The sequence below is a fragment of the Paenarthrobacter sp. MSM-2-10-13 genome, from assembly GCF_011605365.1.
In the GTDB taxonomy this organism is placed as follows: Bacteria; Actinomycetota; Actinomycetes; order Actinomycetales; family Micrococcaceae; genus Arthrobacter.
Genome location: NZ_JAAOXO010000001.1, coordinates 57069 through 172411, shown reverse-complemented (window position 1 = coordinate 172411; position 115343 = coordinate 57069). Strand labels below are relative to the sequence as shown.

Genomic DNA, 115343 nt, shown 5'->3' with positions numbered 1-115343 from the left:
CCCAGCTCGCGCTCACGGAGAACGGTGTAGATGCGTGCGATGTCCTTCTTTACCGCACGCAGGCGACCGTGGTTCTCCAGCTGTCCGGTGGCGGACTGGAAACGCAGGTTGAACAGCTCTTCCTTGGACTTGCGGAGTTCTTCAACGAGACGCTCGTTGTCGAAACCGTCCAGCTGTGCGGGTGCGAGATCCTTCGACCCTACTGCCATTTCTATTCACCACCTTCGCGACGCACAATGCGTGCCTTCAACGGCAGCTTGTGGATTGCCAGGCGCAGTGCCTCGCGAGCTACCTCTTCATTGACACCGGAGAGTTCGAAGAGAACCCGGCCCGGCTTGACGTTTGCGACCCACCACTCAGGAGAACCCTTACCGGAACCCATGCGGGTTTCAGCAGGCTTCTTCGTCAGCGGACGGTCCGGGTAGATGTTGATCCAGACCTTACCGCCACGCTTGATGTGGCGGGTCATCGCGATACGAGCGGACTCGATCTGACGGTTGGTTACGTATGCCGGGCTGAGAGCCTGGATACCGTACTCACCGAAGCTGACCTTGGTGCCGCCCGTTGCAGCGCCGGAACGACCCGGGTGGTGCTGCTTACGGTGCTTGACTCGACGTGGGATAAGCATTTAAGCCTGTCCTCCTTCTGCTGCAGGTGCAGCAGCTTCAGCGGCCGGTGCTTCAACGGCAGCAGGTGCTGCCTCAGCTGCCGGACGGTCGTTACGACGACGGCGGTCGCCACCCGGGCGGCCCGGACGGTCTCCTGCACGGCCACGGGAAGGAGCAGCAGCTGCCTGCTGAGCCAGTTCCTTGGCAGTGACGTCGCCCTTGTAGATCCAGACCTTCACGCCGATGCGGCCGAAGGTGGTCTTGGCTTCGTAGAAGCCGTAGTCGATGTTCGCACGGAGGGTGTGCAGGGGCACACGGCCTTCGCGGTAGAACTCCGAGCGGGACATTTCTGCGCCGCCCAGACGACCCGAGCAAGCAACACGGATACCCTTGGCACCCGCACGCTGTGCGGACTGCATGGCCTTCTTCATCGCACGGCGGAAAGCCACGCGGGAAGTCAGCTGCTCAGCGATGCCCTGGGCAACAAGCTGTGCTTCCATCTCGGGGTTCTTGACCTCGAGGATGTTCAGCTGAACCTGCTTGCCGGTGAGCTTTTCGAGCTCGCCGCGAATGCGGTCTGCTTCAGCGCCGCGGCGGCCGATAACGATACCCGGGCGTGCCGTGTGGATATCCACGCGGACACGGTCACGGGTGCGCTCGATCTCGACCTTGGCGATGCCGGCGCGCTCCATGCCCGTGGACATGAGCTGACGGATCTTGATGTCCTCGCGGACGAAATCCTTATAGCGCTGTCCGGGCTTGGTGCTGTCAGCGAACCAGTGCGAAACGTGGTCGGTGGTGATGCCGAGTCGGAACCCGTGCGGGTTAACTTTCTGTCCCACTTAGCGAGCCTCCTCTTTCTCCGGGGTTGCGACAACCAGCGTGATGTGGCTGGTCCGCTTCCTAATGCGGTAGGCGCGGCCCTGGGCACGCGGCTGGAACCGCTTCATGGTCGGGCCTTCATCAACAAATGCTTCGGTGATGAAGAGGTCGCTGTCGTCGAATGCAACGCCGTCACGGTCCGCGAGGACACGTGCGTTGGCCATTGCCGACTGAAGTACCTTGAATACCGGCTCCGAAGCTGCCTGGGGGGCAAACTTCAGAATTGCCAGAGCCTCATTCGCTTGCTTACCACGAACAAGGTTGACGACGCGCCGGGCCTTCATAGGCGTTACGCGGATGTGACGCGCAATAGCCTTGGCTTCCATTGCTTTCCTTCTCTCGTCTAAGACGTAAAGTCAGGCGCCTAGCGGCGCTTGCCCTTACGGTCGTCCTTAACATGGCCGCGGAATGTCCGCGTGGGAGCGAATTCGCCGAGCTTGTGCCCGACCATCGACTCTGTGACAAACACCGGAATGTGCTTGCGTCCGTCGTGTACGGCGATCGTGTGCCCGAGCATGTCGGGGATGATCATCGAACGGCGGGACCAGGTCTTGATGACGTTCTTGGTGCCCTTATCGTTTTCCCGTGCGACCTTCACAAAGAGGTGCTGGTCAACGAAAGGACCTTTTTTCAGGCTGCGTGGCATGTGTCCAGGCTCCTATCGCTTGTTCTTGCCAGTACGGCGGCGACGAACAATAAGCTTGTCGCTCTCTTTGTTCGGACGGCGGGTACGGCCCTCGGGCTTGCCGTTCGGGTTAACCGGGTGACGTCCACCGGAAGTCTTACCTTCACCACCACCGTGCGGGTGGTCAACCGGGTTCATGGCTACACCACGGACGGTCGGGCGAACGCCCTTCCAGCGCATACGGCCGGCCTTGCCCCAGTTGATGTTCGACTGCTCGGCGTTGCCGACCTCGCCGACGGTTGCGCGGCAGCGCACGTCAACGTTGCGGATTTCGCCGGAGGGCAGACGCAACTGAGCGAAGCGGCCTTCCTTGGCAACGAGCTGTACCGAAGCACCTGCGGAACGTGCCATCTTGGCGCCGCCACCCGGACGCAGTTCAACTGCGTGGATTACGGTACCAACCGGGATGTTGCGCAGCGGCAGGTTGTTGCCCGGCTTGATGTCAGCGTCAGGACCAGCCTCGACGAAGTCACCCTGGGACAGCTTGTTAGGAGCGATGATGTAACGCTTGGTGCCATCAACGTAGTGCAGGAGTGCGATGCGAGCCGTACGGTTCGGGTCGTACTCAATTTCGGCAACGCGGGCGTTGATGCCGTCTTTGTCGTGACGACGGAAGTCGATCAGACGGTACTGGCGCTTGTGCCCACCACCCTTGTGACGGGTGGTGATCTTACCGGAGTTGTTACGGCCGCCTGTTTTGTGCAGCGGACGCAGCAACGACTTTTCCGGAGTCGATCGCGTGATTTCAGCGAAGTCGGCTACGCTCGAGCCACGACGGCCCGGGGTAGTCGGCTTGTATTTACGGATTCCCATAATTTATTTCCTCGTTAAAGTGGTCTCCGCTACGCGAGCGGACCGCCGAAGATGTCGATTGTGCCTTCTTTGAGGGTGACAATTGCACGCTTGGTGCTCTTGCGCGTACCCCAGCCGAATTTGGTGCGCTTGCGCTTACCGGCACGGTTGATGGTGTTGATCGAGTCAACCTTGACCGAGAAGATCTTCTCAACGGCCAATTTGATCTCGGTCTTGTTCGAACGAGGGTCCACCAGGAAGGTGTACTTGCCTTCGTCGATCAGACCGTAGCTCTTTTCCGACACGACGGGTGCAAGCACGACGTCGCGCGGGTCCTTGATGGTGGTTACGCTCACTTGGAGGCCTCCTCGTTCTTTGCCTTGTCAGCGACGAACGCCTCGAAAGCAGCCTTGGTGAAGACCACGTCGTCGGAGATGAGCACGTCGTAGGTGTTCAGCTGATCTGCGTACAGAACGTGAATACCTTCGAGGTTGCGCACGGAGAGTGCTGCAACATCATTGGCGCGCTCGATAACGACGAGCAGGTTCTTGCGCTCGGAGACTGCGCGCAGCGACGCCAGTGCTTCTTTGGCGGACGGCTTGGTGCCGGCTACCAGTTCAGCGATGACGTGGATACGGCCGTTACGGGCGCGGTCAGACAGGGCACCGCGGAGTGCAGCGGCCTTCATCTTCTTGGGGGTGCGCTGGCTGTAGTCACGAGGGGTCGGACCGTGGACAACGCCACCGCCGGTCATGTGAGGAGCACGGATTGAACCCTGACGGGCGCGGCCGGTGCCCTTCTGCTTGAACGGCTTGCGACCTGCACCGGAAACCTCGGCGCGGGTCTTCGTCTTGTGGGTACCCTGGCGTGCAGCAGCGAGCTGTGCGACGACGACCTGGTGCAGCAGCGGCACGTTGGTCTGGACGTCGAAGATCTCTGCGGGCAGGTCTACCTTGACAGTGCTAGTCATTTAACTAGGCTCCCTTCACGGCGGTGCGTACGAGTACGACCTGGCCGCGGGCACCGGGGACGGCACCCTTGATAAGGAGCAGCGACTTCTCAGCGTCAATGGCGTGAACCGTGAGGTTCAGCGTGGTGTGACGCTCGGCGCCCATGCGGCCGGCCATTTTCAGGCCCTTGAAGACGCGGCTCGGGGTGGATGCGCCACCGATGGAGCCAGGCTTACGGTGGTTCTTGTGGGCACCGTGGGAAGCGCCAACGCCGTGGAAGCCGTGACGCTTCATAACACCGGCGAAGCCCTTACCTTTGGAGGTGCCGACGACGTCGATCTTCTGGCCGGCTTCGAAGATCTCAACAGAGAGCTCCTGGCCCAGCTCGTAGGATGCGGCGTCTGCGGTACGCAGTTCGACGACGTGGCGGCGAGGAGTTACGCCAGCCTTTTCAAAGTGACCAGCCAGCGGCTTGGTGACCTTGCGGGGGTCGATCTGGCCGTAGCCGATCTGTACGGCGACGTAGCCATCTACCTCTGCGTTACGCAGCTGGGTGATGACGTTGGAGTCAGCCTGGACAACAGTTACCGGGATGAGCTTGTTGTTCTCGTCCCAGACCTGGGTCATGCCGAGCTTCGTGCCCAGCAGGCCCTTTACGTTACGGGTTGCGGTCATAGTCTCTCAGCACCTCCCTAGAGCTTGATTTCGATGTTCACGTCTGCGGGCAGGTCGAGACGCATAAGCGAGTCAACAGCCTTCGGCGTGGGGTCGATGATGTCGATCAGACGCTTGTGAGTACGCATTTCGAAGTGCTCACGGCTGTCCTTGTACTTGTGAGGAGAGCGAATAACGCAGTAAACGTTCTTCTCCGTGGGCAGCGGCACCGGGCCGACTACCGTTGCGCCTGCGCGCGTGACCGTCTCAACGATCTTCCGCGCTGAAACATCAATGACCTCGTGGTCATATGACTTCAGCCGGATGCGGATTTTTTGTCCCGCCATGTCGCCTGACTCTCTTTCAGCTAGTGCTGCTCTAGTTAGGGCTGCTCTGTTTACTTACCTGTTGATGTGGCCGCCGAAGCGTTTGAGGCAGTGCCACCACACGCCGCACAAGCTGAATCCGGAAAAATCCGGGTTCCTCACCTTGCCGGCGCACCGACCCCCGTGGTCGGGCGTGTCGCGATTTCCACGCAAACTCGACCGCAATCATGGGGTTCAGGGTTATGTTTGGGCTTCAGCCTGGACCCTGACACCCGGCATTATCCGGATCGGGACACGAAGAAGCGCTTGAACAACTCATCCAGTATGGCGGAAATATGGTGTAAAGGCTAATCGGCCCTGAAGAGCCATTGCCCGCCACTCGTCCCGTGAGGATGATAGGGGCATGAACGCCCAGGATTCAGGCTCCGTGGAAGATCTCGCCGCCCGCCTGCCTCCCGGGTTCACGTTGGGTGTGGCCGCTGCAGCTTTCCAGATTGAGGGCTCGCTGACCGCTGACGGCCGCGGGCCGTCGGGATGGGATGCTTTCTCCGAAAAGCCCGGGGCAATAGTCGACGGCGGCTCCCCCGCCATGGCCTGCGATCACTACAACCGCTCCGACGAAGATATTGCCTTGATGCAGGAGCTTGGTGTCGATTCCTACCGCTTTTCGCTCTCGTGGCCGCGTATCCAACCTGGCGGCAAAGGTGCAGTCAACCAGCGCGGCCTGGACTTCTATGATCGCCTGATCGACAAACTCCTGGCCGCAGGCATTTCCCCCATGGCAACGCTGTACCACTGGGATACCCCGCTGGAGTTGGAGCATGCCGGGGGGTGGATGAACCGGGACACTGCTGAACGCTTCGGAGTGTACTGCGAAGCCGCCGCCGAACGGTTCGGTGACCGCGTTGAGCACTGGGTCACCATGAACGAGCCTGTGTCCGTCACAGTTCAGGGATACGCGCTGGGTGTGCACGCCCCTGGCCGGCAACTGCTGTTCGACTCACTGCCTGCCGCGCATCATCAATTGCTGGGTCATGGGATGGCCGTGCGGGCTCTCCGGAACGCTGGCGTCAAGGGGCAGATCGGGGTGTCAAACATGCATTGCCCCGTGGAGCCGGCCAGCAACAGTCTTGGCGACAGGCTGATGACGCAGGCGCTGGACCTGATCCTCAACCGCATCTACGCCGATGCGATCCTGCTTGGCCAATACCCCAAGCCACCGTGGCCCATGAAACCGTGGTTCCGCTCGCTGGGTACCGTCCACGACGGTGATCTTGAACTGATCAGCCAACCTCTGGACTTTTACGGGCTCAACTACTACTACCCCGTGAAGGTGGCAGTGGGCCCTGGACCGGCGGAGATCCCTACCGGAAGTTCTCCCGAGATGACCAATGTTCCTTTCCATTTGGCCGCCTACCAGGAGTATGAGACCACAGGGTTCGGCTGGCCTGTTGCGCCGGAATACCTGGCGTTGCTGCTCCGCGACATGAAGGACCGGTATGGAGCGGCACTTCCCCCCGTCTACATCACGGAAGGTGGAGCAAGCTTCCCCGAGCCTGCCCACGTTGACGGACCCATCCAAGACACTAACCGCATTACCTACCTGGCTGAGCATCTTGGCCATGCCTTGACGGCAACGGGGCCTGGTGGCCTCGCCGCAGATGTGGACCTCCGGGGATATTACGTCTGGACCTTACTGGATAACTTCGAGTGGGCAGCAGGCTACTCACAACGGTTCGGCCTGACCCACGTGGACTTCGAGACCATGGAGCGGACTCCCAAGGACTCGTTCTACTGGTATCGATCCCTGGTCCGCGCACGCCACCATCACTCGTAGCATGTGTGAGTTAAATCGATCAGGCTTGGAGTCCGAACCCTACTTGCTCTTGTTGGCGCGACGTATCCGCTTGGCGCGTTCGATCTCGCTCTTGAAGTTCTTTCGACCCCACAGCACCCCGCCACCGATAGCGGCAATGACTGCCAGGAAAATCAGAAATTCCATGGTGCTCTCCTCTTCGTAGACTGCAACATTATCGGATTCCGTCACGGGTCCGCTCCGGCGGAACATCGCTCGGATCCCCGCCCTTGACCGGCCCGCCGGTATTGCTGGGCGGCTTCCGATTCAAACGCCATACCGCCAGCACGATCAGACCCAAGGCGACCAACGCGAGCATGGCAAAGGCGTAGGACCGCAGCGCCCACATAATGCTCAGCGCTACGGCGACGGCTCCCCACCACACCAGTACGCGTTCAGCCAGGAGCAGGCCCGCTGCCAGAAGCACGACGTGTGCCACCAGTACGTAGAGCTGTTGCGAAGACGTACCGCCGACGACGGTCCCCAGGGACATGAGAGACAGCAAGCCAGCGGCAAGGCAAAGCCGAAGGAGGGCCTCCGCGCGCTGCCCCTTTGCATAGCGCAGCCCTGCTATAACGGCCCCCGCCACCACGTACCATTGCGCGGTCCAGAACAAATCCGGACTGGATCCGTCCACGAAAAGCACCGCCCGTTGCAGAGCCGCGACGGAGACAATCCCCGCAAGCTCCGCTGCCAGCCACTTCCCGTTCGGTACCTCAATCACAACCAGTACCCCGGTAACCACCACCAGGACAAATCCCAGCATGGATGTTTGATCGCGCCCCAACCCCACGGCCGCAGATGTTGCAACCGCCACGGCCGCAATGGCAGCCAAGGAGTTACGTCGCCAGTCACTGCCTTTGATGGCCGCTCCGCCAAATACTCTCAGGGAATAGAGGAGCACCGCGGTCCCCACTCCGCCAATAAGCCAGGCAGCGTAGTCGCTCCAGACACCTTCAGGCAGCTCCACCAACAAACCGTCGACGGCGGGCACCGCCCCTACCAGCACGGCCGGGGCAGCTGCGGTGTAAAGGACCGGCATCCGTTCAAAGTGCGAGGCAGCGAACAAGACACCAGCCAGGACCAGTACCGACAGTCCTGTCAGGGAGTGTGAGATGCCCAAGGTCAAAGTGCCGCCAACCAACGTAAATGCCATTGCCGAGATGAGCCAGAACCAGCGCTCCGCGCCGCCGGCAGCAGAACCCTCGTACGACTTCTGCGGGCGGGATATCCCCCGCGCAGCAACCGTGGCAACAGCCAGGGCGAGCAGGACAACAGGGACTTGAGACTTGTCCAGAAGCGGCTGATACAGCCACGTTGAAGCTGGGAACACGAGGGCCGGCCCAGCAGCGATGACGCCAGCCACAACGACCGCGGTACCGAAGTACTGGGATCCTCGGGCTCGGAGAATCCGCCATGCAATAGCGGCCGAAGCCGCGGCCACAGCCAATTCAAGCATCGCTACCCAGCGGCCTCCGCCGTCGTAATCCCCTGCGAGCAGGTATGAGAACGGCAGCAATAGCTGGGCACCCAAGGTGGCGTGGACTGTTGCCTGCTGGAATGCGACATCAATGCCTCGCCCTCGCAGGACCATGGTCAACGCATGCTGCAAGGCAAGAACCAGAGCGAGGCTAATGGACAGAGCCGTCGCCGAGTCCGTGACATCAGCCACTGTCACCGCGACGAAGGCGCCGGTAAGCACCCGGACCGCCAGCAGGTAGTAACCGCGGATCAATCGGTGGCGAACCGCGCCCATCATGAACCCGCTGTAGGCGGCAAAGATGCCCAACAGAATTTCGACGTCCCGGACGTTCCCTCCTCGGAGTGCCAGGAGGAGGACAAAAGCAGCGGGCGCAAAGATCCAGCCAGCGGAGTGGCGTCGCAGAATCGCACTGACGAGGACGGCCGCCAAGGCAGTCGATACCGCTGCAACTCCAGGCTGCCAGCTATCCCTAACGGTCCCCCCGGAAAACGCTCCAGTGACAGTAAGGAACGTGGTTGCCGCCGCCATGACGGCAACCACAACACCGGCATCTGCTACGGAAGCTCGAGGGTAACGGCGTCGGCTGCCGACAAGGAGGGGAAGGACCAGCTGGACCGCGGCCGCCACCACCAGTACAAATCCTGTGGTGGGAACTTCACCGGCGACCCGAATGCTCCAGCCATCGCGCATCGCGTCCCCGTAAGCCGAGAACGCCAACAGCGTGCCAGCCGCCCGGGACAGCCACCAGTAGCACTGCCTGTGGAAGGACGGGGAGATTCTTAGGGCAGTGACCACGAAGTAGGCAAGCAATGCCAAAAGGACGCCATTTCCCAACGTCAACGACACGAATGCAGTTGTCATTGCGCCCGCGATGACTGCGGTTGCGGGCGCAATGACTTCGGCCACTGTTGCACGCCATCCAACCTTGCCAGCGGATTCCGTACGAACTGGCGGAAACATCAGAAGTCCCGTTACCAAACCTGCCAGCACAACAAGGAGTACAGCTACTGCAACAACCGGACGCCCGGAAGTGTCGTCAAATATCGGCAGTACAAGAAGGCCCGCGACGGCGGCGGCGCCAAAGCCGGCTACCGAAGCCTGCGGCGCCAACAGCCGGACTCCCCCACGTGCCAACCCGGCGCTCAGTAGTTGCTGCACGGCGGCCGCGGCCACGAGCGCAATCAAGGAGTACGACGTTCGTTCCGGATTTCCCGTCATCACACCGGCTACCCCCAAAGGCACAGCCAAGGTGAGCGCGATCCTCCCCGCGAGAATCAAGTATTGGCGGGAAGTGGTTGCTGCGGTCAGTGCCAGCAGGAACCAGTAAAGCGCTGCTGACCCCAGGAATATCGAGACGGGCCATGCCCCGAGCAACGCACCGAGGGCTCCGCCCACTCCCAGCACAGCGGCCGGGGCAAACTCCAGGCCTTGGCGCAACTTCCAACCCATCACCATGGCAGTCAGCATCGTCACAGCGAGAGGAACATAGTTTGGGGGGTCGAACGGCCTGAACTCCAGCACCACGGTGAGGATAGTTGAAGTTATCAGTTGCAGCGCCAAACATGACACGGCGTCAGCCCACCAGGAGCGGGGCAGCAACTTCCTTCCTCCGAAGGCAACCCCCAAGGCCTGGACTCCGAGGCAGATGACGGCGGCCAACAACACTGTGCTCACGTTCGCGGTGACATCCCACACCACCCCGAGCAGGGCGAGGGTCAGCGCGGCCCGCGCCGCATAGAGGTGCTGCACCCTATAGCGAGCCCGCGGAACGAAGAACATCACGGCGAAGTAGATGCCGCACATCAACATGACCCAGGCGTACTCCCCCTTGGACAAAAGGTGAGGGGTGAGCGTAACAGCAACGGCTACAAGGGGAACCAACGCCGGGTGCAGCATCATCAGAGGACGGACGTAAAGAGGCGGAAGCCACTTAGGACGCAGCAAGGACACTACTGTCAGGAGAACTGCCACCCCAATGAGCGCCGTGAAGTACCAGACCAGCGCGCCGCCAAGGACCGATACGCCGGACCACGCCGTTGAGACGATGAAGCTGAGGGACAGGAAGGCCAGGACTTTGTTGTCCAACTTCACTGCGGTGTAAGCGTAGACTGCGGTGCCCAGCAACGAAGTGACCAACCATGCCGCCGGGCCGTTGTGAAGCACAAAGTTGTACATGGCCAACCCGGTGACCGGAACCAGCGCAAGTCCTGTTCCAACAAAGGCCACAGCAGCAGGCCGAAGCCGCGGTACGCGCGAGTGGATGACCATGCCTGCACCATAGAACAGCGCAGTGATGAACCAGATCCCCACGAACCGCAAGAGGGCCGGAAGGCTCGTGCCCAGGAACAAAGCTCCGGCTGCAACCAAGAGGAGGCTGGCGACGTAGAGCGTGATGTTGATGTTCTGCTGATCGCGCTTTTCCTTGCGCGCAGCGGCGGCCTCAGGAGTCTCTCGAACTACCGGGGGTTGGTTGACGTAGAAACCAGGTTGCTGTTGTGCCACAGGTGGCACGGCCCGTTGTGTCGCCTGTTCCCGGGGAGCAGTCCATTGCCGAACGGGCTGCTGTGGATTCGACGGCTGTGGGTTCGGCTGGTGCGGGTTCGGCTGCCGCCGGACGGGCTGCTGCGGAAGGGGCTGCTGTGGGATGGGCTGCTGCGCGGCCGCGGCCTGTTGTTGTGCAGGTGGCTGAGGCGTAGGCGGGTGGAAAGCGGGCGCCGGCGGCGGCACTGGGCGGTACGGGGCAGACGGAGCCGGCGGGCTAACAGAGGCAGGAGCAGGACTCCCGGCCGCGGACCCGCCCAATGCCTGCCCCTTGGCCTCAGCATCCCGCCAACCAGCCAGGTGCCCGGCGAGAAAACCTGCCTGGTAGGAGGCTGCGTGGTGAGGCTCCGCAGTAGGGGCATGAGCAGTCCCGCGGCGTCCCTTCGCAAGCCCGACTGCAAAGCCAATCCCGCCGACAATGACGACGAGCAGCAGGATGAGAAATGCAGTCATGGTAGCTCCTTGGTTGCGCCGGACGCAGCAAGTGCACGGCCTTTATCCATTCGATAGAGTAACTGTAGCAAAAAGAACCCCACCGCCGTAGCGGTGGGGTTCTCTTAGCTAACTACCGGCTGGGCCGGAGTGTCACCGATCTACAAGTAGAGACTACTTGATGATGCTGGTAACACGTCCCGAACCAACGGTGCGGCCGCCTTCGCGGATAGCGAAGCCGAGGCCCTCTTCCATAGCGATCGGCTGGATGAGCGCAACGGTCATCTCAGTGTTGTCGCCAGGCATAACCATTTCCGTGCCTTCCGGCAGGGTGATAACGCCGGTTACGTCCGTGGTACGGAAGTAGAACTGCGGGCGGTAGTTGGAGTAGAACGGGTTGTGACGTCCGCCTTCGTCCTTGGAAAGGATGTAGACGTTAGCCTCGAAGTCGGTGTGCGGGGTGATGGAACCCGGCTTGACGACAACCTGGCCACGCTCGACATCGTCGCGCTTCAGACCGCGGAGCAGGAGGCCACAGTTCTCGCCGGCCCATGCTTCGTCGAGCTGCTTGTGGAACATCTCGATACCGGTAACCGTGGTCTTCTGGATCGGGCGGATGCCAACGATCTCAACCTCGGAGTTGATGGCGAGGGTTCCACGCTCGGCGCGGCCCGTAACAACGGTTCCACGACCGGTGATCGTGAAGACGTCTTCGATCGGCATCAGGAACGGCTTGTCGCGGTCACGTACGGGGTCCGGAACGGACTCGTCGACTGCTGCCATCAGGTCCTGGACGGACTTGACCCAAACCGGGTCGCCTTCCAGAGCCTTGAGACCGGAAACGCGAACAACCGGAGCCTCATCGCCATCGAAGCCCTGCGAGCTCAGGAGCTCACGAACTTCCATTTCGACGAGGTCGAGGAGTTCTTCGTCATCAACCATGTCGGACTTGTTCAGTGCAACCAGCAGGTAGGGAACACCAACCTGGCGGGCGAGCAGAACGTGCTCACGGGTCTGAGCCATCGGACCATCGGTTGCAGCAACCACGAGGATTGCGCCGTCCATCTGGGCAGCACCGGTGATCATGTTCTTGATGTAGTCAGCGTGACCCGGGGCGTCTACGTGTGCGTAGTGGCGCTTCTCGGTCTGGTACTCCACGTGGGAGATGTTGATGGTAATACCGCGCTGGCGCTCTTCCGGAGCAGAGTCGATCGACGCGAAGTCGCGCTGCTCGTTGAGATCCGGGTACTGGTCGTACAGCACCTTGGAAATGGCGGCAGTCAGCGTCGTCTTACCGTGGTCAACGTGACCAATGGTGCCGATGTTGACGTGCGGCTTAGTCCGCTCGAACTTTGCCTTTGCCACAGGTTCCTCCTAGAACGATTTCAAGTGAAGTGCTCCTCGGCCGCGCTTTTCGCGGCAGAAACTTTAGCAAGTCTACTTGGGGGCTTGGTTTTGGTGAAATTGCAGATTCAGGAACCAATGGTAGTTCCTCGAGCCTGTTTGCGCAGGGGCCAGGCTGCAGCTCTCGCCGCAGCCCCGCCTCAAGCGCTCAGATGCCTTCCCGATACCGGAATTGCATCCGTTACCGGGAGATTACTCGCCGCGGGTTTTCTGGATGATCTCGTCGGCTACTGCCTTGGGGACCTCCGCGTAGCTGTTGAACGTCATGGAGTACACAGCGCGACCCTGGGTCTTGGACCGGAGGTCACCGATGTAGCCGAACATGCCGGACAGCGGAACGTGTGCACGGATAACCTTCACACCTGCTGCGTCTTCCATGGACTGCATCTGGCCACGACGGGCGTTAAGGTCACCGATAACATCACCCATGTATTCCTCAGGTGTGCGGACCTCAACATCCATCAGCGGTTCAAGCAGAACAGGGTTCGCCTTGCGTGCAGCTTCCTTGAAAGCCATACGTCCGGCGATCTTGAACGCCATTTCCGAGGAGTCAACATCGTGGGACGCGCCATCAATCAGCGTGGCCTTGATGCCGACAACCGGGTAACCGGCCAGGACGCCGTCGTTCAGTGCATCCTGGATACCAGCGTCAACGGACGGGATGTATTCGCGCGGAACACGGCCACCAGTGACCTTGTTTTCGAACGCGTACAGCTCGCCGGAAGCGGTGTCCATGGGCTCGATCGCAATCTGGATCTTTGCGAACTGACCCGAACCACCGGTCTGCTTCTTGTGCGTGTAGTCAAGGCGCTCAACGGCGCGCTTGATGGTTTCGCGGTAAGCAACCTGCGGCTTGCCAACGTTTGCCTCGACCTTGAATTCGCGGCGCATGCGGTCCACCAGGATGTCCAGGTGGAGCTCGCCCATGCCGGCGATGATGGTCTGGCCCGTGTCTTCGTTGAGGGAGACCTGGAAGGTCGGGTCCTCAGCGGAGAGCTTCTGGATGGCCGTGGAGAGCTTCTCCTGGTCACCCTTGGTGTTGGGCTCGATCGCAACAGAGATCACGGGCTCCGGGAAGCTCATGGACTCGAGGACGATCTGGTTGTTGGCATCACACAGGGTGTCGCCCGTGGTGGTGTCCTTCAGACCGATAGCCGCGTAGATGTGGCCGGCGGTAGCGCCCTCAACAGGCATTTCCTTGTTGGCGTGCATCTGGAACAGCTTGCCGATGCGTTCCTTCTTGCCCTTGGTGGAGTTAACCACCTGGGCGCCAGCCTCGACGTGACCGGAGTACACGCGAACGAAGGTCAGCTGACCGAAGAACGGGTGCGCAGCAATCTTGAAGGCGAGGGCCGAGAACGGCTCGTCAGCAGAGGGCTTGCGGGTGAGTTCCTTCTCTTCGTCGCGAGGATCGTGACCGATCATCGGCGGGACGTCGAGCGGGTTCGGCAGGAAGTCAACAACAGCGTCAAGCATCGGCTGGACACCGCGGTTCTTGAAGGCAGAACCACAGAAGACCGGGTAGAGCTCAGAGTTGATGGTCATCTTGCGGATGCCGGCTTTGATCTCTTCGAGGGTGAGTTCTTCACCTTCGAGGTACTTCTCCATAAGTTCTTCGGAAGCCTCGGCCACAGTCTCAACGAGCTGTGCACGGTACTCTTCGGCCTTGGCCTGGAGATCCGCCGGGATTTCCTGCACTTCGTAGGAAGCGCCCATGGTGACGTCACCCTTTGCGTCGCCAGGCCAAACCAGGGCGCGCATTTCGAGGAGGTCAACAACACCGATGAAGTCGTTCTCAGCGCCAATGGGCAGCTGCATAACCAGCGGCTTGGCACCAAGGCGGGAGATGATGGTATCTACGGTGAAGTAGAAGTCAGCACCCAGCTTGTCCATCTTGTTGACAAAGCAGATACGCGGAACGTTGTACTTGTCGGCCTGGCGCCAAACAGTCTCGGACTGCGGCTCCACGCCTTCCTTGCCATCGAACACTGCGACTGCACCGTCGAGGACGCGCAGGGAGCGCTCAACCTCAACCGTGAAGTCAACGTGGCCCGGGGTGTCAATGATGTTGATCTGGTTCTTGTCCCAGAAGCAAGTCACGGCGGCAGACGTGATGGTGATGCCGCGTTCCTTTTCCTGTTCCATCCAGTCAGTCGTCGAAGCGCCGTCGTGCGTCTCGCCGATCTTGTGGTTCACACCCGTGTAGAACAGGATGCGCTCGGTAGTGGTGGTCTTGCCGGCATCGATGTGGGCCATGATGCCGATGTTGCGGACCTTATTAAGGTCGGTAAGCACGTCCTGTGCCACGGGGTCTCCCTTTCGGATGGACTACACGTTCGCCGCCGGCTCAGTGAGCCGGCGGCGTCCGGAAAGTTTTTACCAGCGGTAGTGTGCGAAGGCCTTGTTGGACTCGGCCATCTTGTGGGTGTCTTCGCGACGCTTCACAGCGGCACCAAGACCATTTGAGGCATCCAGGATTTCGTTCTGGAGGCGCTCGGTCATGGTCTTCTCGCGGCGGGCCTTGGAGTAGCCCACGAGCCAACGCAGAGCGAGAGCGGTGGAGCGACCCGGCTTGACCTCAACCGGAACCTGGTAGGTAGCGCCACCAACACGGCGTGAACGCACCTCGAGAGAAGGCTTGACGTTGTCCATGGCCTTCTTGAGAGCGGCAACGGGGTCGCCGCCGGACTTGGCACGTGCACCTTCGAGTGCACCGTAAACGATGCGCTCTGCGGTGGACTTCTTGCCGTCGACAAGAACCTTGTTGATCAGCTGCGTGACCAACGGGGAGCCGTAAACGGGATCGGAAACTAGCGGCCGCTTCGGGGCCGGACCCTTGCGAGGCATATTACTTCTTCTCCATCTTTGCGCCGTAACGGCTGCGAGCCTGCTTGCGGTTCTTGACACCCTGGGTGTCGAGTGCGCCGCGGACGATCTTGTAGCGGACACCCGGAAGGTCCTTAACACGACCACCACGGACGAGCACGATGGAGTGCTCCTGGAGGTTGTGGCCAACACCGGGGATGTAGGCGGTAACTTCTACGCCACCGTTGAGGCGCACACGTGCCACCTTACGGAGAGCCGAGTTCGGCTTCTTGGGGGTGGTGGTGTAAACGCGGGTGCAAACACCGCGGCGCATCGGGCTGCCCTTCAGCGCGGGAGCCTTGGTCTTGGAGACCTTCGGCGTGCGGCCCTTGCGGACCAGCTGGTTAATCGTAGGCACTTTCGTGTTCTCCGTTGTTTGATCTCTGCCCCCACACACAGGCGCCAGCCTGTGTAAACGTGGGAACTTTGGCGTTGCTCGTGCAGCCGGCCGAAACTCCGGTAGGCGTGCAAAAGTGCGGCATTCGTTGCGCATGTTGCCCGCAACCCGGAAACAGGCTCCACCCAGCACCATGAGAACAAAACCAAAATGATGCTGCGGCGGCCTTCATCCACTGCCACACAGAACAATTACCAAAAGTCTAGCACGGCTTGATCTAGCGCCTTAATCGGGTGTATGGAGGACGACGGCGGAAGCCGGGCGCCGCCGTCGTCCTCCACTCCCCCGGGTTCCCGCCCGAAAAGGCGGCGTTAACGGGCCAGGCCCCGCACTCGAAAGTGCGGGGCCTGGCCTTTTGGCGTCAACTCACGCGTCAGCGGAAATCGTTACCGAGATCGTAGTCATCCAGCGGGATGGCGTGGAACTCAGGCGCACCGTCGCCACCCAGGGCGTCATAGGAGAAGTCGGTGAAAGCGCTGGGGCCCGTGAACAGGCTTGCCTTTGCTTCTTCCGTCGGCTCCACGGTGACCTCTGTGTAGCGGGGCAGACCCGTACCAGCCGGGATGAGCTTACCGATGATGACGTTTTCCTTGAGGCCGAGCAGAGGATCGCTCTTGCCTTCCATGGCCGCCTGCGTCAGGACGCGGGTGGTTTCCTGGAAGGAAGCAGCCGACAGCCAGGACTCGGTAGCCAAGGAAGCCTTGGTGATACCCATGAGTTCCGGACGACCGGATGCCGGTGCCTTGCCCTCAGACACGACGCGGCGGTTCTCGTCCTCGAAGCGGGCGCGCTCTGCAAGCTCACCGGGGAGCAGGTCGGAGTCGCCGGATTCGATGACGGTCACGCGGCGCAGCATCTGGCGGACTATAACCTCGACGTGCTTGTCGTGGATACCAATACCCTGGCTGCGGTACACGCCCTGAACTTCGTCCACAAGGAACTTCTGTGCAGCACGCGGACCCATGATGCGCAGAACCTGCTTCGGGTCCACAGGACCGTTGATCAGCTTCTGGCCGACGCTTACGTGATCGCCATCTTCGATGAGCAAACGTGAACGGCGGAGCACCGGGTAGGCAATCTCTTCGGAACCATCGTCCGGAGTGATGACCAGGCGCATCTGACGCTCGGACTCTTCGATGGTGATGCGGCCGGCTGCTTCTGCAATCGGTGCCACACCCTTCGGAGTACGGGCTTCGAAGAGCTCCTGGATACGGGGCAGACCCTGGGTGATGTCGTCGCCGCCACCGGCGGAAACAGCACCACCGGTGTGGAACGTACGCATGGTCAGCTGTGTACCGGGCTCACCGATGGACTGTGCGGCAATGATGCCCACGGCCTCGCCGATGTCCACGGTCTTACCGGTAGCCAGCGAACGGCCGTAGCAGAGTGCACACGTGCCCACCTTGGACTCACACGTGAGTACGGAGCGGACCTTGACCTCGGTGATGCCTGCAGCCAGCAGCTGGTCGATAACGACGTCGCCGCAGTCGGTGCCGCCAGCAGCCAGGACGTTGCCCTGGGCATCGACGACGTCGACAGCCAGCGTACGTGCGTAGGCGCTGTTCTCGACGTTCTCGTCCAGGACGAGCTCACCGTTGGAATCCGGCACGGCGATCGGGGTGACCAGACCGCGTTCGGTACCACAGTCCTCTTCGCGGACGATGACATCCTGCGAGACGTCCACCAGACGACGGGTCAGGTAACCCGAGTTGGCAGTACGCAGAGCGGTATCGGCCAGACCCTTACGGGCACCGTGCGTGGCGATGAAGTATTCCAGAACCGACAGGCCCTCGCGGTAGGAGGACTTGATCGGGCGAGGAATGATCTCACCCTTCGGGTTGGCCACAAGACCACGGATACCCGCGATCTGGCGGACCTGCATCCAGTTACCACGTGCACCGGAGGACACCATGCGGTTGATGGTGTTCATCGGGGACAGGCTGTCACGCATCGCCTGGGCGATTTCGTTGGTTGCCTTGTTCCAGATTTCGATCAGTTCCTGGCGACGCTCGTCGTCGTCGATCAGGCCCTTGTCGTACTGGCCCTGGATCTTGGCGGCCATGTTCTCGTAACCGGCCAGGATGGCAGGCTTGGAAGTAGGCACCTCGATGTCAGAGATGGCAACCGTGACACCCGAACGGGTGGCCCAGTAGAAACCGGCGTCCTTCAGGTTGTCCAGCGTTGCCGCGGTAACAACCTTCGGGTAGCGCTCGGCGAGGTCGTTGACGATACGGGACAGTTCGCCCTTATCTGCAACAGCCTCAACCCACGGGTAATCCTCAGGCAGCGTCTGGTTGAAGATGACCTGGCCCAGGGAGGTTTCAACGAGAGCCGGCTGACCGGGCTCCCAACCTTCCGGAGCTTCCCATCCTGCGTAAGGCACGAAGTCGTCCAAGCGGATCTTGACCTGGGAGTTCAGGTGCAGATCACGGGCATCGTAGGCCATGATGGCTTCCGAAACCGAGGAGAAGATGCGGCCTTCGCCGGCGGAGCCGACGCGCTTGGTGGTCAGGTGGTACAGGCCGATGATCATATCCTGCGAAGGAAGGGTCACCGGACGGCCATCAGAGGGCTTCAGGATGTTGTTCGAGGACAGCATCAGGATGCGTGCTTCGGCCTGGGCTTCCGGGCTCAGCGGCAGGTGGACTGCCATCTGGTCGCCGTCGAAGTCAGCGTTGAAGGCGCCACAAACCAACGGGTGAAGCTGGATTGCCTTGCCTTCCACAAGCTGGGGTTCGAAGGCCTGGATGCCGAGGCGGTGAAGGGTAGGTGCACGGTTGAGCAGCACCGGGTGTTCGGTGATGATCTCTTCCAGCACGTCCCAAACCTGCGGACGGTAACGCTCAACCATGCGCTTGGCCGACTTGATGTTCTGTGCGTGGTTGAGGTCAACCAGGCGCTTCATCACGAACGGCTTGAAGAGCTCCAAGGCCATCTGCTTGGGCAGACCACACTGGTGCAGCTTCAGCTGCGGGCCGACGACGATAACCGAACGACCCGAGTAGTCAACGCGCTTGCCGAGGAGGTTCTGGCGGAAACGACCCTGCTTGCCCTTGAGCATGTCGCTCAGGGACTTCAAGGGACGGTTACCCGGACCCGTAACGGGGCGGCCACGACGACCGTTGTCGAAGAGGCTGTCAACAGCTTCCTGAAGCATGCGCTTCTCGTTGTTGACGATGATCTCCGGAGCACCGAGGTCAAGCAGTCGCTTGAGGCGGTTGTTGCGGTTGATCACGCGACGGTAGAGGTCGTTGAGGTCGGAGGTCGCGAAGCGGCCACCGTCCAGCTGGACCATCGGGCGCAGTTCCGGCGGGATCACCGGGACGGCGTCGAGAACCATGCCGAGCGGGCTGTTGTTGGTGGTCAGGAACGCGTTGACAACCTTCAGGCGCTTCAGGGCACGCGTCTTGCGCTGGCCCTTGCCGTTCTGGATGGTGTCGCGCAGTGACTCGGCTTCAGCCTGCATGTCAAAGGTCTCGAGGCGCTTCTTGATCGCCTCGGCACCCATGGAGCCCTCGAAGTACAGTCCGTAACGGTCGCGCAGTTCGCGGTACAGGCCTTCGTCACCTTCAAGGTCAGCAACCTTGAGGTTCTTGAAGCGGTCCCAAACCTGCTCAAGGCGCTCGATGTCGGCGTCGGCACGCTTACGGACGTTCGCCATCTGGCGGTCAGCAGAGTCGCGGGCCTTCTTCTTGTCGGCAGCCTTGGCGCCTTCGCCTTCAAGACGGGCAAGCTCGTCTTCAAGGTCGCGGGCGATCGTGGCGATGTCGCTGTCGCGGTTGTCCACCATCTGCTTCTTCTCGAGGTCGTGCTCAACCTGGAGGTTCGGCAGTTCTGCGTGACGGCTCTCGGTGTCAACGCTGGTGATCATGTAGGCAGCGAAGTAGATGACCTTCTCAAGGTCCTTCGGTGCCAGGTCCAAAAGGTAACCCAAGCGCGAGGGGACGCCCTTGAAGTACCAGATGTGGGTTACAGGCGCGGCCAGCTCGATGTGGCCCATGCGCTCACGGCGCACCTTGGCACGGGTGACTTCAACGCCACAACGCTCGCAAATGATGCCCTTGAAGCGGACGCGCTTGTACTTACCGCAGTAGCATTCCCAGTCGCGGGACGGGCCAAAGATCTTCTCGCAGAAGAGGCCGTCCTTCTCAGGCTTGAGCGTGCGGTAGTTGATGGTTTCCGGCTTCTTGACCTCACCGTAAGACCATCCGCGGATGTCTTCCGCGGTGGCGAGGCCGATCTGCATGAGGCCGAAGGAGGATTCGCTGGACATATGGTCCCTGTTCTCTCTTGTTCTCTAAATTCTGAAGTCTTGGTTACGGGAAGAGGGAGTTGTTCCGACGGACAGTTGTTGAAGCTGTCCGCCGGAACAGCTGCTAAACCTCTTCTACGGAACTGGGCTCTGCACGAGACAGATCGATGCCCAGTTCTTCCGCAGCCGTGAAGACTGCGTCATCAGAGTCACGCATTTCGATCGTGGTTCCGTCCGTGGAAAGAACTTCCACGTTCAGGCACAACGACTGCATTTCCTTGATCAAGACCTTGAAGGACTCGGGAACGCCAGGCTCAGGGATGTTCTCGCCCTTGACGATGGCTTCGTAGACCTTCACACGACCATGGATGTCATCGGACTTGATCGTGAGGAGTTCCTGAAGGGTGTAAGCAGCGCCGTAAGCTTCGAGCGCCCACACTTCCATTTCACCGAAGCGCTGGCCACCGAACTGAGCCTTACCACCCAGCGGCTGCTGCGTGATCATGGAGTACGGGCCGGTGGAGCGCGCGTGGATCTTGTCGTCCACCAAGTGGTGGAGCTTCAGGATGTACATGTAACCGACGGAGATCGGGTCCGGGAACGGCTCGCCGGAGCGGCCGTCGAACAGACGGGTCTTGCCAGAGGAATCGATCAGGCGATCGCCATCGCGGGTCACGTTGGTGGAGTCAAGCAGGCCCGTGATTTCTTCTTCGCGGGCGCCATCGAACACCGGTGTGGCAACGGTGGTCTGGCCGGTTTCACGGGGCAGGTTCGGGAGGTTCTTGACCCACTCCGGCTCGCCTTCGATCTTCCAACCGGTCTTGGCAACCCAACCGAGGTGGGTTTCCAGGACCTGTCCAACGTTCATTCGACCCGGAACACCAAGGGGGTTCAGGACGATGTCCACCGGGGTACCGTCTGCAAGGAAGGGCATGTCCTCGATCGGGAGGATCTTGGAGATAACACCCTTGTTGCCGTGACGGCCGGCGAGCTTGTCGCCGTCGGTGATCTTACGCTTGGCTGCAACGTAGACGCGGACCAGCTGGTTCACGCCCGGGGGCAGTTCGTCGTCGTTGTCGCGGTCGAAGACGCGCACGCCGATGACCGTACCGGACTCGCCGTGGGGCACCTTCAGGGAGGTGTCTCGGACTTCGCGGGACTTCTCACCGAAGATTGCACGGAGGAGGCGCTCTTCCGGGGTCAGTTCGGTTTCACCCTTAGGGGTGACCTTTCCGACCAGGATGTCGCCGGCTTCAACCTCGGCACCGATGTGGATGATGCCGCGCTCGTCCAGTCCTGCAAGGACTTCCTCGGACACGTTGGGGATATCACGGGTGATTTCCTCGGCACCAAGCTTGGTGTCGCGGGCATCAATTTCGTGCTCCTCAATGTGGATGGAGGAAAGAACATCCTCAGCAACAATGCGCTGGGACAGGATGATGGCGTCCTCGAAGTTGTGGCCTTCCCATGACATGAATGCCACAAGCAGGTTCTTACCGAGGGCAAGCTCACCCTGGTCCGTTGCGGGACCGTCGGCGATGATGCCGCCAACTTCCAGACGCTGGCCTTCGTTGACCAACACGCGGTGGTTGTAGCAGTTGCCCTGGTTGGAACGGGCGAACTTATTGATGCGGTAGTTGGTCTCGGTACCGTCATCGTTGATCATCACAACGAGCTCGGCGGAAACCTCGGTAACCACACCTGCCTTCTTCGCGATGACAACGTCACCGGCGTCGACTGCTGCTGCGCGTTCCATGCCGGTGCCCACGAAAGGAGCCTCGGAACGGACCAGGGGCACGGCCTGACGCTGCATGTTGGCACCCATGAGTGCACGGTTGGCATCGTCATGCTCGAGGAACGGAATCAGGGCGGTTGCCACGGAAACCATCTGGCGCGGGGAAACGTCCATGAACTGAACGTCTGCAGCGGGAACCAGAACGGGCTCGCCTCCACCACCACGGGCACGGACAAGCACGGTCTCTTCCGCGAACTTCTTGTCAGCGTCCAGCGGAGCGTTGGCCTGTGCGATCAGGACCTCTGCTTCGTCGTCAGCCGTGAGGTACTGGACCTCATCGGAAACGACGCCTTCGGAAACCAGACGGTACGGCGTCTCAATGAAGCCGAACGGGTTGATGCGGCCGTAGGAAGCCAGCGAGCCGATCAGACCAATGTTCGGGCCTTCAGGGGTTTCGATGGGGCACATACGTCCGTAGTGGGACGGGTGAACGTCTCGAACTTCCATGCCTGCACGGTCACGGGACAGACCACCCGGGCCAAGTGCCGACAGGCGGCGCTTGTGGGTCAGACCCGAAAGCGGGTTGTTCTGGTCCATGAACTGCGACAGCTGGGAGGTTCCGAAGAACTCCTTGATGGCTGCCACAACGGGACGGATGTTGATCAGTGTCTGCGGCGTGATGGCCTCGACGTCCTGCGTGGTCATGCGTTCGCGAACGACGCGTTCCATGCGGGAGAGGCCGGTGCGGACCTGGTTCTCGATCAGTTCGCCCACGGCGCGGATGCGACGGTTGCCGAAGTGGTCGATGTCGTCGACGTCGACGCGAAGTTCGTGGTCTTCGCCGTCGCGCTTGCCCATGAGGGTCTTCTCGCCGGCGTGAAGCGCGACGAGGAACTTGATCATGGCGACGATGTCTTCAACGTGCAGGACCGAAGCTTCCTTGTCACCAAGGGAACGGTCGATGCCGAGCTTGCGGTTGATCTTGTAACGGCCAACCTTGGCAAGATCGTAGCGCTTGGCGTTGAAGTACAGGTTGTCCAGCAGGGACTGGGCAGCCTCAACTGTGGGCGGCTCGCCCGGACGCAGCTTGCGGTAGATGTCCAGAAGCGCATCTTCGCGGGTTTCGGTGGCGTCCTTCTCCAGCGTTGCACGCATGGAGTCGTACTGGCCGAACTCTTCCAGGATCTGGCCTTCGGTCCAGCCGAGGGCCTTCAGGAGAACCGTAACCGACTGCTTACGCTTACGGTCGAGGCGAACGCCGACCTGATCGCGCTTGTCGATTTCGAGTTCAAACCATGCACCACGGGACGGGATGATCTTCGCAGTGAAGATGTCCTTGTCACTGGTCTTGTCAGCCGTGCGCTCAAAGTAGGCGCCCGGTGAACGGACCAACTGGGAGACAACAACGCGCTCGGTGCCGTTGACGACGAACGTACCCTTCTCAGTCATGAGGGGGAAGTCGCCCATGAACACGGTCTGCTGCTTGATTTCGCCCGTGTTGTTGTTCATGAACTCGGCCTTGACATACAGCGGTGCCGAGTAAGTGGCGTCACGGTCTTTGCATTCGGCCATGGTGTACTTCGGGTCAGCGAACTCCGGCTCCGAGAAGCTCAGGGACATGGTGCCCTGGAAATCCTCGATGGGGGAGATCTCTTCGAAGATGTCGGCAAGTCCGGAGCTGGTGGCGACGCTGAGGTCGCCCTCCTCGACAGCCTTCGCTACCCGCGCCTGCCAGCGTTCGTTTCCGACCAGCCAGTCAAAGCTGTCTGTCTGCAGGGCGAGAAGATTCGGAACGTCAAGCGGTTCGTGAATCTTTGCGAATGAGAGGCGGCGGGTGGCACCATCGGTGCTTGCCGTGTTAGCGGTTTCGTTATTAGAGGTGCTCGAGGCGACCAAGAGGGATCCTTCCACAGACCTTCAGGCGTTTTCAGATCTCCCCCGTTTGCATCCTGCAGAGTGCTCCGCAGAATACTTGTTCCGGTTCCGCTATATGACCCGGACCCAGTCCGCTTATGACAGTGCACGTTTCGGAACGGCACGTCAATGACGCAGCTGAGAGGTAAAGCCCACCGCTATATGAAGGCTGAAGGTTAACAGGGAAGACGCAAATATCTACGATACGGCAAAGTAGCCTTTCTGTCTACCCCAGATCGTCCGTGATTGCAAGCACGGTTGCTGCGGGCACCAATGCCAGCAAAAATTCGCCGAACCGTGAAGGCCGAACTGTCAGAGGAGAGCAGGCAAGGAATGGGATGATCAACGCAGTTGTTGAAGAAGTGGGCTCGAGCGCACTCCGCGATAGCCTTGCTACACCACTCCCGGATCGGAAGAGAGACCATGACCAACTCCGCTGACGACAATGACGTTGTCATCCTTGCTGCTTCCCGTACCCCACAGGGTCGGCTCAACGGACAATTGGCGGGCTTCACCGCCGTCGACCTCGGCGCTCATGCCATTACCGCCGCTTTGGCCGCCAGCGGGGTCAAAGCAGAACAGGTGGACGCCGTCATCATGGGCCAGGTGCTTCAAGCCGGTGCGGGTCAGAATCCAGCCCGGCAAAGCGCCATCGCGGCCGGCGTCGGCTGGAACATCCCTGCGGTCACCATCAACAAGGTCTGCCTCTCCGGACTCACCGCCGTCATTGATGCCGCGCGCATGATCCGCAGCGGCGATGCCACGGTCGTCGTCGCCGGAGGCCAGGAATCCATGACCCGGGCACCCCACCTCCTGCCTGGCTCGCGGCAGGGCTGGACCTATGGCGCCATTCAGGCCCTGGACGTTGCTGCCCATGACGGCCTCACGGACGCGTTCGACGGGCAGTCCATGGGCCTGTCCACAGAAACCAAGAACGTGACACTCGGCATTGACCGCAAATCCCAGGATGAAGTAGCGGCTGCTTCCCACCAGCGCGCCGCTGCCGCTATCGCGGACGGAATCTTCGACGTCGAAATCGCCCCGGTAAGCGTCAAGCAGCGCAAGGGAGATCCAGTGGTACTCACCACGGATGAAGGCGTTCGACCCAACACTTCCTTGGAAACCTTGGCGCCGCTCAAGGCCGCTTTCGCCACCGACGGCACCATCACGGCCGGCAACTCCTCTCCCCTGTCCGACGGCGCCTCCGCGTTGGTGCTGACCAGCCGCCGCTTCGCCACGGACAACGGGTTGGACTTCCTGGCCGTCGTGGGGAAGCCCGGCCAAGTAGCCGGCCCCGACAATTCACTGCACTCCCAACCATCCAACGCTATTGCCCAAGCTCTGAAGCGAGCTGGCTGGACGGCGGAGGATCTGGATTTCATCGAAATCAACGAGGCATTCGGCTCGGTGGCCGTCCAGTCCCTCAAAGACCTCCGCTACCCACTGGAGAAGTGCAACATCCACGGCGGCGCCATCGCATTGGGCCACCCCATTGGAGCATCAGGAGCGCGGTTGGCACTGCACGCCGCGCACGAGCTCAAACGCAGGGGAACCGGGAAAGCCGCTGTCTCCCTCTGCGGAGGCGGAGGCCAGGGTGAAGCCCTCCTCCTGTACCGCGACTGATGGCTGAGGGAGTGGCTGCACCCGGGATGGCAGGTGCGGAACGATTCCTGTCCGACGCCGCGGCGCGCGGACTTGACGTCGACGTCGTCGAGCGCCCGGCTGCCCGCAGCCTCGAAGAGGCCGCCGCAATCCTGGGCATAAGCCCCGCAGACATCGTGAAGTCGCTGGTGGTCAAGCACAAGGATGGCAGCTTCTTGTTCGCGCTGATACCCGGGGATCGGCAAATCTCCTGGCCCAAGCTGCGTGCCCTGCTGGGCGTCAATAAGCTCTCGCTCCCCCACGCCGACGTCGCCCTGGCCGCCACCGGCTATGAACGCGGCACCATCACCCCGTTGGGCAGCACCACCCCGTGGCCGGTGTATGCCGACGCCACCATCACCGGGCGTCGGATCTCCATGGGTGCCGGCGCGCACGGCCGGAGTGCGTTTGTGGACGCGGACGCACTCACGGCAGCTCTGGGAGCGGTAGTAGCGGACATCAGCGAACCCAACTAAGTCGCAGTTAAGCGCGTTTCGCCCCCTCAAAACGCGCACAAATGCGACTCAGTTGGGTGCTGTGGAACGCAGGAAGCCCCGCCCGGCGAACCGGACGGGGCTTCCACAAAGCAAAACGAGTTACTTGAGGGTAACCGTTGCGCCAGCTTCTTCGAGCTGAGCCTTAGCCTTCTCGGCAGCTTCCTTGGTGGCGCCTTCGAGAACAGCCTTCGGTGCGCTGTCAACCAGGTCCTTGGCTTCCTTGAGGCCGAGGGAGGTGATGGCGCGAACTTCCTTGATCACTGCGATCTTCTTGTCGCCAGCAGCTTCGAGAACGACGTCGAATTCGGTTTTCTCTTCAGCAGCTTCAGCAGCACCGCCGGCAGCGGGGCCAGCAACTGCAACAGCAGCAGCCGTAACTTCGAAGGTCTCTTCGAAGAGCTTGACGAACTCGGAGAGCTCGATGATGGTCAGTTCCTTGAAAGCTTCAATGAGCTCTTCGTTGCTGAGCTTCGCCATGGTGGCGTCCTTCCATTAGTTGGTGCAGGCCCGGACAAATCCGTTCCGTGCACCGGAGTTTGATTGAGGGGAGAACTTAGTTCTCTTCGGTTGCAGCTTCGGCAGCTGCCGGTGCTTCTTCAGCAGCCGGAGCTTCCTCGGATGCAGCCTCTTCAGCCGGAGCTTCTTCAGCGGCCGGTGCAGAAGCGCCGCCCTCTTCTTCAAGCTTGAGGCGCAGAGCGTCGATGATGCGTGCAGCAGCGGATGCGGGAGCCTTGAGGACACCAGCAACACGTGCAAGCTGCAGCTCGCGGGACTCGAGGGCTGCCAGTGCGGCAACTCCTGCTGCGTCCAATGCCTTGCCTTCGAAGACGCCGGTCTTGATAACCAGCTGCTTGTTGGCCTTGGCAAAGTCCGTCAGGCTCTTGGCAGCAGCAACAGCGTCACCCTTGATGAAGGCGATTGCAGTAGGGCCGGCAAGCTGATCGTTGAATGCTTCAACTCCAGCTTCCTTGGCTGCAATGGCACTCAGGGTGTTCTTGACGACCGAGAACTTGGTGTCCTGGCCGAGCGCAACACGCAGTTCCTTGAGCTGTGCAACAGTGAGCCCGCGGTATTCGGTCAGGACAGCCGCGTTCGATTCCTTGAAATCGTTGGTGATCTCTGCAACTGCGGAGATCTTGCTAGGCGTTGTCATAACCCTCCTTCCGGGGAATAAAGCCGGTCTTCCGGGTCCCCGCTCACGAGAGCTAAAACTAAAAACGCCCCGCGCAGATGCACGGGGCTTGGCTCAACACGGTTTTGACCCGTGGAGACTTGCTTCGTTCACCTGCGCCGGCCGCCCTATGTTCAGGGTCCTTCGTCAAGGAATTCACTTTCATCTCACGGGCGCAACTACAGAATTGAGCTGTGCTCGTAAGAGTGGATTCCCATCAACCGACGGTCTTTGGTACTTCAAGGTTACGGGAGAGCGTTCGGCAAACCAAATCGGCCCTGCCTAGTCTGACAACGTTGCTCCCGACAGCCTGCCTGGCAGTTCCTTCTGCCACAGTCCCGTGATGCCAGCAGTGGTGAATCCCAGCTGCTTATTCACGGTCAGGAGGTACCTGTTCTCAGGCGCATTCCAGGTGTAGATAACGCGGGCATCCGGGAACTGCTCGCTCAGCCGTTCCATATTGGCAACCTTAATCAACAAGCCGAGCTTATTGCCACGGTGCTCCTGCAGCACCAAGGTGTCGTCTTGGAAAACCACATCCTGGCGGTGGGCAAGGACGCTGATGGTGGTCAGGCCCACCAAGCGTCCGGTCTCGATATGCTCGACGGCGGTCACCACCGTGCGTCGGCCCTGCGCCAAAGCGGCGTCCTCGGTTTCGCGCAGGACCGCTGCATCGAAAACCATCCCGCTCGCCTCAACTTCAGGTGCGTCTTCGTCCCCTTCGTCACGAACCACCTCACCGGCGGCGTTCTCCAGCGCGGCCACGGCTTCCAACCAGGGTTCGGGGCACCGGTCCGTCCAGTGGTGCACGGTGTACCGGCCACCGTTGGCTTCTTCGGCTTCAAGCTGCAGATCCCCCACAAGCTTGGAATCCAGGGGCAGCAGGCAGGAACTGAACTGCTCAATATGCTGAAGGGTGTACCCGGCCCGTTTGGCGAAGTCCACTTCCCTGCTGCTCACAGGGACAAATCCAGCGCCGCTGCCCGGGATCAGCTGGTCCTCAGGTATCTCGGTGAGAGACGTTGCCGGATGATTGGTATCCACCAAGGCCATGATGCGGCCCTCAGCCCGGGCGAGCTGCTCCGCGGCCTCCAGCAATTGACGTCCGACGCCCTGGCCCTGGAACTCGGGAAGGATGTCCAAGGTGAACTCTGCCAGATCAAGGTTGTCCGCCAACGGCAAGGCGATATCCACGGTTCCCACAATGACGCCATCTACTTTTGCCACCAGGATGACTTGGCGCTCATAGGGGTCGGACAACTCCAGCAGCTTTTCCATGGGCGTGTAGGCGAGGTCGTCGCTCCCCCAGGTTTCCATGCGTACCCGGCGCCCTACTTCTACGGCATCCAGGAAATCAGCGGCGTCGGGGCTGTCCAGGGTGTCGGGCACCCACAGTTGCTCGACGTGAACCGTCTTCGCCTCTTCTACAGTCATTCCAGCCGTTTCTGCCATTCGCCGTCATAGCCGGAAGGCTTGAACCCCAAGGCGATATTTATGGCCAGCATATGCCGGTTTTCATTGGCGTTCCACGTCATCACAGACGTGGCGGCCGGCCATAGCTCCTGAACACGGCGAAGGTTGGCGATCTTGACCAACATGCCAAGGCTATGTCCGCGGTGTCCAGGAGCAACCAAGGTATCCTCCTGGTAGACCATGCCCGGGGTAGCATCGCGGTGGGTGAGGGTGGTGTACGCCGCTAAGTCCCCTGTGGCGTCGTGGCGTGCAACTGAAACCGTGGAAGCGATACCGCCTGCCAGCCACGTGGATTCCTCGAGGCGGACGCGGTCGGCATCCCATTCCTCGCCCTCCCAACCCAGTCCTGCGATGGGCACCTCGGTGCTCATGAGGCTTTTCAGCTTGGCAAATACGTCTACGAGTTCATCAGGGCAACGGTCCTGCCATCCGATTAAGCTGTAGCCGGCTGCCCTCTGCGTTGCCTGCGCTTCAAGGTCCTGCAGCAGCCTTTCCCCTACCGGGAGGGCCAGAGTGCTGTTGGTTTCAACCTGCTCCAGGGAATACCCGTGGTGAACGGCAAAACGCGTTGAGACGGTGTCCAGCGGGACGCCACCCGTGCCGGACTTCGCCTCCAGCAACTCACCACCAGGGATTAGCAGCCCAAGAGGTTCCGCGCAAAACCCGTCAAAGGAGGTGCGGCCCCTCTCGCGGGCAACCCGTTCCAGCACCAGGAGGATTTCCGACCCGATGCCGCGTCGACGACAGCCGGCGTCCACCAGGACGTCCACACCCGCCGTCGTCGTGTTCTCGCTTAAGGGCAACGTCAGTGTGCCCCTGCCAACCACAGTTCCGTCGAGGCGAGCCAGGAATACGTGGCGCTCTTCGTATTCATTGCCCCGCCAGAAGAGGACTGCCTCGGCCAGGGTGGAGCACCGGTCGAGGTTGCCCCAAAGATCCATATGGTGGGCAACGTCCAGATCATGGAAGGCACGGAAGTCGGGCGCCCCGCTCGCGTCGGTGCTTGACGGGACCGGAATCCGTTCAACGGACAACCCGGCAAGGGCGTGAAAGTTCGACGACGACACGAACCACAGCCTACGGCGCACCACCGGCGGTGAACAGGTAGCAAGACAAGAAAAAGGACCGCCCGGCAATGCCGGACGGTCCTTTTATCAGAGCAAGTGCTCGCGAAGCTTACGCGTCGACGAGGACCTTGGTGACGTTCGGGTCAACGGTGATGCCCGGACCGAACGTGGTGGCAACGGTAGCCTTCTGGATGTAGCGGCCCTTGGAAGCGGACGGCTTCAGACGAAGCACCTCTTCCAGTGCAGCTGCGTAGTTCTCAGCCAGCTTGTTGACGTCGAAAGACACCTTGCCAATGATGAAGTGCAGGTTGGAGTGCTTGTCGACGCGGAAGTCGATCTTGCCACCCTTGATGTCGTTGACAGCCTTGGTGACATCCGGGGTAACCGTACCGGTCTTCGGGTTCGGCATCAGGTTACGCGGACCGAGGACCTTACCCAGGCGGCCAACCTTGCCCATGAGGTCAGGGGTAGCCACTGCGGCATCGAAGTCGGTCCAGCCGGCTGCGATCTTTTCGATCAGGTCGTCGGAACCAACGAAGTCGGCGCCGGCAGCGATTGCTGCTTCAGCCTTGTCGCCGGTCGCGAAAACGAGGACGCGAGCGGTCTTACCGGTGCCGTGGGGCAGGTTGACGGTGCCACGAACCATCTGGTCAGCCTTACGCGGGTCAACGCCCAGGCGGAAAGCGACCTCAACGGTTGCGTCGAACTTGGAAGGGTTGGTGTCCTTCGCGAGGGTGATGGCCTCGACCGGGGCGTAGACCTTGTCTGCCTCGATCTTGGCTACGGCTGCCTCATATGCTTTGCTGCGCTTTGCCATGCTGCTATTTCTCCTTGTGCAGTTGTGGTCTGCGGACCGCGCTGGGCCCTGCCACAAGCCGCGGATCCGGCAAGGATCCTGCGACATTTCAATGTTTCAGATGCCGGTTTCCCGGCGGGTGAAGGCCACAAGGGCCTTCGAAGGTTACTAGCCTTCTACGGTGATGCCCATGGAGCGGGCGGTGCCGGCGATGATCAGGGCGGCAGCCTTGATGTCGTTGGCGTTGAGGTCTTCCATCTTGGTGGAAGCAATTTCCTCAACCTGTGCCTGGGTCAGCTTGGCAACCTTGACGGTGTGCGGGGTAGCCGAACCCTTGGCAACGCCTGCAGCCTTCTTGATGAGCTCTGCAGCCGGCGGGGTCTTAGTGATGAAGGTGAAGGAACGGTCCTCGTAGACCGTGATTTCAACCGGGATAACGTTTCCGCGCTGGGATTCCGTTGCAGCGTTGTACGCCTTGCAGAATTCCATGATGTTGACACCGTGCTGGCCAAGCGCAGGACCGATCGGCGGAGCCGGGTTAGCGGCACCTGCCTGGATCTGCAGCTTGATGAGGCCGGTGACCTTCTTCTTGGGAGCCAATGTAGGGTCCTTCTCTCAATAGCTTCCTGGGACACAGGAGCGCGTCCCAGGTTGGTGGCCGCCATGGCGAGGCGGCCGGCCGCTCCCGAACTGCTAAGCAGGCAGGGCTGGAGCGAAATTTTGGATTCAGCTAGATCTTGGTGACCTGGTTGAACGCGAGCGTAACCGGGGTTTCGCGCTCGAAGATCGAGACCAGAACCACCAGGGTCTGGGACTCGGGCTTGATCTCGGAGATCGTAGCCGGGAGGGTCTCGAACGGACCTTCCTTGACGATGACCGACTCGCCGACCTCGAAGTCGACAGCCACGGGAGCCTGGTTCTGCTTGTTGACGGGCTTGCCCTGCTCTGCCTGCTCTTCTTCGAAGACGGGGGCGAGCATGGAGAAGACCTCATCGAGCCGCAGCGGGACAGGGTTGTGGGCGTTACCCACGAAGCCGGTGACACCCGGAGTGTGACGAACGGCGCCCCAGGAAGCGTCAGTCAGGTCCATGCGAACCAGAACGTAGCCGGGAATGCGCACGCGGTTGATGACCTTGCGCTGCGCGTTCTTGATCTCGACGACCTCTTCCATGGGGACCTGGATCTCGAAGATGTAATCTTCCATGTCCAAGGTCTGGATGCGGGTCTCAAGGTTTGCCTTCACGCGGTTCTCGTAACCGGCGTAGGAGTGGATGACGTACCAGTCACCTTCCTGGCGGCGCAGCTTGGCCTTGAACTCTTCGGCCGGATCAGCCGGCGCTGCTGCAGCAGCGACTGCCAGGTCGTCGCCGTCGGACTCTTCCGAAACGTCGTCTTCATCGGCAACATCACCGGACGCGTCGTCAGACTCGGCGTCTACGTCAGCTTCGAAATCCTCTACGGAATCGTCGGCGTCGGCAGATTCGGGCGCAGCAGAATCGACCTCGGACTCTTCCACGACAATTGCCGTGGCGTCGGCTGAGTCCTCGGCGGATTCGCCCAGCTCAGTCTCGTTTACCTCGAGCTCCTGCTCAGACACTTGGTCTCCTGCTTCCTCATTGCCTAACATGCCTATTTAAATGGCTCAATTCCGCAAACCCCGCAAAACCCTTGAATCACTAAGGAATTTCGCACAGTTTGCGGACAGATCCGTCTAGCGGTCCGTAGCGCCTGACCCACCGAAGACCCAGCTGACTCCCGTGCCGAAAGCCAGGTCCAGCAGGGTAACGATGAGCATCATGATGGCCACGAACACCAGCACCACGAGCGTGTAGTTGATCAGTTCCTTGCGGGTTGGAGCAACGACCTTCTTCAGTTCACCAATAACCTGGCGGACGAAGAGTGCAATTCGGGCAAAGAAGCCGCGGTCGGCTTTCTTGGCGGGACGGCCCTTCGAGCTGCTGGCAGCTGTTTCGGTCACCTGGTCCTCACTCACCTTGCAAAGTCGTTGACCCGACTCTGATCAGAGCCATGGTTGCTGCGCGTGCCCCGGCGTTTCCGCCGGAACAGCTTGCGCAGGGCAGACAGGACTCGAACCTGCAACCTGCGGTTTTGGAGACCGCTGCGCTACCAATTGCGCCACTACCCTATGGATCGAATCCATGTTTCAGGCCGCACTTCAGCCTGTGGTGCTTTTCAACACCGGTGAACCAGTCTACGCAAGAATTTCGCGATAGTCGAACCGGACTGATTCCGGACCTCCCAGCCCTAAAAGCCTGTGACCAGCATTATCAGTCACAAAGTTCTGCAGGCACCCGGGAGCTCCGCAGAACAGCATAAGGTAGTTTACGTCGAATCCCATCATCCAGCCCACGAGCTGCCTGCGAAGAACGGTACATAGATGTCTGCCGGAACAACTACCGCCCGCATTTCACAGCGAATCTCCGCCATTGCCGAGTCCGCCACCCTTGCCGTTGACGCCAAGGCCAAGGCACTGAAGGCCGCGGGACGTCCCGTGATCGGTTTCGGTGCCGGCGAACCCGATTTTCCTACCCCTGACTACATCGTTCAGGCCGCGATTGAGGCAGCCAGCCAGCCGAAGTACCACCGCTACTCCCCCGCGGGCGGTCTCCCCGAGCTGAAAAAGGCCATCGCAGAGAAAACCCTGCGGGACTCCGGCTACACGGTTGACCCGTCCCAGGTCCTGGTGACCAATGGCGGCAAGCAGGCCGTTTACAACACGTTCGCAACCTTGGTTGATCCGGGCGACGAAGTCATCATCCCTACCCCCTTCTGGACCACGTACCCGGAGGCCATCCGCCTTGCTGGCGGCGTGCCGGTTGAGGTCTTCGCCGGTCCCGAACAGGGCTACCTGGTAACTGTCGAGCAGCTTGAGGCTGCGGTGACGGACAAGACCAAGATCCTGTTGTTCGTTTCCCCCTCCAACCCCACCGGCGCCGTGTACAGCCCGGAACAGGTTGCCGAGATCGGCAAGTGGGCAGCGTCCAAGGGCCTTTGGGTTGTTACCGACGAAATCTACGAGCACCTGACCTACGACGGCGTGGAATTCACCTCCATCGCCACTGCCGCGCCGGAACTGGGCGACAAAGTGGTCATCCTCAACGGTGTGGCCAAGACCTACGCCATGACCGGTTGGCGCGTGGGATGGATGATCGGCCCTGCCGATGTCATCAAGGCGGCCACCAACCTTCAGTCGCACGCGACGTCCAACGTCTCCAACATCATGCAGATTGCCGCTGCCGCTGCGCTCACGGGCCCGCTGACCGCCGTCGACGAGATGAAGGTGGCCTTCGACCGCCGCCGCAAGGCGATCGTGGCCGGCCTGAACGCGATCGAAGGCGTTGAATGCCCGACGCCGACCGGCGCCTTCTACGTCTACGCGGACGTCCGCGGCCTGCTGGGTAAGGAATTCGAGACCTCCAACGGTCCCGTCCGTCCGGAGACTTCCGCTGAACTCGCGACGCTCATCCTCGACGAGGTTGAGGTTGCCGTGGTTCCGGGCGAGGCATTCGGTCCCTCCGGCTACGTACGGTTGTCCTACGCACTCGGCGATGAGGATCTGGCAGAAGGTGTCCGTCGCATCCAGGAGTTCCTGGGCAAGGCCAAGTAGGAATCAGCCAACGAAAACGCTCTTCCGCCGTGACAGGTGGAAGAGCGTTTTCGTTTAAGGCGCGGGATGTGAGAGAGCGTCCGGTTTAGGCCCGAGAGATGTGATAGAGCGTCAGAGGAGACGGCGCTCTGCAGCCCACTTGGTGAGTTCGTGGCGGCTGGAAAGCTGGAGTTTGCGCAGCACGGCCGAGACGTGGGTTTCCACCGTTTTGATGGAGATGAACAGCTCCTTGGCGACCTCCTTGTAGCTGTACCCGCGGGCGATGAGCCGCATGACTTCGAGTTCGCGGGCGGAAAGCTTGTCCAGTTCGTCGTCCGCGATGTCCGCCGGCGCAGTCCCGAAGGCATCGAGCACGAAGCCTGCAAGCCTTGGCGAGAACACGGCATCGCCATCGGCCACCCGGATCACGGCGTCGGAAATCTCCTTGCCGGAGATGGTCTTGGTGACGTAGCCCCGGGCGCCGGCACGGATCACGGAGACCACGTCCTCGGCGGCATCGGAGACACTGAGCGCCAGAAAGCTGGTGGTGGCGAGCAACGACATGGACCCCGCAATGACTTCACGTCCGCCACCACCCAGACCGCCGGGAAGGTGCACATCCAACAGCACTACTTCGGGGCGGATCTCGGCTATGACAGCGATGGCCTGTTCCACGGTTCCGGCTTCGCCCACAACGTCGATGCGTTCGTCGAGGTCGGCCTTCAATCCGGAGCGGAATATGGTGTGATCGTCCACGATGACCACGCGTACCCTGCGTCCAACGCCGTTTTCAGAGCTGTTGTTCATTGCTTGGCTTCTCCATTCCGCTGTTCACCGTTTCGCGCATCAGCATTCCGTTGCTCGCCGGTGTCCGGATTTGCTGACGGGAGGGACAAACGAACTTCCGTTCCATCACTGCTGCTGTTGATGACCGCTGTACCGCCGTGCCGCTTCATCCGGCCAATGATCGATTCCTTGACGCCCAGCCTGTCGTCCGGAACAGCGTCGAGGTCAAAGCCCGGGCCGCGGTCCTTGATGAAAATCTCGGTACTGCCGGTATTGCTCTCCAAGTACACGGATACTGTTCCGCCGCCGTGCCTTGCGGCATTGAGCATGGCTTCCCTTGCGGCCTGGACCAGGGCTTCATGCCGGTCCGTCATCTCGGTATCTCCCACTGTCACCACCTCAACCGCGTGGCCGTGGGAGTCTTCCACTTCCGCGGCCACGGACTTGATCCGGTCAGCGAGGAGGCCAGACTCCTTGGCGGGGTCGCTGAACAGCCAGGACCGGAGCTCGCGTTCCTGGGCCCTTGCAAGCCGCACCACGTCCTGCTCGGAACCTGCACGCCGCTGGATGAGCGCCAAGGTTTGAAGTACGGAGTCGTGCAGGTGGGCAGCGATCTCTGCGCGCTCGGTTTCGCGGACGCGGCCGGCGCGTTCGGCCTCGAGGTCCTTCCAGAACTTCAGGCCCCACGGCAGCAGTACCAAGGCAACTCCGCCGAGGACAGCGACGGAAGCCAGTAGTGCCAGCCAAGTCTGCTCCCAGGATCCAGACCCGGAAACCATCACCAGGACGCCGGCCACCACCAAGGCCAACCCCGCTGCCAGGCGGGTCCATCCACCTGCTTGATCGGCCTTCGTCTTGTCCACCAACCCGGCTCGCCGGGTCTCATCCAGTTGCATCCAGGCGATGGCAGCACCACCCAGGATGGCGGCTGCCGGAATGAGCGTGCCCAAAGGGACATCAACGCCCAACTGGCGTGCAATCAAGATCGCGGCCACCAGGAGCAGTGCCGTTCCGAGCAGGATTTCCTTGCCGTAGTGGATCTTGCGGAACGAGAACCACGTCGCCAGCGTGCTTTCGTTGCTGCCACCTGCAGTGCCCGAACGGGGCGGGCCCGCAAGCTGACCGGCTAGAGCGTCCGCGCCGATCAATGAATCACTAGCCGGCAAAGGACCGCTGCCGGGCAAAGACACACCGGGCAAAGGGGTGCCGGGCATGGTCCCCGCAGTAGGGCTATAAGCCGTACCAGGAACAGGAGGGCCGGCCTGGACGGAACCGGATACCGGTGGTGCGCCGACCCCCGCCGGCGACGCGCCGGCGTCGTACGTTTTTGGTGCCACGGAAGGGGCGGGGGCGGAGACGGACGGAGGCGCCAGGCTCACCGCAGGAGCAATGGGCGACGCCGGACGGCGGGCGTTGCGCTTGGCGTTTTCATCCGCGGTGGGAACCATGGTCCACAACCATGCGTAGAAGGCCACGCCTGCTCCACCGGCGAAACAGGCAAGGATCATGCCAAGCCGGACCAAGTTGACGGGCCAGCCCAAATGGTCGGCGAGTCCGCTGCAGACGCCCGCGATCATGCGGTCGCTGCTGCGGACCAGCGTGGGGCGTTGTACAGCGGTTGTCATATACCAATCCAAACACGGATCAGAGTGCCCCGGACGGGAAACCGGCGTTGTTCGGGGGTCCCTCAGGGATCATTCAGGGTATCCCCCAGTAGAGGGCGGGGTGGTCTGGGCGGCAGGATCGAAGTATGAACGCGAACAGCATGAACCCAGAGGAACCCGGAACGCCAAGCACGGCCAGCGGATCCGGCTCCAGCGCCCACACCGGCGCTTCCACCGGCGCCACCGGTGCCACGTCCGGGACGCCTTCGGGAACACCTGGAGAGGCCGGGACTTCCGCGGGAACCGGTCCCACCGGGGGCAACTACCCGCCCACCGGCACCGCTCCGGCAACCTCCCAGCAGAACTTCTTCGACTGGATCCGCAATCAAGGCATCCGCCGGGGACCGGACCGTTGGATTGGCGGCGTCGCAAGCGGTGTGGCCCACCGATTCGGCATCGACCCCCTGATCGTGCGGGGCATCTTCATTGTCCTGGCACTCTTTGCAGGCGTCGGCGTGCTGCTTTACGGCATTGCCTGGGCGCTCCTGCCCGAGCCTGACGGCCGGATCCACGTACAGGAAGCCGCCGCGGGCCGTTGGTCAGGGGGTATGACCGGCGCATTGATCACCACCATCATCGGCCTGCCGAGCCTTGGCCGCGGATTCTGGGGCTGGGGCTGGGATGGTATGCCCGGCCTGTTCTGGACCCTCTTCTGGATGGGCGGAGTCTTCTACCTCATCTACTTCCTGGTCCAACGCAACAAAACCTCAAAAGGAGCACCGACCGTGGGTCAACAAAATTACTCCTCAACGCCCTATGCCGCGGCTCCCGGCGGCACGGGTTACGGTACGCCCACGCAGTTCGCGTCCAGCACAACCACCGGCTCCACAACCACCGGAACCAATACCGGCGTACCCGTATACGGCGCGCCCGGCAGGTCAGGTGCCACACCGTCCGGGCCCTCCGGGTCCGTGCCCTCGCCGTCCGGGCCTTCCGGCCCTCGCCCTCCTTACGGACCAACTCCCCCGCAACAATGGCAGCCTAAACCCGCCGCTCCTAAGCACAAGGGTCCAGGAGCTGCAATCGTCTCAGTCTCAGCCGGTGCAGCCCTCCTTGCCGGCGGCACGCTGAAAGCGCTCGACGCCGGAAATGTCATTGAACTGGGTAAGTCGGGTAACGCCGTGGTGTGGGCTACCGGCGCAGCCGTACTTGGCTTGGGCATCCTCATTGCAGGACTTCGCGGACGGACCTCGGGCTTCCTTGGCTTCCTCGCCGTGGCGGCCCTGATCACTGGCGGAATCTTCAACGTGGTCCCCAGAGACGGCGACCGCTTCACCTTCCACGACGTCAACTGGGCACCCACCAGCATTGAACAAGCACGGCTCGGCATTGACGTCACGGGGGCGCAGGGGCGGGTGGACTTGAGCGAGATCGCCCTAACGCCTCCGCTGATCTCCGAGGTACTCATTCCGGTTGACGCCACCGCCAGCAATGTCACGGTCATCATCCCCGACGATGTTCCTGTTGAGGTCAGGGCCGATATGACGTTCGGCAACCTCAACGAACGTGGCACAGACCGCGGTGGACGCCTCCAGGACGAGAGGACGCTCTACAACACTGAAAAGCCGGGAGCCAACCTCGTGGTGGAAATTGACGGCACGTTCAGCAACGTGACCATCCAGGAAGGAAACTGACATGAACACCAACGAGCCAGGCAAAGCACGCGACGCGCAGCCGACTGAGCCTGCGCAGCCAACAGAACCGCTGCCCAGGGAGCAACGTTCGGCGGAAACCCGCCCCACGGAAGCCCTCCCCCGCGAAACCCGCCCCACGGAAGCCCTCCCCCGCGAAACCCGCCCCACGGAAGCCCTCCCCAAGCCGAGCCTCAAGCCAATCCCGCTCACCCCGCCGTTGGAGCCCAGCTTCGCAGTACAGCACACTGACGACGACGAACCCCGCCAGGCGCGGATAGGAACTGTGGTGTGGGGGTTGATTGTGATCGCCCTCGCGGCCTTGATCGTCATCTCTACGCTCGGATGGGTCACTCTGAACGGCACGTACGTGCTGATCGGTTTGATGATCGGTGCCGGTGCGGCACTGGTGGTCGGTGGGCTCCTGGCAGCCCGCAAGGGTTCCGGCACACCGAAGAGTCCGGCCAAGTGACCGCACGCAGCAACGTGACAAAGCAACCACAACAGGGAAGGCTGTAGCCATGGACAAGTTCTTCAGCATCGTCAGGGGCTTCGGCCTGAAGCGTGGACCGCAACGATGGCTGGGTGGCGTCTGCGGAGGAATCGCAGCAAAGCTCCGGGTAGACGTCGCGTACGTTCGGGTGGCTTTCCTGCTTTTCTGCCTGCTGCCCGGGCCGGCATTCGTGGTCTACATCCTGGGCTGGCTCCTCCTGCCGGACCAGAACAACAAGATCGCGCTCGAATCCTTCATCAGCCAGCGTTCCCGGTAGTTTTCGTTTACAGCGGCCGAAGAACACGAAACGCCCTGCCGGCCGGCGGGGCGTTTCGCTGTTTTCGGCCAGGTTTCCAATACCGCACGGCCAGGGTCAAAAGTAACCGTTTGTGTCCCACCCCACATGCGCGTCTACAATCATGGGGAGCTCAGCGTGGCGCTCTGCACGTATTCCTCCAAGCCATGAGTGAGCAAACATGAAAATTGGCATTCTTACCAGCGGTGGCGATTGCCCCGGCCTCAACGCAGTGATCCGCGGAGCAGTCCTCAAGGGCATCGCAATCCACGGCCAGGAGTTTGTTGGCTTCCGCGACGGCTGGCGTGGTGTGGTTGAAGGTGATGTCATCGACATCCCCCGCACCATGGTCCGCGGTATTGCCAAGCAGGGCGGCACCATTCTGGGCACCTCCCGCACCAACCCGTTCGAAAACGGTGGAGGCCCGGACGTCATCAAAGCCCACATGGAACGCCTGGGCATTGACGCGATCATCGCCATCGGCGGCGAGGGCACCCTGGCAGCTGCCAAGCGGCTTACCGACGCCGGCCTGAAGATCGTCGGAGTCCCCAAGACCGTGGACAACGACCTCGATGCCACCGACTACACGTTCGGATTCGATACCGCCGTCCAGATTGCCACTGAGGCCATCGACCGGCTCCGCACCACCGGCGAATCCCACCACCGTTGCATGATTGCCGAAGTGATGGGACGCCACGTCGGCTGGATCGCACTGCACGCCGGTATGGCTGCCGGCGCACACGCCATCCTGATCCCCGAGCAGAAGGCCAGCATCGAGCAGATCACCGAATGGGTCCAGGAAGCCCACGACCGTGGCCGTGCGCCGCTGGTGGTGGTTGCTGAGGGCTTCGTCCCTGATCACATGGAGTCCCCGCACTCCGAGCGCGGCCTGGACACGTTCGGCCGTCCCCGCCTGGGCGGCATCGCTGACCAGTTGGCACCGGAGATCGAGGCCCGCACCGGCATCGAAACCCGGGCCACGATCCTCGGCCACATCCAGCGTGGTGGCGTTCCTACCGCCTACGACCGCGTTCTGGCGACGCGCCTGGGCATGGCCGCCATCGACTCCGTGGTGGAAGGCCGCTGGGGCACCATGGTGGCTCTGAAGGGCACAGACATTTCCCATGTGGGCTTCGAGGAAGCCTTGGGCAAGCTCAAGACCGTGCCACAACACCGCTACGACGAAGCGTCTGTGCTGTTCGGCTAGTCGGCTAGGCTGAATCCATGACCTTAGAGCCCACGTCCGCTGCCATCATCCAGCTGGCGTGGGCTCGTCGTTTGGGGTTCGACGACGACGCTTTCGCCACCGCAGCTGCCCGGCTCACCACTTCCGCGGCGGACCCAGGCGACCTTGGCAACCGCATTACCCGTGTGGATGACGCAGCGCGGTCGCTGGTTTTCCTTCGCCTGTTTGGCGTCTCGGCGCTAGTGGGACCGCAGTGGGCCCTTGATGCAGCGGCAGCCATCCCCGATACCGAACTGGCCCAGCACGTAACGCTGTTGACCATCACTCGCTCGCACGGCGGACACGGGCTTGGATCCTCCGCATTGTTCTTTGCAGACGATCTCCCGCTTCAGCAACCATCCGAAGAACTGACGGTTTCGCAAGGCAACCCCGAGGCCATCAGCCTTGAGGGCTTGTGTCCCCCGGATGACGTCAACGAGGTTGGCCTTCAAGGGCTCGAACATCGCTTCACCATCATGCATCCCGAGGAAGATCAGCCCACGCCGGTGGCCTGCGGTGCCTATTCCGAGTGGGAGGGCATTCTGGCCAATATGGGCGTGCTGGTTGCACCTCCCTGGCGGCGGCGAGGCTTGGGCACCCTGGCCGCTTCCATCGCTGCACATGAAGCACTTGCCTCCGGCCTGACCCTCCAGTGGAAGGCCGATGTCAGTAACACCGGTGCGCTGGCGATGGCCCGCAGCCTGGGATTTGCCACGGGCGGGCTCCACGCCAGCGTCATCCTCGGCTGACACAGAACTGAACTGGCCCGGCTTTGAACCCGGAAGGGATTGATCCTGCCCTACAACAGCTCAGGACCACCCCAAAAGTGGGCTGGTCCTGCGCTGTTGTCCGGAAAATGTCAGCGCTACTTGCCCACTGTTTCCTGAACGGCCGGTACCTCGGGGGCCTTTCCGCCCCAGCCTTGCACCGACTTGGGCTTGCCAAAGAACAGTGCCATCACCGCTCCCAGAAGAATCGCACAGGCGGGCAACAGGATGGACTGGCTCATCGCCGTCGAGAATCCCGCGTGCAGCGCCTCCGGCAACACTCCGGTCATGGAGGCTTCACCCGCAGGAGCTCCGGCTGGAGCCGCAGGCAGTTCTGCCGCGAGCCGAGACTGAATGAGGGCAGCAATGGCAGCCGAACCCAACACAGCACCGATCTGGCGTGTGGTGTTGAAAACGCCGGAACCGGCCCCTGCCTGGCGTGGTTCCAGGTTGCGGGTGGTCGCGTTGGACACCGGACCCCAGATGAAGGCGTTGGCAACGCCCTGCAATGCGCTGGGCAGCAGGAACATCCAGATAGGAGTGTCCGGGCCCAGCAGGGACGCGGTCCAGAACAATGCTCCGGAAAGGCAGACGAGGCCGAAGGATGCGAACCAGCGCGGGTTTGCGCGGTCTATGAGCTTGCCGACGAACGGAGCGAGCGCACCCGAAATAACAGCCATGGGAATCATCAGCAAGGCAGACTGCGTTGGCGTCAGGCCCCGCACCGTTTGGTAGTAGAAAATGGTGGGCAGCGGGAAGGCTGTCACCGTGAAGCCCACGGCCATGATGGTGCTGTTTCCCAGGGAGAAATTGCGGTCTTTGAACAGGCCAAGCGGCAGCAGTGGTTCCCCTCCACGGCGTTCAAGAAGCCACTGCCAGGCGACAAACAGAACCAGGACTACAAGTCCGGTAATGATCAAACCCCACACCGAAACGAACCCGGTAACCGTTCCCCACTTGTAGGTTTGGCCCTCTTGGATGCCAAACACCAGCAAGAACATACCGACGGCGGACAGCACCACGCCCACGACGTCGAACGTGTGGGTGTGAGTGCTCAGTTTCGGCACGAAACGCGTGACAAGGATAAAGGCCACGATGCCGATGGGGACGTTGACGAAGAAGATCCACTCCCAGCCAAGGCTGTCCACCAGCAGACCACCAAGGATGGGGCCGATCAGTACTGCCATTCCTGCCGTAGCTCCCCACAGCCCCATGGCTGCGCCGCGGCGGTCGGGCGGGAAGATTCGCGTAATCACGGCCATGGTCTGAGGCGTCATCATGGCGGCACCGAAGCCTTGGACGGCGCGCGCAGCGATCAACATGGTGATGTCGCCGGAGAGCCCGCACCAGAGGGAAGCGAGGGTAAAGACCACCAGGCCGATCAGGTAAAGGTTCTTGGGGCCGAACCGATCACCCAGCCTGCCCGTGATCAACAGGGGCACGGCATAGGCCAGCAAGTAGGCGCTGGTGACCCAAATGACGGCGTTGATATCCGTGTTGAGGCCCTCCATGATCCGCGGGTTCGCGACCGACACAATGGTGGTGTCGATGAGGATCATGAAGAAACCCACCACGAGTGACCACAGCGCGGGCCACGGCTTAGCTACGTTTTCCAAGGGATTCCTTTGGTTTGCTTATAAGTTCGGTTGGAGCCGGTTGGGGTTCATCCCAGGGCAGGCGCCCGTTGCCCAACTCCTCAAGGAGGCCGCGGATCCACGCGATCTCTGTTCGGCGCATTGCCTGTTGGTACGTGATGTCGATCCAGTACTTACGGGCCAGTCCCTTGCCCGTCACGGTGGCTTCGGCGTGGACGAGGAAGTCAAGATCGGCATTCAGTGCAACAACCCGCTCCTCCAACAGCCCCATCACCACCTCCGCGGGAAGGTGATGGGCCTCGGCGATTGCGTGAGGGAAGACGGGGTATTCATTCACAGGGGTGGAGAGCATGGCCTGCAGACGGGCATCGAGGGCAACATGTCCGGCTGAAGTGATCCGGTAGGTGGTCCGTTCCGGGCGGTTTCCTTCGCGTTCGGTTCCCGTAGCCTCGATGAGCCGGCTTTCCTCGAGCCGGCCCATGGCGTGATACAGGGTCCCGGGGCGCACTTTCACGAGGCGGTCCTCATGACGGGCCATCAGCAACTGGTACATCTCGTAAGGATGCATGGGCCCCTCCGCCAAAAGGGCCAGCGCGGCTACCCCCAGTGGGGTCAAGGCAGCGGCCTTGGGCATAACAAACCCCCTTCCGAATCAAATACTCCACAACAACTATTCCACGTGGAGTATAAGGATGCAAAGGAACCCGGAGACACAGAAAGCCCAGCCGCCAGGCGGCTGGGCTTTCCAAGCACTAGTTGCGTTAGTCCAGCAGGGCCTGAATCTCTGACCTGGCGAACATTGTGGCGGCATCGCGCGCGGAGGGAGTTCCGGCGTCGGGATCTGCTCCAGCATCCAGCAGCACCCGGGCGACGCCGGTGTATCCCTTGAAGACCGCCCCGGCCAGCGGAGTCTGTCCGCGATCGTTGGCGGCATTGACGTCGGCACCGTGATGGAGGATGAGTTGTACGGCTTCCTCGTGCCCGTGATAGGCGGCCAGCATCAGGAGGGAGTCGCCGGCGGCGTTGGTCAGCGTGGCAGGAGCACCGGCGCTCAAGTAGCCTCGCAGCAGTTCGGTGTCCCCTTCGCGGGCAGCATCGAACAGGGCGTGGGCCAGGGCCAACGTTTCGTCGTCGGGGCCTGTAGCTTGGCTCATCTGTGGGGTCCCTTCAGGAATCCGGTCTGGCGCCCGACAACCTGGCCGGCGTCGGGGGCGACGATCACTTCCTGGGCTGCGATGTAAGGTTCTTCACCGTCCATCACCGTCAGGGTTTCCTCCGCCGATACGGACCGCTTGATCACGGCCAAAGCAACGGGTCCCATTTCAAAGTGCTGCGCCACCGATGTCAGAGTACCCACCTTGCGCTCCCCGACAAATACAACACTGCCAACGGCTGGCAGTGTGTGCTGTGAGCCATCAAGCTGCAGGAACACGAGGCGCCGCGGCGGGTGGCCCAGGTTGTGGACACGAGCAATGGTTTCCTGGCCCTTGTAGCAGCCCTTGTTCAGGTGTACTGAGGTCCTCAAAAGGTCCAGTTCGTGGGGAATCGTCTTCTCGTCGGTCTCGGCACCGAGGCGGGGCCGCCAAGCAGCAATCCGCAGGGCATCTGCTGCCATGGCGCCTGCCAACGGAAGGCCCTCCACGGATTGCTCCAGTTGGGCCTCCGGGACAAGGTACTCGAACCAAGGGCGCTCGAGCCCGGGATGCGATTCCTCGGGAACGATGCTGTAGGCGTAGCCGCCGGGGCTTACGTGCGGCCAGGGATCCTCCCACACCAAGCGCCCGGTCAGTTGCTCCTGCGGTTTGGTGGCACCCACCACGGCCCACTGCTCAGAGACGTCCTCAATGTCGACGCGGAGCATGAACTTCATCCTGTTCAGCCATTCAGCCAATGGCCCTGCCTCGGCAGTCTCCACGATCAGCCATGTGGTGGTGCCATCGTCAATGACGCGGGCATCGAACTCGATGCGACCCTGAACGCTGAGCAGCAACAGTTCGCTGGCAACACCGGGCTGAAGGTTGGTGACCTGTTGGGACGAGAGCGTGTTGAGCCAGCTGAGCCGGTCCGGGCCAGTCACGGTCACCACGCCACGGTGCGAAAGATCGACGACGGCGGTTCCGATTGCCAGGGCGCGCTGCTCACGCAGCGGTTCGCCATAGTGAGCGGCGACGCCGGCGTCCAGGCCGGTGTCCTCGACGGCGCCGGGGCGCGACAACAGAGGGCTCTTGTAAGTCATACGTAGTAGAAGTCCTTGCGACTCAGCGGTATTCCGGTATCAGCGGTATTCCGGGTTTTCGAAATCAAATCGGGTGCCCGCTTTCCATTCCTCCGGCAAGTTGCCGTAGGCCGGAATGCCCCCGGCATCGCGCAGGAGCTTGGCCATGTGGAGGAGGTTCCACGTCATGAAGGTGGTGTTCCTGTTAGTAAAATCACTCTCCGGCCCACCCGATCCTTCGTCCAGATAGCTGGGACCCGGACCCACAGGACCGATCCACCCGGCGTCGGCCTGGGGAGGAATGGTGAAGCCGATGTGCTGCAGGCTGTACAGCACATTCATGGAACAGTGCTTGATGCCGTCCTCGTTGCCAGTGATGAGGCAACCGCCCACCTTGGGGTAGAACGCCCATTGGCCCTTGCTGGTCAACTCGCCCGAATGGGCGTATAACCGCTCGATGAGCTTCTTGGTTTGGGACGAGTTGTCGCCCAGCCAGATAGGCCCGGCGACCACGACAATATCGGCGTCGCGGACGTCACGGTAGATCTCCGGCCATTCATCGGTCTTCCATCCGTGCTCGCGCATATCCGGATACACACCGCTGGCGATGTCGTGGTCCACTGTCCGGAAGAGCCGGGTTGTGACGCCCTGCTTCTCCATGATGTCCCGGCTGATTTTGATCAGGCCATCAGTGTTGCTGAGCTGCGGCGAAGGTTTCAGGGTGCCATTGAAGAAGACGGCCTTAAGGCCCTCATAACCTTCCGGCTTGAGGTGGGTGTTCACTTTCTGCTCCTTCTGCTGGCTGCTTGCTTGCTGCGTGCTGGAACGTACGGTGAGGCCTCGGGTCAGGAAACCTTGTTGAGGAATGCCGAGGCGTGCGCTTCAAGGGCCTTGCCGCTGGCAGCGACGTCCCAGCGCCACAGGAGGTTGCCATCAACCAAGCCAAAGATCCGTGTTGCCGCTGTGTACTCCTTGGAGTGGCTTCCGCGCATCACCATGTCGGTGCTCAGCTGGATCTGGGGTCCCTTGATTTGGCCGTAGTAGAGCTCAGTGATTCCGCCAGGGTGGGAGATCGATACGGAGATGTCGAAACCGCCCTCCTTGTTGCGCCGCTCCTCGACTTCGTCGGCAGTCTTGAGAACGGGGACGATGTCGGCCGGGATCAGACCCGGGCCTCCGTCGCCTTCTTCAAGCTTCCGCTCCAAAGCCCAGAACCCCGTCTCAACAGTCAACGGGCGCAACTTTTCGCCGGCGTCATCACTGAGCCAGGTCTCGGCCCTGTACTGCAGGTACGGGAGCCCGTTGTGCGTGAATGACACATGCTGGACGAAATGTTCGGAGTCCTCGTCTCCGCTGCCGAGCCGGCCGCGGCCTTCCCACTCACCAATGAGCCAGGAAAGGGGGACGAGTTCAGGCGTCAGATCTGTGGGGATCTCAATAGGCACAACGATTACCTCTGTTGGGCTGCAGGATCAGAAGGGTTACTTCTGGCCCTTGAAAAGGCGGTAGACGACAAAACCCGCAAACCATGCCATGGCGACGCTGGCCAGGCCAAGGAGAACGAGGAAGAAGATTTCAAATGCGAGTACAGACATGATGCAATCCTAACCGTTAGTAGATGAGTAGTTTGTCTATGAAGTAAGCCAAGGCCCCCACAGCCCAAACGGGCGCCACGCCCATTCCGATCGCCGCCGGGATATTGAGTCGCCCCCGCCGAAGGGTGGTCATTCGGCGGAAACACACCAGAACGGATCCCACCACCACGCCCACCAGGGCTGCGGGAAGTACGGCGATATCCGAGAAGACCAGACCTGCCAGCGGTCCCATGAGTCCGGCCATCACCACACCGAGCGGAGCCACAATGCGGTCCGGCCAGCGAATGATTCCCACAATGAGGGCAACTGCCGCGCTGAGGCCCGCCACCAGGACCATCTCCTTGACGCCGTTGAATCGCGCGCTGGCGATCCACCCCGCGCCCAGGCAGTTCAGCAACACACCGGCGGAGCAGCCAAGAGTGGACTCCAGGCGTTGGGCCTGCCCTGTCCCCCTGATGAGCTGGACCACGAACACCGCCATCACACCCAGCGCTACGAACGCCGGGGTACCGTCCAGGAATCCCGGCGCCGGCATGTAGGCAGCGGCTACGGCCGATCCTGCACCGGCAAGCCCAATAACGGCGGCCAACGTCTTCTTGGCGGGAACAGCAAGGAAATGCGGCCAGCCTATCCCCACCGCCGCGGACGCCGCGATGCCTGCACCCACCATGGCTTCCCGGGAAACGAAGGTGCTGGCCACGATGGCTACGAGCGCCACGAGTCCGAATACCCCGATGCTCCAAGACTTCACTGTGTGCCGACCTCAATCCGATGTGCCTTACGACCTCCCGACAATCCTGCCTTAAGCCGGCCCAATATGTCGTAATTCCAGTGCTTGCCCGTCACGAATCCATGTGTCGCAAGGCACTGATGGGTATACTCAGACTTCAACAGCGCACTGTGTTTGCCGCAATCCCGTTACAACGGTAGAGGCTGCGCATGTGTTGTGACCGACCGGTGAGAAGCCGGTTTCGACGCCCGATGATGCGCGTACAGCCCATTGGAGGAACTATGTCGCACATCCTGCTCCTAACGAACAGCACCGGCTCATCGGTGGACATTTTGCCTGCCTTGGAGTTGCTGAACCACCGTGTGCACATCCTCCCGGCAGAACCCACGGCCCTCCTGGAGACCGACCCCACGGACATCGTCTTCCTTGATGCCCGCAAAGATCTAGTGGGCGCCCGCTCGCTCACCCAGTTGTTGAAGGCGACCGGCCTCAGCGCACCGCTCATGCTGATCCTCACGGAAGGTGGCATGGCTGCTGTCTCGTCCGCGTGGGCCGTAGATGACATCGTGCTGGACTCGGCCGGACCCGCAGAAGTCGAGGCGCGTATTCGGCTCGCCATGGCGCGTGCCGTGCCCGGCGAAGAGGAAGCCCAGACCGAAATCCGGGCAGCCGGCGTCGTGATTGACGAGGCGAGCTACACCGCCCGTGTCAGCGGCCAGCCCCTCAACCTGACGTTCAAGGAGTTCGAACTCCTGAAGTACCTCGCCCAGCACCCGGGCAGGGTGTTCACCCGTCAGCAGCTGCTGACGGAAGTCTGGGGCTACGACTATTACGGCGGCACCCGGACCGTGGACGTCCACATCCGGCGGCTTCGCGCCAAGCTGGGCGTGGATCACGAGAACCTGATCAGCACTGTCCGCAACGTTGGCTACCGGCTGACCCTTGTCCGTCTCACGGACGAAGAGTTGTCCGAAGCCTGAAGTTTGTTCCGAGCGACCACTGGATTAGACAAGAAAAAGGCCAGGATCCACAAGGATCCTGGCCTTTTACTTAGCTACTTGGTGGAGGACATACGGGTCGAACGTATCGAGGCCACCCCACTGGTGGATCCCCCCTGCGCTGACTCACGGATAAACCGCGAGGCGAACGAGATAACGAGACTACCTCCCATTTCCGAGGACATCAAATCACGCAGCTTGCACTGGACGTATAGCCTTGCATCATGAGTCACGCGCACCCGGAAAACTGGCCCGTACTGATTATTGCCGGCGCCTTGGACAGTGAGCTCCTCAGGGACGTCACGGCCCTGGCCGCCGCTGCCGGGGAGTCGGACGGGAATCCCCCGTTCTCCGAGCAGACGTTGGTCATGCTGCGCGGCGCAGACGCCGGGGATCACTCTGTCCTGTCTTTGGTCCTATATGCCCCTGACGAAGACTCAGATCCTGCCACCGCTGATGACCTGGCGGGCGTCGCGGTGGTCGTCGAAAGTGATGACGGGAGCGGCGTGCTGGAGCTGGCCGTCCACCCCAGCTACCGCAATCAGGGCGTGGCAGGAAAGCTGCTGGGTGCCCTGCAGGGCAAACGGGGCCTCAAGGGTTTAAGTGCGTGGTCGCACGGCAACCACGAAGCGGCCGCCGAGCTCGCCACGAGCTTCGGCTACGGTCCGGTTCGCGAATTGTGGAAGATGCGGCTGATGTCCTCAACCTCCGCACTGCCCGACGCCGGACTTCCGGACGGGATTTCGATCCGCACCTTCGTGCCGGGCCAGGATGAGCAGCCTTGGCTGGAAGCCAACAGGGCCGCTTTCTCCCACCACCCAGAGCAGGGTTCCATGACACTGGCGGACCTTGAGGCTCGCAAGGCTGAAGATTGGTTCGATCCCGAAGGTTTCCTGTTGGCCGTCAATGGTGAAGGCGAGCTGTTGGGATTCCACTGGACCAAGGTGCACCCCCGGCAGGGTCCGCACCCGGCCATCGGCGAGGTCTACGTGGTGGGGGTGACTCCTGCGGCGCAGGGTTTGGGTCTGGGCAAGGCCCTTACCGTTGCGGGCATCAAGCATCTCCAGGACCAAGGCCTGCATGCTGTGATGCTGTACGTGGACGCCGACAACGAGGCAGCAGTAGCTCTATATCAGAAACTCGGCTTTGTTCGTTGGGACACCGATGTGATGTATGGGCCTTTAACCAAAAATTAACCTGACGGGATCACTTGCCTGAAAGCAGGTGACATCTTGGATTCGAGCGCCGGAATTGCTTGTAATGTGGGAGGAAACCCCGTCCTGAGCTTAGGAGAACCCCATGCAGCCGGACCCCGTTGGCACCGCCGGATCCACTTCGAAGGGAGCAACACTGCCCCCGCGCTTCGGATCATCGGAAGTGCCGGCTTCGCGAGCCACTCAGGACCGCATCGATATTCCGGAATTCGCACCGAGCCTGGAGCCCGAAGGCGACATCTCCCCGGACCGCTTCCTGGACCGCGAACTCAGCTGGCTGGCCTTCAACTCCCGCGTGCTGGAGCTCGCTGAAGATCCTGACCTCTTCCTGCTGGAACGCGTCAGCTTCCTGTCCATTTTCGCGTCCAACCTGGACGAGTTCTTCATGGTTCGGGTGGCCGGCCTCAAGCGGCGCATCGCCACGGGTTTGGCCGTGCCCTCCCCTGCGGGCCTGAGCCCCATCGAGGTGCTGGAACAGATCAGCGAAGAGGCCCACCGGCTTCAGGAACGCCACGCCAGGGTCTTCGCTGAGCAGATCCGCCCTGCGCTGGCGTACGAGCACATCCACATCATGCACTGGAATGAACTGGATGAGGATGCCCGCCACCGGATCAGCATCATGTTCCAGGAGAAGGTCTTCCCCATCCTGACGCCGCTGGCTGTGGACCCCGCGCACCCCTTCCCCTACATCTCGGGCCTCTCCCTCAACCTCGCCGTGATCGTCAGCAACCCGATCAGCGACAAGGAACTCTTTGCCCGCGTCAAGGTGCCGGACCAGCTGCCCCGCCTCATTTCCGTGGACGGACCGCGTGCCGGTGCCATCCCGGGACGCGTGGCCCGATTCATCGCCCTGGAAGAAGTCATCGCTGTCCACCTGGACAAGCTGTTCCCCGGTATGGAAGTCCTGGAACACCACACCTTCCGCGTCACCCGCAACGAGGACCTGGAAGTAGAAGAGGACGACGCCGAGAACCTCCTGCAGGCTTTGGAGAAGGAACTCCTGCGCCGCCGCTTCGGCCCTCCGGTCCGTCTGGAAGTAACCACGGACATCAACCCGAACATCAAAGCGCTGCTGATCCGCGAGCTGGGTGTTGAAGAGTCCGAGGTCTACTCCGTTCCCGCGCCGTTGGATCTCCGTGGACTGTCAGCCATCAGTGCCATTGATCGCGCGGATCTCCACTACCCCAAGCATGTCCCGCATACGTCCCGGTACCTCAACGAGTCCGAGACCTCGAAGGCCGCCAACGTGTTCGCCGCGATGCGCCGAAGGGATATTCTGCTCCACCACCCGTATGATTCGTTTTCCACCTCCGTCCAGGCTTTCCTGGAGCAGGCGGCCGCGGACCCCAAGGTGCAGGCCATTAAGCAAACCCTGTACCGGACCTCCGGTGACTCCCCCATCGTTGACGCCCTCATCGATGCTGCCGAGGCAGGCAAGCAGGTCCTGGCCCTCGTGGAAATCAAAGCCCGCTTTGATGAGCAGGCCAACATCTCCTGGGCGCGAAAGCTCGAGCAAGCGGGCGTTCACGTGGTGTATGGCATCGTGGGCCTGAAAACTCACTGCAAGTTGTCCTTGGTGGTGCGCCAGGAGGTGGACGGGTTGCGCCGCTACTGCCACATCGGCACCGGCAACTACCACCCGCGCACCGCCCGCTATTACGAAGACCTTGGCCTCCTGACAGCCAATGAGCAAGTGGGCGAGGATCTGTCCAAACTGTTCAACCAGCTCTCCGGCTACGCCCCGAAGTCCACGTTCAAGCGGTTGCTTGTAGCGCCGCGCTCGGTGCGTGCGGGCTTGATGGACAGGATTGAAGGCGAAATCCGCAGGGCCCAGGCCGGCACTCCCGGACTGGTGCAGATCAAGGTCAACTCCATGGTGGATGAAGCCATCATTGATGCCCTTTACCGAGCCTCCCAGGCCGGCGTGAGGGTTGACGTCGTGGTGCGCGGTATTTGCTCCCTGCGGCCCGGCGTCCCGGGACTCAGCGAGAACATCAGGGTCCGTTCCGTCCTGGGTCGCTTCCTTGAACACTCACGCGTCTTTGCCTTTGGCAACGGTGGCGAGCCAGTGGTGTACATCGGTTCTGCTGACATGATGCACCGCAACCTGGATCGCCGCGTTGAGGCGCTGGTTCAGCTGGCCAGCAAGGAAGACACGGCAACGGTCATGGACTTGATGCGTCGATACGTCGACGACGGGACAGCCAGTTGGCACTTGGACAGCAGCGGACACTGGACAAGGCATCACTTGGATGACGAGGGCAAGCCGTTGCTGGACATGCAGTCCTGGCTCCTGGCCTCCCGCTCGCGCCAACGTGCTGCGGCCCGGCGGTAAGGACCCAGTTGAACAGCGATACCCCCGTGGCGGATCAAACAGACCACCCCGGCGAGCCGGTGGCCGTTGTCGCCGCCGGCGCCATTCCTTGGCGCATCACCAAGGGCGCCCTTGAGGTTCTCCTGATCCATCGTCCCCGGTATGACGACTGGTCATGGCCCAAAGGAAAACTCGACGCCGGCGAAACAGTTCCCGAGTGCGCTGCCCGTGAGGTATGGGAAGAGATAGGACTCCAGGCCCCGCTGGGCATACCTCTTCCGGCAATTCACTACCACGTCAGTGCCGGTTTGAAGGTGGTCAGGTACTGGGCAGTGAAGGTCAACGGCGCCCAGCTTCGGCCCGATGGCAAGGAAGTGGACAGCGTCATGTGGTGCAGCCCGGACCGGGCTGCAAGCTTCCTGAGTAACCCATCAGATGTGGCACCGCTGGAATACCTTCAGAAGGCCCACGTCCGCGGTGAACTGGACACATGGCCGCTGGTGCTGATCCGCCATGCCAAAGCGAAGCCGCGGTCCTCATGGACCAAAGCCGAGGGCGACCGTCCCTTGGCTGCCACGGGCCAGCGGCAAGCAGTTGCCGTCCAGCGCCTGCTGGAGGTGTGGAAACCACAACGTGTGGTCACCAGCCCCTGGGCGCGTTGCGTTGCCACCATCGCCCCCTATGCCAAGGCCAGCGGCGTCAAGGTGAAACTGGTGGAAGCACTCACCGAGCACACCCATCAGCGCTCCCCCAAGAAGACGGCTGCCGCTGTTGAGGCTTTGTTCGACAAGCAGCTGCCGATCGCTGTGTGCACGCATCGCCCGGCTCTGCCGACGGCGTTGAAGCAGTTGGGCCAGCACATGTCGCAGGCCCTACGTGCACTCCTTCCCACAACAGATCCTTATCTTTCTCCCGGCGAAGTCATTGTTTGCCAGGTAGCGCGGGGATCCGAGCGGAAAATTGTGTCTGTGGAGCAGGTCAAACCGTTCGACGACTGACCCGGCAAACGGCTTGACCCTCACTTCTTTGTGTCAGTAGATTGATACAAAAGATGTGGGGGTCTTGCCGTGGTTGTTCTGCCAACAATGTTTTTCCTGGGACCGGTAGTCGGTGCCATCATCGTGTACCTGTTCCTGAGGATGCAGGTCTGGTCCAAGCCTGATGCCCAGTCCGTGGCCTCCCATGGGCTTTGGGTGGGCATCATTGGTTGGATGGCAAGTTCCCTGCAGGGTGCCATGAGCGCCGGAATCATCAGGTCGAATCCCCTGGGATCAAGCGCTCCTGCAACTCCGGACCAGATCGCCAACGCACTTGCCTGGCCAATTGTCGCGTGCCTCACCGTCCATGCCCTCGGTCAGCTGAGTTACCCCGCACCGAAGGCACCACGCCGGTACGCAGAGCTGAAGGTCCGGAGGATCAGGGACTTCCTTCCCCGCAAACTCGCTTGGACCACGGCGGCCATCTTCGGCTACGCAGCTTTGGCCATCGCTTGGATCGCAACCTTGCCAGCGTACACAGCCGTGCCGCCTACGCCGCCGGGCCAGTCTCCACCTGAGGACAACGGCTACATGGGACAAGGGCAGGACGGACGGATTCCGGGCCTTGAACTTGCCCTTTGGCTCGGCGGGACCTTGCTGGTTCTGGCCGTGGGAACGTGGCTGGTGCTCCTCCTGATTGCGCGTCGACGCCAGTTGGAAACGCTCGACGGCGATGACAACCGAACTCTACGAACAATAGCCACCAACCGGCTGCTTCGGACCGTGGCGACCATCGCCGCCGGGCTCGCGAGTATCGCCGGGAACTTCGCATCACAACCGGCCCCCGGAGCCACGTGGCAGTCGTCCTGGTTCAACATACTGGGGCTGATCAACATGGCAGTTCTCGCGGCAATGTGGTGGTGGCGGGTGCCTGAACTTCCCTCGGTCCTCAAAGCTCCTCAAGTCACGAGCGCAAAAACACTCCGCTCCGATCCTCTAGCCCACGGAGCCGCCCGGCTCAGTATTTCCCTTGGAGCAGTGTTGGGCGTGATTGGCGGACTTGCACTAGTGGCGGGTGTCGTGGCGATCCTGATGGCCTCACGCCCCCTCGACCCTGGGGCCTTTCCCATCGTGATCGCCATCGCCGCCGCGGCCCTCTTGACAGCCATTGCGGCCGGCGAGGTGCTGATGGCGCGAAATTATGGCCAACCCGAAGCTCAGCTCCGTTGGCCTCGGCAGGCCGTTTCGCGAGGACTACTCTCCTTCGCAATCGGAAGCGCCGCGATATTTGCCGTGGCTGTGTCTTTCGCCGTGGCCGCGGAATCACAGACCCTCACCCCCAAGGCTTGGCCGGCGGCTCTTCTGCTCTCGGCGGTAGTAGCCGCGGCGGGTGCGGCTGCTATCCTCGCCGTGCGCCGCCGTCGTGGTATCCCGGAAAGTGAGGGCGATGCGGGCCTGGACGCCGCGCTCAGGGCCATCAGCCTGTATCGAATCGTGAGGACACTGGCCGCTTACTGCCTCGGACAGGCCGCAGCGCTGCTCATGATCACCGGCGATGCGTGGTACAGCGTATTTGCACCGGGCGACGGCGAATACCCGTTGGCACCCAGCCCGGCCATCACAGTGGGCATGGTCTTGGCGGCCATCGCAGTGATCGTGGCAGTGGTACCGGTTCGCAGCCTGCTCGGAACCATCCCACGTAGTGATCCTGCTCATCATGAAGAACGGGCGCAATGACCGCCGGAATCACAGTAGACCTCGCGGATCCCGTACCTCCCTTCGAACAAATCCGCAGGCAACTCAGCTCATTGATTGCCATCGGGGTCCTTGAACCCGGCAGTCGGCTGCCCACGGTCCGGAGTCTGGCGGCAGACCTTGGCATCGCGGCTGGCACGGTGGCACGCGCTTACAAAGAACTCGAGCAGCAGGGATTGATCGAGTCACGACGCCGGAACGGGACAATCGTCGTCGGGCCGCCTCAGGCACCGAACGGCACTATCCGGGCAGACGCCGCGGTGATTGCCGCCGTCGACGGCTTGATTCAGACGGCGCGCGACGCGGGCGTGAGTGATGAAACGCTCATTGATCTTCTCCGCGGGCGGCTGGCCAGTAAGCTTGACTCGTGAGCATCCCCACCCCTTATGAAGACCTTCTGCGCGATGTCATGGCTAACGGCACGCACAAGTCGGACCGCACCGGAACCGGAACGCGCAGCGTTTTTGGCCGTCAGCTGAGGTTCGATCTTGCCGAGAGCTTCCCGCTGATCACCACCAAGCGGGTTCACTTCAAATCCGTGGCGGTGGAGCTCCTGTGGTTCCTGCGCGGCGATTCGAACGTGAAGTGGATGCAGGACCAAGGCGTCTCCATCTGGGACGAATGGGCGGATGCCGACGGCGAGCTGGGCCCCGTTTATGGGGTGCAGTGGCGGAGCTGGCCCACTCCCGACGGCGGGCACATCGACCAGATCTCCGAGCTCATGACCAACCTGGCCTCCAACCCGGATTCCCGGCGGCACATCGTGTCCGCGTGGAACGTCTCCGAACTCAAAGACATGGCGCTGCCCCCATGCCACGCGTTCTTCCAGTTCTATGTGGCTGACGGCAAGTTGTCCTGCCAGCTGTACCAGCGTTCGGCGGACACGTTCCTGGGCGTCCCCTTCAACATTGCCTCGTACGCCCTGCTGACCCGCATGGTGGCCCAGCAGCTTGGGCTTGAGCCGGGCGAATTCGTCTGGACCGGCGGCGACGTCCATGTCTACGACAACCACGTGGACCAGGTTTCCGAGCAGCTCAGCCGTGAGCCGTACGAGTACCCGCAGCTGAAGATCCTCCGCAAGCCGGACTCCATCTTTGACTACACGCTGGATGACTTTGAGGTTGTGGATTACCGCCACCACCCCACTATCAAGGCGCCGATCGCGGTATGAGCACATCATCTTCAGAGGTTCCGGACCAACTCCCCGGTGTCATCTTCACCCAAGAGACCGCGGCCCGCATGACCGGCATCGGACTGGTGTGGGCCCAGACCAAGGCCGGCGTGATCGGCAAAGACGGATCCATGCCGTGGCACCTCCCCGAGGACCTGAAACACTTCAGCCAGCTCACCACCGGTCACCCCGTCATCATGGGCCGCAAGACGTGGTTGTCATTCCCCGAAAAGTACCGTCCCCTTCCGGGCCGCACCAACATTGTGGTGACCCGTAACGAAAAGTGGGCGTCCACGCCCGAGGCGGAGGGCGCCGTCGTGGTTTCCTCTCTTGACGCCGCGCTGCTGGAATCTCAATTCGCACCGGGTGGCCAGAAAGTGTGGATCATTGGCGGCGGCGAAATCTTTGAACAATCCATGGGCATCGCCAACCTGGCCGTCATCACCATCATCGACGCCGACTTGGAAGGCGACACTTTCGCCCCCGAACTCGGTGATGATTGGGCCTTCGACGCCGTAGCCCCCTCCGACGGGTGGCTCACCTCCAAGAACGGCACCAACTACCGGTTCACCACGTGGCGCCGGAACGCAAGCCAGGAAAGCCAAGAGAGCTAAGCATGCTGAAAAAACCTGAAACCTTGTTCGTGCTGGGCTACATGCTCCTGCCGCTTTTTGCCCTGATCTCCGCCATTGTGGGACTCACCATGATCCTGGGCGGGAACAAAATTGCCGGGATCATTGTGCTGATCGTTGTCACGCAGGTGTTTACGTTTGGTGCGTTCTTTGCCCTGCGCAAGCGTAAGGCAGTCCTGTTGCAGGAACACGACGCCGGCCACTAGCCCGGGCGGTCGGCTTGCGGGCCGCTGTGGCGGGTGCCGTCGTCGTGCAGTGCGTGCGTGACGTAACCAACAGCGGCACTGAGCCCCGAAAGTTTAGACTTGGGAAATGACTACAGCAGCTAATCCGTCCGTTGGACTGGTCGGTTGGCGTGGCATGGTCGGCTCCGTCCTGATGCAGCGCATGCAGGACGAGAACGACTTCGCCAACATCAACCCGGTATTTTTCTCCACCTCGAACGCAGGAGGTGCCGCCCCGACGTTCGCGCAGGGGGCTGGCAAGCTCGAGGATGCGTTCGATATTGAGACCCTGGCCAAGCTGCCGATTATTGTCACCGCTCAGGGTGGCGACTACACCAAGCAGGTCCACGGCGAGCTCCGCAACCGCGGCTGGGATGGCCTGTGGATCGACGCTGCGTCCACCCTGCGCATGAACGATGACTCGATCATCGTGCTGGACCCCATCAACCGCGACGTCATCGACGCCGGCCTGTCCGGTGGCGTGAAGGACTTCATCGGCGGCAACTGTACGGTTTCCTGCATGCTGATGGGCCTCGGCGGCCTGTTCAAGAACAATCTGGTGGAGTGGGGCACCTCCATGACGTACCAGGCGGCTTCAGGCGGCGGTGCCCGGCACATGCGTGAACTCCTCAACCAGTTCGGCACCCTCAACAACGAGGTCAGCAGCGAGCTGGACGATCCCGCGTCTGCCATTCTCGAAATCGATCACAAGGTCCTCGCCGCCCAGCGCACCGGCGTTGACGCCACCCAGTTTGGCGTGCCCCTAGCCGGATCCCTCATTCCGTGGATCGATGCCGACCTCGGCAACGGCCAGTCCAAGGAAGAATGGAAAGCCGGAGTAGAGACCAACAAAATTCTCGGCACCGGCAACGGCACCGCCGGCAAGGACCACATCGCCATGGACGGCTTGTGCATCCGCATCGGCGCCATGCGTTCACACTCCCAGGCCCTCACGCTCAAGCTGCGCGAAGACCTGTCCGTGACGGAAATCGAGAATCTCCTGGCCAAGGACAACGAGTGGGCCAAGGTTGTTCCCAACACCAAGGAAGCCTCCATGGCTGACCTGACCCCTGTGGCAGCGTCCGGCACCCTGGACATCCCGGTGGGCCGTATCCGCAAGCTCGAAATGGGCCCGGAGTACATCAGCGCCTTCACCGTGGGAGACCAGCTCCTCTGGGGTGCAGCCGAGCCGCTCCGCCGCATGCTCAACATTGTGACGGGCAAGCTCTAGCCTGCCCGGCTTAGCACGTCCCTAACCCGCTGTTCCGTTGCTGCCCGGCAACGGAACAGCGGGTTTTCGACGTATTAGGGCTCAGCAGGCCAGAGGGCTCACCCTGCCATGAACTTCAGGTACGCACGGCCCTGGGCGTGGAAGGAACGCTCAGCGGCTGTACCCAGTACCCCCGCAAACGGTTCCGGCGTGACACCTATGGTCTTGCCATTCACGGTCCTGGCCCACGTACCCACCACTTCTCCGCCGGACACCATAATCCGTTTGAAAACTCCGTTCTTTCCCGGCACCACCAACTCCGCGTGTTCAGGAGCCAGCACCAGGCTCCGGTCCTGGTAGCCGAGCAGGAACTCGTCGAACCCCGGGAGCGCCAGCAACGAGCGCGAGCCGGGGACGCCGTCGTCGAGCATTGCCGCAGTCTCCGGTGAGAGCCAATAGCTACTGCCCCCAAACTCAAGTTCAACCAGGCGGTCCTGCACCTCGTAGAGGGCGGCCCGGGCCTCGGTGAGCGGAATTTGGCTCCACCAGGCAAAATCCTTGATGGTGGCAGGGCCGTGGCTCCTTACATAGCGGAGCAGGAGCTCAGCAATCCCCTCTGCACGTCCCAGCTCCCGCGAGTCCGGAATCCACTCCTCGAAGGGCACAAACAGCTGCTGCACGCCCACTTTGCCGTTGGTTCCGGCCATGGGTCCTTGCACCAGCCACGCGAGCTGGCAGAGACTGCCCAACAGATGAATGCCTCGCTGGGCCTTGGTGATCTGACCGGCATCCTCGAAAGCCTGGAACAGCTGCTCGCGGCTTGCTCCCTGGGCACCACCGGCCTTGAGAACCTCCGCGGTTTTGAAAGCGATGTCCCTGCAGTGGCTGATGTCATGGGACGTGATGTTGAGTTCACGGTGTCGGCCCGCCAACGAGTTCATCAGCCGGTCACTCGTGATTTTCAGAATCCAGCGGAGATCTTCCGGTGCCAGTAAATGCAGCGTGCCGCGCATAGGCCATGAACGGACCACCGTCCCGGCGTCGAGGGCAGCCCGAACGTCTGACGCCGCCGTTCCAGGTACCCGCTGCCCCACCGCCCACAGTGCTGAGCCCAGGTCCTGCGCCTGCATGCACGTCATCCACCGGACCGCCTCCGGGACCGTTGGAAAGCCACCGCCCAACAGGCCTTGACTGACGAGCCGCAACCGGCCCATGACGCGCGGAGTGGGGTTGGTTCTCTCGGCAGGCATGCTTCATCCTAAGAGGACCATCCAGCACAGGGAACCTTGCCGTGCCTCCCAGCCGTCACCCAGCAGCGGATCCTAGGATGGATTCATGCTTTTTGGTGATCTTGCTCCGTTCGTGCGGCCGATGAGCCGGTGGTTGGCTACCGCCGGCTGGTTCTGCACGCTCGCCGGGCTCGCCGCCGGACTGATAGTGGCGGTAGGGACCGGTGTGAGTCTCTCCCCCGCGATGCAGGCAATCCAGACAGTGAGTTTGGTAGCAACTGCAGCTGCTGCGGTTCTCATTGGGACCGCTGCCGCCACCCAGCCAGTTGCCGACAGGGACGACGACGCCCCCGAGCCCTGGTTCTACCCGGCCGCCGCGGCGCAGGTCCGCAGTTTCCTTCTCGGAGCGATCGTCCTTCTCCTGGGCTTGGTCGGCTTCGCCACGGCCGGGCTGTTCATGCCCAGCGGACCCTCACCGCAAAGTATCGCGTTCAGCCAGATCTTCCTGCTGGGAGCGGTCAGCTGCGGACTAACGTTCCTGCTGCTCAACAAGGTGCTTCCGATCGCGGAACGGCGCACGCGCTGAGTTTTAGCTAGAGGCTAACGCCGATCAGCAAGGGCTCCGGGTGCAGTTCAATACCAAAACGCTCGACGACGCCGGAACGCACCTCACGCGCGATGGCCACCATGTCCGCGGCCGTGGCTGAGCCCCTGTTGGTGATGGCAAGAGTGTGTTTGGTGGAAAGGGAGGCCCGTCCGCCGGAGACACTGGAATCCTCCAGTCCGAAGCCCTTGCCGAATCCTGCCTGATCAATCAACCAGGCAGCGGAAAGCTTCACCAGTCCGTCATCCCCTGCTGGGTATTTGGGCGCGTTGTCCGGCAAAGTCGAGGCAAGATCCGCAGGCACAATCGGGTTGGTGAAAAATGAGCCCGTGGAATAGGTGTCGCGGTCTGCTGCGTCCAAGACCATTCCCTTGGACGCGCGGAGCCGGAGGACTTCCCGGCGGACATCGTTTGAGTAGGCGCGTTTCCCTGCCTCCACACCCAGCACGCGGGCCAGCTCGGCGTAACGGATTGGCGCACTCATCCGCCCCAACGGCAATTGGAACTCCACGGTCAGCACAACGTAGCGGGGCGAGCCCTCAACGGTGGTCTGTTTCAAGATGGAGTCGCGGTACCCGAACTTGAGCTCCGAGTTGGTGAACGTCTGCACTGCGTTGCGCTCACGGTCCCACGTCCGAACGGCCGCAATGGTTTGTGAAACGTCCGCTCCATAGGCTCCAACGTTCTGCACAGGAGTGGCACCAGTGGCACCTGGAATCCCGGACAACGCCTCCAAGCCGGACCATGCGTGCAGGACGGAGTATTCCACCAGCGCGTCCCAGTTATGGCCCGCCTGAACCACCACAGACACTCCGCCACAGCTGTCCTCGGAGTTCACGGTGAAGCCCTCGGAGGCGATCTTCAGGACAGTTCCGGGGTAGCCGTCGTCGGAGACCAGCAGATTGGAGCCACCGCCAATGATCAGGATTTTGTCACCTGCAGCGTCGGCCGACCGGACGGCGTCGATGATCTCCGCCTCGGTGCGGGCCTCAACGTAGTTGCCCGCGGGGCCGCCAACGGCAGCAGTGGTCAGTTCAGAAAGCAGCGTTTGGGTCACCAATCAAGCCTAACGGGCTTCGTTGGGCTGCGCCGACTCCGCCGCCTTGCGGCCAGCCAGGGGTGCCAGGAAGAAACTGACCACCAGCAGAACCAGGGGTGCCAGCAGCGAATGCAGGATGCCGAAATGTTCAGCCAGCAACCCCAGGAGCGGAGGGCCACACAGGAAGGCACCGTAACCAATGGTGGAAACTACCGATACACGGGCCGCCGCGTGCACTGGATCATCGGCGGCGGCGGACATACCCACCGGGAACCCGAGCGAAGCGCCCAGACCCCACACCGCCAACGCCACGAACGCGAGCCACGGAACCGGAGAAAACACAAAGAGTGAAAGACCCACGACGGCGGTGGCCGAGCACCAGCGCATCACCACCACCCGCCCGAAACGGTCCAAGATGACCGTGCCCGCGAAACGGCCAATGGTCATGAACGTCACAAAGAGCCCATAACCCACAGCGCCAGCGGCATCGGACTGCCCATAACCGTCGGCAAGTGCCAGGGCCACCCAGTCCCCCGCGGCTCCTTCGGCCAATGCCAGGCCAAGGACCAGGACACCGATCAGTAGAGTCCGGCGATCACGCCATGCCAAAGCCACGAGCCGCTTGTTGTCCAGCGGGACGGCAGTCTTACGGGCATCCGGCTGAGCGCCGTCCTGCTGAGCGCCGTCCGGCTCGCCGGAGATGATGGGCAGCGGCCCGGTGGAGGGGTCCTGGAAAGTATCGGTCTCTTCAGGGTGGTAGGTCTTTGTCACTGCAGCGGTTTTTTCGGCGCGGAACCAGAACGTAGCGGTGACCACGGACGACGTCACAACTACGCCGGAGATCAAAAAATGCCAGAACACCGGCATGTGGATGGCGGCCGCCCAGGCGCCAAAACCGGCAGCCGCCACGGTTCCGAGGCTGAAGGAACCGTGCAAATGCGGCATGATGTGCCGCTCCAATTCGCGTTCGAGCGAGGCCCCTTCCACGTTGGATGCGGTATTCCAACTGGCCGTACCCAGGCCCAGGATGATCAAGCCTGCCGCCACCACCAAGGGGTTGGCCGCCAAGGAGGTTCCAACACCCACAGTGACAAGGCCCGCACCCACCATGCTGCTGCCGATCCACGTGGTCAGCTGAGGACCGAGCCGCAGCACAATCAGGCCCGAAGCCGAGATCGAGATGAAGGACGCCACCGTCATGCACATCAGCAAAAGGCCGATGCCACCCGGCGTGAGATTCAGTCCGTCGCGAATGGCGGGAAGCCGTGAAACCCACGTGGCGAAGGCGATGCCGCTGGCCGCGTAGGACGCAAGAACAGCGGCGCGCCACCGCGACATTTCGGTCGGAGTGGCGCTCGGTTTGCTGCGATGTTGCCAGGTGTTCGTTAGGTTCAAGAGACCTTCACAACCGCCTGAGATTTCATGAGGACCTTCTGTCCACCCGCAACGACGGTGAGGTCGACGCGCACGGTGCGGGCATCGGCGTCGAGCGCTCCCACAACACCGGTCACGTCCATGACAGCGCCGGCCTCATCGGTGCCAGTGGTATCGGTAACGAGGACGGGCTTGGTGAAGCGGGTCTGGTAATCGACGACGGCGGCAGGGTCCCCGGCCCAGTCGCTCACCAGCTGCACTGCGGCGCCCATGGTGAACATGCCGTGGGCGATGACGCCCGGCAGTTCCACGGAGGTGGCGAAAGATTCGTTCCAGTGGATCGGGTTGAAGTCGCCCGATGCTCCGGCGTACTTCACCAGGTCCTGACGGGTGACGTCAATGCTGCGGGTACCGATTTCCTGGCCGACCGTCAGTTCTTCGAATGTAGGGCTCATGGTTACTGTCCCTCTCCGCGGACCAGGATGGACGAGGTTGTGGTGGCGACCTTCTCGCCGGCTTCGGTGGAAATCTCGGAGCGGGTGGTGATCATGGCTCCCCCGCCCATGGCCCGGACACCGTCAACGTGCAGTTCGGCCACGAGGCGGTCACCGGCAACAATGGCGCGGTGGTGCGTGAAACGCTGGTCTGCGTGGACCACGCGGGAGAAATCGATGCCCGACTCGGGATCCTGGACCAGCTGGGCGTCAGCACGCTGGGCGATGATGATGGCAAACGTTGGCGGGGCAACGAGGTCGCTGTGGCCCAAGGCCCTGGCTGCCTCAACATCAAAATGCGCCGGGTTGCCGGCTTTCACAGCCTTGGCGAACTCGCGGATCTTTTCACGGCCGACGTCGTATACCTCTGCGGCAGGGTAGCTACGGCCCTGCAAGTCCGGATTGATACTCATGATCCAACCCTATCGGGCCTTAAGGCCCGCAGGCAGCGCCTTAAGAGGTGAAGGCGTTACTTCTTATAGCTCTTGCGGATCTTCTGGCCGCGCACCACAAGCCCGGCAACGTGGAGCAACAGCCCGACACCAATGATGGGCAACGAAGCGATGGCCAGGCCTTGGTTCCCTGACGTGTTCCCCACAATGGACAGGACGAGCCCGACGGCAATCAGTCCCATGGCACCGAAAACCAGCACTTTGTACGATGTGGAGGCCGTGGCCCAAAATTGTTCCAGCACCGTCCAAGTCTACGTGGTGCGTTGTGGCCGGGTGTTGCGAGGCCTCCTCTGCACCCTTGGAACCCGAAATACCCTGCAAAGCGGGCCTCACAACGCGAGGGCCCTTGCCGGGAGGGAACGCTAGAAGAGGGAGTCCTGCAGGGCCGGGATTTCCGTGGTGTGGGGGCCGAACTCGATTTTGCGGCCTTTCAACGCACCCAGGTCCGCCACAAAACTGCCCTCCACCTCGGTCCCCGTTGCGTCGGGCAGGGCCGCCAAGGCGATCGCCCCGGACACTGAATGAATCCGCAAACCGTGCCCGCCGCCGTCGAACGCTGCCGGGTAGGGGTGCCGCAAGCCGCCCTGGGCGCGGGCGGTACACAGCGCGTCGGCCAATGCGGGCCGCTCCCACTCTTCCTCCACAACGGCGTAGCCTGTCATGGCCAGCCCGCCCAGCAACTCACGCACCCTGCCCGCGTGCTGACGGTTCACGGTTGAAAGCTCGACGGCGGCACGCGGCTCCACGAGGCCCGCCACCTTGGCCGCGGAGCGGACTTGCTGGACGAGGCCGAGTTCGCGGGTCACGAGGTCCTCGAGAACGCGAACAACGCGTCCGTCTTCAGCGTGTGCCACATAGGCAGCGTGCACAGCTCCCTGCTCAGCGAGCCTGTTCCATTTTCGGGGCGCAGAGGCAGTCCCCACTTTGGTGGCACCGTTCGCGAACGTGGCCACATAGAGCCAATGAGGCTGCATCAGGTAAGCACGGAGGCCGGTGGGAACGGATGTTCCGCGGTGGAAGTCGTGCATCAGGCGGGAGTCGTCCCGCGCAAAGCAGGCCCCGCATTGCTTTCCACGCTCGGCCGGGGAACCGCTGCGGCACGGAACATGGGTGCGGTCCCCCGGGCCGTGGACCTTCGTGTGCCCAAGGCACCACAAACCCGGGAGAACGCGCAGGCCCAGGGCTGAACCCCGGGCCAACGCCATATCAACGAACTCCTCGTCCGGCGTGAAGATACGCAGCGAAGGGGACGACGAATCCCAAGCGACTCCTTGGACCAGCATCTTTACCTGACCAGCACGCTTACAGGGAAGGCTGGACTCCAAAGGCCACTGCGAGCTTCATGATCTTTTCGGCGCGGCCCAGACGCGGGAGGTCGGAGCCATCGCGGATGACACGGCCGTTGGCCTCAAAGTCGTTCATGAAGTCCGTGGCCCAGGCGACGTCCGACGGCGTGGGGCTGATGACCTCGTTGATCACAGTGGTCTGGTCGATGGCCAGGCAAAGCTTGCCGGTCATGCCCATGGTCACTGTGATGCCGGTCTGCTCACGCAAGATGGGGTGGTTGGTGCCGACGGTGGGACCGTCGATGGGGCCCGGCAGGTTACCTACGCGGCTGGCGACAACGAGCTTTGCACGCGGGTACGCCATGGCCTCCGGGGTGGCTGCCATGCCGGTGTCGCGGCGGAAGTCGCCGGAGCCGAACGCCAGGCGGAAAGCACCCTGCGCGCGGGCAATGTGGTTGGCTTCCTCGATGCCAAGGGCTGACTCAACCAGCGCGATGACGGGGGTCTTGCCATCCATGCGGTGGAAGCTCTCGGTGACCTGGTCTGAGGACTCGGTCTTTGCCAGCATCACGCCGAGCAGGCCGGGGGTGCCGCGCAGGCCGGCGAGGTCATCGGCCCAGAACTTGCTGGTTGCGTCATTGATGCGGACCCAGGCCTTGCCACCGGCGGTCAGCCAGTTGACTACGTTCTCTCGGGCCATGTCCTTCTGCGAAGGGTCAACTGCGTCTTCGATGTCAAGGATGATCGCGTCTGCCCGTGAACCCGCAGATTCGTCAAAAAGCTCCGTTTTCATGGCATTCACAAGGAGCCATGAACGGGCGATGTCGGCGGGAATATTGCGGGTAGGCCGAACTGATTCGGCGGCGATGCTAGACGTCATGTATCTACCGTATCCGGCCAGCGCCCTGCACAGCGAAGAATTCCGCCCGCTTGTGAGGATCAATACGAACTAAACCCCATATGACTGTGGGGTCCGGCAGTATGAACGCCCGACGCCGGTACCCGCCAGTCATATCCGGCCCGCCTGTCGCTGTTGTTCATAGGGCTCAACACGGCGACTTTGTGTCCCAGAGTTGCCGGGAATGGCACCGGATTTCCTTCCGTTTCGGGCTGTTTCGCAGCGTTTCCGGGCGTTACCGCGGCACTTCCCACCCGGCGTCGGGATGGGTTTACATCGTTTCCAAGCCGTTGCACGGGTTTGCAAACTCATGCATCAGCCGGCCACCCAACACATCCCAATCCATCGAAAGTAGCTCCCATGAAACTGCACCTGCCCCTGCTGAGCGTCGCGGCCGCCGTCGTACTTGCGCTGACGGTGTCCGGCTGCGGCGGTGCAGCCGAAGCCGGACCTGGGGCGCCAGCCGGTAACGAAGTGAAGGAACTTCGGTATCAAGGCTCCGCTAACAACGTCACCTTTCCTGAACTCGCTGCCGACCTGGGCTACCTCGGGGACCTGAAATTGAACTGGGTGGGAAACACCACCAGCGGCCCGCAGGACATCCAGTCCGCTGCGACCAACCAGACCGACTTTGGCGGCGCGTTCTCCGGAGCGGTGGTCAAGCTGATCGAAGCCGGCGCTCCCGTCAAGGCAGTGACCAACTACTACGGCTCCGACGAGAAGACCTTCAGCGGTTACTACGTCAAGGCCGATAGCACCATTAAGGAACCCCGTGACCTGATCGGCAAGAAGATCGCTGTCAATACTCTGGGCGCACACCACGAAGCCGTCATCAACACCTGGCTGACCAAGAACGGACTCAGTCAGGACGACATCAAGCAGGTTCAGTTGGTCCCGTTGGCGCCGAACGATACTGAGGAAGCCATTCGCCGGGGACAAGTGGACGCCGGAACGCTGGGCGGTGTGCTGCAGGACCGGGCCATTGAGGCCGGCGGACTGAGGTCACTGTTCAGCGACGTGGAGCTGTTCGGAACTTTCGCCGGCGGACAGATCGTGCTCCGCAACGACTTCATCGCAAAGAACCCCACCACCACCCGCACGTTTACCACCGGCGTTGCCAAAGCCATCAAGTGGGCAGCTGAAACACCCCGTGACGAAGTCATTGCCCGCTTCACCAAGATCATCGATAGCCGTGGACGCAATGAGAGCACCGCAAACCTGAAGTTCTGGAAGAGCCCCGGAGTTCCGGACGCCGGGGTCATCACGGACGAAGACTTCACCCGTTGGGAGGCTTGGCTCAGCTCAGCCGGGATCGTCAAGGACAAGCTCTCACCCTCCAAGTACTACACGAACGAGTTCAACGAGCTCGCTGCAGCGAAGAAGGGATAGTTATGACAGCCAAAATCAGTCTCCGGAACGTCACCAAGGAATTCACGGTCCGGGCAACGAAGGACACGGCAGCTACCCGGCTGACCGCCATCGATTCGCTGAGCCTGGATGTCCGTGACGGCGAGTTCCTCACTTTGGTGGGTCCCAGCGGTTCGGGCAAGACCACGCTCCTGGACCTGCTGGCCGGGCTCTCCACGCCCACCTCCGGCGAGGTATTGGTGGACGGCAAAGCTGTCACCGGTCCGGGCAAGGACCGCGCTGTGGTGTTCCAGCAGTACGCGTTGTTCCCGTGGCGGACGGCCTCTGCCAACGTGTCCATCGGGCTTGAGGGAGCGGGCCCTGACGGCAGGAAACTGAACCGCCGTGAACGGGCTGCCAAAGCAAAGGAATACCTGGCTTTGGTGGGGCTTGCCGGTTTTGAGGACCGCTACCCGCATGAGCTCTCCGGCGGAATGAAGCAGCGCGTGGCCATCGCCCGGAGCCTGGCGTACGAGCCCGATGTGCTGCTGATGGATGAACCGTTTGCTGCGTTGGACGCCCAGACCCGCGAGCAGTTGCAGGACGAACTCCTCCGGATCTGGAAAGCCACGGGCAAGACCATCGTCTTCATCACCCACGGCATCGATGAAGCCGTGTACCTCGGCGAGCGCGTAGCTGTTCTCAGCGCGAGGCCCGGCCGGCTCAAGGAAATCGTGGACATCAACATTCCGGACCGCGACGGCGATGAGGACATCCGCTCTCACCCAGCCTTCGTTGAGCACCGCCACCAGGTGTGGACGCTCCTGCACGACGAAGTCCGCCGAGCCCAGGACGCCGGCCACCGCAAAATCCTGCCTGATGGCAGCGCACCGGACGAACCGGCAACCATCACCGAAAGGAGTGCCGCCTGATGACCACCACGCTCACGCAAACAGAAGCCGCGCCCAAGACGGGCTTCGCGCCCGACCCCAGTGCCGCCGTCGAGCATTCCACTACTTCGACGGCAGCGGCAGACGGTACGACGCCGGCACCTGGCCTGGTGCGACGAGTCACCGGGGCGGTGGGGGCGGGTCTGTGGAAGTCCGCCGCGATCCTGGCATTCCTGGCGCTTTGGGAGCTTGGGCCGACGTACCTGGCCAGCCCGTCCACCAGGGTGTTCCTCCCGCCGCTGCACGATGTGCTGGTGGCCTGGGGCAAGCTTTTCGAAGCCGGGACCATCCAGGGCCACATCGCAGCCAGCCTCACACGCTCAGTTGCCGGTTTCGGTGCTGCCCTGGTGGCGGGTGTCTCGCTGGGCCTGCTTATTGCCTGGTACGGGCGGCTGAACTCGGTCCTAAATCCCTTGCTGGAGCTTTTCCGCAACACCGCCGCGTTGGCTCTGCTTCCGGTGTTCACGCTGCTGCTGGGTATCGGTGAGGAATCCAAGATCAGCATCGTGGCCTACGCTGCGTTCTTCCCGGTGCTCCTGAACACCATTGCCGGCGTCAGGACCGTGGACCCGTTGTTGATCAGGGCCGCGCGTTCTTTGGGGCTCAACAGTTTCCGGCTGTTCCAGAAAGTCATCCTGCCCTCGGCGGTTCCCACCATTTTCACGGGCATCCGCATGGCCGGCACCGCATCCATCCTGGTGTTGATCGCCGCCGAAATGGTGGGAGCCAAGGCCGGCCTGGGTTATCTGATCGTGAATGCACAGAGCAGCTTCCTCATCCCGGACATGTACGCCGGCATCCTCACGGTTTCCTTGCTGGGGCTCGGCGTGAACTTCCTGTTGGTAGCCCTTGAACGGCACTTCTCCCGCTGGCGGACCGCTGTTGGCGCCGCCGCTTCCTAGACCCACCCCGCGGCTCTTGCCGCAACCATCACAACAAGTAAGGAAAGAACCATGACCGTCATTACCGAAACCAAACTCGAGTTCGCAAAGCTCGGCTCCCGCATCGGCGCCGAAATCCGTGGCTTGGACATCAGCGGTGACCTTAGCCACGAAACGGTGGCGCAGATCCGGGCAGCACTGAACGAGCACAAGGCACTGGTGTTCCGCGAGGCCAACATCCTCACAGACGAAGCCCAGGTGAAGTTCGCTTCGCATTTCGGTCCGCTGACCAAGGCACACCCCACTGTGGCCTCCGTGGACGGCGAAGAGAATGTCCTGCCTGTGGACAGCGAGAACGGCTCGGCCAACAACTGGCACACGGACGTCACTTTCGTGGTCAACCCGCCGCAGGCCTCCACGCTGCGCAGCATCGACCTTCCGGCATACGGCGGCGAGACCCTGATCGCGTCCTCGGCCGGCGCATATCAGGACCTGCCCGAGGAGTTGCGCAGCTTCGCAGACAACCTGTGGGCCATTCACACCAACGACTACGACTACTCGGTGCCCAAGAACCTTGAGCACTCCAACGCGGAGGAGCGACGCAAGGAGTTCACCCGGCTGAAGTTCGAAACCGCCCACCCTGTGGTGCGGGTCCACCCGTTGACCGGCGAGCGCGGATTGTTCATTGGGGGCTTCGCGCAGCGGCTTCGGATTGTGGGCTTGTCCAACACTGAGTCCAAGGACATCATCCGTCTGTTGCAGGCTTACGTAACGCGCCCGGAGAATGTGGTCCGGGTGAATTGGGAGCCCAACCAGGTGGTCTTGTTCGACAACCGCATCACCCAGCACTACGCTCCGGACAACTACGATGGCCAGCCGCGCAAGCTCAACCGTGTGACCATTGCCGGGGACATCCCGGTGAGCATCGATGGCAAGCCCAGCCAGGCCCTGCAGGGTGACTCGAGCACCTACTCCGTGGTGGCTCCGGCCAGCCCCGCCTCGTAGCTGTGTGTTGCTGTCCGCACCCAACTGAGTCGCAGTTAAGCGCGTTTAGAGAGGTCATAACGCGCACAACTGCGACTCAGTTGGGTTAAAACCGGGGTTAGGGGATGTTGATCCCACGCGCTGCCACCCACAGGCCGTACCACTGGGCGCGGGTCATGGTGGCAGCAACGGAGGCGGCATCAGCGCAGGCCTTGATGCGCGCAGGGTTGGTGGTGCCCACAACTGGCGAGATCCTGGCGGGGTGCTTCATCAGCCAACCCAGCAGCACCGATTCCGGCGTGGTGCCCTTCTCCCCCGCCAACCGTTCCAGCATGCCCGCCGTTGCCGACTCGGCCGGTGACAACTCCTCAGGCTTCGCACCCGTATAGCGCCCCTGGGCCAGTGAACCGTACGCCTGCAGTTCAACACCCTTGGCCATGCAGTGTTCAAGAGTCCCGTGCGGGAAGCTGTACTCAAGCCCCTCTGCATGGTTGACCAGCACAGTGCTCTCCAGCCAGTCCCGGTGCAGCAGGCTCATTTCCAATTGATTCGCCACAATGGGCGTCTCCAACTCATCCTGGAGGTAGGCGATCTGCGCGCCGGACATGTTTGACACGCCTAACTGCCGCACCTTGCCTTCGGCCATCAACTGCCCGACGGCGTCCGCCACCTCGCGCGGGTCCATCAACGGATCTGGACGGTGCAGGAGCAACACGTCCACGTAGTCCGTTTGGAGCCGCTTCAAGCTCTGGTTGACCCGTTCAAGGATGGCCTCGCGGGAGAGATCATAATGCGTCTCCAACCCGCGCTCCCCCAGCCGGATCCCGCACTTAGTCTGGAGCTGGATCTTTTCGCGCAGACCCTGCGAACGGGCGAGGACTTCGCCAAAGACAGCCTCGGACTTTCCGCTGCGATAGATATCCGCGTGGTCGAAAAGCCCAATGCCAATTCCCTGCGCGGCTTCGATCACCGCCGCGGCCTGATCAATCTCCGACGCCCCGTAGGACGTGCCGTCCCACGGACCACCGAGTCCCATACAGCCATAGATCAGGCGTCCCCGCCCGTTCGCAGTAGTCATACTTCAGTATTGTCCGCAGGCCCTAGGCGTTGCTGACAATCCACGCCGTGGTGTCTGACGGCAGCTTGCCATCCTCCAGCGGGCCGCTGGTTACCACGATGCTTCCCTCCGGAAGCTCAACGGGCTTGCTGCCGAAGTTGGTGACCGTGTGCCAGCCACCGGGGCGGCTGAAGTGCAGTACGTCCTGGTTGCCGGTCTCCACCCACTGAAGTTCCTCGTCAGTCTGGAGTTCACTGCGCAGGCTCAGTGCCTTCCGGTAAAGCTCCAGTGTGGAGCCTTCCACTCCCTCTTGGGTGGCAACTGCGTAATCCTTGAACCACTCCGGCTGCGGGAGGTGTGCCTTGCCAGCACCGAAACCGAAGGAAGAACCTTCCTCGGTCCACGGCAATGGCACGCGGCAACCATCCCTGCCAATCTCAACGCCCGGGTTACGGAAGAAGGACGGGTCCTGGCGTTCGGAATCGGGAATTTCCGAGACTTCGCGCAAGCCAAGCTCTTCGCCCTGGTAGAGGTAGGCAGAACCGGGAAGGGCGAGCAGCAGGAGCGTTGCGGCGCGGGCACGACGCAAGCCGAGTTCGACGTCGAGCTCTTCTGCCGGCGCGCCGGCCAGCAGCCAGCCCTTGCCGTCCTGACCCTTGGGCTCTCCGCCGGTGATGTCCTGGGCCGCGTTGGTTCCTTGCGCCACGGAACCCCCCTTGGGCAGACCGTAGCGGGTGGCGTGGCGGACGACGTCGTGGTTGGAGAAAACCCACGTGGATGAGGCCCCGGACTCCTTGGCGGCTACCAGGTTGTCCGTGATGATTTTCTTGAAGGACGCGGCATCGAAATCGGACTGAAGCAGGTCGAAGTTGAACGCCTGGCCCAGTCCCTCAGGGCTGGCGTAGCGGGCACGGCGGGACTCGTGAACCCAGGCCTCGGCAACGGCAGTGCGCGGCGGGTTGTACTCGTTGAAGAGCTTGCGCCACTCGGCGTAGACCTCGTGCACTTCATCACGGTCCCAGAATGGGTGGGAGCCATCGGTGAAGCCATCCGTACCGTGTGCCTTGGCTTCCAAGTCAGCCTTCATGGGCAGCGGCTCGGACAGGTCCTTGGCCATGCCGTGGGCAACATCGATGCGGAACCCGTCCACGCCGCGATCCGACCAGAAGCGCAGCGTCTTGAGGAAGTCCTCGCGGATCTCCGGGTTCTCCCAGTTGAAGTCCGGCTGCTCCTTGGCGAAGATGTGCAGGTACCACTGGCCGGGAGTACCGTCTGGTTCAGTGATGCGGTCCCAGATGGGTCCGCCGAAGACAGAGTCCCAGTCCGACGGCGGCAACTCACCGTTCTCGCCCCGGCCGTCGCGGAAGATGTAGCGGTCGCGTGCCGCGGAGCCCTTGGGCGAGGCCAGCGCTTCCTTGAACCATTCGTGCCGGTCCGAGGAGTGGTTGGGAACGATGTCCACCACGATCTTGATTCCTGCGGCGTGGAGGGCAGCGGCCATCTCATCGAAGTCCTCAAGGGTGCCCAGCTTGGGGTCCACATTGCGGTAGTCGTCAACGTCGTAGCCGCCGTCCGCGAGCGCCGACGGATAGAACGGGCTCAGCCAGACGGCGTCGATCCCCAACTCCTTCAGGTACGGGACCTTGGCCGTGATGCCCTTGATGTCCCCGAGTCCATCACCGTTCGCGTCGTAGAAGCTGCGCGGGTAGATCTGGTAAACGGCTGCCTGACGCCACCAGTTCGGATCGGCCATGCGGTCTGAATCGGTACGGTGTGCCTGCGTGGCGGAAGTACTCACGAAACTCCTTTGATTTAGAATCTAAATTTATGTCCCGGACCAGTATGAAACGCCCGGAGGTTGAAGGTCAACAGTGCTTAGCCCTTGACGGCACCCTGGGTCACCCCTGCCATGACCCAGCGCTGGGTGAACAAGTACGCAATGATCGCCGGAGCCATCGCCATCAGGTACGACGCGAATGACACGTGGTAGTTGTTGCTGAATTGGGTCTGGAACAGGTTCTGCCGCACCGGCAGCGTCTGGAGGGACGGGTCCGAGATGATGAGCGAGGGCATCATGAAGTCATTCCACGCGTAGAGGAAGGCGAAGATGCCCACGGTGGCGCTCATCGGCGCCAGCAACGGAAAAATCAGCTTCCAGAAAGTCTGCCACGTAGTTGCGCCGTCAATCCTGGCGCTCTCTTCGAGTTCCATCGGGATGGAGCGCAGGAAGGCAGTGAAGAGCAGGACGCTGAAGCTCAGCTGGAACATGGTGGCAAGCAGGATGACGCCAAACGGATTATCCAAGCCAAGGCGGCCCGTGAGCTGAATCTGCGGCAGCGCAACTACGGGGAACGGAATGAACATTGCTCCCAGAAGGTAGAAGAACGAGTACCTGAACAGCCGACGCTCCCAGTTGCGCACGATCGCGTACGAGGCGAAGGCAGCCAGGACAATGGTGGCCACCACGGTCCCCGCTGTCACCAGCAAAGACATAGCAGCCCCCACCGGGAAGTTGGTCAGGGTCCAGGCTTGGACAAAGCCCTCAATGCTGAACGGGGCGGGAAAGGAGAAGGCGTTGCCGTCCACGGCTTGCCCTTGGGTCTTGAACGCCATGGAGACCGTGACATACAGGGGAAGCAGCACGGTGACCGCGCACAGGATGAGGATGGTGGTTGCCGGCCAGTTCACGCGTTCGACGGCGGACTCGGACCGGCGCCGGCTCTTTCCGTTGGGCTGGGTGGTGGGCTCGGTGATGGCGAGGGTGGCTTGATTGGTCATCAGAGTGCATTCCGTCCGCGAGTCAGCGAAAGCTGTACGAGAGAGATAACAATGGCTACTACGAAGAAGATCGTGGCGTTGGCCATCTGGTAGGCGTAGTCGCCGCCGTTGAAGCCCGAGATGACGGTCATCGCGATGCTTCGGGTGGACGTGCCCGGGCCACCGTTGGTCAGGCCAACAATGATGTCGTAGGCGTTCAGGAAGCCCTTGAATCCCAGGATGATGTTGATGACCACGTAGCCCGACACCAACGGAAGCGTGATCTTGACCAACTGCTGGAACTTGCTGGCTCCATCGATCTCCGCAGCTTCATAGACGTCGCCCGGCACGGCCACCAGTCCTGCGATATAAATCAGCAGTGCACCCGGCACAGCCTGCCAGGCAGTGACCAACACAATGGCTACCCAGGCGAGGTCCGGGTTTGCCAGCAAGCTGTTCTCCAACCAGGGAATCCCGGCAACGGCACCCAGGGACGGCAGCGAGTTGGAGAACAGGAAGTTGAAGACATAGGCGATGATGATGCCCGAGACCACCATGGGGATGACGAAAATGGTCCGCAGCGCCGATTTCATCCTGATGCGTGAGGTCAGCCCGACGGCCAGGAGGAACGCCACCACGTTCACGGCGATCACGGTGACGATGGAGAACCCGAACGTGAACAGGTAGCTCTGCAGGATGGCGGGATCGCTGAAAATCGCAATGTAGTTGGTCAGGCCGACAAATTCCCAGTCACCGATTCCGATCGAGTTGGTGAAACTGAAGAAGATGCCGATGATTCCCGGAACGGTGATGGCCAACGTGAAGAGGATGAGGCTGGGGACGAGGAAAAAGTAGAAGATCGGCTCGACCCGGCGCTTGCTGCCCTGCTGCTGACGGCCCTGCTTGGCCGAATCCTGCTTCCGGCCGTCCTGCCCGGACGTGGTGGGGGTGGTGATGATGGACATGATGTTGACTCCCTGCTTCAGCGCTACTGGCGGAAAGCCAGCCGCGCCCAATCTGCGTCGAGGGTGCTAAGGGTGGAGGTGGGGCTGGCGCCGAAAACGAGCGCCTGCGTGTAGTTCATGATCGGGATGGTTTTTGGTACCAGCACTGAAGGACCCTGGTAGACCTGGGCTTGCTCGTAGTACCGCACCATTCCTTCAATCCGGGGGTCGGGGACGTTCGCAGAGTCCTTGGTGGGCGTGAAGCCCAGCTGAGATTTGTTGTAGGCATCGATTACTTCGGGCCGGTAAAGGTACTCGAGAAAGTCCTGCGCGGCCTCCTTGTGCTTGGAGGCCTCCGGGATCCATGCCGCGAGATCCACGTTGACGCGCACGCGCAGGTCCTGGGGGTCCTCGGTCATGGGCAGCGGAAAGGTGCCGAGCTTAAGGTCCGGGGCCGTCTTGGCGATCTCGCTGAAGGCCCACGGACCCTGCAGGTACATGGCAGCCTTGCCCTGGGAGAAGGCCAGGTTGCCGTCGCCGTAGGCCCGGCTTGCAGCATCCTTGTTGACGTACTTCGAGGCCAGTTCCAGCATCTTGCCAACAGGCTTTTCAAAGTCTTTCTGGAAGGACACTGCAGATTTTGGCCCCACGTTGGCGCCTTCGGCGGAAAGCTTGTCAAAGAAGTCCAGCGTGTCCACCTGGCCACCCACCGAGTAGTCGAACCAGCCTTGGGCGATGGTCCAGTCGTCCTTCCACGTGGCGTAGAACGGCGTCACTCCAGCGGCTTTGAGTTGCTCGCATGCTGCGGTCAACTCACTCCAGGTGGTGGGCACCTTGATGTTGTTGGCCGCGAAGATTTCCTTGTTGTAGATGACCGAGGAGGCCATGATCGAGTACGGCAGCGCGCTGGTGCGGTCCGGATAGGTCCCGTATTGGTCCATCAACGGCTGGAGATCTTCCCGAATCTTTGACGCCGCTGCCGTACCGGAGAGATCGCTCAAGGCGCCCCGCTGGACAAAGCGTGAGGTTTCCATGTTGTAGTTCGCCAAGGCGATGTCCGGCGGATTTCCCCGAACGAAGCTCGCGGACACCACATCCACCCCCGAGGTGTCCAGGACAACCTCGGTGTCGTTCTGGGAGGCGTTGTAGTCGGCAACGAGCTTGGTCATGAAGCCAATGGCTTCGCGCTTGCTGAACGTGAAGCGGATGGTTTCCTTGCCCGATTCCCCCGTGCAACCGGAGAGGAGACCGGCCAACAGGGCCAGTCCGAGGGTCATCGCCGCAAGGCGCTTCTTACGCGTAGGTTTCACAGACTCCGTGGTCCTTTCGTCGTGCGGACCGCTGTGGCCGCCGTGCCCGGGGAGGTCGCTGCTGACCAGCCCGAGTTTAGATAGGAGATAAATTTATGACCTATCGCTAGTCTGAGTGACGTGCGCCACAGGGTCAAGCTTTTAACGGAATTGCGTCACAATCTAAATTTATGTACTAAATTTAGAGAGATCGTTCCATCGCTCCCGATGGACGCCCAAGAGTTTGGAGTACCCCATGCTGAGCGGGACTGCACCGTCAACCCAACTGGTACGCCGGGTCAACGCCAGCGCAATGCTCAAGGCCATGCGCGGAGCCGGTGTCCTCACCGGAACCGAGTTGATGGACTCCACCGGACTCTCGCGCGCCACTGTCATATCGATCTGCGATGAACTGGTCCGGCTCGGTTGGCTCCGGGAGTTGGAGAACCAACGGGGCACCGGGGACTACGTCAAGGGACGCCCGGCCCGCCGCTTCGTATTCGACGACGACGCGGCCAGCGTCATCGGCATCGACATCGGCGCCACCAAGATCACGGCAATCGTGGCCAACATGGCAGGGGCATCCCTGTCCAGGGTCACCATGCCCTTCCGTGCCTTCAACCTCTCTGCCGATGAACGCGCCGACGTGCTGGACCGCATTGCCGCAGACGCCCTGAAGCAGGCAGGAGTCACTGCGGATTCCGTGCTGGCGGTCGCCGTGGGGGTTGCTGCACCGGTCAGCCGCGACGGCGAAGTCCTCACCGTCCAGGAATTCTGGAGGTCCTTCGACGTCCGCAGGATCGTCGCTGAGCGGCACGGCTGGCATGTCCTCCTGGAAAATGACGCCAACCTGGCCGCCTTGGCCGAACGGTGGCAGGGCACCGCGCAAGGAGTGGACAACCTCGTAGTCATGTTGGCCGGTGACCGCCTGGGCTCGGGCATCCTTGAATCCGGACGCCTGCTCCGCGGCCAGCTCGGAGGCTTCGGTGAACTGGGCTACCTGGACACCGTGGAAGGCGTGGGAGACACCTACGGAATTGCCCACTACGCTGCACGGTGGGGCCGCGAAGCCATGGAAGCCAGCGCCACGACCTCGCTGCACACTCTCTGTGGCGGCCATCCCGAATCCCTAAGCGCCGAGATGGTCTTCGAAGCCGCAGCAGAGGGCGATAACGCCGCGCGAACCGTGCTGGACCGCCTGTCCGAACGCATGGCCCGGGTCATCGGTTCAGTCAGTACGTTGGTGAACCCGGACCTGGTGGTCATAGCCGGGGCCGTGGCGGCCTCGGCCCACACACTGATTCCGGGCATAGAGGAAAAGATGACAGAGTTCACCTTCACTCCCCCGCGCCTGGCAACCTCGCCCCTCGGGGACGGCATTGTCTCCCTCGGCGCAATCCGGCACGCACTGGACTACGTCGAGGAACACGCACTGGATCTCTACCCGGCCTCACTGTCACAGCAAGTGACGGCCAGTTGATTCGCTGAGCCCCGTCCGGTGTCGATCCTAATCCGGCATGGACATGGTCCGCAGGTCCAGCTGCCGGAGGACCCTGTCAGCGACTTCCGGATCGGTGCCTGGCTCATTGCGGGCCGCCACCACTTCCTGGCGGGCTGCGTCCAGGGCGATGGTTTGCACGGCAATGGAGAGTTCCCGTCCACGCTTACGCTTCTCGGCGACGGACTCGTTCTGCAATGTGCCGTCCAACAGCTCAGCGTGAAGGCGGCGCATCTTCTCCTTCACCAAGGTCACCTTCTCGGCCGGGAGTTCCTTCATGAGGTCGTGGTCCTTCAGAGCGGCCACGGCGGCAGACTGTGCACGCTTAGCCAGGACCTTCGCGGCGTCCTGTTCGTGTGATCCGTCCTCGGTCGCATCCAGGACCCGCATGAGCCACGGCAGCGTGAGCCCGGGCAGGACCAGGGTGGCTAGGAGCACCGCGCAGGCGATCACCAGGATCTCGTGGCGGGCCGGGAAGTCGCTGCCGTCCGGCAACGTCATGGGGAGTGCCAGGGCCAGCGCCAGGGTGGCGAGGCCGCGCATGCCGCACCATGTCAGGATCAACACTTCCTTGGGCGAGGTTGGCTGCAACAGGTTTCGGCGTTTTCGAGCGGTGAGGGCGAGTAGACCCAACCACAGGAAGCGCACCACAAACACCAGGACGCAGATCACCACCGCCATGCCGATCATGCCAAAGATAGCCGTGCCTTCATCGCGGATGACGTGACGGATTTCCAGCCCCACCAGCCCAAAAGCCAGCCCGGTTGCCAGCAGCTCCACCACGTCCCAGAAGGCGGTCCGCGTGATGCGTTCGGCGGCATCCTGAGGCCGCGTATGGCGCTGCAGTTCCAAGGCGGTGACGACGACGGCCACCACACCTGAGGCGTGCAGCTCCTCCGCGAGGATGTAGGCGGCGAAGGGAACAACCAGGGTCACGGCACTGCGGGCAACCATGGACGTCACCAACGTAGTGATGAACTTGGTCAGCCAACCCATCGCGACGCCAATCACCACGGCCAGTGCGGCGCCAATGACAAACTGGGGAATGACCTCGGGGCCAACTTCCTTGCCGGACATGGTTGCCGCAACCGCTGCCTGGAAGATCACGATTGCCGCGGCGTCGTTGAAGAGTCCTTCGCTCTGGAGGACAGTGATGAGCCGTCGCGGCATGTGCACACGACCCGCCACGGATTCCACCGCAACGGGGTCCGGAGGGGCCACCATGGCACCCAGCGCAATCGCCGCCGGAATGCCGATACCCGGGATCATCAGCCAGGCAGCACCAGCCACTACTGCAGTGGAGACCACCACCAGGGCCACGGCCAACAGCAGTAGTGTCCGCCAGCGTACGCGAAAAACCGCCCAGGAGCTCTTTTGCGCGGTCGCGAACAACAAGGGCGGAAGGAAGATCGGCAGGATCAGTTCCGGCGAAATCTCAAACTCGGGAAAGCCCGGTATGAAGGTCAGCCCAACGGCCAGGAGCAACATCAACACCGGGTACGGAAGCCGAAGCCTGTCCCCCAAGCCCACTGCCACCACCGTCGCGAGCAGCAACCCGACAATGAGCGCCAACTGATCCATGTTCCTGCTTCCCCAGAGGTTGTAAGGCCCTTCCCCGGGCGAAGCCGAAAAAGGTCCCTACCAACATATCCCGGTGCGCAGGCTCACCCTGTGCGTGGTCCGCGTCTCCAGTGCAGGATCAGTCCTCCGTGAGGGCATCCACCACGTCCTTGGATCCGTCCTTAAAGGCGATGGTCCGGTGGATGGTGCCCGGCAACTCCAGCACCGCCGCAGTGACCAAGGCAACATTGGCCCGTGAGGTCTCCGTGCCGCTACCGGGGTTCTCCGGGTCAGTCTGGATCTGACCCGTGGCCGGCTCGTCGGTCAAGGTTCCAGGGCCCAGGACGGTCCAGTCCAACTCGGTAGCCCGCAGGTAATCGTCGGCCGCCGCTTTGGCCTCGGCATAGGCAAAGAACGGGTTGTCGGCGGGCACACCGTGGTCCTTGGCAGCACCAATATAAGAAACCATCACATACCGTTTAACCCCCGCCTCTGCGGCGGCGTCCATCGACCTGATGGCTGCGTCCCGATCCACGGCATAGGTCCTGTCAGGATTCCCTCCACCGGCTCCTGCTGACCAGACCACGGCATCGTGGCCCTTGAGCGCTTGGGCGAGTTCCGCCGTCGTCGAGTTCTCCACATCCAGCACCTCAGCCGAGGCACCGGTCTCCGTGACATCTGCCACATGGTCAGGATTTCGGATGAAGGATGTGACGTCGTGACCTTCGCCACTAAGAATGCGGGACAGATGCAGGGCCACTTTCCCGTGGCCACCAATGATTGCGATTCGGCTCATGAAACCATTCTGTCCCACTCAACGAAAAAAGACCCCGCAGGCAGAAGCTGCGGGGTCTTGCTCTGTAGCGGTGGGGAGGCTCGATCTCCCGACCTCACGATTATGAGTCGTGCGCTCTAACCAACTGAGCTACACCGCCACGAATGAGAAAAACCTGTGTCAAGCCGGTCAAAACCGCCTTGACACAGGCCCTCATCCAGAGCCCCCCACCGGAATCGATCCGGTGACCTCGTTCTTACCAAGAACGCGCTCTACCACTGAGCTAGGGGGGCAACGAGTAAATACTCTACCGGACGTTTTCGGAAGCTACAAATCGGCGAAAAAACGCGAAAAGACAGCGCCGACACAATTTGCGAAGACGCTCAATCCTTGATCTATTTTCGGCTTCAAACAGGCAAGCTTCAGGGCAACCGGAGCACCTGTCCAGGGTAGATCCGGTCCGGATTTGGCACCGTATCCGCGTTGGTGGCAATCAGGGAACCAAGGTCCACCCATACAGCGCGGCGATCCCGTTCATGGTGTCACCCTGCTCCACCACAACCTCAGTGGCCCGCGGCGCCACTGGACCTGGCTGTCCGGCCCCCGTAGCGGCCTCCTGCGCTGCTGCAGCGTCCGCGGCCGCACGGAACCCGCCCCATGGGAAATTCCCGCCGCACACCGGCGCGCAGACACCAGGACCCGGAGGTAAGCGTTAAACACGTCAGGGGGCCGGCTCGATAGCCGACCCCCTGACGGGAACTACTTAGTGTTTACCACTTGCGAAAGTGTTTACCACTTGCCCTTGCGGTTGAAATCGCGGTGTCCGCCTTCGCCGCCACTGCGGGGCTTGCGTGCACCATCACCGTGGCCGCCGAAGCGGGATCCGCTGGCCTGGCCGCGATCGCGGTCGCCGAAGCTGCCTGCGGTCCGCTCGGAGCGGTCGCTGTAGGAGCGGCCACCGCGGTCAGCGGAGGTACGCTCGCCGTCGGACTTACGGAAGTCCTTCTTGAAGCCGCCGGAACCCTTGAAGTTTCCGCCACCGCGGTTTTCGCGGTCGCCGTAGCCACCGCGTCCGCCAGCGCCGCCACCGGAGTAGCCGCCGCGCTCGCTGTTGGGCCTGCGGCCGTTATCCAGCTCGAGGTTGATCAGCTCACCACCGATGCGGGTGCGGGACAATGCACGCAACTGATCGGCGCTCAGGTCTGCCGGGAGCTCCACCAAGGAGTGGTCCGAGCGGATATCGATGCCGCCGATCTGTGCGGAGGAGATGCCGCCTTCGTTGGCAATGGCGCCTACGATCGAACCCGGCATGACACGCTGGCGGCGTCCCACGGAGATACGGTAGGTGGCGTTGCCCTCGGTCAGCGCGCGGGTCGGCCCACGTGAGCCGAAGCCATCCTTGGAGCGCTCACGCTTCTGGTACTCGGGCGCTGCAGGCAGTTCCTTCACCAGCAGAGGCTGTCCACCCTGCGCCATGACGGCCAGGGCTGCGGCGATCTCAGAGGCCGGAACGTTGTGCTCTTCCTCGTAGGACGAGATGAGGTCGCGGAACGCGGCAACGTCTTCGGATGCGAGGGTCTCCGTAATGCGCTCTGCGAACTTGCCCAGACGCAGGGTGTTCACAGTCTCGGCAGTAGGAAGGTGCATCTGCTCAACCGGCTGACGCGTCGCCTTTTCGATGGAACGCAGCAAGTACTTCTCACGCGGCGTCATGAAGAGGATAGCGTCACCCGAACGACCCGCACGGCCCGTGCGGCCGATGCGGTGCACGTAGGACTCGGTGTCGTGAGGGATGTCGTAGTTGATCACGTGGCTGATGCGCTCAACGTCAAGGCCACGGGCGGCGACGTCGGTAGCAACCAGGATGTCAATGCGGCCTTCCTTCAGCGCGTCAACAGTGCGTTCGCGCTGCTGCTGCGGGATGTCGCCGTTGATGGCGGCAGCCTGGAAACCGCGGGACTTCAACTTGTCGGCGAGGTCCTCGGTAGCCATCTTGGTGCGCACGAAGGCGATAACGCCGTCGAACTCTTCAACTTCGAGGATGCGGGTCAGGGCGTCCAGCTTGTGCGGGCCCATGACCTGCAGGTAGCGCTGCTTGGTGTTGGCACCGGTGGTGGTCTTGGACTTCACCGAGATCTCAGCCGGGTTGTTCAGGTACTGCTTGGACATGCGGCGGATCTGGCCCGGCATGGTGGCGGAGAACAACGCAACCTGACGGGTATCAGGGGTCTGCTGGAAGATCTGCTCAACGTCATCGGCAAAGCCCATGCGCAGCATCTCGTCAGCTTCGTCCAGCACCAGGTACTGGAGCTCGGAGAGGTCCAATGAACCCTTGGCGATGTGGTCAATCACGCGGCCGGGGGTGCCGACAACTACCTGTGCACCGCGGCGCAGCCCGGCCAGCTGTGGGCCGTAAGCGGAGCCACCGTACACCGGGAGGACGGTGAAATCGTCAATGTGCTTGGCGTAGGAAGTGAATGCCTCAGCAACCTGGAGGGCCAGTTCACGCGTCGGAGCCAGGACAAGCGCCTGGGTCTTGCGGGACGGGCCGTTGAGGTCGTGGAGTTCAGCCAGGCGGGACAGGGCAGGAACGGCGAATGCCGCGGTCTTGCCGGTACCGGTCTGGGCGAGGCCTACGACGTCGCGGCCTTCGAGCAGCAACGGAATGGTGGCTGCCTGGATGGGGGACGGCTTCTCATAGCCGACATCCTGCAGGGCGGCCAGGACGCGTCCATCGATGCCAAGATCGACGAACTTGACGCCTTCTTCGTCCTCGTCCTCTGCCTTGGGGGCAGGAGCTTCGGTGAAGGCGGGGGCTGCAGTCTCAGCTGCAGGAGTCTCGACGGGGGCAGCGGCAGCAGCCGGTGCTTCAGCTTCGGCGGGTGCGGAGGTCTCAGCTACAGCAGCGGACTCGGCGGTCTGGGCGTCGAAGTTTTCGTTGAGATTTTCGGTCATAGGGGGAAATTCCTCATCCATAGGGCAGTCGGCGCGGCCCGGTTGGGCTTGGCCGCATTACTCGTCGCGAGAAACAGGAAAGGTGCCCTGTTTGTCGCAAGAAGTCCGGCGCTATCGCAATCCCATGGCAGGACTTCCCGCTGCATCTCTTGGCTGCTATCCCAGCAGTCTGTACAGCGTTTTCTTTAGCCGGCTCTCCCTATGAAAATGCCCACACACATTTGCGGGCCCCAACACTTACCAGTCCTGCCTCAAGAATTGGGCAGGATAAAGGGATTTCCGGAGTGGGGGATATTTCAAGTGTAGGGCACGCAGGCCCATCAGCGCGACCCGAGGGAGCACAAGGGCGGGGTGAGCTTGTTCACACCCGGATCTACGGCCACACGGTGGGGACCTAGAGTCCGTTTCTGCGCAGGACCTTTTCGAAGACGGGGTGGTAGTCCTCCTGCAATCGGATCTCGCCGTCGGCATCGGCATCGAGCAGGATCTGGACCAGTTCCGGAGTGGGCTCACTAAACCACTGACCCACGGTAATTCCGTGCCGGGGGACGAAAGTGCGGTGGATGTGATCCCCCGCGGAAATGGTGCCTGTCTTGATCACCCGAAGGTAGGTGCCAACCCGGCCGGCCTGCGTGAAACGCTTCACCCATTGCGGCTCGCCGATCACCCGTTGGAAGGTGGCGCACGGAACCCGTGGTGAGGTGACTTCCAGCTCCACATCCAAACCGATCTTCCAACGTTCGCCAATGACAGCCCCGGTGGTTTCGATGCCGGTGACGCGCAGGTTCTCGCCGAAAATTCCGGCCGGCATCTCCCGCTGCAGCTCACCTGACCAATAGTCAGCATCAGCCTGCGAATACGCGTACAGAGCCTGGTCCTCCCCGCCGTGATCAACCCGGTTTGCCTGCACATCCCCATGCAGTCCGAGTCTGTGGACCTTAACCGGCCCCTCCACCGGGCGCTTGTCCATGCCGGTGACGCCCACGCTCCCCTCGGGGTCGGGCAGCAACTGGTGCACACGGCAGACGGCCAGGAGGGATGCGGTGTTCATGGACAACAGTGTACGGACGCAAGGAGCCAGGATTAAGGATCGAAACGGTAGCCCATGCCCGCTTCCGTGTGAAGGTGCCTTGGTTCGGCAGGATCCCGCTCCAACTTCCGCCGAAGCTGGGCAATATATACGCGCAAATACTGCGTTTCCTTCGCATACGCCTGCCCCCACACCTGGGTGAGGATCTGCTGCTGGCTCACCAGCTTCCCCTTATTACGGACCAGCAGCTCCAGGATGTTCCACTCCGTGGGTGTCAGGCGCACTTCCGCGCCATCCTTGATGATCTTCTTGCCAGCCAGGTCCACCATAAAGTCCGTGGTGGCCAGTGTTGGTTCCTCATGTTCGGTAACAACCCGGCGCGAGGCGACCCGAAGCCGCGCAAGCAGCTCATCCAAACCGAAGGGCTTGGTCACATAGTCGTCCGCACCGGCGTCGAGCGCTTCTACCTTGTCCTCAGAGGCGTGCCGCGCGGACAGCACAATGATAGGCATGCTGCTCCACCCGCGAATGCGACGAATGATCTCCACTCCGTCCATGTCCGGCAACCCGAGGTCCAGCACCACAATCTCCACTGGTTGCTTGGCCGCAGCCTGCAAGGCCTCGGCACCGGTGCCGACGGTCAGCGCCTGATAGCCATGCGCTTGGAGGGTCACCTGCATGGCGCGGGCAATACGGGCTTCATCCTCAACAATGAGCACCAGCGTCATTGCGCACCCCCGGTCCACAGCGGCAACGTGACCACCATGGTCAGGCCACCGCCCGGCGTCGGCTCCGCAGCAAGCCTGCCGCCCATGGCTTCACTGAAGCCCTTCGCCACAGCCAGGCCCAATCCGATCCCGCCACCGGCGCTGATCCCGCCTGCAGGCGACTGCGATGGGGAATCACCAAAGCGTTGAAACGGCTGGAATATATCCACCACTTCCTTATGCCCCACTCCCCCGCCGTGATCGATGATTCTCAGTTCGCTGGCGGGCCGGTCCCCCAGGGTGATGCCCTCTCCGGCACGGGCCGTCAGGACCACATCGGACTCCGGCGCATACTTCATGGCGTTCTCCACAATGTTGGCCACCACCCGTTCAAGCATCCCGGCGTCGGCCTGCACCGGGGGAAGATTGGGCGGCAATTCATTGCGCAGCCGTTCCCTGGGGACCCCCCGTAGCGCCTGCGGCAACACCTCAGCCCACACAATGCCCGTCAGCAGCGGATTGACCGCGTCAGCCGTAATGCGCGACATGTCCAGGAGGTTGTCCACCAAATGGTCCAAGCGGTCGGCGTACTCTTCGATGGTCTCCAGCAACTCGCGTTCCACGTCGGGAGGAAATGTCACGTCCTCCTGGCGCAGGCTGCTGACAGCGAGCTTAATCCCGGCCAAAGGAGTCCGGAGGTCATGTGAGACGGCGCGCAGGATGGAGGTCCGCATCTTGTTGCTTTCAGCCAACCTCACGTTGTCCCTCCGGCTTTTCACCAACTGTTGCCGATCCCGGACAGCCACAACAAAAGCCCCGAAGGCGGCCAGCATCCGTTGCTGGTGGGCTGACAACGGTCCGCCGCGCAGCAGCAACGTGTAATGGGGATCGACGACGGCGGCATGGTCTGCGGCGGCATGGGTCACCGGCGGATTCGGGCCGGCACCCGCCAGGACCCGCCACTCCGGTGTCGAACCGGCTGACGCGCCCTGCTGCGATGAACCCAGTAGCGTCACCGCTTCCATACCCAGATTGCCGCGCACTTTCTCAAGGAACGATTCCAGGCTTCCATCAGAGCTGAGGATGCGCAGGGCGAGCTCACTCAAGGCCGTGGCCTCTGCCCCTGAGCGGGCTGCTTCCTGCGCCCTGCGGCTGGCAAGGCCCACGGCGAGCGCAACCCCGCACGCCACCGCCAGGAAAACCACCAACGTGAACAAGGTGGTGGGATCGGCGATGGAGAGCGACCCCACCGGGTCCGCGGAGAAGTAATTAAGGAGGAAGCTGCCCAGCACAGCGGCGACTACCGCCGGCCACAAACCTCCGATGGCCGCCACGGCAACAGCTACGGCCAGTTGCAACAGCATGATCATGGCAAAGTTGCGGAATCCGAGGACCGTGACCATGAGTTCAATGCCTGGCGGCAACACAACAGCCAACACCAGGCCCGTGATCACCCGGGCGGTGCCGATGCCGCGGATCGGCGGGAGCCGCAGCAGCACGCCGTCGTCGCCGCTGCTGTTTGCTTCAGGTCCCGCCATGGCTACATCCTTACATGCTTCCAAACATGGGGACTTATCCCCATTCACGGCCGTCACCCGTGCCTGCGCGGCGCACAGGGACTAGGCTTGCTCTGAGTATTCTGGTCCGGCGTGGCGCCGGACACTTCAACGGTCTATCCAGGGGGATATACATGGGCCCGAATGACAGCCCTGACGCAGCCGGCAACAACGGCGGCAGCAGGGACAACAACGGCGACTTTGCGGCGGGCAACAATCCGCCCAAGCCTCCTCCGTGGCAGGTACCCAAGCCCGAGCTCCACCCTGAGCTGTTCACGCCCGTCGAGAAAGAACCGGTGCAGGGCAGCACCGGCAAGCGCAGGAAAAAGCCCGCCGGGGCACCCCAGCCTGGGGCTGGAGCACCCAAGCCCGGCCAACCCCTCCCCGTGGTTGACCCCTTCGCTAAAGAACGCGAGCGCGGTGAGGCGGAGGCGGCCAAGAAGAAGAAGCGCTCGCATCGCCGCACCCTGGTGGTGGGTCTGGGTGTGACTGCCCTCCTGGCCGGAACCATCACTGCGATTGTGGCCAGCAACAAGGAGGAAGCTGACTACGCGCAGGTCTGTTTCAATGAGGAAACCGGCGAGCGCGTTGATGACAACCAGTGCGACAACAGCAGTTCGGCGGGCCGCAGTTCAGGGGTTTACGCCTGGTACTTCTATTCCCGCGGGGCCAGCGTGCCTGCCGTGGGCCAAAACCGCAGCTCCTACCCGAGCTACACCAAGAATGTGCCCACGGACGCCAAGGCTTCCAAGGGGTACAGCACCAAGGGCGGCACGGTCAGCCGCGGCGGCTTTGGCAGCAGCTCCAAAAGCGGCGGAAGCTCGGGGGGCTAGGCGTGCGTCGACTCCCCTCCGAGCCCAGGCCGGACTGGAAGCAGAAGATCGAAGAACAGGGCCTGGTATTTTCCACTACCACCATGCCCGATGGCCGGAACATCGAGTACTGGAACGAATCGGCCTATTACGAATTCACCGAAGACGAGGTGGAAACCCTCGAGAAAACCGCCGAGGACATGCACATCATGTGCTTGGAGGCGGCGAAGTACCTTGCCACCGGGGCCATGGGCGATATCGGCATCGGGCGGCAGGCTCTGGAATTGGCCGGGGAGTCGCTGCAGGCCGGCGACATGGATATTTACGGTCGCTTCGACTTCATCTATGACGGCAAGGGTGGTCCGGCCAAGATGCTGGAGTACAACGCCGATACCCCTACCGGGCTGATCGAGGCTTCCGTGGCTCAGTGGTTCTGGCTGCAGGACGTCTTCCCGGAGAAGGACCAGTGGAACGGAATCCATGAGGCCCTGATCCGTCAGTGGAAGAAGCTGCAGTTCCGCACCGGCATGAGCACCTTGCATGTTGCCCACTCCGAGGCGGAGGAATCCGGCGAGGACTGGATGACGGCGGCGTACATGCGGGATGTTGCAAGCCAGGGCGGTTGGACCACCATCGGGATCAATATGTCCGATATTGGCTGGGACCCCAACCTGAACCGGTTCGTGGACCTGGACAACTTCATGATCAGCACCATGTTCAAGCTGTACCCGTGGGAACTGATGATGAAGGAACCCTTCGGACACCGTCTCCTTCAGCGCGCCCACAACCCGCGCTGGGTTGAGCCGGCGTGGAAGATGCTGTTGTCCAACAAAGCCCTGCTGGCTGCGCTGTGGCACCTCTACCCCAATCATGAGAACCTGCTGCCTGCCTACCTCGGCGATCCCGGTCCTCTCAAGGAATGGGTGGCCAAGCCGCTGCATGGACGCGAGGGCGACAACATTCGCATTCACGCCCCCGGCATCGAAATCCAACAGCCAGGTGGTTATGGTCGCGAAGGCTGGTGTTTCCAGCAGTACCACTCCCTCCCCGACTTCGACGGCAACCATCCTGTCCTGGGCCTGTGGGTAGTGGATGGCGAATCCGTGGGCTGCGGAATCCGCGAATCAGACGGACCCATCACGGACTATTTCTGCCGCTTTGTCCCCAATACCATTGACGCCCCGGCGCCCATCGCGCCCCCTGCTACTGCCTACGGAGCTGCACTATGAGCACAGAAACCTCGACGCCGGGTGGCGGCTCAGCGGGCGGCGACCGCACCGCCGTCGTACCTTCCAAAGGCCTCCACGCCGGGATCCTGGACCTGGGCGACTCCGTCATGCTGGGCCTCGCCTCCACCGCGCCCGTCTACTCGCTTGCGGCAACGCTGGGACTCATTGTTGCAGTCAACGGCAACTACACTCCCCTGATCCTGATCCTCGGCTTCATCCCCGTGCTGTTCATTGCCTACGCTTTCCGTGAGCTCAACAGCGCCATGCCGGATTGCGGTACTACGTTCTTCTGGGCCCGCAAAGCCTTCGGTCCGTGGACTGGCTGGCTGGGCGGCTGGGGCGTGGCCCTGGCAGGTGTGGTGGTGCTGGCCAACCTGGCGCAAATCGCGGGCAAGTACGTGTGGCTGCTGATCGGCGACGGTTCACTGGCCGATAACACCTGGCTGGTCACTGCCACCGGTGTGCTGTTCATTGTGTTCATGACGTACGTGAACCACCGCGGCATCCGTTTGGGCGAGCATGTCCAGCGCACCCTGACCTACATTCAGTACATTTCGCTGGGCATCTTTGCGGTGGCCATTGTTTTCCGGATCGCAGGCGGTGCGCCTGAAGGGCAGGCCTTCGACTTTGAGTGGTTCAATCCTGCCGGCGCCTTTGCAGATCCCGGCGCCGTGGTTCATGGTGTCCTGCTGGCTTTGTTCATTTATTGGGGCTGGGACACGTGCCTGGCGCTGAATGAGGAGACGGAAAACCCTGCCAAGACCCCCGGCCGTGGCGCCGTTCTCTCCGCCACAGTCCTTCTGGCGATTTACGTTTCCGTGGCCCTCCTGGTGATGATGTACGCCACGATCGGTACCGACGGCATCGGACTGGGCAACGAGGCAAACCAGGACGACGTCTTCCTGGCCATGAAAGACGTTGTGCTGGGTCCTTGGGGCTGGCTGATCATTGTGGCTGTGCTTGCCTCAGTCCTGTCCTCCACGCAGACCACCATCCTGCCCACCGCCCGCGGAACCCTGTCCATGGGTGTCCACGGCGCGCTTCCTCCCCGGTTCGGCAAGGTCCACGAGCGCTTCATGACTCCGGGCTTCTCCACTCAGGTGATGGGTGCGGTGGCTGTGGTGTACTACGTTGCCATGAGCTTCCTGAGTGAAAACCTGCTCTCGGACTCCATCAGTGCTATCAGTTTGTTCATTGCGTTTTACTATTCGCTGACTGGTTTCTCCTGTGTATGGTTCTTCCGCTCCACGCTCCGGGATTCGGCCAGGAACCTGTGGTTCCGCGGCATCCTGCCGTTCCTTGGTGCACTATCCCTTGCTGCGGCTTTCTTCATCTCCGCAGTGCAGATGTGGGACCCGGCCTACGGCGACACGCAGATCTTCGGCATCGGCGGGGCGTTCGTCAGCGGCGTACTGTTGTTGGCCCTAGGCGTTGTGTTGGCGGTCGTCTGCCGCTTCGCACCCTCCACCCGGGGTTACTTCACCGGTGAGCGCGCCGAGGTGGGTGTGGTCCGCGGCGAGTAGGCTGCGTTCCTCCCCAGTTAGTCTCCCGAAAGGGCCGGAAACACCCTGCGACACGGGCGTTTCCGGCCCTTCTTTCGTTGAACCGGGGAACTAACCGGGGAGGAACGCAGCGTTGGCCGCTTAAGATGCTGGAATGAGCGATTCAACGACGAACACCTCCGACGTCCTTGCCCTCGATTCCCTGCTGACGGCAGACGAGCTGGCCCTCCGCGAGCGGGTCCGCGACTTCACCGCACAGCGGATCCGCCCCAACATCGCACGCTGGTACGAGGACGCTCATTTCCCCCGCGGGATCGCAACGGAGCTGGGTGAGCTCGGTGTTCTGGGAATGCACCTGGACGGTTACGGCTGCCCCGGCCGGACCGCCGTCGAATATGGCCTCGCCGCGATGGAACTTGAGGCCGGCGATTCGGGGATCCGCACGTTCGTCTCGGTCCAGGGCTCCCTTGCCATGACGGCCATCCATAAATGGGGCTCGGAGGAACAGAAAGAGCAATGGCTTCCTCGAATGGCCGCCGGGGAGCTGATCGGCTGTTTCGCGCTGACCGAGCCGACGGCGGGGTCTGATCCGTCATCCATGACAACTTTTGCCCGCCAAACAGCCGACGGTTGGGTCCTGGATGGTGCCAAACGCTGGATCGGCCTCGCGACCATTGCAGACGTCATGGTGGTATGGGCGAACACTGAAGACGGCATCCGAGGGTTCCTGGTTCCCGCCGGGACCTCCGGTGTGAGCGCTACGCCGATTGAGCCGAAGCTCTCCATGCGCGCTTCCATTCAGTGCGATGTAAAGTTCGACGGCGTGAGGCTGGGTCCTGAAGCCATCCTCCCGGGTGCCTCGGGACTTCGGGGACCATTTTCATGCCTGAATGAGGCGCGATACGGGATCGCATGGGGTGCCATGGGAGCGGCCCGGGACTGCTACGAAGCTGCGTTGGATTATGCCGGCAATCGCCTCCAGTTTGGTCGGCCGCTGGCGGGCTACCAGCTGACGCAGGAGAAACTTGTGAACATGCTGGTGGAAATCCAGAAGGGCACCATGCTGGCCCTTCATTTGGGCCGCTTGAAGGACACCGGCCATCTTCAGCCCCAGCAGATTTCTTTGGGCAAGCTGAATAACGTCCGCGAGGCCATCAAGATCGCCCGGGAGGCTCGGACGATCCTGGGCGGCAACGGCGTCACCTTGGACTACTCACCGCTTCGGCACGCCAACAACCTGGAGTCGGTGCGGACCTATGAGGGAACTGATGAGGTCCACACACTGATCCTGGGTCAGCACATCACGGGCATCGGAGCTTTCCGTGGCTAGCGCACCCAACTGAGTCGCAGTAGAGCGCGTTTTGAGCCGGCCTCATAACGCGCACTACTGCGACTCAGTTGGGTTCGGGGTTGGGGTTGGGTTTGGGTTCGGGGAGGACCAGCAGATTGAAGTAGCCGCGGAGCCCCTTGACCACGTCTACGTCGTCGGGGGCCAGCAGCCACTGTGTTTGGAGCCCGTCCCACAGTGCAACCAAGGACATTGCAGCTTCATCAGGATCGACGCCGGCCCTCAACCTGCCTTCTGCAGCCAGCTCGGCGAAGCGCCGTGCATAGCTTTTCCTCAGCCGATCGAAGCGCTCGGTGAAGTAAACGCACCCTGGATGCGAATCGGTAACGGACTCCGCGCACAGAATGGTGTACAGCTCAACCAGGCCCGGAATGTTCTCGTTGAACAGCGCCGTCCGGAGTACTGAATCGACCAGGCCCTCTTCCATGTCATCAGGGAAGGCATCGCCGGTGATTTCGTCGCGTCGCTCCAGGACTGCCATCAGGAGATCACGCTTGGACGGGAAATAGTGCAGCAGGCTGGTTTGGCTCAGCCCCACCCGGTCGGCAACGTCCTGCAGTGACCCGCCCCGGTAGCCGTGGGCAGCGAACACCTCATGGGCGGCATCAAGAATGGTCCGGCGCCGTTCTTCGGATTTTGCGTAGGGGCCCCGCCGCGCTGCTCGGCCCACGTCCTTTGTGGTCATGGCTAGCCAGTGTACATGTGTGTTTCAACTCAAAAATGAAATTCGAGTGACTACTCGAATTTTCTGTTACCGTAGTCACACTTGCCGCGGCGGACTGAAGGACTTCCCAGCCGCGTCATCGTCAACCTGACACGAAGAGGTGAAGGCTCGTGACCCGATTCACGCGAAGACAACTCCTGGGCGCAGGCCTGGGAACAGCAGCCATGGGCTTGCTGAGCGGGTGCGCTACTCCAGGAACGCAGTCCGTCAACGCCGCACCAACCATCCCCGCGGCCGGGGAGCCCGTGCGGCTGACCTACTGGGCTTGGCTTAAGGACTTCCAAAACGTCGCTGATGTCTGGAATGCGTCCAATCCCAACATCCAAGTGGATGTGGTGTGGATCCCGGGCGGCAACGCAGGCGGGTACCAGAAGCTGTACTCAGCCCTGGCCGCTGGCGGCGGACCTGACCTGGCTCAGGTGGAACTACGGTCCATCCCGGAGTTCATGCTGGTGAACGGACTGGTTGATCTGAACCGCTATGGCGCCAAGGACCACGAACACTTGTACGACCCCACCCTGTGGAAGCAAGTCAGCTACACCGGGGGCGTTTACGGCATCCCCCAGGACGCCGGCCCCATGGGCATGTTCTACCAGCCCGCCATCCTGGACAAGGTGGGGGGCAGCGCCCCGAAGACCTGGGACGAGTGGGCTGCCTTAGCCGCCGAACTTCGCTCCATGGATAGTTACTTGGACTGCTTCCCCATCAGCGATGCCTCTCCCTTCGCGTCCTTCGCGGGGCAGGCCGGCGCCCAGTGGCTGCGACCGGAAGAGGATGGCTGGGTCATCAACATGACCGACGACGCCACGCTCAACACCGCGCGTTTCTTCGACAAAGCGATCGACGACGACCTCGTCACCACCGCGTACGGCGCCTTCTCCCCGGGTTGGTTTGCGGCCGCCGGCAAGGGTGGCATTGCCTCCACCATCACCGGCAGCTGGGGCGATGCTTTGGTGCAGGGCGTCAGTGGCTCCGAAGGTAAGTGGCGCGTCGCGCCGATGCCCACGTGGGGCGACACCGGCTTTGGCTCCAGCTACCTGGGTGGCTCTACGGCGGCGGTGTTGGCCAACAGCAAACACCCCAAGGAAGCACTCGAGTTTGCGGTGTGGCTGACCACGTCCAAAGAGGGAATCGACGCCGAGATCAAGCACAGCGGCATCGGCTGGTCACCCAACCCCGACTTTATTGGCACGGATCGGCAGCAGCCCTCGGCGTTCTTCGGTGGCCAACGCTATAACGAGGAAGTCTTTGTTCCCGCCGCCCAACAGCAGAACCCGGACTGGTCCTGGTGGCCGGTGACCCAGCAGTCGTTCAACATCCTCAGCGACGGCTTCCGCAAAAAGGCTTTCGGTACCTCATTGGTCGATTCAATCGCAGCTTCCGAGCAGCAGATCATCACCGTTTTCAAGAACAAGGGCCTCAGCATTCGGAAGGAAACGGCATGACCACCACCCGCACCGCATCTACAGTGCAGCGCCCCGCCGCCACGGCACCAAACCGTCCGGGCAAGCGGGCCGGCGCTGCTGCACGCGCCCCTTGGCTTCTGCTGGCTCCGTTCCTGGGGCTCTTTGTCCTCACCTTCCTGCTGCCCATTGTTGTGGCCATCATGTCCAGCTTTACCAAGGTGACCCGCAGCGGGCTCTTCGGTGAAGCCGGCGTGACCAGTGAGTTCGCCGGCTTCAGCAATTACGCCCAGGCTCTGGCCGACGGCAGCTTTGTGGCGTCCATTGGCCGAATGCTGCTCTTTGGTATCGTCCAGGTTCCCGTGATGATCGTCCTGTGCACGGCGTTGGCTCTCATGCTCGAGTCAGCATCGGCAAAGTGGCCTGGCTTCTTCCGTGCCGCCTACTTCCTCCCCTACGGTGTACCGGGCGTCATCGCCACCATCCTCTGGTCCTTCCTGTACGTGCCCGGGCTCAGCCCGCTGTTTGACGCAGCCAAGATCGTTGGCTTGACTCCCGATTTCCTGGGCGCCAACAGCGTCCTGTGGTCCATTGCCAACATCGTCACGTGGAGCTACACGGGCTACAACATGCTGATCATCGTGGCGCAGCTCAAGGCCATCCCGGTGGAACTCTACGAGGCAGCCAAGGTGGACGGCGCTTCCACGTGGCGTGTTGCCCGGAGCATCCAACTCCCCTTGATCCGCCCCGCACTGATGCTCACCACGGTGTTTTCCATCATCGGAACGCTGCAACTGTTCGCTGAAGCGCAGGTCCTCAAGACCGTTGCTCCGGCCATCGACAGCCAATACACGCCCAATCTCAGCGCGTACACCACCGCGTTCGCCTACAACGACTACAACGTCGCTGCAGCCCAGTCGGTCATCATCGCCGCGGCCGCATTCGCCCTTTCCTTCGCTTTCCTCGCACTGACGAACAGGAAGTCCTCATGACCTCCACAGCAACGAAGCCCGCCACTCCCGCCATCCGCAGCAAGACATCGGCGGGTCCGGACCGTTCGGCCGGACGACGGCGGTCATCCACCATCATTGTCACCGCACTTTTGGTGGTGGTGGCCTTGTACTTCCTGATTCCCGTGTATTGGGTGTTCGTGGCCTCCACGAAATCCACGGAAGACCTCTTCTCCACCAATGGCTTCTGGTTCGCACCCACGTTCTCTCTGTGGGAAAATATCGGCCGTGTGGTCAGCTACGACAACGGCATTTTTGGCCGCTGGTTCCTGAACTCGGCCATCTACGCAGGTGTCGGCGCGCTCCTGGCCACATACTTTGCCGCAGCAGGCGGCTATGCCTTGGCCAAGTACCAGTTCAAGGGACGCAACCTGGTGTTCGGCACCATCCTTGGCGGCGTCCTGGTTCCGGGTACTGCCACTGCCCTGCCGCTCTTCCTGCTGTTCAGCCAGATGGGCCTGGCCAACACGTACTGGAGCGTCCTGCTGCCCTCCCTGGTTTCACCATTCGGCCTGTTCCTCTGCCGGATCTACGCCCAAGCCACAGTGGATACCTCGCTGATTGAGGCCGCACGGATCGACGGCGCGGGCGAGCTCCGCATCTTCCACACCATTGGGCTCAAGGTACTGACGCCGGCCTTGGTCACCGTGTTCCTGTTCCAACTGGTGGGCATCTGGAACAACTACTTCCTGCCTTTGGTCATGCTGTCCGATTCCGAGCTTTACCCCATCACGCTGGGCCTGAACAACTGGTTGAGCCAGGTTGACCGTTTGCCCGAATTCTATGAACTGACCACGGGCGGGGTGCTGCTTTCCATCATTCCTCTCAGCATCGCCATGGTTGTCCTGCAGCGCTTCTGGCGCGGCGGACTGACAGAAGGAGCCGTTAAGTAATGACCACGTCATTGGACGCCAGCTACATCACTGACACCGGTCCGGGATCCGGCAAGAGACTCCCTGCCCGTTCCTGGCTGCACACCGACGCACCCACCATCTCCCTGAACGGGACGTGGCGTTTCCGGCTTCTCCCGGGGGCTCCCGGAACCCCGGGCGGCCGAGGTGTCCTCCCCGCCGGCGAACCCACTGAAGGCGTCGCCGAGGAAGCCCTGGATGACTCCACCTGGGACCAGATCCCGGTTCCCGCGCACTGGGTCCTGGAAGGCGATGGCCGTTATGGACGGCCCATCTACACCAACGTCCAGTTTCCTTTCCCTACCGATGCACCCCATGTCCCGGATGAGAACCCCACCGGGGATTACCGCCGAAGCTTCGAACTGCCCGCCGACTGGAAGGACACCGAACGCCTTGTTCTGAGGTTCGACGGCGTCGAATCCCGTTACAAGGTGTGGCTCAATGGCAGCGAGATCGGGGTGGGTACCGGCAGCCGGCTCGCCCAGGAATTCGACGTCACCGAGGCAGCACGCCCCGGACAGAACGTCCTTGCTGTGCGGGTCCATCAATGGTCTGCGTCCAGCTACGTGGAGGACCAGGACCAGTGGTGGATGCCGGGCATCTTCCGCGATGTCACCCTCCAGGCCCGCTCTGCGAAGGGCATCGACGACGTCTGGTTGCGCACGTCTTATGCCAACAACGCGGGCGTCATCGACCCCGAAATCACGGCTGACAACGCCGCCTACCCGGTGCGGCTGTCCGTACCCGAGCTGGACGTCGACGTCGTCTGGAACTCCCCTGCCGACGTCACCCCGGTGGCAATTGCCGCCGTCGAGCCCTGGTCCGCAGAGGTTCCGCGCCTCTACAACGCCACCGTGTCCAGCGACGCTGAGACCATTTCGCTTCGCCTGGGATTCCGGACCGTGGAGATCGAGGGCGATCAGTTCCTGGTGAACGGCAAGCGCGTGGTGTTCCATGGCGTCAACAGGCACGAGACCCACCCTGACCGCGGCCGCGTGTTTGACGAGGACTTTGCCCGCCAGGACCTTGCCCTGATGAAGAAGTTCAACGTCAATGCGATCCGCACCAGCCACTATCCGCCCCATCCCCGCTTGCTGGACATCGCGGACGAGATGGGCTTCTGGGTGATCCTCGAATGCGATCTTGAAACCCACGGCTTTGAACGGCACGGCTGGGTGGGTAACCCCAGCGATGATCCCGCGTGGCGTGAAGCGTACCTGGACCGCATGGAACGGACCGTGGAGCGGGACAAGAACCACCCCTCGATCGTCATGTGGTCCCTGGGCAACGAGTCGGGCAGCGGCTCCAACCTGGCCGCGATGTCCGCATGGACGCATGCCCGGGACACTGGCCGCCCCGTCCACTACGAAGGCGACTACACCGGCGCTTATACCGACGTCTATTCCCGGATGTACTCCTCCGTGCCGGAAACCGAAGCGATCGGCCGGGACGATTCCGGCTCGCTGCTCCTGGGATGTTCCGCGGCGGAGTCCGCACGCCAGCGCACCAAACCGTTCATTCTCTGCGAATACGTCCATGCCATGGGCAACGGACCCGGCGCAATCGACCAGTACGAGGACCTGGTGGACCGCTACCCGCGGCTGCATGGCGGCTTTGTCTGGGAATGGCGGGACCACGGTATCCGCACCACGGACGCCAACGGCACCGAGTTCTTTGCCTACGGCGGGGACTTCGGCGAAGTGGTCCACGACGGCAACTTTGTGATGGACGGCATGGTCCTCTCCGACTCCACGCCCAGCCCCGGTCTCTTTGAGTACAAACAGATCGTCGCGCCCCTGCGCCTGGTTTTCAGCACGGAAACGCACGACGGCGGCACGCGTCGCTTCGTCTCCGTCGCCAACCTGCGGCACACGGCTGATGCGTCCGACGTCGTCCTGCGCTGGCGCACCGAAGTGGACGGCGAGGTGACCGCGTCCGGTGAGCTCGACGTCGTCACCTCGGCCGGCGTCCCCCTCCCCGCGGGGAATTCGGCGCTGATTGAGTTGCCGGAGTTCGCATCCATGGACTCGGGAGAGTGCTGGCTGACTGTGGAGTCGGTCCTTCGCAAGGACACAGCGTGGGCCGAGGCCGGGCACGTGATCTCCGCTGCGCAGCTCCAACTCTCAGACGCTGCGCCGCGTCTGAGCATCCCGCGCCCTCAGTCTTCGTCCAACCGTGCCGTCCACGGAGTGGCGGGTACGGTTGCGCTGGGGCCCGGGGTCTTTGAAAACGGCCGGCTGGTCTCGCTGGCCGGACTGCCGGTGGCCGGGCCGCGCCTGGAATTGTGGCGGGCTCCCACCGATAACGACGCCGGCGCCGGCCGGGGCAGCTACGACCTCGCCGATCCGTGGTTGAACAACGGCGACGGCGTTCCGGCCCCGTCATCCGAGAGCATCTGGCGTGCCGCCGGTCTTGAACGGTTGACGGCCAGGGTGGAGAAGGTCTCGGCCACCGGATCGGGCGTCTCCGTCCGTACCCGCTACGCTGCAGCCGATGCCGCACATTGGGTCTCTGTGGAGGAGAACTGGCAGCTGTCCGACGGCGAGCTGTGGCTCCGACTGGACATTGTTCCCAGCTCGGGGTGGGACATCATCTGGCCGAGGGTGGGGGTCCGCTTTGACCTGCCCGGATCAGTGGATGGTGCGTCGTGGTTCGGCTCCGGCCCCCGTGAGTCATACCCGGACAGCATGCATGCAACGCTTGTGGGCCGCTACTCGGCAGGCATCGACGAGCTTTCGGTGAAATACGCCAAACCGCAGGAAACGGGACACCGGAGTGCGGTTCGCGCGCTGGACCTGCAGAACTCCGGAGAACCCTGGCTGGGGTTCAGCGCTATCCCTGATTCCCGTGGGCGCCTGCCCGGTTTCACGCTCTCACGGCACACGGCGCAGGATATTTCCGCCGCAGCCCACCCGCACGAGCTGCCGGCTAGCAAGGGCAGCTACTTGTACCTCGATGCCGCCCAGCACGGGCTCGGGTCCAGGGCGTGCGGTCCGGACGTCTGGCCGGACCACGCGCTGCGTCCGGAAGCACGGACGCTGACGTTCCGGATCACCGAAGCGGGCTAGCTCCCCCCGTTGCGGGGCCCGCTCTGCATGCTTCCGGGCACGAATAGCGCGCAGAGCGGGCCCAGCAACACCACCCCCGTGCGTTGCGGGGCCCGTTTTGCGCGATTCGACGCGGGAATACCACGCAGAGCGGGCCCCGCAACGAAAGGGCAGGGGTGTCAGGCGACCGCCACGGGCTCCTTCTTAGCTGCATCCTTGCGGATGGTGGCACTAATGACAGCGGCCACCGTGCACATGGCGGCTGCGCCCAGCCAGGCGTAGTTGTAGTGCCCGGTGGCATCGCGGATGAACCCGGCCAGGAGTGCCGCAACGGCAGCCCCGAGCTGGTGGGCTGCGAACACCCAGCCGAACACCACAGACCCGTCGGCACCGAAAACCGAGCGGCAAATAGCGGCGGTGGGAGGCACGGTGGCTACCCAATCGAGCCCGTAGACCACCACGAAGATAATCATGCTCGGCTCAACCGACGAGCCCAGAAGCAGCGGCAACACCAGCAGACCGATCCCCGGAACTGGTAATACACAGCCAGCAGCACTTTGGGGTTGAAGCGGTCCGTCAACCATCCGGACGCGATGGTCCCCACGATGTCGAAGATCCCGACGACGGCCAGCAAACCCGCCGCTGTGGTTTCAGGCATGCCGTGATCGTGTGCGGACGGAATGAAGTGCGTGCCGATCAGTCCATTGGTGGTAGCCCCACAGATCGCGAATCCCGCTGCCAATGCCCAAAACGTCCGGACCTTACTCGCGCGTTTGAGGACCTGCAGTGCACGAATCGCGGCGTTGGGAGAATCCCCTGCCCCCGGCACAGCAACCACAGCGGCGGGCTTGCCAAACGTCGCAGCGGTTGTTCCGGCGTCGGCGGCTGTAGCCTCAGGTTTCTCGGCGGCAGCTTCAGCCGAACCGTACGGCAACACCCCGACGTCGGCAGGTGAGTTCCGCAGCCAGCGCAGCACCAGCGGGACTACTGCGAGCGCACCTGCCGCGATGAGCAAGGATGCACCGCGCCAGCCAGGGTTTTGGGCAAGGGCCGCGATAAAGGGCAGGAATACCAACTGGCCGGCTGCACTACCGGCCGTCAGGATTCCGATCACCAGGCCACGGCTTTTGGCGAACCAGGTGTTGGCGATGGTGGCGGCGAAGACAAGGGCCATGGAACCGGTGCCCAGTCCGATCAGCAGGCCCCAGGTGAGCAGGATCTGCCAGGACTGGTTGACGAAGACCGTCAGGGCGGAGCCGAGCCCGATGAGGCAGAGAGCCAGCGAGGTGACCTTCCGGATACCGAAGCGCTCCATCAGGGCCGCGGCGAACGGAGCCGTCAAGCCGAACAGGACCAGGTTGATGCTTACGGCCAGGGACAGGACCGTGGTGGACCAGCCGAATTCCTCCTGCAGCGGGACCATGAGGACGCCGGGCGCCGCACGGAATCCGGCGGCTCCAACCAGCGCCAGGAAGGCAACCGCTGCAACGATCCAGGCGGGGTGGAGGCGTCGGCGCCTGCCCGCCTTTCCCGTGGGGGTCCGTGTTTCTTCGGGCGGGGTCCCTGTGACGTCGGGAGCGGTCATGCGGGGATCTCCGTACCAAGGGAAGCGGCAGTTCGCGTTTCAGCTGTGTTTCGGGTTTCAAGGGGTGCGACGGCGAGCGGAAGTGGATGGTCACTGCGTTTGAAGCTGTGCCAGCTGGTGTTGGCTGCGGTCAGCCGGGCGCCACAGCTGGTGCAGGTATCGGCGGACATGGTGGCTTGACCGCAGTCAGTGTGGATGACCTTCATGTGGGACACCTCGTTGGGAGCGTCCAGGTGTTTCTCAGCCCAGATGATGATGGCGTTGAGCACGGGAAGCGTGTCCTCTCCCTTGGGGGTGAGGACGTATTCCTGCCGTGTGCGGGCGCCGTCCTGATAGGGGCGTTGGGCGAGCAGCCCAGCGTCCAGAAGCCATCCCAGGCGTTTACTGAGGACGTTGTCGGCTACTTCGAGGCGTTGCTTGATCGCATCGAAGCGGCCGTTGCCGAAGAAGATCTCGCGGAGGACCAGGCTCCCCCAGGGGTCGCCGAGGACATCCAACCCACGGGCAAGGCTGCACGTGCGCGCAGACCAGTCAGAACGAAGAGGCATGCGCACAAAATTAGCTGACTTCGCTAAAGAAAGCTAGGTGTTGCGCAGGCGAAAAGATCCGGCTCTTGTTCCTCACTTCCCCGGTGAGAGTGCGAACAAGAGCCGGATTCGAAGGACGGGCAGCGAAGGACTATCTGATTTTGGCGAAGGCCTGTTCCAGGTCTGCGATCAGGTCCTCCGCTTCCTCGATGCCGCAGGAAAGGCGCAGAAGGTTGACCGGAACAGCCAACTCGGTCCCCTTCACCGAAGCGTGGGTCATCTCCGAGGGGTAGTTCATGAGGGACTCGATGCCGCCCAGGGACTCTGCCAGAGTGAACACCGAGGTGGATTCGGCGACCGTACGGGCTGCCGCTTCGCCGCCCTTGAACTGTACGGACACCATGCCGCCGAACTTCTTCATCTGCTTGGCAGCGAGCTCATGACCTGGGTGATCCGGGAGGCCCGGGTAAAGGACGGCTTCAACCTCGGGACGCTGCAGCAACCATTCGGCCACAGCCTGGCCATTCTCACTGTGACGGTCCATGCGAACACCCAGCGTTTTCAAACCGCGGGTAGTCAGGAAGGCATCCATCGGGCCGGACACCGCACCCACCGCAAACTGAACGAACCCGATCTTCTCGGCAAGATCCGCGTCCTTGACCACAACGGCGCCGCCAACAACGTCGGAGTGGCCCCCGATGTACTTGGTGGTGGAGTGCACCACAACATCGGCCCCCAGGGCGAGCGGGGTCTGCAAGTAGGGCGACGCGAAGGTGTTATCCACCACAAGGAGGGCACCGGCGTCGTGCGCTACTGCGGCGAGCGCCTCGATGTCCGTGATTTTCATCATCGGGTTGGACGGCGTCTCCACCCACACCAGGCGCGTCTTGTTGGCAGCAACAGCAGCAGCAACTGCATCGAGATCGGCCATGTCCACCGGGGTGTTGCCGATGCCCCAGTCCCCCAGCACGCGGTTGATCAGGCGATAGGTGCCACCGTAGGCATCATTGCCCAGCACAATGTGGTCCCCCGGCCGGGCAAGCGCCCGGATCAGTGAATCCTCCGCTGCCAGCCCCGAGCCGAAGGAAAACGCAGCCGTGCCACCTTCAAGGGCGGCGAGTTGCTCTTGGAGGGCGTCGCGGGTGGGGTTGCCTCCACGGCCGTATTCGTATCCTGCACGGAGGTTGCCGATCCCGTCCTGGGCGTACGTGGTGCTGAAGTGCAGTGGCGGCACAACAGCGCCGGTCACCGGTTCGAAAGCCTGTCCAGCGTGGACGGCGCGCGTGTTGAACCCGGCGTTGTTGATGGCAGACATTGAAGCTCCTCTAGTTTCGTTCAGGGATTGCAGTGGAATCGGCGCGGGGCGCTCAGTTGCTCAAGTAGGCCAGGAGGTCGTGCCGAGTCAGGATTCCCACGGGGGCTCCCGCGAAAGTCACCATCAGGGTATCGACGTCGGACAGCAGCTCCCGGGCGGCGGAGAGGGTCTCCAGGGAGCCGATCACGGGCAGTCGCTCGCCCATGTGTTCGGAGACCTTGTCAGCCAGCTTGGCTTCGCCGCGGAATAGTTTTGTGGTGAGGCTGCGCTCATCAACTGCCCCGAGGACCTCGCCCATCACCACCGGGGGTTCCTGTGAGAGGACCGGTATGTGGGATACGCCGAACTCGTTCATGATGTTGATGACATCGCGGACCGTTTCGTTCGGGTGGATGTGGACCAGGTCCGGCATCTCGCCCGTCTTGGATTTGAGCACCTCGCCCACGGAAGCTTCTTCGCCGCCGGCCAGGAAGCCGTAGGAACGCATCCACTGATCGTTGAAGATCTTGGCAAGGTAGCCACGGCCCGAGTCCGGGAGGATCACCACAACCACGGCGGACTCGTCCAGGTCCTTGGCTGCGTGCAACGCCGCAACGACGGCCATGCCGGAGGAACCGCCCACCAGCAGGCCCTCCTCGCGGGCGAGGCGGCGGGTCATGGAGAAGGAGTCAGCGTCGGATACGGCAATCACGTCATCCGGCACCGCGGGATCGTAGTTGCCGGGCCACATGTCCTCGCCCACGCCCTCCACGAAATACGGCCGGCCGGTTCCGCCTGAGTAGACCGAGCCTTCCGGGTCCGCCCCAATGACCTTGACCTGGCCGCCGTCGGAATCCGCGCGGTCCGCCGAGACCTGCTTTAGGTAGCGGCCCGTACCGGTGATGGTGCCGCCGGTTCCGGCGCCAATGACCACGTGAGTGACCCGGCCGTCCGTGTCCCGCCAGATTTCCGGGCCTGTGGTCTCGAAGTGGCTGCCAGGGGCGGCGGGATTGGAGAACTGGTCCGGTTTGAAGGCCTCTGGGATCTCCTTGACCAGACGGTCGGAGACGCCGTAGTAGCTCTGCGGGCTGTCAGGTGCTACCGCGGTGGGCGTCACCACCACTTCGGCCCCGTACGCCCTCAGCACGGCCCGCTTGTCCTCGCCCACCTTATCCGGCACCACAAAAACGCACTTGTAACCCTTTTGCTGGGCGACAAGCGCCAGTCCCACCCCGGTGTTGCCCGACGTCGGCTCAACGATGGTTCCGCCCGGCTTGAGCCGGCCGTCCTTTTCCGCGTCTTCGATCATCTTCACGGCGATCCGGTCCTTGATGGATCCGCCGGGATTGATGTATTCGAGCTTCACCAGGACGGTGGCCCTGATTCCCTCGGTGACGTGGTTGAGCTTGATGAGCGGCGTATTGCCGATGAGGTCCAACACGGACTGGGCATACTTCATAGATACAAAGTTACCGTCTGGTTGCTTAGGGTCTGGACCCGGCGCCGTCAGCGATCATGCGCCGGCAGAGGTGTCGTTCTGCCATAGGCCCAAAACGTTGCCTTCGGTGTCCTTGAAGTAGGCATACCAGCCCATGGCGGGCATGGCCTCCTTGGCTTGGACCACACTGCCGCCGGCAGATTCCACCTGCTTGAGCGCGGCATCAATGTCCTCTACGTCCAGGGTGAGGACGGGTGTCTTCAGGGCGTCGGTCCGTGGGAACAGGGCGCCGTTGATGGCACCGGGCTCTTTTGGCGCGCCTGTCTGTTCATCGGAAGGTGCTGTGATGGCGATCGTATAGTCCATCCCCTGCATGGGACTCAGGTTCCAGCCGAAGGCACTCTGGTAGAAGGTGTTGGCCCGGTCTTGATTGTCCGTAGGAATCTCGAAATGCACAATGGCGGCCATGATTCGCGCTCCTTGTTCCGTGGATTTGTGATGGTTCATGGCGCGGCGCATCCTCGCCACATCACGGAGTCTAGCCCTGGCCGGCTGCTGCCGTAAGGGGTTACTGCAGGGGGTTACCGTCAGCAGATTGTCGGTCGATCGTGGGACCATAAATACATGACCATCGCAGACGCCCCGCCTATTGTCGCGGCCTCGGCAGATGCGGCTGTCCGGTGGTACCCGGGCAGTTCCTTCCGTTTGGACCAGACCATGTTTCCGCTCATGCGCGGCAAGGCGGATCCGTCCTTCGCAACGCATTCCAGCGGATTTTGGATGGCGTTCACCGCGGCCTCCGGCCCGGTGACGCTGCGCCTCTCGGGAGGCGGGCTGGGGACCGAATCCTTCGTGGACGCACAGGCCTGGGGGCCCGGGGCGGAGGACGCCGTGGCCGCTGTGCCCAAATTGCTGGGCGCCGACGACGATTGGTCGGCCTTCGACGAGCCCGCCTTCCATGCCACCCTCCCGCGCTTGGTCACAGAATCCCGACGCCGGAACCTGGCTCTGCGGCTGCCCTCCACCGGGCGGATGGTGGACGCACTGGTGCCCGCCGTCCTGGAACAAAAGGTCACCTCTTTGGAGGCACGGCGCGGGTACCGGTATTTGATGTACCGCTACGGAACGCCTGCCCCGGGTAGGGCTCCTGCCGGGCTTCTGGTCCCTCCTACCGCCAGGCACTGGCTGGCCATCCCTTCGTGGGAGTGGCACAAAGCCGGTGTTGGACCACAGCGCTCGGCAACTGTCATGCGGGCGCTGCAGTCCGCCGTCGCGCTTGAACGTCTTGCCGGGCTGGACGCGGCGAAAGCCGGCGCCAAGCTGCAGACCATACCGGGCATCGGCATTTGGACCGCAGCAGAAGTAGTTCAACGAACCCACGGCTGCCCGGACTCGATTTCCGTGGGCGACTACCACCTGGCTGCTTACGTCGGGTACGCCCTGACAGGACAAAAAACAGACGACGCAGGCATGATCCAACTCTTGGAGCCGTGGCGCGGACACAGGCAACGACTGGTCCGGATGCTGTACCTCAGCGGCTTCCGCAAGCCCACGTTCGGGCCCCGGATGACCGTTCAGGATCACCGCGGACACTGAGCTTTCATTGCGGACCGAAGGTGTCCGCAGGGGCATGGACGGCCTCTCCGGGCGGGTATACGGTGGCGCTTAGGAGCCATCACCAGCCGTCCCTGGAGTGACCGTGATCCACACCAACAAGCTCACCAAGACCTTCACCGTGAAGAAGGAAACCGTCGAGGCCGTGAAGGGCGTGGACATTGACGTCGCCCCCGGCGAACTGGTTGCTTTCCTGGGCCCCAACGGCGCCGGCAAATCCACAACCCTGCGGATGCTCACCACGCTGTTGAGACCCACGTCCGGCTCCGCCACCGTAGCTGGGGTTGATGTGGACAAGGATCCTGCGGGCGTCCGTGCCCGGATCGGGTACATCGGACAAGGCAACGGGGGCGGGCACAGCTACCGGGTGATCGACGAATTGATCATGCAAGGCCGCTTCTACGGAATGAACACCACAGACGCCAAAGCCCGCGCCGAATCTCTCATGGCTTCCTTGGACCTCAGCGAACTCGCCAAGCGCACGGTCATCAAACTTTCCGGCGGGCAACGGCGACGCATGGACGTTGCCCTCGGGCTGATGCACTCGCCCGGCTTGCTGTTCCTCGATGAGCCGTCCACAGGCATGGATCCCCAGAACCGCGCCAACCTCTGGGAGCACATCATGCGGATGCGCGAGGAACACGGGACCACCATCGTACTGACTACCCACTACATGGATGAGGCCGATTCGATGTCCGAGCGCGTCATTGTGATCGACCACGGAACCATCATCGCCGACGACACCGCTTCACGGCTCAAAGCGAATCTTGCCGGGGACCTCCTGGCAGTGGAGGTCGCCGCCGGTGCCGCGTCCGAGGTGCGGGGGCTGCTGGGCCGCGCTGCCGCCGAAGGCGACATGGAGGAAAACGCGTACGACGGCGTAGTCCGCTTCCGGCTTCGGCTGGCCCACGGTGCCCGGCTTGCGCCGGGGTTGCTGAAGGAAATGCACGACGCCGGCGCTCCCGCCCAGTCCCTGGAGTTGAAACCGCCAACGCTGGACGACGTTTTTCTGGAACTGACCGGCCGCAGCCTGCGGGAAGGAGCTGAAGTCTGATGATTGAACAAGCCGTTGCCCCGGGTGTGACTCTCCAGAAGCGGGGGCCGCGCAGCGTTGTGACGGACACGTGGTTTGTGTTCTGGCGTGAGATGTTGCTGCCGCTGCGGGATCCGTTCTCGCTGATTTTCTCCCTCATCCAACCCCTGGTGTTCCTCGGGTTGTTCGGGCCACTGCTGGGTGCGGCCGTGGGGGCTCCAGCCTTCGGTGGCCAGTCCACGCTTCAATGGTTCCTTCCCGGGGTGGTGGTGATGATTGCCTTGTTCGGCACCTCCATGACCGGTTCCAACCTGCAGTACGAACTCATGACCGGTTCGTATGAGCGGATTCTTGCCACGCCGCTCTCGCGGTCCTCCCTGATGATTGGCCGGGCGTTGAAGGAGTGGGCTCCCTTGGTACTGCAGGGCTTGCTGATCGCCGTGGTCTGCATCCCCTTCGGCTTCGTTTTCTACCCCATGCACGTGGTGTTGGGTTTGGTCATTCTGGGCATCTTCGGTATCGGGCTGGGCGCTTTGTCCTATTCGCTGGCCTTGGTTTCGCAGAACAAGGAATGGATCTTCTGGGGCGTGCAGCAAACCCTGCTGTTCCCGCTGATGATCCTGTCCGGAATCATGTTGCCCATTGAGGCCGGTCCGGGGTGGATGAAGGTGGCCAGCCTGTTCAATCCACTGACCTACCTGGTCAATGCTGAACGTGAGTTGTTTGCCGGACGTATCGGTACGGACACCATGTGGGGGCTCGTGGCCGCTGTGGTGACGGCCGCCGTCGGGCTTGCGGTGGGAATCCGGACCATCAAGCGCAATACCAACTAACTACCTGCCTTGCGCTTGGAGATGTAGCCGGGAAATCGCGTCCTGCCGCATGTCCAGCTTCCGCACCTTGCCGGAGACCGTCATGGGGAAGGATTCGCGGACGTCGATGTAGCGCGGGATCTTGTAGTGGGCCAGTTTGCCGCGACAGTACTCGGCAATGTCCTGGACCGTCAGCGCGGCAACACCGGGTTTGAGGATGATGCAGGCCATGAGCTCTTCTCCGTATTTCCGGTCCGGGACGCCGATGACCTGAACATCCTGGATGGACGGGTGGAGGTACAGGAATTCTTCGATCTCGCGGGGGTAGATATTCTCGCCGCCACGGATCACCATGTCCTTGATGCGGCCCTCGATCACCAGGTAGCCATCCTCGTCCATACGGGCCAGGTCACCGGTGTGCATCCAGCCATCAGCGTCGATTGCCTCCGCGGTTTTGTCCGGCTGGCCCCAGTAACCCTTCATCACCGAGTAACCCCGCGTGCAGAGCTCGCCGATCACGCCACGCTCCACCACTTCCCCGGAACCCGGGTCAATGATGCGGCTCTCCAGGTGCGGCATTGTCCGGCCTACCGTGCTGGTCCGCTGCTCCAGCGTGTCCCCCGGGCGGGTCATGGTGGACACGGGCGAGGTCTCGGTCATGCCGTAGCAAATGGCAACATCCACCATGTGCATCTCATCGATCACCCGGCGCATCACTTCGATGGGACACAAGGAGCCTGCCATCACTCCTGTCCGCAACGTGGAGAGATCGTAGGAGGTGAAGTCCTCCAGCGCGAGCTCGGCGATGAACATGGTGGGCACTCCGTACAAGGAAGTCCCGCCGAAGTCCTGCACGGCTTCCAACGCCGCCGATGCATTGAACCCGCGTCCTGGAATGATGGTGGCCGCGCCGAAGCTCAGGGCATTCAGGTTTCCGATCACCATGCCGAAGCAGTGATAAAACGGCACGGGAATCACCACCCGGTCATGCTCGGTGTAGTTCAGGAGCCGGCCGATCGAGTGCCCGTTGTTGAGGATGTTGTGGTGCGTCAACGTGGCGCCCTTGGGGAATCCCGTGGTGCCTGAGGTGTATTGCAGGTTGATGGGATCGTGAGGGTCCAGTTCCGCCATGCGGTCACGCAGTGCTGAAGGCCCGACGCCGTCTGCCCGGGTCAGGAGTTGGCTGTACGTGAGTTCGTGGTTGGCTACGGGGACGCCCACAGTGAGTCCCAGTTCCGGCGCTCCCGGAAGGAAAACGATCTCCCGGAGCTCGGGACAGTTGCCGGCCGCATCCCTGGCCATGCCCACATAGTCGCTGTTCTTGTCGCTTGGTGCGGCCACCAGCATTCTCATGCCGTTCTGTTTCACCACGAACTCCAGCTCATGGCTGCGATACGCCGGGTTCACATTGACCAGAACGGCGCCAATCTTTGCTGTGGCGTATTGAAGGATGGTCCACTCTGCGCAGTTGGGACTCCAAATGCCGATCCTTTCACCTTTGCCCACGTCCATGGCGAGCAGTGCGCGGGCGAGGTGATCGACGTCGTCGTTCAACTTTTGGTAGCTCCACCGGCGAGCATCGCCGCCTGGTGTTGCAGCGGCCTCGATCAGCGCATCCCGCAAGGGGAACTGCGCCGCGACGCGCTCAAAATTGGCACCAATGGTCTCTTCGAGCAGCGGGACGGCAGTGTCTCCGGCGGTATAAGACAACATGACGGAACGCTACCAAGGGACTGCCCGCAACAGAACCGTAACCACCTCCAGCGGCGGCGTGTCCTGCCGGTAGGGTTGGAACCATGAGTGCACCCATTGACCTGCAGGCCACGTTCATCCCCAACGAAGGCGAGTTTTTCCGCGTGAAGCTCGCTTTGGAAATCGCGATCGACGAGGTCGTCAACGAGCCCGGCTGCATCCGTTACGAACTGACCGAAGCGACCGAGGAAAAGCTCGTCCTGACCGAGCGTTGGGAATCCGAAGAGCTTCTGGAGAAGCACTCCAAGGGCATCGCCGTCCAGGACCTCAACGAATCCCTCAGCGCTCTGCTTGCCGAGCCGGTCAAGCTCGAACGGCTGTAATCGCCGCAAAACTGCGAGAACGCCTTAAGTACATCGAGGTCGCCGGAATTTTCCGGCGACCTCGATGCTTTCCGGCGGCATCGATGTTTCGAAGCCGCCGATGAGTCTTAGTTTTCCTGAGCCTCGGCACGTGCCTTGGCGACGTGCGCGTGGACCTCTTCCATGTCCAGCCCCTTCACGGCCTCGATGACCTGCTCAAGCTGCGGGCCGTTCAGGGCACCCGGCTGCGAGAAGACCAGAACCTTTTCGCGGAAAGCCATGAGCGTGGGGATGGACGTGATCCCGGCCTCGGCGGCAAGCTGCTGCTCAGCCTCGGTGTCTACCTTCGCGAACACCACGTCAGTGTGCTTCTCAGAAGCAGCCCCGTACGTGGGGGCAAACTGACGGCACGGGGCACACCAAGATGCCCAAAAATCCACCAGGACAATGTCATTGTCCTCAATGGTCGATGCGAACTGTTCTCCAGTGATGTCAACTGTAGCCATGCTTCCACGGTACGCGACCCCGCCCGCGAAGTCCCGCGGAGGGGCTCCCTGTTCGCTGTCTGCGTCACCGGGAATAAACGCCGAGAGGGAAGTTTTAAAGCAACCCTTGTCCCGGATTGAACAAGTGTTTAGTCTTTGAAACATGCGTTCAAACGCAGAGGATTTGACCACCCGGGCCCGGATCCGCGACGCCGCCATTGGGATCTTCGGCCGCGATGGTTTCGCCCGCGCAACTATCAGGTCAGTTGCCTCTGCCGCAGGGGTCAGTCCAGGCCTGGTCATCCACCACTTCGGCAGCAAAACCGGGCTTCGTGAAGCCTGTGATCAGCATGTCCTCGCGCAAACAGCCACCCAGGGCCGCGAAAAAACCGATCCAGTCTCCACGCGGCAGCTGATCCAGGACTACATGAACCACCCCGACCAATACTCCGACGAAATCACCTACATCCGACGCACCCTCAGCGACGAATCCGAGGCCGGCGACGCCTTCTTCGACGCCGTCGTGAAGCAAACGCAGGACATCATCCACGCCGGGATAGCGGCGGGAACCATCCGGGCGTTCGACGACGTCCGGTCCACCGCCGTCGTGATCGCCTCCAACAGCCTCTCAATCCTCATGCTGGGCCGGCACCTCTCACGGACGCTGGGACTGGTGGACCCTGAACCGCACGGCATCGGCCCCGACCTTCTCCGGCACCTGACCTTGCCCGCCCTGGAGATTTACACGCACGGCTTCTACACCGACGCGCGATTCCTGGATGCGGCCCGCGACGCCCTTGAACAAGAAACCAGCAACCACGGAAAGGAGCATGCCCCGTGACCCAGGCAATCGTCGTCGAGGGTTTACGTAAAAAGTTCGGTCACCGCGAAGTTCTGCACGGACTCGATTTCGCGGTTGACCGCGGGATAGTCTTCGGCGTCATTGGCCCGAACGGCGCAGGCAAGACCACCACCATGCGCTGCCTGCTGGATATTATTCGGCCCAGCGCGGGGTCCATTTCCGTTTTGGGAGAAGATCCGCGTTCTGCCGGAACTGCCCTCCGCTGCCGGATCGGCTACCTTCCCGGCGAGCTTCACTTGGAGAACCGGACCACGGGGCGTCGCATGCTGGAGCACTTCGCGGCGATCAGCGGCCCCGTGGAACTCAAGCATGTCAACGAACTCGCCGAGCGGCTGAGCCTTGATCTGGATCGACAGACCCGGAAACTCTCCAAAGGCAACAAGCAAAAGTTGGGGCTGCTTCAGGCCTTCATGCATAAGCCCGAACTCCTGGTGCTGGACGAACCCACCAGCGGCCTGGATCCCCTGGTCCAACAGGTGTTCCATGCGATGGTCCGCGAGGCAGTGGATGGCGGCGCAACTGTGTTCCTCAGTTCGCACGTTCTCAGCGAAGTGCAGCAGGCCGCCGACGCCGTCGCCATCCTCCGCGACGGCGGCATCGTGACCGTTTCCACCGTGGAAGCGCTCCGGACTGCAGCAGTCCGGCAGGTACGGTTCACCAGCACCGAAACGGAAGCGCACGACGTCGGCGCGCTGCTGGCCCGGGTGCCAGGCGTCGCCAATATGGTGGTGCGGGAGCTCAAGGCCGACGGTCACACATCCGGAACAGTTGAGGCCACGGCGATGCTGTCCGGCCACGTTCAGCCCTTGGTTCAGGCGCTGGCCAGGTTGAACTTGACGGACCTGGTCCTCGAAGAACCGGACCTGGAGGAAGCTGTGCTCACTCTATACACAGCCCAAACTCCTCAGCCGGGCCAGTCTTCTCAGCCGGGCCAGTCTCCGGGGCTTGGCCAACCTCCGGGGCTTGGAAATGGTCAAACACAGGGCCGGCACGTGGAAGGAGCACACCGTGCCTAGAATCCTCCCCTTGTTCACCAAGGCCCTGACTGACTCATGGCGTTCAACGCTTGCTTGGGCAGTTGGTTTGTCGGCGGCATGCATGCTGTACCTGCCGCTCTATCCCTCGATTGGAGGCAGTGCGCAGATGCAGGACCTGATCAATGCGCTTCCTCCTGAGATGACCAAAGCCCTGAACTACGATCAAATCGCTTCGGGACCCGGCTACACCCAGGCCACCATGTTCGGGTTGATCGGATTCCTGCTGATGTCCATGGCCTCCATCGGCTGGGGTGCCGCGGCCGTAGGGGGCGACGAGGAATCCGGCTTGCTGGAACTGACGCTTGCCCACAGTGTTACCCGGGTGCAGATAGTCCTTGAACGCGCCTTGGCAATCGTGGTTCGCATTGCGTTGCTTTCGGTCCTTGTTTTTCTGTTGGTGCTGGGACTGAACGGGCCCTCGCAACTGGGCATCGACGTCGGACATCTCGCAGGTGCGGTACTGCTGTTCGCAGCCCTGGCACTTCTCAGCGGGACCGCCGCGCTCTTCGCCGGGGCACTGAGCGGCCGGAAAGTCTACGGGATCGCCGCCGGTGCCGCCGTAGCTGTTCTTGGTTATGTGTTCAACGCCGTGGGACGGCAAAGTCCCGACGTCCAGTGGTTGCTGAACCTTTCGCCGTACCACTGGGCGTACGGTAACTCCCCTGTAGCCAACGGCGCAGACTGGGGAGCTGCCGCGGGCTTGTACGGCATTTCGGCGGGGCTAATTGTGCTGGGCGCAGTCGCGCTGCAGCGACGCGATGTGGGGGTTTAGCTCCAGACGTGCGGCGCTGGCCGCCGCGATCCGGGAAGGGCATTGTTTTCCCGCCATTCGTGGATCCATTCGGGCAACTCAAGGTCAGCCGGTGGCGCCCCGAACTCAGCGATGATTTCTTCCTGCGTAACTGGCTTACCCTTACAGACCAAGCGGGTGGCGATGTGCGCCCGCGCATAGATTTCACCGTCTACTACCATGCGCTGTTCAAAATAGATGGCCTTCGTGTCCAGGCCAATGATGCGGGTTTCAATGGTGTATTGCTGCCAGAGTTGAAGAGACTTGCGAAAGGCGATGGTTTCACCGGCTGCCACCGGGCTCCAACCCCGCTTGCGCATTCTCGTCCAGATGCCGCTGCGGACCATGAGGTCGAAACGGCCGAGGTCCATCAACGAGAAATACATGCCGTTGTTGACGTGCATCGCGATGTCGATGTCAGTGGGCAGAACCCGCAGGGGCAGCGACGATTCTTCCCAAACACCGAGCGGCGAGCGCTTGGAGGAGGTGAACAGCAACATGAGGGTGCGAAGAAGCAAATGCATAACTCAATGTTACCCACCGGTAACTTGTTGGGGAATGCATGGACCGCATAGTGGACCCTTTTCATGGGCGCAGCAGGTTTATGTCTAACGTTTACCGCCGGTTCATCAAAGACGTGAATAATGTCTGAAACTCATATTGATGGAAGATACAAGGGGGACCCCTATGAGCACGCTGCAAACCGTCAGGCCGCAAGGCGACGTTTGGCCCGAACTTTCCCGCCACCAGCACGTGGTCCTCCAGGATGCCCGCGGCAACCGGATCGAGGGAACCATCGATGGCATGACCGACGATCGCAGTACCCTGTGGATCCAGCTCAAGGGTGGCTTGGGGCGCCAACTGGTGCACCACTTGGACGGCTACTGGCTGGAGACGCCGGCCGCCTGATCCCGCCCCGTCAAGACAGGGCGCTCGCTGTGGCTAGTATTCCCGTATGACTCAAGCGCGATACAGGGACCTGGTTGAATGGCCCCTCATGGCCACCGCATTGATTTTCCTCACGGCTTACGCGTGGCAGGTCATCGGTCGCGTCAGCGGGGCCGAGGCAATCCCCTTCGAAGTGGTTCTGTGGATCACGTGGGGAATTTTCGCGGTGGATTACTTCGCTAATCTTTGGCTTGCCGAGGACCGGATGCGGTGGTTCCTCTGGAATCTCCACGAACTTCTGATCGTGATACTCCCCTTCTTCCGCCCCCTCCGCCTTCTGAGGCTGGTCACGCTGCTCTCCGTCCTGCAGCGCACCGTGGGCGAAACACTGCGCGGGCGTGTGGCCACCTATGTTGCCGGCGCAGCCGCGATGCTGATCCTCATCGGAGCCCTGGCCGTGCTGGACGTTGAGCAGAACGCGCCCGACGCCAAAATTCTCACCTTCGGAGACGCCGCTTGGTGGGCCATCACCACTATCACCACCGTGGGCTACGGAGACCTCTACCCAGTAACTCCCATCGGCAGGATGGTGGCTGCCGCCCTGATGATGAGCGGGATCGCGGTCCTGGGTATGGTCACGGCGTCCATTGCCTCCTGGCTCCTGCAACGAATCGAGGAGAATGCCGAGGAGGTGGCCGCAGCAGCGGAAGTCAAGGCCGCAGCTGCCGAGGAACCGGTCCGCGCCGAGATGGCGGACCTCGTGACGGAGATCGCCGCGCTGCGGATGGAGATCGCCGAGCTCCGGCAAGCCACCGAAGTCAGGCAGGCCACGGAACTCAGGCCGGCTGCAGAACGCGGGCCGGAGCGCGAGGCTTAGTCCCGGCGTCAGGCCCTATCCGGCGTCGGGCCCTATCCCCCGTACCGTCACCACCTACTTTGCGACCCGGGTATTGCGACACGCCCCGCATTCCTCCGTGTTGCAGGGTTAGTGCAATCAAAGTGGGTGGTAGCCGCACACCCTCCCAGGGCGCCTCCCTGGGCAAAGCGGAATCAAGAAGCCAAAACTACTCGTGGGCACACAAAAAATCCCCGGAACCAGTGGTTCCGGGGATTTTCCTTGGGTGGCAGATGAGGGATTCGAACCCCCGTAGGCGTTGCCAGCTGATTTACAGTCAGCCCCCTTTGGCCGCTCGGGTAATCTGCCGAACTTCAAAAGAAGATCACTTCCGGAGACCGTTTCTTTTAGATCCGGTAACCGAAGGCAGAGACAACCTTACAGAACTTTCGGCGAAGAATCTAATCGGCGTCTGACGCCCGAGATTTCGCGGGATTTCAGGCTTCTCCGAGGATCCTTCCGGCCAGTTTGGCCTCGAACTTTTCGGCCTGCTCGGCAGTGATCTGGTTGAGCTGCACAGCGCGCAGCAAGTCCGCATGCACTCCGTCCATACGGGAGGCAGCATCGGGAACCGGACTCAGAACAATCGATGCCGCCACAGCTGCTGCGGCTACAGCACTTGCTGCGGCGACTGCGGCCGTGCCAATGGACCCTGCTGCTGCAGAAGCGGACTTGCTGATGGATTGGACGGCCTTGCTGCTCATGCTGATCCTCCGTGGATGCGTTCTTCCAACTGGTTCAACTCTCAACCGCCCGCCTCTGTTCCAACCCTGCATGCGCTGTGAGCGAACTGTGAATGAACTGCCCGGCCCCAACCGACGCCTTCCGTACTAGGCTGGATGCCAGACCAACCCGCCCTCACAGGGCCCCCAACCTAAGGAGAGTCATGGCAGGCGAATCCACATTCGACGTCGTAAGCAAAGTAGACAAGCAAGAGGTTGCCAACGCGCTGAACCAGTCCCAGAAGGAAATTGCGCAGCGATACGACTTCAAGGGCGTCGGCGCTGAGATCGACTTCAGCGGCGAGAAGATCCTCATGAAGGCCAACTCCGAGGACCGCGTCCTGGCTGTCCTGGATGTCTTCCAGTCCAAGCTCATCAAGCGCGGCATCTCCCTGAAGTCCCTCGACCAGGGCGAACCTTTCCCTTCCGGCAAGGAGTTCCGCCTGGAGTGCACCATCAAGGAGGGCATCGCCCAGGACATCGCCAAAAAGATCAACAAGATCATCCGCGATGAGGCCCCTAAGTCCGTCAAGTCCCAGATCCAAGGCGACGAACTTCGCGTCACCTCCAAGTCGCGTGATGACCTGCAGGAGACCATGAACATCCTCAAGAAGTTCGAAGAGGCTGACCTGCAGTTTGTAAACTTCCGCAGCTAGTCCCCTCCTAAAACGTCGCTGGCCCGCTTTTCCGTGGTTGTTCAACCACGGAAAAGCGGGCCAGCGACGTTTATGCCAATTACAAAAGCGGTCGCCCGGCCATCCGTTCCAGTCGGTTGATCCGTTCCTTCATGGGCGGGTGCGTGGAGAACATACGCCGCATGCCACCACCGCGGAACGGGTTGGCGATCATCAGGTGTGAGGCGTTGACCAGCCGCTGGTCCTGCGGGAGCGGCAACTGGGTGACGCCGGATTCGATCTTGCGCAGAGCTGAGGCGAGCGCCAACGGATCGCCGGTGAGCTCCGCGCCGTCCTCATCGGCGTCGAATTCGCGGGTGCGGGATATCGCCATCTGGATCAGCGACGCTGCGAATGGCGCGAGCAGGGCCATGGCGATGGTGGCCAGCGGGTTGGCGTTGCGCCGGTCGCCGCTGCCGAAGATCAGCAGCATCTGGCCTACGGAAGTGATGACGCCGGCCACGGCAGCAGCTACCGACGAAGTGAGGATGTCGCGGTTGTACACGTGCATCAGCTCATGACCCAGGACGCCCCTGAGTTCACGGGCATCCAGCAGATGGAGGATCCCCTCGGTGCAGCACACGGCAGCGTTCTTGGGATTGCGACCGGTTGCGAAGGCGTTGGGCGTCATGGTGGGTGAAAGGTAGATACGGGGCATGGGTTTGTTGGCACGTGCGGACAACTCCCGAACAATCTGGTAGAGCTGCGGTGCCTGCGCCTCGGTGACCGGGTAGGCGGCCATGGAGCGTATGGCGATCTTGTCGCTGTTCCAGTAGCCATAAGCAGTGGTTCCCACACCGATCAACGCCATGATCCAGATGGGCGTGGTACTGCGCGTCCCGGCCGCGATGATGGCGCCCAAACCCAACAACACCGCCCACAGCACACCAAAGAGCGCCGCGGTCTTGAGTCCATTGTTGTGTTTATGCACGGTAGATCTGGTCACTTTCCTCGGCTGTGGCAGGGGTTCTGTACGGATTAACGCCGACGGCGGCCGTCGTGTTCCGTTGTCAGCCTACGTTGCGAGGCCCGCTACGCAGGGTAAACGTCCCCGAAACCCGTCAGAGCTGGCCTCACAACGCAAAGGGGCTACGCAAAGGGGCCCGGACGCCAAGGCGTGAGCCTGGTGGCCTAGGGCACCGGATGCTTGGCGTCGTAGGCGACGAATCCGGGCTGCATTCGCGAAGCCACCCAGGCCAGGACTATGCAGAGAAGTCCCCCAAGGAGCAACACTCCGCCTTCACTCAGGAACTGGGTGACACCGCCGGCCAGCATGTCCCCCACTCGGGGACCTCCGGCCACCACCACGATGAACACACCCTGAAGCCGCCCCCTCATGTGGTCCGGCGTGGCTGACTGGAGGATGGTGGTACGGAAGACGGCGCTAATGGAGTCCGAGATCCCTGCGAGGGCGCAACACAGCGCGGCGGGGATCAGCCAGGCGGTGACGCCACCCTTCCCTG

Annotated in this window: 108 protein-coding genes, 4 tRNA genes and 1 pseudogene (2 of these 113 cut by a window edge); 43 read left to right on the top strand and 70 right to left on the bottom strand. The window is 62.1% G+C overall.

Annotated features, from left to right (window positions below; translation table 11 throughout):
* The 10 genes in view from rpmC to rpsJ are tightly spaced (at most 38 nt apart) and all read right to left on the bottom strand, a layout consistent with a single transcriptional unit that may run on beyond the window.
* Positions 1 to 209, bottom strand: the 5' portion of a protein-coding gene (gene rpmC, locus HAV21_RS22420) for a 50S ribosomal protein L29 (protein WP_014922387.1). It extends 112 nt beyond the left edge of the window; only the first 209 of its 321 coding nucleotides appear in the window; its start codon is at positions 207 to 209; the stop codon falls past the left edge of the window.
* A 2-nt stretch (positions 210 to 211) separates the two neighbouring features.
* Complete coding sequence (rplP, locus tag HAV21_RS00825; protein ID WP_003803795.1) at positions 212 to 628, bottom strand: 50S ribosomal protein L16; 417 nt, start codon at positions 626 to 628, stop codon at positions 212 to 214.
* The gene (rpsC, locus tag HAV21_RS00820; RefSeq protein WP_011775589.1) at positions 629 to 1450 is read right to left on the bottom strand and encodes a 30S ribosomal protein S3; all 822 of its coding nucleotides are present in this window, start codon (positions 1448 to 1450) and stop codon (positions 629 to 631) included.
* Positions 1451 to 1816 carry a 50S ribosomal protein L22 gene (rplV, locus tag HAV21_RS00815; protein ID WP_011775590.1) on the bottom strand — a complete coding sequence of 122 codons (366 nt, stop codon included), beginning with the start codon at positions 1814 to 1816 and terminating at the stop codon, positions 1451 to 1453. It lies immediately after the preceding gene.
* A gap of 38 nt (positions 1817 to 1854) precedes the next feature.
* Complete coding sequence (gene rpsS, locus HAV21_RS00810) at positions 1855 to 2136, bottom strand: 30S ribosomal protein S19 (protein WP_011775591.1); 282 nt, start codon at positions 2134 to 2136, stop codon at positions 1855 to 1857.
* Between the two features lie 12 nt (positions 2137 to 2148).
* Complete coding sequence (gene rplB / locus HAV21_RS00805; protein ID WP_011775592.1) at positions 2149 to 2988, bottom strand: 50S ribosomal protein L2; 840 nt, start codon at positions 2986 to 2988, stop codon at positions 2149 to 2151.
* A 29-nt stretch (positions 2989 to 3017) separates the two neighbouring features.
* A complete protein-coding gene (gene rplW, locus HAV21_RS00800; protein ID WP_024817589.1) occupies positions 3018 to 3323 on the bottom strand; it encodes a 50S ribosomal protein L23 in 306 nt (101 codons plus the stop codon).
* On the bottom strand, positions 3320 to 3937 hold the full coding sequence (gene rplD / locus HAV21_RS00795; protein ID WP_142938370.1) for a 50S ribosomal protein L4: 618 nt from the start codon (positions 3935 to 3937) through the stop codon (positions 3320 to 3322). The genes rplW and rplD overlap by 4 nt, the downstream gene beginning before the upstream one ends.
* Before the next feature lie 4 nt (positions 3938 to 3941).
* A complete protein-coding gene (gene rplC, locus HAV21_RS00790; protein WP_011775595.1) occupies positions 3942 to 4592 on the bottom strand; it encodes a 50S ribosomal protein L3 in 651 nt (216 codons plus the stop codon).
* A gap of 17 nt (positions 4593 to 4609) precedes the next feature.
* A complete protein-coding gene (gene rpsJ / locus HAV21_RS00785) occupies positions 4610 to 4918 on the bottom strand; it encodes a 30S ribosomal protein S10 (RefSeq protein ID WP_003803825.1) in 309 nt (102 codons plus the stop codon).
* Between the two features lie 382 nt (positions 4919 to 5300).
* Here rpsJ and HAV21_RS00780 point away from each other — a divergent pair, with 382 nt between their 5' ends.
* Positions 5301 to 6734 carry a GH1 family beta-glucosidase gene (locus HAV21_RS00780; RefSeq protein WP_166839929.1) on the top strand — a complete coding sequence of 478 codons (1434 nt, stop codon included), beginning with the start codon at positions 5301 to 5303 and terminating at the stop codon, positions 6732 to 6734.
* Between the two features lie 39 nt (positions 6735 to 6773).
* Here the strand turns inward: HAV21_RS00780 and HAV21_RS22415 are convergent, their stop codons facing one another.
* The 8 genes from HAV21_RS22415 to rpoB all read right to left on the bottom strand — a co-directional run bounded on the left by HAV21_RS22415 (position 6774) and on the right by rpoB (position 23757).
* Positions 6774 to 6899, bottom strand: coding sequence for a hypothetical protein (locus HAV21_RS22415; RefSeq protein WP_261609405.1), 126 nt, complete (start codon positions 6897 to 6899; stop codon positions 6774 to 6776).
* A 28-nt stretch (positions 6900 to 6927) separates the two neighbouring features.
* Complete coding sequence (locus HAV21_RS00775; RefSeq protein WP_166839913.1) at positions 6928 to 11229, bottom strand: hypothetical protein; 4302 nt, start codon at positions 11227 to 11229, stop codon at positions 6928 to 6930.
* Positions 11230 to 11382: 153 nt separating this feature from the next.
* Positions 11383 to 12573 (bottom strand): elongation factor Tu, encoded by a 1191-nt coding sequence (gene tuf, locus HAV21_RS00770; RefSeq protein ID WP_011775598.1) that lies wholly within the window; start codon positions 12571 to 12573, stop codon positions 11383 to 11385.
* Positions 12574 to 12804: 231 nt separating this feature from the next.
* Positions 12805 to 14919 (bottom strand): elongation factor G, encoded by a 2115-nt coding sequence (gene fusA / locus HAV21_RS00765; protein WP_011775599.1) that lies wholly within the window; start codon positions 14917 to 14919, stop codon positions 12805 to 12807.
* Positions 14920 to 14988: 69 nt separating this feature from the next.
* The gene (gene rpsG, locus HAV21_RS00760; RefSeq protein WP_003803829.1) at positions 14989 to 15459 is read right to left on the bottom strand and encodes a 30S ribosomal protein S7; all 471 of its coding nucleotides are present in this window, start codon (positions 15457 to 15459) and stop codon (positions 14989 to 14991) included.
* Between the two features lies 1 nt (position 15460).
* Positions 15461 to 15835, bottom strand: coding sequence for a 30S ribosomal protein S12 (rpsL, locus tag HAV21_RS00755; protein ID WP_009358312.1), 375 nt, complete (start codon positions 15833 to 15835; stop codon positions 15461 to 15463).
* Between the two features lie 412 nt (positions 15836 to 16247).
* Positions 16248 to 20147 carry a DNA-directed RNA polymerase subunit beta' gene (locus HAV21_RS00750; protein ID WP_142938367.1) on the bottom strand — a complete coding sequence of 1300 codons (3900 nt, stop codon included), beginning with the start codon at positions 20145 to 20147 and terminating at the stop codon, positions 16248 to 16250.
* Positions 20148 to 20250: 103 nt separating this feature from the next.
* Positions 20251 to 23757, bottom strand: a complete 3507-nt coding sequence (rpoB, locus tag HAV21_RS00745; protein ID WP_166839911.1) for a DNA-directed RNA polymerase subunit beta — start codon at positions 23755 to 23757, stop codon at positions 20251 to 20253.
* A gap of 441 nt (positions 23758 to 24198) precedes the next feature.
* Between rpoB and HAV21_RS00740 the strand changes: the two genes are divergently transcribed.
* Together HAV21_RS00740 and HAV21_RS00735 are read left to right on the top strand one after the other, a co-directional pair.
* Positions 24199 to 25398, top strand: a complete 1200-nt coding sequence (locus HAV21_RS00740) for an acetyl-CoA C-acetyltransferase (protein ID WP_166839909.1) — start codon at positions 24199 to 24201, stop codon at positions 25396 to 25398.
* Positions 25398 to 25892, top strand: coding sequence for a YbaK/EbsC family protein (locus HAV21_RS00735; RefSeq protein ID WP_142938364.1), 495 nt, complete (start codon positions 25398 to 25400; stop codon positions 25890 to 25892). The genes HAV21_RS00740 and HAV21_RS00735 overlap by 1 nt, the downstream gene beginning before the upstream one ends.
* A gap of 120 nt (positions 25893 to 26012) precedes the next feature.
* On the opposite strand, the gene rplL is transcribed toward HAV21_RS00735, so the two are convergent.
* The 9 genes from rplL to HAV21_RS00690 form a co-directional block, all read right to left on the bottom strand.
* Positions 26013 to 26390: a 50S ribosomal protein L7/L12 gene (gene rplL, locus HAV21_RS00730; RefSeq protein ID WP_011775604.1), complete on the bottom strand. Its 378-nt coding sequence runs from the start codon at positions 26388 to 26390 to the stop codon at positions 26013 to 26015.
* Between the two features lie 76 nt (positions 26391 to 26466).
* A complete protein-coding gene (gene rplJ, locus HAV21_RS00725; RefSeq protein ID WP_142938363.1) occupies positions 26467 to 27066 on the bottom strand; it encodes a 50S ribosomal protein L10 in 600 nt (199 codons plus the stop codon).
* Positions 27067 to 27366: 300 nt separating this feature from the next.
* A complete protein-coding gene (locus HAV21_RS00720) occupies positions 27367 to 28536 on the bottom strand; it encodes a GNAT family N-acetyltransferase (protein WP_142938362.1) in 1170 nt (389 codons plus the stop codon).
* Positions 28515 to 29624, bottom strand: coding sequence for a GNAT family N-acetyltransferase (locus HAV21_RS00715; RefSeq protein WP_166839907.1), 1110 nt, complete (start codon positions 29622 to 29624; stop codon positions 28515 to 28517). Before HAV21_RS00715 ends, HAV21_RS00720 begins: the two co-directional genes overlap by 22 nt.
* 109 nt (positions 29625 to 29733) lie before the next feature.
* Positions 29734 to 30441: a 50S ribosomal protein L1 gene (rplA, locus tag HAV21_RS00710; RefSeq protein WP_142938360.1), complete on the bottom strand. Its 708-nt coding sequence runs from the start codon at positions 30439 to 30441 to the stop codon at positions 29734 to 29736.
* 147 nt (positions 30442 to 30588) lie between these two features.
* Entirely contained in the window at positions 30589 to 31020 is a 432-nt protein-coding gene (gene rplK, locus HAV21_RS00705; RefSeq protein ID WP_011775609.1) for a 50S ribosomal protein L11, read from the bottom strand.
* 130 nt (positions 31021 to 31150) lie between these two features.
* Complete coding sequence (gene nusG / locus HAV21_RS00700) at positions 31151 to 32017, bottom strand: transcription termination/antitermination protein NusG (protein WP_166839905.1); 867 nt, start codon at positions 32015 to 32017, stop codon at positions 31151 to 31153.
* Between the two features lie 114 nt (positions 32018 to 32131).
* Entirely contained in the window at positions 32132 to 32413 is a 282-nt protein-coding gene (secE, locus tag HAV21_RS00695) for a preprotein translocase subunit SecE (protein ID WP_024817604.1), read from the bottom strand.
* Between the two features lie 80 nt (positions 32414 to 32493).
* A tRNA-Trp gene (locus HAV21_RS00690) sits at positions 32494 to 32566 on the bottom strand.
* Between the two features lie 252 nt (positions 32567 to 32818).
* Here HAV21_RS00690 and HAV21_RS00685 point away from each other — a divergent pair.
* Positions 32819 to 34048: a pyridoxal phosphate-dependent aminotransferase gene (locus HAV21_RS00685; RefSeq protein ID WP_142938358.1), complete on the top strand. Its 1230-nt coding sequence runs from the start codon at positions 32819 to 32821 to the stop codon at positions 34046 to 34048.
* 111 nt (positions 34049 to 34159) lie between these two features.
* On the opposite strand, the gene HAV21_RS00680 is transcribed toward HAV21_RS00685, so the two are convergent.
* Both HAV21_RS00680 and HAV21_RS00675 read right to left on the bottom strand, forming a co-directional pair.
* Positions 34160 to 34834 carry a response regulator transcription factor gene (locus HAV21_RS00680; RefSeq protein WP_142938357.1) on the bottom strand — a complete coding sequence of 225 codons (675 nt, stop codon included), beginning with the start codon at positions 34832 to 34834 and terminating at the stop codon, positions 34160 to 34162.
* Complete coding sequence (locus tag HAV21_RS00675; RefSeq protein ID WP_166839903.1) at positions 34831 to 36438, bottom strand: ATP-binding protein; 1608 nt, start codon at positions 36436 to 36438, stop codon at positions 34831 to 34833. The genes HAV21_RS00680 and HAV21_RS00675 overlap by 4 nt, the downstream gene beginning before the upstream one ends.
* A gap of 125 nt (positions 36439 to 36563) precedes the next feature.
* Between HAV21_RS00675 and HAV21_RS00670 the strand changes: the two genes are divergently transcribed.
* The 5 genes from HAV21_RS00670 (at position 36564) to HAV21_RS00650 (ending at position 40870) form a co-directional block, all read left to right on the top strand.
* Positions 36564 to 38111 carry a PspC domain-containing protein gene (locus HAV21_RS00670; RefSeq protein ID WP_208095720.1) on the top strand — a complete coding sequence of 516 codons (1548 nt, stop codon included), beginning with the start codon at positions 36564 to 36566 and terminating at the stop codon, positions 38109 to 38111.
* A 217-nt stretch (positions 38112 to 38328) separates the two neighbouring features.
* On the top strand, positions 38329 to 38580 hold the full coding sequence (locus HAV21_RS22095; protein WP_142938355.1) for a hypothetical protein: 252 nt from the start codon (positions 38329 to 38331) through the stop codon (positions 38578 to 38580).
* A gap of 49 nt (positions 38581 to 38629) precedes the next feature.
* Positions 38630 to 38878, top strand: a complete 249-nt coding sequence (locus HAV21_RS00660) for a PspC domain-containing protein (protein ID WP_142938347.1) — start codon at positions 38630 to 38632, stop codon at positions 38876 to 38878.
* 199 nt (positions 38879 to 39077) lie between these two features.
* Positions 39078 to 40103, top strand: a complete 1026-nt coding sequence (locus HAV21_RS00655; RefSeq protein ID WP_018776708.1) for a 6-phosphofructokinase — start codon at positions 39078 to 39080, stop codon at positions 40101 to 40103.
* A 17-nt stretch (positions 40104 to 40120) separates the two neighbouring features.
* A complete protein-coding gene (locus HAV21_RS00650; protein ID WP_166839899.1) occupies positions 40121 to 40870 on the top strand; it encodes a GNAT family N-acetyltransferase in 750 nt (249 codons plus the stop codon).
* 116 nt (positions 40871 to 40986) lie between these two features.
* Here the strand turns inward: HAV21_RS00650 and HAV21_RS00645 are convergent, their stop codons facing one another.
* The 7 genes from HAV21_RS00645 to HAV21_RS00615 all read right to left on the bottom strand — a co-directional run bounded on the left by HAV21_RS00645 (position 40987) and on the right by HAV21_RS00615 (position 47044).
* A complete protein-coding gene (locus HAV21_RS00645; protein ID WP_142938345.1) occupies positions 40987 to 42504 on the bottom strand; it encodes a DHA2 family efflux MFS transporter permease subunit in 1518 nt (505 codons plus the stop codon).
* Complete coding sequence (locus HAV21_RS00640; RefSeq protein ID WP_142938344.1) at positions 42488 to 43117, bottom strand: PadR family transcriptional regulator; 630 nt, start codon at positions 43115 to 43117, stop codon at positions 42488 to 42490. Before HAV21_RS00640 ends, HAV21_RS00645 begins: the two co-directional genes overlap by 17 nt.
* Positions 43118 to 43244: 127 nt before the next feature.
* Entirely contained in the window at positions 43245 to 43637 is a 393-nt protein-coding gene (locus HAV21_RS00635; protein ID WP_166839897.1) for an ankyrin repeat domain-containing protein, read from the bottom strand.
* Positions 43634 to 44719 (bottom strand): folate-binding protein YgfZ, encoded by a 1086-nt coding sequence (locus tag HAV21_RS00630; RefSeq protein ID WP_166839895.1) that lies wholly within the window; start codon positions 44717 to 44719, stop codon positions 43634 to 43636. The genes HAV21_RS00635 and HAV21_RS00630 overlap by 4 nt, the downstream gene beginning before the upstream one ends.
* Before the next feature lie 39 nt (positions 44720 to 44758).
* Positions 44759 to 45481 carry a flavodoxin family protein gene (locus tag HAV21_RS00625; RefSeq protein ID WP_166839893.1) on the bottom strand — a complete coding sequence of 241 codons (723 nt, stop codon included), beginning with the start codon at positions 45479 to 45481 and terminating at the stop codon, positions 44759 to 44761.
* Positions 45482 to 45543: 62 nt separating this feature from the next.
* Entirely contained in the window at positions 45544 to 46143 is a 600-nt protein-coding gene (locus HAV21_RS00620; RefSeq protein WP_142938340.1) for an FABP family protein, read from the bottom strand.
* 166 nt (positions 46144 to 46309) lie between these two features.
* Positions 46310 to 47044 (bottom strand): permease, encoded by a 735-nt coding sequence (locus tag HAV21_RS00615; RefSeq protein ID WP_142938339.1) that lies wholly within the window; start codon positions 47042 to 47044, stop codon positions 46310 to 46312.
* Between the two features lie 260 nt (positions 47045 to 47304).
* On the opposite strand from HAV21_RS00615, the gene HAV21_RS00610 reads away from it, so the two are divergent.
* From HAV21_RS00610 to asd, 10 genes are all read left to right on the top strand, one after another.
* On the top strand, positions 47305 to 48003 hold the full coding sequence (locus HAV21_RS00610) for a response regulator transcription factor (protein ID WP_142938338.1): 699 nt from the start codon (positions 47305 to 47307) through the stop codon (positions 48001 to 48003).
* Positions 48004 to 48245: 242 nt separating this feature from the next.
* Complete coding sequence (gene mshD, locus HAV21_RS00605) at positions 48246 to 49217, top strand: mycothiol synthase (protein WP_166839891.1); 972 nt, start codon at positions 48246 to 48248, stop codon at positions 49215 to 49217.
* A gap of 103 nt (positions 49218 to 49320) precedes the next feature.
* Entirely contained in the window at positions 49321 to 51570 is a 2250-nt protein-coding gene (locus HAV21_RS00600) for an RNA degradosome polyphosphate kinase (RefSeq protein WP_142938336.1), read from the top strand.
* Positions 51571 to 51578: 8 nt separating this feature from the next.
* A complete protein-coding gene (locus tag HAV21_RS00595; RefSeq protein ID WP_142938335.1) occupies positions 51579 to 52547 on the top strand; it encodes an NUDIX hydrolase in 969 nt (322 codons plus the stop codon).
* Positions 52548 to 52634: 87 nt separating this feature from the next.
* A complete protein-coding gene (locus HAV21_RS00590) occupies positions 52635 to 54263 on the top strand; it encodes a hypothetical protein (protein WP_142938334.1) in 1629 nt (542 codons plus the stop codon).
* Positions 54260 to 54652, top strand: coding sequence for a GntR family transcriptional regulator (locus tag HAV21_RS00585; RefSeq protein ID WP_142938333.1), 393 nt, complete (start codon positions 54260 to 54262; stop codon positions 54650 to 54652). The genes HAV21_RS00590 and HAV21_RS00585 overlap by 4 nt, the downstream gene beginning before the upstream one ends.
* Complete coding sequence (locus tag HAV21_RS00580; protein ID WP_142938332.1) at positions 54649 to 55452, top strand: thymidylate synthase; 804 nt, start codon at positions 54649 to 54651, stop codon at positions 55450 to 55452. The genes HAV21_RS00585 and HAV21_RS00580 overlap by 4 nt, the downstream gene beginning before the upstream one ends.
* Positions 55449 to 56066 (top strand): dihydrofolate reductase, encoded by a 618-nt coding sequence (locus HAV21_RS00575; RefSeq protein WP_166839889.1) that lies wholly within the window; start codon positions 55449 to 55451, stop codon positions 56064 to 56066. The genes HAV21_RS00580 and HAV21_RS00575 overlap by 4 nt, the downstream gene beginning before the upstream one ends.
* 2 nt (positions 56067 to 56068) lie before the next feature.
* Positions 56069 to 56290, top strand: coding sequence for an NF038396 family protein (locus HAV21_RS00570; protein WP_142938330.1), 222 nt, complete (start codon positions 56069 to 56071; stop codon positions 56288 to 56290).
* A 106-nt stretch (positions 56291 to 56396) separates the two neighbouring features.
* Positions 56397 to 57539: an aspartate-semialdehyde dehydrogenase gene (gene asd, locus HAV21_RS00565; protein WP_142938329.1), complete on the top strand. Its 1143-nt coding sequence runs from the start codon at positions 56397 to 56399 to the stop codon at positions 57537 to 57539.
* 98 nt (positions 57540 to 57637) lie between these two features.
* Here asd and HAV21_RS00560 read toward each other — a convergent pair whose 3' ends face one another.
* Positions 57638 to 58768 (bottom strand): winged helix DNA-binding domain-containing protein, encoded by a 1131-nt coding sequence (locus HAV21_RS00560; RefSeq protein ID WP_166839887.1) that lies wholly within the window; start codon positions 58766 to 58768, stop codon positions 57638 to 57640.
* 85 nt (positions 58769 to 58853) lie between these two features.
* Here HAV21_RS00560 and HAV21_RS00555 point away from each other — a divergent pair, with 85 nt between their 5' ends.
* Complete coding sequence (locus HAV21_RS00555) at positions 58854 to 59333, top strand: hypothetical protein (protein ID WP_062073243.1); 480 nt, start codon at positions 58854 to 58856, stop codon at positions 59331 to 59333.
* Positions 59334 to 59340: 7 nt separating this feature from the next.
* Here HAV21_RS00555 and HAV21_RS00550 read toward each other — a convergent pair whose 3' ends face one another.
* The 7 genes from HAV21_RS00550 to HAV21_RS00520 all read right to left on the bottom strand — a co-directional run bounded on the left by HAV21_RS00550 (position 59341) and on the right by HAV21_RS00520 (position 64876).
* Complete coding sequence (locus HAV21_RS00550) at positions 59341 to 60408, bottom strand: UDP-N-acetylmuramate dehydrogenase (RefSeq protein ID WP_142938327.1); 1068 nt, start codon at positions 60406 to 60408, stop codon at positions 59341 to 59343.
* Positions 60409 to 60417: 9 nt separating this feature from the next.
* Positions 60418 to 61728: an MFS transporter gene (locus tag HAV21_RS00545; RefSeq protein ID WP_208095714.1), complete on the bottom strand. Its 1311-nt coding sequence runs from the start codon at positions 61726 to 61728 to the stop codon at positions 60418 to 60420.
* A 53-nt stretch (positions 61729 to 61781) separates the two neighbouring features.
* Complete coding sequence (locus tag HAV21_RS00540; protein ID WP_166839883.1) at positions 61782 to 62219, bottom strand: MaoC family dehydratase; 438 nt, start codon at positions 62217 to 62219, stop codon at positions 61782 to 61784.
* 2 nt (positions 62220 to 62221) lie between these two features.
* Positions 62222 to 62671, bottom strand: coding sequence for a MaoC family dehydratase N-terminal domain-containing protein (locus tag HAV21_RS00535; protein WP_166839881.1), 450 nt, complete (start codon positions 62669 to 62671; stop codon positions 62222 to 62224).
* Between the two features lie 56 nt (positions 62672 to 62727).
* The gene (locus HAV21_RS00530) at positions 62728 to 62952 is read right to left on the bottom strand and encodes a DUF3188 domain-containing protein (RefSeq protein ID WP_166839878.1); all 225 of its coding nucleotides are present in this window, start codon (positions 62950 to 62952) and stop codon (positions 62728 to 62730) included.
* Between the two features lie 120 nt (positions 62953 to 63072).
* A complete protein-coding gene (locus HAV21_RS00525) occupies positions 63073 to 63993 on the bottom strand; it encodes a DUF2797 domain-containing protein (protein ID WP_166839876.1) in 921 nt (306 codons plus the stop codon).
* Between the two features lie 19 nt (positions 63994 to 64012).
* Positions 64013 to 64876, bottom strand: coding sequence for a CoA ester lyase (locus HAV21_RS00520; RefSeq protein WP_142938322.1), 864 nt, complete (start codon positions 64874 to 64876; stop codon positions 64013 to 64015).
* A gap of 378 nt (positions 64877 to 65254) precedes the next feature.
* Between HAV21_RS00520 and HAV21_RS00515 the strand changes: the two genes are divergently transcribed.
* From HAV21_RS00515 to HAV21_RS00500, 4 genes are read left to right on the top strand one after another with little or no spacing between them, the layout of a single operon-like run.
* On the top strand, positions 65255 to 66283 hold the full coding sequence (locus HAV21_RS00515) for an ABC transporter substrate-binding protein (RefSeq protein WP_166839874.1): 1029 nt from the start codon (positions 65255 to 65257) through the stop codon (positions 66281 to 66283).
* 2 nt (positions 66284 to 66285) lie between these two features.
* Positions 66286 to 67173 carry an ABC transporter ATP-binding protein gene (locus HAV21_RS00510; protein ID WP_166839872.1) on the top strand — a complete coding sequence of 296 codons (888 nt, stop codon included), beginning with the start codon at positions 66286 to 66288 and terminating at the stop codon, positions 67171 to 67173.
* A complete protein-coding gene (locus tag HAV21_RS00505; RefSeq protein WP_166839870.1) occupies positions 67173 to 68093 on the top strand; it encodes an ABC transporter permease in 921 nt (306 codons plus the stop codon). Before HAV21_RS00510 ends, HAV21_RS00505 begins: the two co-directional genes overlap by 1 nt.
* Positions 68094 to 68144: 51 nt before the next feature.
* Complete coding sequence (locus HAV21_RS00500) at positions 68145 to 69077, top strand: TauD/TfdA family dioxygenase (RefSeq protein ID WP_142938318.1); 933 nt, start codon at positions 68145 to 68147, stop codon at positions 69075 to 69077.
* A gap of 97 nt (positions 69078 to 69174) precedes the next feature.
* Here HAV21_RS00500 and HAV21_RS00495 read toward each other — a convergent pair whose 3' ends face one another.
* From HAV21_RS00495 to HAV21_RS00475, 5 genes are all read right to left on the bottom strand, one after another.
* Positions 69175 to 70134 carry an aldo/keto reductase gene (locus HAV21_RS00495; protein WP_166839868.1) on the bottom strand — a complete coding sequence of 320 codons (960 nt, stop codon included), beginning with the start codon at positions 70132 to 70134 and terminating at the stop codon, positions 69175 to 69177.
* A 22-nt stretch (positions 70135 to 70156) separates the two neighbouring features.
* Positions 70157 to 71911, bottom strand: coding sequence for a glycoside hydrolase family 13 protein (locus HAV21_RS00490; RefSeq protein ID WP_142938316.1), 1755 nt, complete (start codon positions 71909 to 71911; stop codon positions 70157 to 70159).
* Between the two features lie 77 nt (positions 71912 to 71988).
* On the bottom strand, positions 71989 to 72891 hold the full coding sequence (locus HAV21_RS00485) for a carbohydrate ABC transporter permease (RefSeq protein WP_166839866.1): 903 nt from the start codon (positions 72889 to 72891) through the stop codon (positions 71989 to 71991).
* On the bottom strand, positions 72891 to 73835 hold the full coding sequence (locus HAV21_RS00480) for a sugar ABC transporter permease (RefSeq protein ID WP_166839864.1): 945 nt from the start codon (positions 73833 to 73835) through the stop codon (positions 72891 to 72893). The genes HAV21_RS00485 and HAV21_RS00480 overlap by 1 nt, the downstream gene beginning before the upstream one ends.
* Positions 73836 to 73858: 23 nt before the next feature.
* A complete protein-coding gene (locus tag HAV21_RS00475) occupies positions 73859 to 75091 on the bottom strand; it encodes an extracellular solute-binding protein (RefSeq protein ID WP_166840853.1) in 1233 nt (410 codons plus the stop codon).
* 268 nt (positions 75092 to 75359) lie between these two features.
* Here HAV21_RS00475 and HAV21_RS00470 point away from each other — a divergent pair, with 268 nt between their 5' ends.
* Entirely contained in the window at positions 75360 to 76583 is a 1224-nt protein-coding gene (locus HAV21_RS00470; RefSeq protein WP_142938314.1) for an ROK family protein, read from the top strand.
* A gap of 27 nt (positions 76584 to 76610) precedes the next feature.
* Here the strand turns inward: HAV21_RS00470 and HAV21_RS00465 are convergent, their stop codons facing one another.
* The 8 genes from HAV21_RS00465 to HAV21_RS00425 all read right to left on the bottom strand — a co-directional run bounded on the left by HAV21_RS00465 (position 76611) and on the right by HAV21_RS00425 (position 85166).
* Positions 76611 to 78182 (bottom strand): Na+/H+ antiporter, encoded by a 1572-nt coding sequence (locus HAV21_RS00465; RefSeq protein WP_166839862.1) that lies wholly within the window; start codon positions 78180 to 78182, stop codon positions 76611 to 76613.
* A gap of 118 nt (positions 78183 to 78300) precedes the next feature.
* Complete coding sequence (locus HAV21_RS00460; RefSeq protein ID WP_142938312.1) at positions 78301 to 78957, bottom strand: NAD(P)-binding oxidoreductase; 657 nt, start codon at positions 78955 to 78957, stop codon at positions 78301 to 78303.
* A 65-nt stretch (positions 78958 to 79022) separates the two neighbouring features.
* Positions 79023 to 79096 (bottom strand) — tRNA-Met (locus HAV21_RS00455).
* Between the two features lie 61 nt (positions 79097 to 79157).
* Positions 79158 to 79229, bottom strand: a tRNA-Thr gene (locus tag HAV21_RS00450).
* 496 nt (positions 79230 to 79725) lie between these two features.
* The gene (locus HAV21_RS00440) at positions 79726 to 81891 is read right to left on the bottom strand and encodes a DEAD/DEAH box helicase (protein WP_142938311.1); all 2166 of its coding nucleotides are present in this window, start codon (positions 81889 to 81891) and stop codon (positions 79726 to 79728) included.
* A 394-nt stretch (positions 81892 to 82285) separates the two neighbouring features.
* Positions 82286 to 82942, bottom strand: a complete 657-nt coding sequence (locus tag HAV21_RS00435) for an MOSC domain-containing protein (protein WP_142938310.1) — start codon at positions 82940 to 82942, stop codon at positions 82286 to 82288.
* Between the two features lie 32 nt (positions 82943 to 82974).
* Positions 82975 to 83649 carry a response regulator gene (locus tag HAV21_RS00430; RefSeq protein WP_166839860.1) on the bottom strand — a complete coding sequence of 225 codons (675 nt, stop codon included), beginning with the start codon at positions 83647 to 83649 and terminating at the stop codon, positions 82975 to 82977.
* Complete coding sequence (locus tag HAV21_RS00425) at positions 83646 to 85166, bottom strand: ATP-binding protein (protein ID WP_166839858.1); 1521 nt, start codon at positions 85164 to 85166, stop codon at positions 83646 to 83648. The genes HAV21_RS00430 and HAV21_RS00425 overlap by 4 nt, the downstream gene beginning before the upstream one ends.
* Before the next feature lie 152 nt (positions 85167 to 85318).
* On the opposite strand from HAV21_RS00425, the gene HAV21_RS00420 reads away from it, so the two are divergent.
* From HAV21_RS00420 to HAV21_RS00405, 4 genes are all read left to right on the top strand, one after another.
* Complete coding sequence (locus HAV21_RS00420) at positions 85319 to 86017, top strand: Tat pathway signal protein (RefSeq protein ID WP_166839856.1); 699 nt, start codon at positions 85319 to 85321, stop codon at positions 86015 to 86017.
* A 2-nt stretch (positions 86018 to 86019) separates the two neighbouring features.
* A complete protein-coding gene (locus tag HAV21_RS00415; protein WP_166839854.1) occupies positions 86020 to 87225 on the top strand; it encodes a glutathionylspermidine synthase family protein in 1206 nt (401 codons plus the stop codon).
* A complete protein-coding gene (locus HAV21_RS00410) occupies positions 87222 to 88748 on the top strand; it encodes an APC family permease (protein ID WP_166839852.1) in 1527 nt (508 codons plus the stop codon). The genes HAV21_RS00415 and HAV21_RS00410 overlap by 4 nt, the downstream gene beginning before the upstream one ends.
* A gap of 133 nt (positions 88749 to 88881) precedes the next feature.
* On the top strand, positions 88882 to 90057 hold the full coding sequence (locus HAV21_RS00405; RefSeq protein ID WP_166839850.1) for an acyl-CoA dehydrogenase family protein: 1176 nt from the start codon (positions 88882 to 88884) through the stop codon (positions 90055 to 90057).
* A 64-nt stretch (positions 90058 to 90121) separates the two neighbouring features.
* Here the strand turns inward: HAV21_RS00405 and HAV21_RS00400 are convergent, their stop codons facing one another.
* Positions 90122 to 90760 carry a TetR/AcrR family transcriptional regulator gene (locus HAV21_RS00400; RefSeq protein WP_166839848.1) on the bottom strand — a complete coding sequence of 213 codons (639 nt, stop codon included), beginning with the start codon at positions 90758 to 90760 and terminating at the stop codon, positions 90122 to 90124.
* Positions 90761 to 90909: 149 nt separating this feature from the next.
* Here HAV21_RS00400 and HAV21_RS00395 point away from each other — a divergent pair, with 149 nt between their 5' ends.
* From HAV21_RS00395 to HAV21_RS00380, 4 genes are read left to right on the top strand one after another with little or no spacing between them, the layout of a single operon-like run.
* Positions 90910 to 92244, top strand: a complete 1335-nt coding sequence (locus HAV21_RS00395; RefSeq protein ID WP_166839846.1) for an extracellular solute-binding protein — start codon at positions 90910 to 90912, stop codon at positions 92242 to 92244.
* On the top strand, positions 92241 to 93194 hold the full coding sequence (locus tag HAV21_RS00390) for a sugar ABC transporter permease (protein WP_166839845.1): 954 nt from the start codon (positions 92241 to 92243) through the stop codon (positions 93192 to 93194). Before HAV21_RS00395 ends, HAV21_RS00390 begins: the two co-directional genes overlap by 4 nt.
* Positions 93191 to 94105 (top strand): carbohydrate ABC transporter permease, encoded by a 915-nt coding sequence (locus HAV21_RS00385; protein WP_142938300.1) that lies wholly within the window; start codon positions 93191 to 93193, stop codon positions 94103 to 94105. The genes HAV21_RS00390 and HAV21_RS00385 overlap by 4 nt, the downstream gene beginning before the upstream one ends.
* The gene (locus tag HAV21_RS00380; protein ID WP_208095711.1) at positions 94105 to 97191 is read left to right on the top strand and encodes a glycoside hydrolase family 2 TIM barrel-domain containing protein; all 3087 of its coding nucleotides are present in this window, start codon (positions 94105 to 94107) and stop codon (positions 97189 to 97191) included. Before HAV21_RS00385 ends, HAV21_RS00380 begins: the two co-directional genes overlap by 1 nt.
* A 158-nt stretch (positions 97192 to 97349) precedes the next feature.
* On the opposite strand, the pseudogene HAV21_RS00375 reads toward HAV21_RS00380, so the two are convergent.
* From HAV21_RS00375 to HAV21_RS00355, 5 genes and pseudogenes are all read right to left on the bottom strand, one after another.
* Positions 97350 to 98755, bottom strand: a pseudogene (locus tag HAV21_RS00375) (MFS transporter).
* Positions 98752 to 99303 carry a helix-turn-helix domain-containing protein gene (locus tag HAV21_RS00370; RefSeq protein WP_166839843.1) on the bottom strand — a complete coding sequence of 184 codons (552 nt, stop codon included), beginning with the start codon at positions 99301 to 99303 and terminating at the stop codon, positions 98752 to 98754. The pseudogene HAV21_RS00375 and the gene HAV21_RS00370 overlap by 4 nt, the downstream one beginning before the upstream one ends.
* A gap of 130 nt (positions 99304 to 99433) precedes the next feature.
* A complete protein-coding gene (locus tag HAV21_RS00365; RefSeq protein WP_166839841.1) occupies positions 99434 to 100597 on the bottom strand; it encodes a cystathionine gamma-synthase in 1164 nt (387 codons plus the stop codon).
* Between the two features lie 52 nt (positions 100598 to 100649).
* Positions 100650 to 102035 (bottom strand): cystathionine beta-synthase, encoded by a 1386-nt coding sequence (locus HAV21_RS00360; RefSeq protein WP_166839839.1) that lies wholly within the window; start codon positions 102033 to 102035, stop codon positions 100650 to 100652.
* Between the two features lie 54 nt (positions 102036 to 102089).
* Complete coding sequence (locus HAV21_RS00355) at positions 102090 to 102482, bottom strand: VOC family protein (RefSeq protein ID WP_166840849.1); 393 nt, start codon at positions 102480 to 102482, stop codon at positions 102090 to 102092.
* Positions 102483 to 102638: 156 nt separating this feature from the next.
* Here HAV21_RS00355 and HAV21_RS00350 point away from each other — a divergent pair, with 156 nt between their 5' ends.
* From HAV21_RS00350 to HAV21_RS00340, 3 genes are all read left to right on the top strand, one after another.
* The gene (locus HAV21_RS00350; RefSeq protein ID WP_166839837.1) at positions 102639 to 103610 is read left to right on the top strand and encodes a 3-methyladenine DNA glycosylase; all 972 of its coding nucleotides are present in this window, start codon (positions 102639 to 102641) and stop codon (positions 103608 to 103610) included.
* A 97-nt stretch (positions 103611 to 103707) separates the two neighbouring features.
* The gene (locus HAV21_RS00345; RefSeq protein ID WP_142938294.1) at positions 103708 to 104682 is read left to right on the top strand and encodes an ATP-binding cassette domain-containing protein; all 975 of its coding nucleotides are present in this window, start codon (positions 103708 to 103710) and stop codon (positions 104680 to 104682) included.
* Positions 104682 to 105494, top strand: a complete 813-nt coding sequence (locus tag HAV21_RS00340) for an ABC transporter permease (protein ID WP_142938293.1) — start codon at positions 104682 to 104684, stop codon at positions 105492 to 105494. The genes HAV21_RS00345 and HAV21_RS00340 overlap by 1 nt, the downstream gene beginning before the upstream one ends.
* Here the strand turns inward: HAV21_RS00340 and HAV21_RS00335 are convergent, their stop codons facing one another.
* Complete coding sequence (locus HAV21_RS00335; protein ID WP_166839835.1) at positions 105495 to 107186, bottom strand: AMP-binding protein; 1692 nt, start codon at positions 107184 to 107186, stop codon at positions 105495 to 105497. It abuts the gene before it with no gap.
* 83 nt (positions 107187 to 107269) lie between these two features.
* Between HAV21_RS00335 and HAV21_RS00330 the strand changes: the two genes are divergently transcribed.
* On the top strand, positions 107270 to 107548 hold the full coding sequence (locus HAV21_RS00330; RefSeq protein ID WP_011775682.1) for an antibiotic biosynthesis monooxygenase: 279 nt from the start codon (positions 107270 to 107272) through the stop codon (positions 107546 to 107548).
* Between the two features lie 107 nt (positions 107549 to 107655).
* Here HAV21_RS00330 and HAV21_RS00325 read toward each other — a convergent pair whose 3' ends face one another.
* Complete coding sequence (locus HAV21_RS00325; RefSeq protein ID WP_142938291.1) at positions 107656 to 108033, bottom strand: thioredoxin family protein; 378 nt, start codon at positions 108031 to 108033, stop codon at positions 107656 to 107658.
* A 142-nt stretch (positions 108034 to 108175) separates the two neighbouring features.
* On the opposite strand from HAV21_RS00325, the gene HAV21_RS00320 reads away from it, so the two are divergent.
* The 3 genes from HAV21_RS00320 to HAV21_RS00310 are packed head-to-tail and all read left to right on the top strand — an operon-like array spanning position 108176 to position 110683.
* On the top strand, positions 108176 to 108853 hold the full coding sequence (locus HAV21_RS00320; RefSeq protein ID WP_166839833.1) for a TetR family transcriptional regulator: 678 nt from the start codon (positions 108176 to 108178) through the stop codon (positions 108851 to 108853).
* Entirely contained in the window at positions 108850 to 109890 is a 1041-nt protein-coding gene (locus tag HAV21_RS00315; RefSeq protein ID WP_166839831.1) for an ABC transporter ATP-binding protein, read from the top strand. The genes HAV21_RS00320 and HAV21_RS00315 overlap by 4 nt, the downstream gene beginning before the upstream one ends.
* Positions 109883 to 110683, top strand: a complete 801-nt coding sequence (locus HAV21_RS00310) for an ABC transporter permease subunit (RefSeq protein WP_166839829.1) — start codon at positions 109883 to 109885, stop codon at positions 110681 to 110683. Before HAV21_RS00315 ends, HAV21_RS00310 begins: the two co-directional genes overlap by 8 nt.
* On the opposite strand, the gene HAV21_RS00305 is transcribed toward HAV21_RS00310, so the two are convergent.
* On the bottom strand, positions 110680 to 111225 hold the full coding sequence (locus HAV21_RS00305; protein WP_142938287.1) for an acyl-CoA thioesterase: 546 nt from the start codon (positions 111223 to 111225) through the stop codon (positions 110680 to 110682). The genes HAV21_RS00310 and HAV21_RS00305 overlap by 4 nt on opposite strands.
* Positions 111226 to 111388: 163 nt before the next feature.
* On the opposite strand from HAV21_RS00305, the gene HAV21_RS00300 reads away from it, so the two are divergent.
* Positions 111389 to 111610: a hypothetical protein gene (locus HAV21_RS00300; protein ID WP_142938286.1), complete on the top strand. Its 222-nt coding sequence runs from the start codon at positions 111389 to 111391 to the stop codon at positions 111608 to 111610.
* Between the two features lie 46 nt (positions 111611 to 111656).
* Complete coding sequence (locus HAV21_RS00295; protein ID WP_142938285.1) at positions 111657 to 112466, top strand: potassium channel family protein; 810 nt, start codon at positions 111657 to 111659, stop codon at positions 112464 to 112466.
* 245 nt (positions 112467 to 112711) lie between these two features.
* On the opposite strand, the gene HAV21_RS00290 is transcribed toward HAV21_RS00295, so the two are convergent.
* Positions 112712 to 112793 (bottom strand) — tRNA-Tyr (locus HAV21_RS00290).
* A 128-nt stretch (positions 112794 to 112921) separates the two neighbouring features.
* A complete protein-coding gene (locus HAV21_RS00285) occupies positions 112922 to 113188 on the bottom strand; it encodes a hypothetical protein (protein WP_017200186.1) in 267 nt (88 codons plus the stop codon).
* A 182-nt stretch (positions 113189 to 113370) separates the two neighbouring features.
* Here HAV21_RS00285 and HAV21_RS00280 point away from each other — a divergent pair, with 182 nt between their 5' ends.
* Positions 113371 to 113862 (top strand): YajQ family cyclic di-GMP-binding protein, encoded by a 492-nt coding sequence (locus HAV21_RS00280; protein ID WP_017200185.1) that lies wholly within the window; start codon positions 113371 to 113373, stop codon positions 113860 to 113862.
* A gap of 79 nt (positions 113863 to 113941) precedes the next feature.
* Here HAV21_RS00280 and htpX read toward each other — a convergent pair whose 3' ends face one another.
* A complete protein-coding gene (htpX, locus tag HAV21_RS00275; RefSeq protein ID WP_142938350.1) occupies positions 113942 to 114811 on the bottom strand; it encodes a zinc metalloprotease HtpX in 870 nt (289 codons plus the stop codon).
* A 200-nt stretch (positions 114812 to 115011) separates the two neighbouring features.
* Positions 115012 to 115343, bottom strand: the end of a protein-coding gene (locus tag HAV21_RS00270) for an MFS transporter (protein WP_166839827.1). It continues 940 nt past the right edge of the window; the window shows 332 of its 1272 coding nt (coding positions 941-1272); its start codon lies off the right edge, out of view; its stop codon occupies positions 115012 to 115014.

Coding starts and splice junctions, on each gene's coding strand:
- HAV21_RS00515 (WP_166839874.1), top strand. CDS start 65,255: ATGAAACTGCACCTGCCCCTGCTGAGCGTCGCGGCCGCCGTCGTACTT.
- HAV21_RS00680 (WP_142938357.1), bottom strand. CDS start 34,834: ATGAACAACAGCTCTGAAAACGGCGTTGGACGCAGGGTACGCGTGGTC.
- HAV21_RS00520 (WP_142938322.1), bottom strand. CDS start 64,876: ATGACGTCTAGCATCGCCGCCGAATCAGTTCGGCCTACCCGCAATATT.
- HAV21_RS00435 (WP_142938310.1), bottom strand. CDS start 82,942: ATGAACACCGCATCCCTCCTGGCCGTCTGCCGTGTGCACCAGTTGCTG.
- HAV21_RS00320 (WP_166839833.1), top strand. CDS start 108,176: ATGCGTTCAAACGCAGAGGATTTGACCACCCGGGCCCGGATCCGCGAC.
- rplP (WP_003803795.1), bottom strand. CDS start 628: ATGCTTATCCCACGTCGAGTCAAGCACCGTAAGCAGCACCACCCGGGT.
- HAV21_RS00340 (WP_142938293.1), top strand. CDS start 104,682: ATGATTGAACAAGCCGTTGCCCCGGGTGTGACTCTCCAGAAGCGGGGG.
- HAV21_RS00470 (WP_142938314.1), top strand. CDS start 75,360: ATGCTGAGCGGGACTGCACCGTCAACCCAACTGGTACGCCGGGTCAAC.
- HAV21_RS00670 (WP_208095720.1), top strand. CDS start 36,564: ATGAACGCGAACAGCATGAACCCAGAGGAACCCGGAACGCCAAGCACG.
- HAV21_RS00720 (WP_142938362.1), bottom strand. CDS start 28,536: ATGGCAGAAACGGCTGGAATGACTGTAGAAGAGGCGAAGACGGTTCAC.
- HAV21_RS00475 (WP_166840853.1), bottom strand. CDS start 75,091: ATGACCCTCGGACTGGCCCTGTTGGCCGGTCTCCTCTCCGGTTGCACG.
- HAV21_RS00380 (WP_208095711.1), top strand. CDS start 94,105: ATGACCACGTCATTGGACGCCAGCTACATCACTGACACCGGTCCGGGA.
- HAV21_RS00590 (WP_142938334.1), top strand. CDS start 52,635: ATGTTTTTCCTGGGACCGGTAGTCGGTGCCATCATCGTGTACCTGTTC.
- HAV21_RS00535 (WP_166839881.1), bottom strand. CDS start 62,671: ATGAGTATCAATCCGGACTTGCAGGGCCGTAGCTACCCTGCCGCAGAG.
- HAV21_RS00460 (WP_142938312.1), bottom strand. CDS start 78,957: ATGAGCCGAATCGCAATCATTGGTGGCCACGGGAAAGTGGCCCTGCAT.
- HAV21_RS00495 (WP_166839868.1), bottom strand. CDS start 70,134: ATGACTACTGCGAACGGGCGGGGACGCCTGATCTATGGCTGTATGGGA.
- HAV21_RS00330 (WP_011775682.1), top strand. CDS start 107,270: ATGAGTGCACCCATTGACCTGCAGGCCACGTTCATCCCCAACGAAGGC.
- HAV21_RS00370 (WP_166839843.1), bottom strand. CDS start 99,303: ATGCCTCTTCGTTCTGACTGGTCTGCGCGCACGTGCAGCCTTGCCCGT.
- HAV21_RS00540 (WP_166839883.1), bottom strand. CDS start 62,219: ATGAGCCCTACATTCGAAGAACTGACGGTCGGCCAGGAAATCGGTACC.
- HAV21_RS00335 (WP_166839835.1), bottom strand. CDS start 107,186: ATGTTGTCTTATACCGCCGGAGACACTGCCGTCCCGCTGCTCGAAGAG.
- rpsJ (WP_003803825.1), bottom strand. CDS start 4,918: ATGGCGGGACAAAAAATCCGCATCCGGCTGAAGTCATATGACCACGAG.
- rplJ (WP_142938363.1), bottom strand. CDS start 27,066: ATGACAACGCCTAGCAAGATCTCCGCAGTTGCAGAGATCACCAACGAT.
- HAV21_RS00570 (WP_142938330.1), top strand. CDS start 56,069: ATGCTGAAAAAACCTGAAACCTTGTTCGTGCTGGGCTACATGCTCCTG.
- HAV21_RS00410 (WP_166839852.1), top strand. CDS start 87,222: ATGAGCACAGAAACCTCGACGCCGGGTGGCGGCTCAGCGGGCGGCGAC.
- mshD (WP_166839891.1), top strand. CDS start 48,246: ATGAGTCACGCGCACCCGGAAAACTGGCCCGTACTGATTATTGCCGGC.
- HAV21_RS00360 (WP_166839839.1), bottom strand. CDS start 102,035: ATGAAGTATGCCCAGTCCGTGTTGGACCTCATCGGCAATACGCCGCTC.
- HAV21_RS00740 (WP_166839909.1), top strand. CDS start 24,199: ATGACCAACTCCGCTGACGACAATGACGTTGTCATCCTTGCTGCTTCC.
- rpsS (WP_011775591.1), bottom strand. CDS start 2,136: ATGCCACGCAGCCTGAAAAAAGGTCCTTTCGTTGACCAGCACCTCTTT.
- HAV21_RS00355 (WP_166840849.1), bottom strand. CDS start 102,482: ATGGCCGCCATTGTGCATTTCGAGATTCCTACGGACAATCAAGACCGG.
- HAV21_RS00660 (WP_142938347.1), top strand. CDS start 38,630: ATGGACAAGTTCTTCAGCATCGTCAGGGGCTTCGGCCTGAAGCGTGGA.
- HAV21_RS00510 (WP_166839872.1), top strand. CDS start 66,286: ATGACAGCCAAAATCAGTCTCCGGAACGTCACCAAGGAATTCACGGTC.
- HAV21_RS00285 (WP_017200186.1), bottom strand. CDS start 113,188: ATGAGCAGCAAGGCCGTCCAATCCATCAGCAAGTCCGCTTCTGCAGCA.
- HAV21_RS00545 (WP_208095714.1), bottom strand. CDS start 61,728: ATGTCGCGGTGGCGCGCCGCTGTTCTTGCGTCCTACGCGGCCAGCGGC.
- HAV21_RS00635 (WP_166839897.1), bottom strand. CDS start 43,637: ATGAGCCAAGCTACAGGCCCCGACGACGAAACGTTGGCCCTGGCCCAC.
- HAV21_RS00390 (WP_166839845.1), top strand. CDS start 92,241: ATGACCACCACCCGCACCGCATCTACAGTGCAGCGCCCCGCCGCCACG.
- HAV21_RS00280 (WP_017200185.1), top strand. CDS start 113,371: ATGGCAGGCGAATCCACATTCGACGTCGTAAGCAAAGTAGACAAGCAA.
- HAV21_RS00750 (WP_142938367.1), bottom strand. CDS start 20,147: ATGTCCAGCGAATCCTCCTTCGGCCTCATGCAGATCGGCCTCGCCACC.
- HAV21_RS00505 (WP_166839870.1), top strand. CDS start 67,173: ATGACCACCACGCTCACGCAAACAGAAGCCGCGCCCAAGACGGGCTTC.
- HAV21_RS00640 (WP_142938344.1), bottom strand. CDS start 43,117: ATGCCCAAGGCCGCTGCCTTGACCCCACTGGGGGTAGCCGCGCTGGCC.
- HAV21_RS00600 (WP_142938336.1), top strand. CDS start 49,321: ATGCAGCCGGACCCCGTTGGCACCGCCGGATCCACTTCGAAGGGAGCA.
- HAV21_RS00300 (WP_142938286.1), top strand. CDS start 111,389: ATGAGCACGCTGCAAACCGTCAGGCCGCAAGGCGACGTTTGGCCCGAA.
- HAV21_RS00305 (WP_142938287.1), bottom strand. CDS start 111,225: ATGCATTTGCTTCTTCGCACCCTCATGTTGCTGTTCACCTCCTCCAAG.
- rplB (WP_011775592.1), bottom strand. CDS start 2,988: ATGGGAATCCGTAAATACAAGCCGACTACCCCGGGCCGTCGTGGCTCG.
- rpsG (WP_003803829.1), bottom strand. CDS start 15,459: ATGCCTCGCAAGGGTCCGGCCCCGAAGCGGCCGCTAGTTTCCGATCCC.
- HAV21_RS00585 (WP_142938333.1), top strand. CDS start 54,260: ATGACCGCCGGAATCACAGTAGACCTCGCGGATCCCGTACCTCCCTTC.
- rplD (WP_142938370.1), bottom strand. CDS start 3,937: ATGACTAGCACTGTCAAGGTAGACCTGCCCGCAGAGATCTTCGACGTC.
- HAV21_RS00560 (WP_166839887.1), bottom strand. CDS start 58,768: ATGCCTGCCGAGAGAACCAACCCCACTCCGCGCGTCATGGGCCGGTTG.
- HAV21_RS00385 (WP_142938300.1), top strand. CDS start 93,191: ATGACCTCCACAGCAACGAAGCCCGCCACTCCCGCCATCCGCAGCAAG.
- HAV21_RS00400 (WP_166839848.1), bottom strand. CDS start 90,760: ATGACCACAAAGGACGTGGGCCGAGCAGCGCGGCGGGGCCCCTACGCA.
- HAV21_RS00420 (WP_166839856.1), top strand. CDS start 85,319: ATGGGCCCGAATGACAGCCCTGACGCAGCCGGCAACAACGGCGGCAGC.
- HAV21_RS00735 (WP_142938364.1), top strand. CDS start 25,398: ATGGCTGAGGGAGTGGCTGCACCCGGGATGGCAGGTGCGGAACGATTC.
- HAV21_RS00650 (WP_166839899.1), top strand. CDS start 40,121: ATGACCTTAGAGCCCACGTCCGCTGCCATCATCCAGCTGGCGTGGGCT.
- HAV21_RS00575 (WP_166839889.1), top strand. CDS start 55,449: ATGAGCACATCATCTTCAGAGGTTCCGGACCAACTCCCCGGTGTCATC.
- rplL (WP_011775604.1), bottom strand. CDS start 26,390: ATGGCGAAGCTCAGCAACGAAGAGCTCATTGAAGCTTTCAAGGAACTG.
- HAV21_RS00630 (WP_166839895.1), bottom strand. CDS start 44,719: ATGACTTACAAGAGCCCTCTGTTGTCGCGCCCCGGCGCCGTCGAGGAC.
- HAV21_RS00425 (WP_166839858.1), bottom strand. CDS start 85,166: ATGGCGGGACCTGAAGCAAACAGCAGCGGCGACGACGGCGTGCTGCTG.
- HAV21_RS00780 (WP_166839929.1), top strand. CDS start 5,301: ATGAACGCCCAGGATTCAGGCTCCGTGGAAGATCTCGCCGCCCGCCTG.
- HAV21_RS00480 (WP_166839864.1), bottom strand. CDS start 73,835: ATGTCCATCATCACCACCCCCACCACGTCCGGGCAGGACGGCCGGAAG.
- HAV21_RS00465 (WP_166839862.1), bottom strand. CDS start 78,182: ATGGATCAGTTGGCGCTCATTGTCGGGTTGCTGCTCGCGACGGTGGTG.
- HAV21_RS00685 (WP_142938358.1), top strand. CDS start 32,819: ATGTCTGCCGGAACAACTACCGCCCGCATTTCACAGCGAATCTCCGCC.
- HAV21_RS00555 (WP_062073243.1), top strand. CDS start 58,854: ATGCTTTTTGGTGATCTTGCTCCGTTCGTGCGGCCGATGAGCCGGTGG.
- HAV21_RS00405 (WP_166839850.1), top strand. CDS start 88,882: ATGAGCGATTCAACGACGAACACCTCCGACGTCCTTGCCCTCGATTCC.
- HAV21_RS00350 (WP_166839837.1), top strand. CDS start 102,639: ATGACCATCGCAGACGCCCCGCCTATTGTCGCGGCCTCGGCAGATGCG.
- HAV21_RS00610 (WP_142938338.1), top strand. CDS start 47,305: ATGTCGCACATCCTGCTCCTAACGAACAGCACCGGCTCATCGGTGGAC.
- HAV21_RS00525 (WP_166839876.1), bottom strand. CDS start 63,993: ATGCTGGTCCAAGGAGTCGCTTGGGATTCGTCGTCCCCTTCGCTGCGT.
- HAV21_RS00655 (WP_018776708.1), top strand. CDS start 39,078: ATGAAAATTGGCATTCTTACCAGCGGTGGCGATTGCCCCGGCCTCAAC.
- rplV (WP_011775590.1), bottom strand. CDS start 1,816: ATGGAAGCCAAGGCTATTGCGCGTCACATCCGCGTAACGCCTATGAAG.
- HAV21_RS00430 (WP_166839860.1), bottom strand. CDS start 83,649: ATGACGCTGGTGCTCATTGTTGAGGATGAAGCCCGTATTGCCCGCGCC.
- HAV21_RS00675 (WP_166839903.1), bottom strand. CDS start 36,438: ATGACAACCGCTGTACAACGCCCCACGCTGGTCCGCAGCAGCGACCGC.
- rplA (WP_142938360.1), bottom strand. CDS start 30,441: ATGGCAAAGCGCAGCAAAGCATATGAGGCAGCCGTAGCCAAGATCGAG.
- HAV21_RS00485 (WP_166839866.1), bottom strand. CDS start 72,891: ATGACCAATCAAGCCACCCTCGCCATCACCGAGCCCACCACCCAGCCC.
- HAV21_RS00295 (WP_142938285.1), top strand. CDS start 111,657: ATGACTCAAGCGCGATACAGGGACCTGGTTGAATGGCCCCTCATGGCC.
- HAV21_RS22415 (WP_261609405.1), bottom strand. CDS start 6,899: ATGGAATTTCTGATTTTCCTGGCAGTCATTGCCGCTATCGGTGGCGGG.
- HAV21_RS00775 (WP_166839913.1), bottom strand. CDS start 11,229: ATGACTGCATTTCTCATCCTGCTGCTCGTCGTCATTGTCGGCGGGATT.
- HAV21_RS00365 (WP_166839841.1), bottom strand. CDS start 100,597: ATGTCTGCCATCAACAACGCCGGGTTCAACACGCGCGCCGTCCACGCT.
- rplC (WP_011775595.1), bottom strand. CDS start 4,592: ATGACCGCAACCCGTAACGTAAAGGGCCTGCTGGGCACGAAGCTCGGC.
- HAV21_RS00440 (WP_142938311.1), bottom strand. CDS start 81,891: ATGACCGAAAATCTCAACGAAAACTTCGACGCCCAGACCGCCGAGTCC.
- HAV21_RS00325 (WP_142938291.1), bottom strand. CDS start 108,033: ATGGCTACAGTTGACATCACTGGAGAACAGTTCGCATCGACCATTGAG.
- asd (WP_142938329.1), top strand. CDS start 56,397: ATGACTACAGCAGCTAATCCGTCCGTTGGACTGGTCGGTTGGCGTGGC.
- HAV21_RS00500 (WP_142938318.1), top strand. CDS start 68,145: ATGACCGTCATTACCGAAACCAAACTCGAGTTCGCAAAGCTCGGCTCC.